The sequence below is a fragment of the uncultured Barnesiella sp. genome (assembly GCF_946496565.1).
Taxonomy (GTDB): Bacteria; Bacteroidota; Bacteroidia; order Bacteroidales; family Barnesiellaceae; genus Barnesiella; species Barnesiella merdigallinarum.
In genome coordinates this window covers 1-91838 of record NZ_CAMMHD010000017.1, presented here as the reverse complement: position 1 = coordinate 91838, position 91838 = coordinate 1, and the positions used below count along the sequence as shown (strand labels likewise).

Annotated in this window: 65 protein-coding genes; 22 read left to right on the top strand and 43 right to left on the bottom strand. The window is 55.0% G+C overall.

Annotation, left to right across the window (positions count from 1 at the left end):
• Nucleotides 1-52 precede the first annotated feature (52 nt).
• The 3 genes from Q1K76_RS09835 to Q1K76_RS09825 all read right to left on the bottom strand — a co-directional run bounded on the left by Q1K76_RS09835 (nucleotide 53) and on the right by Q1K76_RS09825 (nucleotide 4848).
• Nucleotides 53-1465 carry an amidohydrolase family protein gene (locus Q1K76_RS09835; RefSeq protein ID WP_300132945.1) on the bottom strand — a complete coding sequence of 471 codons (1413 nt, stop codon included), beginning with the start codon at nucleotides 1463-1465 and terminating at the stop codon, nucleotides 53-55.
• Nucleotides 1466-1469: 4 nt separating this feature from the next.
• Nucleotides 1470-2033, bottom strand: coding sequence for a flavin reductase family protein (locus tag Q1K76_RS09830; protein ID WP_087407603.1), 564 nt, complete (start codon nucleotides 2031-2033; stop codon nucleotides 1470-1472).
• Nucleotides 2034-2316: 283 nt separating this feature from the next.
• Complete coding sequence (locus tag Q1K76_RS09825) at nucleotides 2317-4848, bottom strand: adenosylcobalamin-dependent ribonucleoside-diphosphate reductase (RefSeq protein ID WP_087407604.1); 2532 nt, start codon at nucleotides 4846-4848, stop codon at nucleotides 2317-2319.
• Between the two features lie 407 nt (nucleotides 4849-5255).
• Between Q1K76_RS09825 and Q1K76_RS09820 the strand changes: the two genes are divergently transcribed.
• Complete coding sequence (locus tag Q1K76_RS09820; RefSeq protein WP_087407605.1) at nucleotides 5256-6005, top strand: nitroreductase family protein; 750 nt, start codon at nucleotides 5256-5258, stop codon at nucleotides 6003-6005.
• Between the two features lie 100 nt (nucleotides 6006-6105).
• On the opposite strand, the gene dnaA is transcribed toward Q1K76_RS09820, so the two are convergent.
• The 3 genes from dnaA to Q1K76_RS09805 form a co-directional block, all read right to left on the bottom strand.
• Nucleotides 6106-7506, bottom strand: coding sequence for a chromosomal replication initiator protein DnaA (gene dnaA, locus Q1K76_RS09815; RefSeq protein ID WP_087407606.1), 1401 nt, complete (start codon nucleotides 7504-7506; stop codon nucleotides 6106-6108).
• Nucleotides 7507-7854: 348 nt separating this feature from the next.
• The gene (locus Q1K76_RS09810; RefSeq protein WP_087407607.1) at nucleotides 7855-8739 is read right to left on the bottom strand and encodes an MlaD family protein; all 885 of its coding nucleotides are present in this window, start codon (nucleotides 8737-8739) and stop codon (nucleotides 7855-7857) included.
• 34 nt (nucleotides 8740-8773) lie between these two features.
• On the bottom strand, nucleotides 8774-9934 hold the full coding sequence (locus Q1K76_RS09805; protein WP_087407608.1) for an N-acetylmuramoyl-L-alanine amidase: 1161 nt from the start codon (nucleotides 9932-9934) through the stop codon (nucleotides 8774-8776).
• Nucleotides 9935-10182: 248 nt separating this feature from the next.
• Here Q1K76_RS09805 and Q1K76_RS09800 point away from each other — a divergent pair, with 248 nt between their 5' ends.
• The 4 genes from Q1K76_RS09800 (at nucleotide 10183) to Q1K76_RS09785 (ending at nucleotide 15037) form a co-directional block, all read left to right on the top strand.
• A complete protein-coding gene (locus tag Q1K76_RS09800) occupies nucleotides 10183-11196 on the top strand; it encodes a DUF2268 domain-containing putative Zn-dependent protease (RefSeq protein WP_300132940.1) in 1014 nt (337 codons plus the stop codon).
• A gap of 15 nt (nucleotides 11197-11211) precedes the next feature.
• Nucleotides 11212-11958 carry a shikimate dehydrogenase gene (locus tag Q1K76_RS09795; RefSeq protein ID WP_298662593.1) on the top strand — a complete coding sequence of 249 codons (747 nt, stop codon included), beginning with the start codon at nucleotides 11212-11214 and terminating at the stop codon, nucleotides 11956-11958.
• Nucleotides 11959-11977: 19 nt separating this feature from the next.
• Nucleotides 11978-12865 carry a LysR family transcriptional regulator gene (locus tag Q1K76_RS09790; RefSeq protein WP_300132937.1) on the top strand — a complete coding sequence of 296 codons (888 nt, stop codon included), beginning with the start codon at nucleotides 11978-11980 and terminating at the stop codon, nucleotides 12863-12865.
• A 63-nt stretch (nucleotides 12866-12928) separates the two neighbouring features.
• Nucleotides 12929-15037: a ComEC/Rec2 family competence protein gene (locus Q1K76_RS09785; protein WP_300132935.1), complete on the top strand. Its 2109-nt coding sequence runs from the start codon at nucleotides 12929-12931 to the stop codon at nucleotides 15035-15037.
• A gap of 185 nt (nucleotides 15038-15222) precedes the next feature.
• Here the strand turns inward: Q1K76_RS09785 and Q1K76_RS09780 are convergent, their stop codons facing one another.
• The 7 genes from Q1K76_RS09780 to bamD form a co-directional block, all read right to left on the bottom strand.
• Nucleotides 15223-15675 (bottom strand): DUF5606 domain-containing protein, encoded by a 453-nt coding sequence (locus tag Q1K76_RS09780; RefSeq protein ID WP_087407613.1) that lies wholly within the window; start codon nucleotides 15673-15675, stop codon nucleotides 15223-15225.
• A gap of 96 nt (nucleotides 15676-15771) precedes the next feature.
• Nucleotides 15772-16347, bottom strand: coding sequence for a dephospho-CoA kinase (gene coaE / locus Q1K76_RS09775; RefSeq protein ID WP_087407614.1), 576 nt, complete (start codon nucleotides 16345-16347; stop codon nucleotides 15772-15774).
• Entirely contained in the window at nucleotides 16344-17408 is a 1065-nt protein-coding gene (locus tag Q1K76_RS09770) for a hypothetical protein (protein WP_087407615.1), read from the bottom strand. Before Q1K76_RS09770 ends, coaE begins: the two co-directional genes overlap by 4 nt.
• Nucleotides 17409-17530: 122 nt before the next feature.
• Nucleotides 17531-17857 carry a preprotein translocase subunit YajC gene (gene yajC, locus Q1K76_RS09765; RefSeq protein WP_087407616.1) on the bottom strand — a complete coding sequence of 109 codons (327 nt, stop codon included), beginning with the start codon at nucleotides 17855-17857 and terminating at the stop codon, nucleotides 17531-17533.
• Nucleotides 17858-17928: 71 nt separating this feature from the next.
• The gene (gene nusB / locus Q1K76_RS09760; RefSeq protein WP_087407617.1) at nucleotides 17929-18855 is read right to left on the bottom strand and encodes a transcription antitermination factor NusB; all 927 of its coding nucleotides are present in this window, start codon (nucleotides 18853-18855) and stop codon (nucleotides 17929-17931) included.
• Nucleotides 18856-19007: 152 nt separating this feature from the next.
• Nucleotides 19008-19343, bottom strand: a complete 336-nt coding sequence (locus Q1K76_RS09755) for a DNA-directed RNA polymerase subunit omega (protein ID WP_025279566.1) — start codon at nucleotides 19341-19343, stop codon at nucleotides 19008-19010.
• Nucleotides 19344-19354: 11 nt separating this feature from the next.
• Nucleotides 19355-20158 carry an outer membrane protein assembly factor BamD gene (gene bamD / locus Q1K76_RS09750; protein WP_258327016.1) on the bottom strand — a complete coding sequence of 268 codons (804 nt, stop codon included), beginning with the start codon at nucleotides 20156-20158 and terminating at the stop codon, nucleotides 19355-19357.
• A 370-nt stretch (nucleotides 20159-20528) separates the two neighbouring features.
• On the opposite strand from bamD, the gene Q1K76_RS09745 reads away from it, so the two are divergent.
• The 6 genes from Q1K76_RS09745 to Q1K76_RS09720 are packed head-to-tail and all read left to right on the top strand — an operon-like array spanning nucleotide 20529 to nucleotide 28275.
• Complete coding sequence (locus Q1K76_RS09745) at nucleotides 20529-20714, top strand: PspC domain-containing protein (RefSeq protein ID WP_258326952.1); 186 nt, start codon at nucleotides 20529-20531, stop codon at nucleotides 20712-20714.
• A 13-nt stretch (nucleotides 20715-20727) separates the two neighbouring features.
• On the top strand, nucleotides 20728-22818 hold the full coding sequence (gene uvrB, locus Q1K76_RS09740) for an excinuclease ABC subunit UvrB (protein WP_258326953.1): 2091 nt from the start codon (nucleotides 20728-20730) through the stop codon (nucleotides 22816-22818).
• Nucleotides 22819-22842: 24 nt separating this feature from the next.
• Nucleotides 22843-24756, top strand: coding sequence for a YgiQ family radical SAM protein (locus tag Q1K76_RS09735; RefSeq protein WP_300132930.1), 1914 nt, complete (start codon nucleotides 22843-22845; stop codon nucleotides 24754-24756).
• A gap of 10 nt (nucleotides 24757-24766) precedes the next feature.
• Nucleotides 24767-26881 carry a S9 family peptidase gene (locus tag Q1K76_RS09730; RefSeq protein WP_300132928.1) on the top strand — a complete coding sequence of 705 codons (2115 nt, stop codon included), beginning with the start codon at nucleotides 24767-24769 and terminating at the stop codon, nucleotides 26879-26881.
• Nucleotides 26878-27498, top strand: a complete 621-nt coding sequence (locus tag Q1K76_RS09725) for an ATP-binding cassette domain-containing protein (RefSeq protein ID WP_258326956.1) — start codon at nucleotides 26878-26880, stop codon at nucleotides 27496-27498. The genes Q1K76_RS09730 and Q1K76_RS09725 overlap by 4 nt, the downstream gene beginning before the upstream one ends.
• 3 nt (nucleotides 27499-27501) lie before the next feature.
• Nucleotides 27502-28275 carry an ABC transporter permease gene (locus tag Q1K76_RS09720; RefSeq protein ID WP_087407624.1) on the top strand — a complete coding sequence of 258 codons (774 nt, stop codon included), beginning with the start codon at nucleotides 27502-27504 and terminating at the stop codon, nucleotides 28273-28275.
• Here Q1K76_RS09720 and Q1K76_RS09715 read toward each other — a convergent pair.
• From Q1K76_RS09715 to Q1K76_RS09630, 18 genes are all read right to left on the bottom strand, one after another.
• A complete protein-coding gene (locus tag Q1K76_RS09715; RefSeq protein WP_258326958.1) occupies nucleotides 28272-29003 on the bottom strand; it encodes a phosphatase in 732 nt (243 codons plus the stop codon). The two genes, Q1K76_RS09720 and Q1K76_RS09715, sit on opposite strands and share 4 nt — an antisense overlap.
• 158 nt (nucleotides 29004-29161) lie before the next feature.
• On the bottom strand, nucleotides 29162-30679 hold the full coding sequence (locus Q1K76_RS09710; protein WP_300132925.1) for a WG repeat-containing protein: 1518 nt from the start codon (nucleotides 30677-30679) through the stop codon (nucleotides 29162-29164).
• A 175-nt stretch (nucleotides 30680-30854) separates the two neighbouring features.
• A complete protein-coding gene (locus Q1K76_RS09705; protein ID WP_087407627.1) occupies nucleotides 30855-31148 on the bottom strand; it encodes a PG0541 family transporter-associated protein in 294 nt (97 codons plus the stop codon).
• 80 nt (nucleotides 31149-31228) lie between these two features.
• Nucleotides 31229-34357, bottom strand: a complete 3129-nt coding sequence (locus tag Q1K76_RS09700) for an efflux RND transporter permease subunit (protein WP_300132922.1) — start codon at nucleotides 34355-34357, stop codon at nucleotides 31229-31231.
• Between the two features lie 53 nt (nucleotides 34358-34410).
• Nucleotides 34411-35427 (bottom strand): efflux RND transporter periplasmic adaptor subunit, encoded by a 1017-nt coding sequence (locus Q1K76_RS09695; RefSeq protein WP_300132919.1) that lies wholly within the window; start codon nucleotides 35425-35427, stop codon nucleotides 34411-34413.
• Between the two features lie 36 nt (nucleotides 35428-35463).
• Nucleotides 35464-36942 (bottom strand): TolC family protein, encoded by a 1479-nt coding sequence (locus Q1K76_RS09690; protein WP_300132917.1) that lies wholly within the window; start codon nucleotides 36940-36942, stop codon nucleotides 35464-35466.
• A 64-nt stretch (nucleotides 36943-37006) separates the two neighbouring features.
• Nucleotides 37007-37624 carry a TetR/AcrR family transcriptional regulator gene (locus tag Q1K76_RS09685; protein ID WP_300132914.1) on the bottom strand — a complete coding sequence of 206 codons (618 nt, stop codon included), beginning with the start codon at nucleotides 37622-37624 and terminating at the stop codon, nucleotides 37007-37009.
• A gap of 277 nt (nucleotides 37625-37901) precedes the next feature.
• Nucleotides 37902-38687, bottom strand: a complete 786-nt coding sequence (gene lpxA / locus Q1K76_RS09680) for an acyl-ACP--UDP-N-acetylglucosamine O-acyltransferase (protein ID WP_087407632.1) — start codon at nucleotides 38685-38687, stop codon at nucleotides 37902-37904.
• Nucleotides 38688-38707: 20 nt separating this feature from the next.
• Nucleotides 38708-40117, bottom strand: coding sequence for an efflux transporter outer membrane subunit (locus Q1K76_RS09675; RefSeq protein ID WP_300132911.1), 1410 nt, complete (start codon nucleotides 40115-40117; stop codon nucleotides 38708-38710).
• Nucleotides 40118-40146: 29 nt separating this feature from the next.
• Entirely contained in the window at nucleotides 40147-43326 is a 3180-nt protein-coding gene (locus Q1K76_RS09670) for an efflux RND transporter permease subunit (protein ID WP_300132908.1), read from the bottom strand.
• Between the two features lie 30 nt (nucleotides 43327-43356).
• Complete coding sequence (locus tag Q1K76_RS09665) at nucleotides 43357-44418, bottom strand: efflux RND transporter periplasmic adaptor subunit (protein ID WP_241147784.1); 1062 nt, start codon at nucleotides 44416-44418, stop codon at nucleotides 43357-43359.
• Between the two features lie 772 nt (nucleotides 44419-45190).
• Nucleotides 45191-47350 carry a glycoside hydrolase family 97 protein gene (locus tag Q1K76_RS09660; protein ID WP_300132905.1) on the bottom strand — a complete coding sequence of 720 codons (2160 nt, stop codon included), beginning with the start codon at nucleotides 47348-47350 and terminating at the stop codon, nucleotides 45191-45193.
• Nucleotides 47351-47379: 29 nt separating this feature from the next.
• Nucleotides 47380-50445: a TIM-barrel domain-containing protein gene (locus Q1K76_RS09655; RefSeq protein WP_300132902.1), complete on the bottom strand. Its 3066-nt coding sequence runs from the start codon at nucleotides 50443-50445 to the stop codon at nucleotides 47380-47382.
• 117 nt (nucleotides 50446-50562) lie between these two features.
• A complete protein-coding gene (locus Q1K76_RS09650) occupies nucleotides 50563-52338 on the bottom strand; it encodes a glycoside hydrolase family 66 protein (RefSeq protein WP_300132900.1) in 1776 nt (591 codons plus the stop codon).
• Nucleotides 52339-52350: 12 nt separating this feature from the next.
• Nucleotides 52351-53787 (bottom strand): SusF/SusE family outer membrane protein, encoded by a 1437-nt coding sequence (locus Q1K76_RS09645; protein WP_300132897.1) that lies wholly within the window; start codon nucleotides 53785-53787, stop codon nucleotides 52351-52353.
• Nucleotides 53788-53806: 19 nt separating this feature from the next.
• Entirely contained in the window at nucleotides 53807-55303 is a 1497-nt protein-coding gene (locus Q1K76_RS09640) for a RagB/SusD family nutrient uptake outer membrane protein (protein ID WP_087407639.1), read from the bottom strand.
• Between the two features lie 13 nt (nucleotides 55304-55316).
• Nucleotides 55317-58310 carry a TonB-dependent receptor gene (locus Q1K76_RS09635; protein WP_300132895.1) on the bottom strand — a complete coding sequence of 998 codons (2994 nt, stop codon included), beginning with the start codon at nucleotides 58308-58310 and terminating at the stop codon, nucleotides 55317-55319.
• 75 nt (nucleotides 58311-58385) lie between these two features.
• Nucleotides 58386-59744, bottom strand: coding sequence for a SusF/SusE family outer membrane protein (locus Q1K76_RS09630; protein WP_300132893.1), 1359 nt, complete (start codon nucleotides 59742-59744; stop codon nucleotides 58386-58388).
• A gap of 318 nt (nucleotides 59745-60062) precedes the next feature.
• Here Q1K76_RS09630 and Q1K76_RS09625 point away from each other — a divergent pair, with 318 nt between their 5' ends.
• From Q1K76_RS09625 to Q1K76_RS09615, 3 genes are all read left to right on the top strand, one after another.
• Nucleotides 60063-61700 (top strand): DUF6377 domain-containing protein, encoded by a 1638-nt coding sequence (locus Q1K76_RS09625; protein ID WP_087407642.1) that lies wholly within the window; start codon nucleotides 60063-60065, stop codon nucleotides 61698-61700.
• Nucleotides 61701-61985: 285 nt separating this feature from the next.
• Entirely contained in the window at nucleotides 61986-64277 is a 2292-nt protein-coding gene (locus Q1K76_RS09620) for an NADP-dependent malic enzyme (RefSeq protein ID WP_300132890.1), read from the top strand.
• A gap of 15 nt (nucleotides 64278-64292) precedes the next feature.
• Complete coding sequence (locus Q1K76_RS09615; protein ID WP_300132888.1) at nucleotides 64293-65057, top strand: EFR1 family ferrodoxin; 765 nt, start codon at nucleotides 64293-64295, stop codon at nucleotides 65055-65057.
• Nucleotides 65058-65102: 45 nt separating this feature from the next.
• On the opposite strand, the gene Q1K76_RS09610 is transcribed toward Q1K76_RS09615, so the two are convergent.
• From Q1K76_RS09610 to Q1K76_RS09555, 12 genes are all read right to left on the bottom strand, one after another.
• Nucleotides 65103-65861 carry a YaaA family protein gene (locus tag Q1K76_RS09610; RefSeq protein ID WP_300132886.1) on the bottom strand — a complete coding sequence of 253 codons (759 nt, stop codon included), beginning with the start codon at nucleotides 65859-65861 and terminating at the stop codon, nucleotides 65103-65105.
• A gap of 16 nt (nucleotides 65862-65877) precedes the next feature.
• Nucleotides 65878-67776 (bottom strand): DNA mismatch repair endonuclease MutL, encoded by a 1899-nt coding sequence (gene mutL / locus Q1K76_RS09605; protein ID WP_258326975.1) that lies wholly within the window; start codon nucleotides 67774-67776, stop codon nucleotides 65878-65880.
• A gap of 14 nt (nucleotides 67777-67790) precedes the next feature.
• Nucleotides 67791-69395, bottom strand: a complete 1605-nt coding sequence (locus tag Q1K76_RS09600; protein ID WP_300132882.1) for an OstA-like protein — start codon at nucleotides 69393-69395, stop codon at nucleotides 67791-67793.
• A gap of 30 nt (nucleotides 69396-69425) precedes the next feature.
• Nucleotides 69426-70796 carry a peptidylprolyl isomerase gene (locus Q1K76_RS09595; protein WP_087407648.1) on the bottom strand — a complete coding sequence of 457 codons (1371 nt, stop codon included), beginning with the start codon at nucleotides 70794-70796 and terminating at the stop codon, nucleotides 69426-69428.
• 12 nt (nucleotides 70797-70808) lie between these two features.
• The gene (locus Q1K76_RS09590; RefSeq protein ID WP_087407649.1) at nucleotides 70809-71699 is read right to left on the bottom strand and encodes a peptidylprolyl isomerase; all 891 of its coding nucleotides are present in this window, start codon (nucleotides 71697-71699) and stop codon (nucleotides 70809-70811) included.
• A gap of 54 nt (nucleotides 71700-71753) precedes the next feature.
• Nucleotides 71754-73694, bottom strand: coding sequence for a peptidylprolyl isomerase (locus Q1K76_RS09585; protein ID WP_087407650.1), 1941 nt, complete (start codon nucleotides 73692-73694; stop codon nucleotides 71754-71756).
• A gap of 149 nt (nucleotides 73695-73843) precedes the next feature.
• Nucleotides 73844-75316 (bottom strand): IMP dehydrogenase, encoded by a 1473-nt coding sequence (gene guaB / locus Q1K76_RS09580; RefSeq protein WP_258326977.1) that lies wholly within the window; start codon nucleotides 75314-75316, stop codon nucleotides 73844-73846.
• Nucleotides 75317-75537: 221 nt separating this feature from the next.
• A complete protein-coding gene (gene recQ / locus Q1K76_RS09575; protein ID WP_087407651.1) occupies nucleotides 75538-77718 on the bottom strand; it encodes a DNA helicase RecQ in 2181 nt (726 codons plus the stop codon).
• 100 nt (nucleotides 77719-77818) lie between these two features.
• Nucleotides 77819-79051, bottom strand: coding sequence for an ATP-dependent Clp protease ATP-binding subunit ClpX (gene clpX / locus Q1K76_RS09570; RefSeq protein WP_087407652.1), 1233 nt, complete (start codon nucleotides 79049-79051; stop codon nucleotides 77819-77821).
• Nucleotides 79038-79733: an ATP-dependent Clp endopeptidase proteolytic subunit ClpP gene (gene clpP / locus Q1K76_RS09565; RefSeq protein ID WP_300132878.1), complete on the bottom strand. Its 696-nt coding sequence runs from the start codon at nucleotides 79731-79733 to the stop codon at nucleotides 79038-79040. The genes clpX and clpP overlap by 14 nt, the downstream gene beginning before the upstream one ends.
• 331 nt (nucleotides 79734-80064) lie before the next feature.
• Nucleotides 80065-81426 carry a trigger factor gene (tig, locus tag Q1K76_RS09560; RefSeq protein ID WP_087407654.1) on the bottom strand — a complete coding sequence of 454 codons (1362 nt, stop codon included), beginning with the start codon at nucleotides 81424-81426 and terminating at the stop codon, nucleotides 80065-80067.
• 203 nt (nucleotides 81427-81629) lie between these two features.
• On the bottom strand, nucleotides 81630-82091 hold the full coding sequence (locus Q1K76_RS09555) for a hypothetical protein (RefSeq protein ID WP_087407655.1): 462 nt from the start codon (nucleotides 82089-82091) through the stop codon (nucleotides 81630-81632).
• A gap of 472 nt (nucleotides 82092-82563) precedes the next feature.
• Here Q1K76_RS09555 and Q1K76_RS09550 point away from each other — a divergent pair, with 472 nt between their 5' ends.
• The 8 genes from Q1K76_RS09550 (at nucleotide 82564) to Q1K76_RS09515 (ending at nucleotide 91677) form a co-directional block, all read left to right on the top strand.
• Nucleotides 82564-83409, top strand: a complete 846-nt coding sequence (locus Q1K76_RS09550; RefSeq protein WP_087407769.1) for a prephenate dehydratase — start codon at nucleotides 82564-82566, stop codon at nucleotides 83407-83409.
• Nucleotides 83384-84586, top strand: a complete 1203-nt coding sequence (locus Q1K76_RS09545; protein WP_300132876.1) for an aminotransferase class I/II-fold pyridoxal phosphate-dependent enzyme — start codon at nucleotides 83384-83386, stop codon at nucleotides 84584-84586. Before Q1K76_RS09550 ends, Q1K76_RS09545 begins: the two co-directional genes overlap by 26 nt.
• Nucleotides 84583-85647 carry a bifunctional 3-deoxy-7-phosphoheptulonate synthase/chorismate mutase type II gene (locus Q1K76_RS09540; protein WP_087407657.1) on the top strand — a complete coding sequence of 355 codons (1065 nt, stop codon included), beginning with the start codon at nucleotides 84583-84585 and terminating at the stop codon, nucleotides 85645-85647. The genes Q1K76_RS09545 and Q1K76_RS09540 overlap by 4 nt, the downstream gene beginning before the upstream one ends.
• A gap of 47 nt (nucleotides 85648-85694) precedes the next feature.
• Nucleotides 85695-86468: a prephenate dehydrogenase/arogenate dehydrogenase family protein gene (locus Q1K76_RS09535; RefSeq protein WP_087407658.1), complete on the top strand. Its 774-nt coding sequence runs from the start codon at nucleotides 85695-85697 to the stop codon at nucleotides 86466-86468.
• 270 nt (nucleotides 86469-86738) lie between these two features.
• Nucleotides 86739-86918 carry a hypothetical protein gene (locus tag Q1K76_RS09530; RefSeq protein ID WP_087407659.1) on the top strand — a complete coding sequence of 60 codons (180 nt, stop codon included), beginning with the start codon at nucleotides 86739-86741 and terminating at the stop codon, nucleotides 86916-86918.
• A gap of 27 nt (nucleotides 86919-86945) precedes the next feature.
• Nucleotides 86946-88841 (top strand): 1-deoxy-D-xylulose-5-phosphate synthase, encoded by a 1896-nt coding sequence (dxs, locus tag Q1K76_RS09525; RefSeq protein ID WP_258326979.1) that lies wholly within the window; start codon nucleotides 86946-86948, stop codon nucleotides 88839-88841.
• Nucleotides 88842-88867: 26 nt separating this feature from the next.
• The gene (gene trkA / locus Q1K76_RS09520; RefSeq protein WP_087407770.1) at nucleotides 88868-90202 is read left to right on the top strand and encodes a Trk system potassium transporter TrkA; all 1335 of its coding nucleotides are present in this window, start codon (nucleotides 88868-88870) and stop codon (nucleotides 90200-90202) included.
• 11 nt (nucleotides 90203-90213) lie between these two features.
• On the top strand, nucleotides 90214-91677 hold the full coding sequence (locus tag Q1K76_RS09515; RefSeq protein ID WP_258326980.1) for a TrkH family potassium uptake protein: 1464 nt from the start codon (nucleotides 90214-90216) through the stop codon (nucleotides 91675-91677).
• Nucleotides 91678-91838: the final 161 nt, after the last annotated feature.

The following is a 91838-nucleotide window of genomic DNA, read 5'->3' as shown; positions in this document are numbered from 1 at the left end:
ATTACATTGGCAATCAATTCGTTATAAAGTTTTATTCTTTTTACGACAGTCCCTACTTTACACGCTGCATCTTGCGAAATATTTCGGGCATGGCAGCCGGGTTCATCGGTATCATGTCGACCAGGTCGAGTGTCTTGACCATGTGCAGCGTGCCCTGCTTGTAGGTCTGGAAATGGGCGGTACCGATGTGATGGCGATAGGCCTCGGGGCTGGCATATATCTCGAGGATGCGCACCTGGCAGGAGTCGCGCTGCTGAATCATGGGGAATATGGCTATCACGCCCGGCTCTTCGCGAACCGAGGTAGCCCCTACCTCCAACGCCGCCTCGAGATAGGCATCCCGGTATTGGGGATAAATCTCTATCTCGGAGATGCGCACCAGCATGGCGGTATCGACCTCGGCCTCGACAACCGACGAACGGTCGGCCAATGCAGTACCCGCCTCACCCTCCGACGGCAAATCGAAAAGCCGGGCGGCATTCTCGTGCAAGAAGAGATCGGCATAGGCCGACAACTCCCCGTCGGCCTCCAGAGCGGCCTCCAACTGCCGCAGGTTGCGAGTGAGCACCTCGGCCGGCTGGTAGGGATAGTCCGAACCGTACAGGATATGGTCGGGCGTGGTAATGGTGAGCAGAGTGCGGATAACGGCCGGAGAAGCGGCACCGGCCAAATCGTAATAGAGCCGGGAGAGGTTGGCCTCCATATCGACCTCGCCCATCGAGCCGCGAGCCTGCAAGGCCGGCATTATCGCCTTCATGCGAGGAACAGCCAACGGCAGGAACGAGCCGCAATGCGGCACAACCACCTTTACATGAGGATAACGCACCAGCAGGTTGCGTGCCAGCATGTTCATCAGAGCCCGGGTCGTTTCGGCCAAATACTCACAGGCGGCCAGGGGAACCCGCCCGGTCAACGGCTCGTTGACCGGGACCGGCTTGTGCGGATGAATGAGGATGACGGCCTGCCGGCTATCCAACACCTCCATCAGGGGGTCGAGAGCCTCGTCGCCCAGGTATTGCCCCCGGCTGTTGGTCGCCAGTTTCACCCCATCGGCCCCCAGTGTATCGAGGGCATAGATGGCCTCGGCCACGGCCGACTCCACATCGGGCAGAGGGAGGGCAGCACAAAAGCGGAAGCGATCGGGATAGGCCGCTTTCAGTCGGGCACCATATTCGTTACAGGCCCGTATCACCTGCCGGCACTCCTCGCTGTCGCCGAAACTGGGTTGCGGAGCCGGCATCGACAACACCGTGCAGGCAATGCCGGCACTGTCCATAAACGACAAGTGCGAATCGACATCCCAGGCAGGGAGCGGGAACCCCTCTTCCAGCTCGGCATGATGCCGGGCAAGCACCTGCCGATAATCGGGCAGAATGTTGTGGCTATGCACATCGACTACCTGTCGGGCATGGCCGGTGAAATTGCCAATCATAAGGAGAATCACAAGATACAACCACCGTTTCATAGGCCTATGCTTGACTCGCTTCATACTGTTTTCCGGCTTCGGTACAGAGCCCTATGACACTGCCCGTGCGCAGATACTGATAGGTAGGAAACTCGAACAGCACCGGTTTGAGCCGGTTGTAGTCGATTTTATCCCGGTCGTTGAGTATGCTCTCATCGGCATAGGTGTGGGCGATGCTGCAAATAAAGTTTTCGAAACCGTTGCACACATACACATCCTCGACCCGACACTCCATGGTCAAGGGCGATTCGTTCACCATAGGTGTCCCCTCCTCGCCTGCCGTCGACTCGAACAGGGTGCTTTTGTCCTGCTTGTGCCCCGACACGATACCGCAGTAATCGGCTTTCGGCAGCCACTCTTCGGTAACGATATTGACCGACAGCCGGCCACTCTCCTTAATGCCCCGGTTGATGTAGTGCGAGGCATGCAGACTGACAAGCAGCCTGTCGTGAGCCACAATGCCTACATGGGCTACCAGAGTCCACGTGGCTTTTCCCTCTACCTGGGCACCCACCACAACCGCAGGGGTGGGATAAAGTGCCATTGAATTTCCGATATTCTTTTTCATAACGATAAATATATGTTGGTTTTCTGTTGCAAAACTACAGCAGCGAAATTAAAAGCGCGTTAGTTTACGGCTCATTTATCGTTATCGAAAAGCTCAATACTACCGTTACCGAGCTATACGACAACCGTAACTCCCCGAACACGGTCGGTATCCTGCCCTACTCCCGACCGACATCTCCATCCCCCACACCCGGAGAAAGAGCTTCCTCGGGAAAAAACAACCGGGGCGGACCCTTTGCAGAATCCGCCCCGGAGCTTTCATTTCTTATCGTAGGTAACCCAAATTATCCGCAACGCGAAGTACCGCACGAAGTGCAGATGAGGCATCCCTCCTGATAGATGAGGGTCTCGTTACCGCAATTCGGACAGGTCTGCCCACTGGCTTTGGTACCGTTGGGCAGGTATTTCTTCAGAGCGCGCTCTACACCGTTCTTCCAGCTGTTGATCGACTGGCTGTCGAGTTCGAGGCTCGATACCAGCTTGAGCACTTGCGGGATGGGCATGCCGTAGCGAAGTACTCCCGAGATGAGTTTGGCATAGTTCCAATACTCGGGGTTGAACTTGTCGGAGAGTCCCTCGATGGTGGTCTTGTAACCGCGCTTGTTGGAGAACTGGAAGTCGTAACGCTTCGTACCGTCGGGGTTTACGGCCTTCACAATCTTACCCTTCACTACATTCTTGGGGCAGAAGATACCGTCGTCGTCGTCGGCAAGACCGGTGAAGATTTCGTAAGGCTTGCCATCTTTCAGACCCACGAAGGCAATCCACTTCTCCTTGTTGTTCTGGAAGCGAACCACATCGGCCTCGAGCTCGATGGGGCGTACCAGCGTTTCGGCTTGTGCGGGAACCACGGGTTTCTTCTCTTCCTTCTTGGCCGAGATGAGCACACCCGAGCGAGAGCCGTCGCGATAGACCGTACAGCCTTTGCAACCCGAGCGCCAAGCCTCGACATAGAGCTGACCCACCATCTCTTCGCTCACGTCGGAGGGGAGGTTGATGGTAACGCTAATCGAGTGGTCGACCCACTTCTGGATGCGGCCCTGCATGCGCACCTTCTGCAACCAGTCGATGTCGTTGGCCGTAGCCTTGTAGTAAGGCGAGCGAGCCACCAGGGCATCGACCTCCTCCTGGCTATAATTCTTTTTCACTTCGATGCCGTTTACCTGCATCCAGGTGATGAATTTATGGTGATAAACCACATACTCTTCAAAGGCATCGCCCGTCTCGTCGACATAGTCGATATGTACGGCAGGATCGTTGGGGTTCACCTTGCGGCGACGGCGATAAACCGGCATGAATACCGGCTCGATGCCCGAGGTGGTCTGGGTCATCAGACTCGTAGTGCCCGTGGGTGCAATGGTAAGGCAGGCAATGTTGCGACGCCCGTACTTGCACATGTCGGCATAGAGCTCTTCATCTTCGTGTTTCAACCGTTTGATGAAGGGGTTGTTGGTCTCACGGTCGGCATCGAAAATCGAGAAGGCGCCACGCTCCTTGGCCATCGTCACCGACGAACGGTAAGCGGCCAGTGCCAAAGCCCGATGTACCTTTTCGGAGAAGTCGGTAGCCTCTTCGGTTCCGTAGCGGAAACCCATGGCGGCAATCATATCGCCCTCGGCCGTGGTGCCCACACCGGTACGACGGCCTTGCAGGGTACGTTTCTGTATCTTGTACCACAGGTTGAGCTCGGTGCTCTTCACCTCGTCGGTCTCGGGGTCGGCCTTGATTTTCTCGATAATCTTGTCGATCTTCTCCATCTCAAGGTCGATAATATCGTCCATGATGCGCTGTGCCAGCATCACATGTTTACGGAAGAGGTCGAAGTCGAAATAGGCCTCCGGGGTAAACGGATTGACTACATAGGAGTAGAGGTTGATGGCCAACAGACGGCAGCTGTCGTAGGGACAGAGGGGAATCTCGCCGCAAGGGTTGGTCGATACGGTCTTGAAGCCCAGGTCGGCATAGCAGTCGGGTACCGACTCTCTGATGATGGTATCCCAAAAGAGTACGCCGGGTTCGGCCGATTTCCAGGCATTGTGCACAATCTTTTTCCAAAGGGCTTGCGCGTCGATCTCCTTCGTCACCTTGGGATCGGGCGAGTCGATGGGGAACTGTTGGATGTAGGGCTTGCCTTCGATAGCAGCCTCCATAAAGTCGTCGTGAATCTTCACCGACACGTTGGCACCCGTCACACGTCCCTCGACCATCTTGGCGTCGATGAACGACTCGGAGTCGGGGTGTTTGATCGATACCGAAAGCATCAGCGCACCGCGACGGCCATCCTGAGCCACCTCGCGGGTCGAGTTGGAGTAACGCTCCATAAAGGGTACCAGCCCCGTAGAGGTGAGGGCCGAGTTCTTGACGGGCGAACCTTTGGGGCGGATGTGCGACAGGTCGTGACCCACGCCACCGCGACGTTTCATCAGTTGCACCTGCTCTTCGTCGATTTTGATAATGCCGCCGTACGAGTCGGGGGCACCATCGAGCCCAATCACAAAACAGTTGGAGAGCGACCCCACCTGATAGTTGTTACCAATGCCACTCATGGGGCTTCCCTGCGGCACGATGTAGCGGAACGATCTCATCAAATCGAACAGCTCTTGCGACGAAAGCGGGTTAGGATACCGTTGCTCGATACGAGCAATCTCATTGGCGATACGCCAGTGCATATCGTCGGGAGTCTTTTCATAGATATTCCCATACGAATCTTTCAGAGCATATTTGTTTACCCACACACGGGCAGCCAGCTCATCTCCCTTGAAATACTCCAACGACGCCTGATAAGCCTCGTCATAAGTATAAATAGTTGGTTCCACGAGACAAATATTTTTTCTATTATGTTAATTAGTTAATTTTTAGACAAAGGTTTTTCAGCAGAAAGATTTACGGTGCAAGTTTATAAAAAACATTCTACATACACAAATAATATCATTTTTAAATATCAACAATTTATAAAGTTTCCCGATTTAAAACAAAACTGTATTAACAATCAGATATTTAGAATTTTGACCATAACAAAAAGTTTTCCGTTTTTGAAAATCAGACAAACACATCCAAGAAACACAAGAAAAAATCGACATTAGTAACAAAGTACAATTATTTCTATTTGCAAGTATCCATGAAGAAAATCCACAGACAATCGACACCACGGCCATACCGCCGTTGTCAAATATTTTCATTACCTTTGCTACTACGAACTTATCACTTCAAATCCCCATTACCTATGATAAAGAGTTTGAAAGAGAGAAGAACGATACGGCAATATCTCGACAAGGAGATAGATGACCGTCTGCTCAACGAACTTCTCGAAACGGCATTTCGTGCCCCCACAACGGGCAACATGCAGGTGTACAGCGTCGTCGTTACCCGTACTCGGGAGAACAAAGAGCGACTGGCTCCAGCCCACTTCAACCAACCTACCGTCACCCACGCGCCGGTGGTGCTGACCTTCTGCGCCGACTTTAACCGGTTTGTAAAATGGTGCGAGCTGAACCACGCCCAACCGGGCTACGACAACTTCCAGTCGTTCGTTACAGCAGCCATCGACGCCCTGCTCGTGGCTCAGCAGTTCTGCACCGCAGCCGAGCTTTCGGGTCTGGGCTGCTGCTATCTGGGCACTACCACCTACAACGCTCCCCAGATTGCCGAAGCCCTGCAACTGCCCCGTCTGGTGATCCCCATTACCACCCTCACCGTAGGTTATCCGGCCGACATGCCCGCCCAGGTAGACCGCCTGCCCCTCGAGGCGATTGTTCACCACGAGAGCTACCGCGACTACACGCCCGAGGATATACAGCGCCTCTATGCCGAAAAAGAGAGTCTGCCCGAGAACCGACAATTCGTAGCCGAGAACCACAAGGAGACTCTGGCTCAGGTATTCACCGACGTGCGCTACACGCGCGAGAACAACGAACTGTTCTCCAAAATCTTCCTCGACTTCATTGTGAAACAGGGCTTCAAAATGCCCGAATAAGAGACGGAGAGAGTTCAACACCCTCCCCTGCAACGATACGAAAGAGGCCCGGAACGCTGTTGTTCCGGGCCTCTTTCGTTATTCTGTATCCCTATGGAGGTTATCCTTGTATCCGTTGCTCAATCTCCTCGAGATCGCTCCGCAACTTCTTGTCTACCCCTATCTGTTCGGTGATGGTCTTGCAGGCGTGCAGCACGGTAGCGTGGTCTTTCTTGCCCAGCACGTCGCCGATACCGGCCAGCGAAAGGCTGGTGTATTTCTTGGCCAGGTACATGGACATCTGACGGGCCACAACCACCTCTCTCTTGCGCGTGCGCTCGAGCAGACGCGAGGTATCCAGGCCGTAATAGCCGCAAACCGCCTCTTTGATGGTATCGATGGTAATCTGCTTCTGCACCATCTTCACGCTGGCAGCCAGCACCTGATCGGCCATTTCGATGGAAATCTCCTTCTTCAAGACGCTCGAACGTACCATGAGCGAAACGATAACCCCCTCGAGGTCGCGCACGTTGTCGGTCACGTTGCGGGCGATGTAGTCGATTACCGACTCGTCGATGGTCAAGCCGTCGCGGTGTACCTTGCTCATGAGAATATCGTAGCGCAACTTGTAGTCGGGACGCTCCACCTCGGCCGTCAAACCCCATTTGAAGCGGGTCAACAGACGCGAAACCATGCCCACCAGCTCGACCGGCGGACGGTCGCAGGTGAGTACCAGTTGCTTGTTGCTCTGATGCAGATGGTTAAAGATGTGGAAGAAGGTATTCTGGGTCTGGGTCTTCCCGGCAAACTCCTGAATATCGTCCATCAACAGTACGTCGATGCTTTGATAGAAGCCGATAAAATCGTTCACGCGATTGTTGCGCACGGCATCGGTATACTGCACCAGAAAATCGTGAGCCGACAGGTAAAGCACCCGTTTGGCCGGCATGTTCTCTTTGATGCGCAAACCTATGGCCTGAATCAAGTGGGTCTTTCCCACCCCCGACTCACCGAAGAGAAACAAGGGGTTGAAGGTATTGCGACCGGGATTCTCGGCAATCGATTCGGCAGCCGCACGCGCCAACATGTTGCTTGCCCCCTGATAATAACTTTCAAAAGTGTAAATCGGGTTCAGACGGGGGTCGAGCTCATCGTATACGCGTTGTTTGAACGGGTCCAAAAGGTCGGGCATCGCCTGCTGCATTTTCTTGACAGCGGTCGACTTGGTCGTAGCAGAGAGGTCGACCGTAGCCTCGGGCTGACGGACAATCTGCACACGATACACCAACTTGACGTTTGCCCCATAGATGCGAGGCAAAACCTTTTTCAGCAGGTTGAGGTAGTGCTCCTCGATCTGCTCTATCACGAAATGTGAAGGGACAAGCAAAGTCAACACATTATCGCCATCAACACCCAACGAAGTAATCGGCTTGAACAGACTCTCAAACGCCTCGGGGGCTATGTTGTCTTTGATAATTGTTAGACATTGGTCCCACAACTGAACATGTTGTTCTGAACCCATTTTATGTAAATCTTCTATCAAAAAACTTTTGCGTGTACAAAATTCAAATTATTTTTCCGCAAAAACAAATCGCAAAATATTTGCTTTTTACATTTCAGTTACAAACGGTTGATTTCAAAGTTCTTATAAAATATCGTCTCTCGAGATATTTTTTCCGTTTTCACAATCTATCATCACTTTATCTTTCAAGCGATTACAAACCTTTATATGTTTTTCGGCACATTTCCAGCACCTCTCTCCCATCGGGTAAACACACCCCTATAAGGGTAGCTTTGGGAATATTACAAAAAAATTGCAGATTCTTCCTTATTTATATCGATTCTAAATAAGGAAAATCTGTTACTCTTCTCAGAACAGCGAGAAGTGTACATATCGCTTGGGATTAAGCCGCAAGTCGATCATGAGCGAATCGACACTGCCCAGCACACCATTGGCCCGATCGTAAAGCCCCCGGTCATTCAACAACAGCCCCAGACTGTTGTCGGGCGAGGTAAGCCGCGAGGTGATTTGCTGCAGATTGTAACTGGTCTTCTGCACCGATGCCATGGTCGACTGCAACGGCAGCGCATTGAGGGTATCGGAGAATTGGTTGATCTGCGCCGTAATGCCCTGCACGTTGTCGAGTATCACGGGGACATCGTTTTGCATCATGCCCGAGAGTTGTACCGACGAGCGTTCCAGATTGGCTGTAATGCGATCGAGCCGTTTTACCGACGAGACCAGAGCCGGATCGTTGACCAGGGTTTGCAACCCCGACAAGATGCTGTCGAGTTTGGGCAACAACACGACAACCTGGGGCAGCAGCTCGCTCTGGAGGCTCTGCATCAGCCCCGACTTCACTTCGCCCTGCAGCAAGGCTCCGTGCTCGTAGTATTCGCTCACGTGGGGATTCAGGTCGATTACCACCGACGAGGTTCCCAACATATCGGTCTCGAGGTAGACCCGGCTGTCGACCGGAATCTTCAGTTTCTTATCGAGATTCAACAGTACCTTGATGGTCTGATTCGTGTCGTAGTCGTACACAATCTCCTGCACGAGCCCCACCTTGTAGCCGTCGATCATCACCGGGGCCGACTGGGCCAACCCGCCCACGCTGGGGAACTGCACATAATAGTAATTAGAGGGTTTCATCACGTTGATGCCCTTCAAATAGTTGATGCCTACATACAGAATGAGGATGCTAATCAGCACCGAGAGGGCAATCTTTGCTTCTTTTCCAAACCACTTTTTCATATTATTCTTTTTAGTTGGGCTATCGTCTTGTTTCTCACTTTACACGCTTTCCGTCACGGAACTGGATGATAAAGGCATCGCGAAACAACGATTTCACCTTTTTATATTGTTGCTGTATACCATTTCGATCGGTCGATTTCCCATAGGTGTATTTATACATGCTCCCCTCTTTGTAGCATTCGACAGGCGAGAGGCCTTTGAACTCCTTGGAGTTGGCCGGCAACTTGCGGGGGAGCGCCATAAACTGCACCTTGTAATAGGTAACACCCGAGGCGTCGTCTTGTTCGGCCTTGCCGGTTTGAGTTTTGGCGGGGGCCGGTTTCTCTACTTCGGCAGGTGCAGGAGCCGGAGCAGGAGCCGGAGTCGACGAGGTGACCGCAGGGGCCGAACCCTTGCGCGAGTTTTGCTTGCGATCGTAATCCGATTTGTATTTGACAAAGGCATTGTAAATGGCCTGGGCCATCTTGGTCTGCCCGCTCTCCGAGGTGAGGAACCGCTCTTGCGTGGGGTTGCAGATGAAGTCGAGCTCGACCAGAACCGCCGGCATGCCGGTCTTGGCCAGCACCCAGAATCCGGCCTGCCGCACCCCGCGGTCCACACGGTTGGCTACCGATACAAACTCGTGCTGTATGTCCGAGGCAAAGTTGATGCTCTGCTCCATATGCTTGTACTGCATGAATTCAAAGATAATGTACGACTCGGTCGAGTTGGGGTCGAACCCTTCGTAACGGGTAGAGAAATCGTTCTCGAGATAGATAACCGAGTTCTCACGCTTGGCCACCTCGAGGTTCTCTTTGCTGCGGTGTAGACCCAGTGTCCAGGTAGAGGCACCGGCCACGGTCTTGCGGTTGGGCGATTTCTTGTCGATCGAGTTGGTGTGTATCGAGATGAAGAGGTCGCCCTCCACCCGGTTGGCCTTATCGGCCCGCTCCTGCAAGGTGAGGTAGACATCCTTGTCGCGGGTATAGACCACCTTCACCCCCGGCACATTGTTGGCCACCATGCGCCCCAGCTTCAGGGCTACCCCCAGGTTGATGTCCTTCTCCTTGGCCTTGTTGCCAAGGGCACCCGCGTCGCGCCCTCCGTGACCGGCATCGATGACCAGCACGAAGTCTTTGGCCGAAACGACCGAGAGCCCGAGCACAAATGCAAAAAGGAGGGAGAGCACCCGCGTAAAGCAATATGAATGTTTCATAAACCAGTATCTGCTATCATTAACACAAGACCCGGCCCCGCCGGAATCCTGACAAATTGCCAAACAGGCGGCGTACCATCCGGGCCTATTTCGCAGTTTCAAATGCAAAGGTATAAATAAAGCTCGAAAAAGATGTCAATTTCAAGGAGATTTATTGCCTTATACTCAAATCGTAAAACTGGATTCGCACCGATGGCTTTCTCGAAAGAAAAAAGTATTTTTGCAAAAGCGAGACAAAAAGCGTGTATATGATACGACACCTGAAACAAAACAGCTATGCCATGGCGATATGCCTGCTGACGGCGGCCTTCATCGCCTGCAACGGAAAAGCTTCGGAGGCCCGGAGCTCCGTAACCCGACACCCCGTGACCATCGAACGGTTCGACCGCGAACTCCCGGCCTACGTGCAACAGACCGACACCGCCGCGGCGGCCGGCTTCAGGGAGAAATACGCCCCCTTCTTCTCCGTCTACTGCCGGCAGATTCTGGGGCTGGGCGACGCCCCCGACTTCCGCGAGGGGCTGAACCTGTTTCTCACCCACGAAGCCATTGCCCAACTCTATGCCGATACCGAGTCGCACTTTGCCAGCGACACGGCCTGGATTGCCGCCCTGCAACAGGGCTTCGACCGCTACAGCGAGCTCTTTCCGCAGGCACCGCGTCCCCGCCTGCTCACCCATGTGTCGGGGCTGAACCAGTCGATTGTTACGGTCGACTCGCTGCTCTCTATCTCGCTCGACTGCTACCTGGGGGCCGACTACCCGCTCTACGAACAACGCTATTATATATATGAACGGGGGCTGCACGAAAGCGACCGCATAGCCTACGACGCTCTGGAGGTGTGGCTGCGCACCCGCTACCCCTACGAATCGAAACGCAATGCTCTGCTCGACCGCATGGTCTACGAGGGGAAGATTCTCTATGCCCTCGCCTCGATATTCCCCGAGGCCGACGAATACCGCCTGCTGGGCTACACCGACGAGCAGGCGCAATGGTGCCAGACCAACGAGGCCGAAATCTGGCACCAGGTGGTGAGCAAGAAGCACCTGTTCAACACCGAGTCGATGCTCATCCACAAATATGTGGAACCGGCCCCCTTTGTAGCCGTGCTGCATCAGGATTCGCCGGGCCGTCTGGGCCGCTGGATCGGCTACCAGATAGTCAAGCGATATGCCCAGGAGAAGAAGAAAAGTGCGGCCGAACTGCTGGCCTCGCCCGACGATGCCGGCGAGATATTGGCCGAATCGAAATACAACGGATAAACTGAAACGATAGCTATGAACCACGTATACGGACTGGTGGGGTATCCCTTGGGACACTCGTTTTCCCGCTCGTTTTTCCACGCGAAATTCGAACGTGAGGGGATAGCGGCCACCTACGAAAACTTCGAGATGCCCGACCTCTCGACTCTGCGGCAACTCATTGCCGACCGCCGGGAGCTCTGCGGGCTGAATGTAACGATACCCTATAAGACGGAGGTTATCGCGCTGCTCGACGAGCTGGACCCGCAGGCCCGCGCGATTGGGGCCGTCAACGTCATACAGATAACCCGGCAACCCGACGGCCGCGTATGGCTCAAAGGCTACAACAGCGACATCATCGGGTTCACCCAATCGATTGCCCCGCTCATCGACGAGGGCATGCAACGGGCACTCATCCTGGGAACGGGCGGCGCCTCGAAAGCGGTCTATGCCGGACTGAAGTCGCTGCACATCGAGCCTGCCTTCGTCTCGCGGCAACGGCGCGGCGACATCATCGCCTACGACGACCTCACCCCCGAGCGGATGGCCTCCCACCGCATCATCGTCAACACCACGCCGGTGGGCATGTATCCCCACACCGACGAGGCTCCCCGCATCCCCTACGAATGCCTTACCCCCGAGCACCTCTGCTACGACCTCATCTACAACCCCGAGGTGACCCGCTTTCTCGAGTTGGCGGCCCGCCAGGGGTGCAAGACCAAGAACGGCACCGAGATGCTGCACCTGCAGGCCCTGGCCGCCTGGGATATTTGGAATCGATAACGCCATAAGCCCCTCCACCATGATAGACTTCAGACTAAAAGTTTTTTGCAGCGTAGCCCACAACCTCAGTTTTACCAAAGCCTCGAAAGAGCTGTATGTGAGCCAACCGGCCATCAGCAAGCACATCCAGGAGCTCGAGGCCGAGTACAGCACCCGGCTGTTCGAGCGGATGGGTACCCACATTACCCTCACCCCCGAGGGTGAACTGCTGCTCTCGCATGCCGAGAAGATACTCGCCCACTACAAGCAGCTCGACTTCGAGATGAACCTGCTCACCCAGCGCCACATGGGCGAACTGCGACTGGGTGCCAGCACCACCATCGCCCAATATATGCTGCCCTCCTATCTGGCTACGTTCAGCCAGAAGTTCAAGCAGATAAAGCTGTCGCTCGTCAACGGGAACACCCGTGCCATCGAGCGGGCCGTCGAAGAGAACCGCATAGACCTGGGGCTCATCGAAGGGGTGAGCCGCCAGCCCCACCTGCACTACACCCCGTTCATGCGCGACGAGCTGGTGTGCATAGCCAGCACCCGCAGCAAGCTGGCGCGGTACGACGAGATTTCGCTCGACCAGCTGCGGCAACTGCCGCTGGTCATTCGCGAGAGCGGCTCGGGCAGCCTCGAGGTCTTTGAAAAGGCGCTGGCGCAAAAGCAACTGAAGTTGTCGCAATTCAACATTGCCATGCAACTGGGCACAACCGAGGGCATCAAACGGTTCCTCTACAACACCGACAGTGTGGGCATGATGTCGATACAGGCGGTTTCGACCGAGATTGCCGACGGTCGGCTGAAGGTAATCGAGATTGCCGATTTCACCTGCGAGCGGGAGTTCTGCTTCGTCCAGAATGCCGGACAGAACGGCGGCCTCGCCTCGGACTTCATGCGCTACATGACCCGCCGATTCTAAGCGAACACGGGTGCTTTTACACCGCTCGCCTACCTTGTCTGAGACACCGAAAAACATACTGCCATGACCCGAAATCCCCTGTCGGCCGCCCGTACACCATTCATTCGACTGCTGCTCCCGCTGCTGGCGGGTATCGTGGGGCAGGCCCTGCTGCATCTCCCCTTGTGGGGCTGTCTGTTGCCGGGGCTGGGCGGACTCGTGCTGTGGGGCCTGCAGACCAAGCGGGGCACCATCGAGGAGCAATACCGCAAGCGCGAGTTCTTCGGGTGGGGACTCTTCCTGATTCTCCTATCGGCAGGAGCCACCCTGCACTACCTGCAACAACGCCCCTACCGGCAGCCCGAGGGCTTCTATCCCGTAGCCGTCGCCCACATCGACCACAAAGCGGTCGAGAAAGAGGGGGCCTACTACTGCCCCGCCTCGATTACCGGGCTGGTCGATACCCTGGGCCACACGGTACCCTATCGCGAAAAGGTAGCCCTCTATTTCGAAAAGAGTCTGTCGGCCGGACGGCTCGACTACGGCGACCGGGTGGTCTTTGAATTTCGGCTGCGCCCCATTGCCGGGGTTGGGAACCCGGGCGACTTCGACCGGGCCGCCTTCATGCGCAACCAGGGCATCGCCCGCAACCAATACCTTGCCGACGAGCGATGGCGGTACATCGGCCACGAACCCCGCTCGGAATTTCGGGCCTGGGCAGCCATGCAGCAAACCGCACTCGCCCACCGCATCGACACCTGCCACCTCGCGCCCCACAGCGCCCTGCTGCTGAAAACCCTTCTGCTGGGCGACCGAGCCGATTTTCCGCCCGACCTGCGACAGTCGTTCTCGGCCTCGGGACTCTCGCACATACTGGCCGTAAGCGGGCTGCACATGGGAGTCATTGCCTCGCTGGTCTACCTGCTGCTCTTCCCCCTGGCCTGGAGCGAGACGGGCCGCAAGTTGCGCCCCCTGCTCACGCTGCTCGTGTTGTGGATTTATGCCTGCATCACGGGGTTGTCCCCCTCGGCCGTGCGGGCCAGCATCATGGCGTCGTTCCTGTTGACAGCCGAGTTTCTGGAACGACGTAACAGTTCGCTCAATGCCCTGTTTGCCGCCGCCTTCTTCATGCTGCTCTACGACACCCGCCTCGTGTTCGATGCCGGATTCCAGATGAGTTTCGCCGCCGTCGCCGCCATCCTGCTCTTCTACCGCCGACTGAACGTCGGGGGAAAGTCGCCCTACCGTCTCGTGCGCTGGGCGAGCTCGTGCACGGCCGTGTCGATAGCCGCACAAGCGGGCGCCCTGCCCATCGCCATCTACTACTTCCACACCCTGCCCCTGCTCTTTCTGGTTGGCAATCTGGTGGTACTGCCGCTCCTGCCCGTCATCTTCGGGCTGGCCCTGCTCATGCTGCTGCTCACCGCCCTGCATCTGCCCTACCTCTGGCTGGCAACCGCCACCGACCTGCTGCTGCGATTTATCGAAGGGCTGAGTCTCGCCATCGACCACCTGCCGGGCAGCCACCTCGAGGGGGTGTGGCTGGAACCCCGCTACCTGTGGGGCTACTTTATCGGGGGAATCCTCATCTACCTGACGGTGAAGCGGCGTTCGAAGCGACTGCTCGGGCTTACGCTGGGGGCTGCCATTCTCTTTCTGGCTGCCGACCTGGCTACCCATCGGGCTCCATGCCCTGAAATAGTAGTCTATGAAGACCCCCAATCGACCGTGGTGCAACTGAGCGACCGGGGACACTGCTACCTGTTACTACCCGATACCTTGCCGGTCGAGGGGCCACTGCCCGGCGAGCCCTATCGCCAACAAAACGGCTACGCAAGCTACACCCTGATACAACCGGGGACCACTCCGGTCGAAGGGCCGCAGCTCCTTGTCGACTACCCCTTTGCCCTCTTTCACGGCAAACGGCTGCTCCTGCTCGACACCCCCGGCCGGAAGGGCTCCGACACCCAACTACCAGGCGAACGGCTGTCAATCGACTATGCCGTGGTCGACCGGCAATTCGACGGACGACTGGCCGACGTGGTCCGGCTCTTCGACATCGGACAGGTTATCATCGGGGCCAACGTGCATCCGTCGCGGGCCCGCCTGTGGCTGAACGACTGCTACAAGCAGGGCATCGCCTGCCACGACGTGCGCACGGAGGGAGCCTGGACATACAGACCCGCACGCTGACCGAAGTCCCCGGGTAGCACCTCTCTCAAAGAGAGATAAACGACCAGCCATCCAACCGCCCCCAACCCTATTCAGCCTGGCCTCCCGACCCGGCAAAAAGAGAGGGGCCGCGACTCGAACGAGTCACAGCCCCTTGGTTTATCTGTTCGCCGTGCGATGGAATCGCACCTGATCGATACCTTGGTTTATTTGCTTTCGGCCTTGTCGGCAGCAGCCTCCTTTTCAGGTTCGGCATCGGCCTTCTTCTCCTCTACGAAATCGGTGTTGCCCGTCTCGACCAGCAGGTTGTACCAGCTGATGAGTTTCTTGATGTCGGTTACATACACTCTCTCGCGATCGAAGTTGGGGAGCACGTCGGCCAGATAGGCACGCAGCGCCTCGGCATCGGCTTTCTTCGTATCGAGCGACACTTTGCCACCGTTTTCTTTCTTCTTGATCGATTCCAATACTTCGCCCAGAGGCACATCGTCTTCGTCGGTAAAGATGGCGATGTCGCCCAGCGAGATGATTTTTTCATGGGCATAGGCAGGCAGACGTTTACCGGTTTGCAAAGATTCGACAATCAGCATATTCTTGGCTTGAGATACCAACTTATACAAACCCGGTTTCCCAGAGATAGATAAAATCGTTTTCAACATAAAAATTGGTGTTTTATATTTAATGACTTAATCAATTTGTCGTGCAAAAATAATATACTTGTCGGGTTTAACCGATTTATCGGGCGAAATTTTTTCTCACCGCGGCTCTTCCAAGAGCGAGAGCACGGCGGCAATGAGCGACTGCCGCCCATCGTTATAGAGAATGTGGGTGGCCCGACGGCGGCGCTCCTCCTCGTCCATCTGCGAGGCCATGCGGCGGCGCACCTCGTCGGCCGTGAGTCCGCTACGCTGCTGCACTCGCTCGATGCGCAACGCTTCGGGAGCGGTTACCAACCACACCTCGTCGACCAGACGGTCGAGCTGCGACTCGTAGAGGATGGCCGACTCGACGAAACAGAGCTCGTCGGGACGACTGTGGCTCCAGCGGTCGAAATCGGCCCGCACGGCAGGGTGCACGATGGCGTTGAGCCGGGCTACCCGGTCGGGGTGACCGAAGGCCCGCGAGGCGAGCAACGGACGGTTCAGGGAACCGTCGGTGTAGACATCGTCGCCAAAAGCTTCGGCTATCTGCCGTTTCAATTCGGGCGAGGTGTTCATCAGGCGCCGGGCCTCCGAATCGGTATCGTACACTCGGTAACCCATCACCCGCAGCAAGTTCGAGACAACCGACTTGCCGCTGCCTATGCCACCTGTAATTCCTATTCGTTTCATATCGTATCGGGGATGGAGACGATAACCGTATCGGACGATACGGTAAAGACCGGTCTCTTCTGTTCCAGAATATAGTCAACACTGTCTTGCGACAGCACGATATTGCGCACAAAATCGGGAGCCTTCAGCACCTTGATGCCCAACTTGCCGGGAGCGGAACGACCAGACAGGTCGGCGTAATCGACCCCCAGCAGGAAGCTCTCTTCGCTGACCGAGGCAAACCGGCTAAAGGGCATCATGCACGAGAGCTGTACCGACGAGGGGAAGGTGATGAGTGACCATCCGGCGGGTACACTCTGGGTCACGACAGGTATATCGAGCAGTTTCGAGGTCATCTCTTCGACGGGAATCGTCACCTCGACCTGCTCGGGGACAATACGCAGGTTGGGTATGCGGGCCATGCGCACGGTCGTGCGCAAAGTATCGCTCAGCCGCTTGGCCTCGAACTCGGTGGTGTAGACCTCTTTGAGGTGCTTCAACAACGAGTTCTCGCCATAGACCATGACCGAGTCGATATTGGCAGTCATGGGCCCGCTCAACACACATTGCGGGGTAGTCGAGGCGTGCCCTTTCACCACCAGCTTCACCCGTTTGCCGGCACTGTGGGTATACTGCACCTTCAGCGTGTCGGGGATAAGCGACAGAATCGTAGTGGTGGGACGCAGCGATTTGCGCATGACGGTCTCGAGTTGCGAGGGCGACAACAGGAACGAGCTGCCCCCCTTGTCGTACTCCTGGAAATTGATGCGTAACGGACTCAATCCTTCGATGGCATAGCCCAGCATCACGGGGCCCTTGTCGCGTATGCGCACCTCGATATGCGAGGGCAAGTCGTTGATAAGGGTGGTCTTCTCGGGCAAGTTTTGCAACTCGACCGGAATCTGGAACGAGTTCTCGACCTCCTCATTCAACCCCTGCATGAACCAGAATACCAGCGACAGCAACACGAAACCCAGAAAAGTGAACAACTCGCGCGTGCGCTCCTGACGAAAGGTTGCGCCTATCTTACGGGCAATCGCTCTGAATCGTGTGGCTATGCGGGCCGAAATCTTCTTTTTCATACTATCACGCAATGGCTATATACAACAAAGATAAAGTTTTTTATCGGGACCGTAGGTCTCTGCCGATAAAAAACTTTATCTTTTTATTTCTCCGTTAGAGGAGCCTATTGCACGAGGCTCTATTATTTGGCCTGTTGAGCACCGCTGTCTTTGGCATCGGCTACCGACGGATATACCGAATCCTTGGCAATGCGCACACGGGTATTCTCGGCAATCTCGATGATGAAGGAGTCGGATTTAACCTCTTTTATTTTTCCGAACAAGCCCCCGGCCGTTACGATTTTATCGCCGGCAGAGAGACCCTCGCGGAATTTGCGAATCTCTTTCTGACGTTTCGTCTGCGGACGAATCATGAAGAAATAGAAGATGGCAATCAAGGCGACCATCATCAGGATGCTCGACATTCCGCTGCTGGCTGCACTTTGTAAAAGAATGGATAGTGTTGTCATAATTTAGCTTTTAATAGTTTTTACATATGGTCCCCTCGAAAATGAGAGTCCACAAATATATAACAATTTTTTTACTCTTTTGTCAGAACGCCCTCTTTTTTGAGATTATCGGCGATAGCATTGAGCACCCCGTTGACAAACTGGCCGCTCTTGGCCGTGCTGTACGACTTGGCCAGTTCGATATACTCGTTGAGGGTAACCCGCGTAGGTATCGAGGGGAATTTGTAGAACTCGCTCATGGCCACCATCATGATGACTATATCCATGAAGGCAACCCGCTCGATCTCCCAATTGCGGATGAAGTTCTCGATGTAGTTGCGATACTCGTCGCCATGCAGCAGGGTGTTGCGGAAGAGCTCCTTGGCAAACTCGGCATCGTCGTCGTCCTTGAACATGGGCAGCAGGGCCTGCGACTCGCCGTTTGCCTCGCTGAACTGCTTGATGGTCTTCAGCACGAAGGTGGTGATGATTTCCAGGTCGTCGTTCCAGTAGAGCGATTTCTGTTCGAGCAGCTCGAGCAGCTCCTCGTCGGTGCAGAACATGGTCTTGACCACCTTTTTCCAGAACTCGCAATCGTTCTCATACGAATCCTCGGGAGCCTCCATATACTCTTTGTAGAGGTCGCTCTTGACAATCCGCTCCGAGAAGTCTCTCAAAAATTCGGGGTCGTTGGTCCAGGTGATGGGTTTCTTCTCGTGATAATCCTTGTAATCGTTGCAATTCCGCAACTGCTCGATAAAGCGGTTGTGGACAAAGCGCATGTTGGGATTCTTCTCCTCGGGAGTTGCCAGGAACTTCATGCGGGCGGCTTCGACCCGGGCAGCCTGCGTATCGGTCAACTCAACCATCAAGGTCAGCAACAGATGATACAGCTCGTAGGATTTTTCGAAACTGAAGAAGAGTTCCTTTTCGGCATCCATCACCGTCTTGTCTTTCGTCAAGAAATAGGAGTAGGCAATCTGTATGACTTTGGAACGGATTAGTATTCTATTGATCATATTTTAATGAACTAATTGTGCGGTTATTTTTTTCGGTCACTCTCTACCTGTCGCCCACCCCACGCCTGCGACAAGGGGAGTGTGCGAGAAAAATCTGCAAGCCGCACTATTCCATTTCGATAGTGCGGCTTGCAAGTATGCCTGGCAGGCTATTATTCGATAGCCGATTTTTCCTTTTCGGGGTTTTTGTAATAGATTTTACCTTCTATATATTCTTGCGTAGCAATAAGAACGGGCTTGGGCAGCTTCTCGTAGTAACGCGAGATCTCAATCTGCTCACGGTTCTCGAATACCTCCTCGAGATTATCGTTGCACGAAGCGAACTCCTGGAGTTTCTTTTCCAGGTCGGCCTTCATTTCAACGGCAATCTGATTGGCTCTTTTGGCAATAATACATACAGTCTCGTAAATGTTTCCCGTGTCGGAAGACAAAGCCACCATATCGCGTGTTACGGTGTTTGTCGGTGCATTTGTTTTCTTGTAATCCATTATTTTAAAGATTAATCTTTTACGTATTTGTTAGCCACCTTAAAAATATTCTCGGCCTCTTTGGTATATTCACCCGAAGGAAAGTCGTTGATAAACGAGTAATACTCGTCGATGACATCGCGGAAACGCTCGGGTTTCTTCTCTTCGATACTCTGCACGGCCTCCTGATATTTCGACTTCAGGATAAGCATCGAGAGGGTCTCCTTATAGCGGGTATAGGGATACTCTTTCAGGGCATTCTGTGCCGTGATGATGGCCGACTGGTAGTTGTTGCCCATGTAGTTGCCCAAGTTGTAATAGAGCTGAGCATTAAGCAACTCTTTGTAAACCAGCTTATCTTGCAGTTCAAAGATAATATCCTGTGCCTGCTTGGCCCGCTCGCTGTTGGGGAAATAGTCGAGGAAGCGCTGCATCTCGTCAATAGCCTTGTAGGTACCGGTCTGGTCGAGTTTGGCCTCGGGAGAGTCGAGGTAGTAGCCATAGCCGCAGTAAAAGCGGGCCAACTCGGTATACTCGCCCTTGGGATAATTTTTGTAATAGGCCTGGAAATACTCGCCCGAGGTGACATAGTCCTTATTCAGATAATAACTGCGGGCCAGCAGATAGAGCGACTCTTCTGCCCTGTCGGTGCCCTTGAAGATAGCCACCAGTTCCTCGAGCAAGGTAGCGGCCTGCATGTACTTCTTGCGCTCGAATGCCTTCTTGGCATAGTCATATTTCAGCTCATAATCAGTACTTTTCAGTATCTTGTTATACTCACCGCACGAGACAAGGAGCAAGGCACAAACGATAGAACAGATCAGTTTTCGCATTATTCGTTTCTTTATCAGGTTGCAAAGTTAGAGATTTCGGCCGAATATGGAAAAGAAATAATAGAAATTTAACGGTGACGGCGACAATTAGGGGCTATTTATCGGCTACCTCCCGGTTTGTATCGACCAGCATATTCCCGACCGCACCCGACGCGGACCCTTCTCCTGCCGAAACAGGCAACACCTCTCGATTCGCCGGCAACAAAAGAGAGCCCCTCTTCTTATAAAACGAAGGGGGTGCAATTTTGTTTTTACCCTTGCTTTGTTCTATCTTTGCAATAAATTGCGGAGGTAGGCGAAGTTTCGGCACAGCCGATGCGGAATCGGGCCTGCATGCCCGGGAGAGCCTGTCCCCGACTAAATTGCGACGAATATGATCAAACGACTTACCCGGCCTCGCGAGGGGCGCATGATTGGCGGCGTGTGTGCTGGCTTGGGCGAATACCTGGGGCTGGACCCTACGGTGGTTCGCATCATCTATGTGCTGCTGTCGCTGGGAGCCATAGGCACCCCGGTGGTGATATACATCATCCTCTGTTTGATTATACCCGAATCTTAAAGAAACGAATGTCATGGATTTCAAACTTATTTCTCCCTATCGTCCCACCGGCGACCAGCCGGAAGCCATCGACGAACTGAGCCGGGGCGTGCTCGACGGCACTCCCTACCAGACGTTGCTGGGCGTGACGGGCTCGGGAAAGACATTCACCATGGCCAACGTAATCGAGCGGGTGCAAAAACCTACCCTTATCCTGAGCCACAACAAAACGCTGGCGGCCCAGCTCTACAACGAGTTCAAGGGGTTCTTCCCCGAGAATGCCGTCGAGTATTTTGTCTCCTACTACGACTACTACCAGCCCGAGGCCTATATCCCCTCGACCGACACCTATATCGAGAAAGACCTTGCCATCAACGAAGAGATAGACCGCCTGCGGCTCTCCACCACCTCGGCCCTGCTGTCGGGGCGCAAGGATGTGATTGTGGTCTCGTCGGTGTCGTGCCTCTACGGCATCGGCAACCCCGAGGACTTCCACAGCAACGTGGTCGAGGTGAAGGTGGGCGACAACATCGGGCGCAACCGGCTGTTGCGGCATCTGGTCGACTCGCTCTACTCGCGCAACGAGGTGGAGCTCAACCGGGGCAACTTCAGGGTGAAGGGCGACACGGTCGACATCTACCTGGCCTACGACGATACCATCGTGCGCATCGAGTTCTGGGGCGAGGAGATTGAGTCGATACGCACCGTCGACCCCGCTACGGGCAGCAGCACAGGCACCTTCGATGCCTACAAGATATTCCCGGCCAACCTGTTCGTGACGACCAAAGAGCGCATCGACAAGGCCATCGGCGAGATAGAGATTGACCTGGGCAAACAGGTGGAGTTTTTCAAATCGATCGGGAAGGAGCTCGAGGCCAAGCGGCTCTATGAGCGGGTGACCTACGACGTGGAGATGATTCGCGAGATAGGCCACTGCTCGGGCATCGAGAACTACTCGCGCTACTTCGACGGCCGCGAAGCGGGTACCCGCCCCTTCTGCCTGCTCGACTATTTCCCCAACGATTTCCTTACCATCATCGACGAGAGCCACGTGACCGTACCGCAGATCAGGGCCATGTACGGGGGCGACCGTTCGCGCAAGATGAACCTGGTGGAGTACGGGTTCCGCCTGCCGGCTGCCGTGGATAACCGGCCGCTGAAGTTCGACGAGTTCGAGAGTCTGGCCCGGCAGATTATCTACGTAAGCGCCACCCCGGCCGACTACGAGCTCGAGAAGAGCGAGGGCGTGGTGGTAGAGCAGGTCATCCGGCCCACCGGTCTGCTCGACCCGGTCATCGAGGTGCGGCCCAGCCTCAACCAGATAGACGACCTGCTCGAGGAGATACAGCAGCGCATCGAGCGCGACGAGCGGGTGCTGGTCACCACCCTGACCAAACGCATGGCCGAGGAGCTGAACAGCTACCTGACCAAACTCGACATCAACTGCAACTACATACACTCCGACGTCGACACCCTCGACCGTATCCGCATTCTCGACGACCTGCGGGCCGGCGTCTACGATGTGCTCATCGGCGTGAACCTGCTGCGCGAGGGGCTCGACCTGCCCGAGGTATCGCTCGTGGCCATACTCGATGCCGACAAGGAGGGATTCCTGCGCTCGCACCGGTCGCTCACCCAGACGGTGGGCCGGGCCGCGCGAAACCTTAACGGACGGGTCATCATGTATGCCGACCGCATTACCGAGAGCATGCAGAAGACCATCGACGAGACCAACCGCCGCCGCGAGAAGCAGTTGGCCTACAACGAGGCTCACCACATCACCCCCAAAGCTATCCAGAAGGCCAAGAACTCTTCGCTGCTGGGGGCCAACACCGAGGCCAAACCGCAACAGCCGCAACCGGCCAAGCCGGCAAAAGCTGCCAAGCCGAGCCAACCGGCCCGGGCTTACAGCGACGAGTATCTGGAGCATGTGGATGTGGCGGCCGACCCGATTGTGAAATACATGAATCGCGACCAACTGCAAAAGGCCATCGAGCGCACTCGCCGACAGATGGTCGAGGCGGCCAAGAAGATGGAGTTCATCGAGGCGGCTCAGTATCGCGACGAACTGATAAAACTGGAAGATTTGTTACAACAGGCAGCGGCCGACAAGCCTACTGCCTGACCAACCTATACCGCTACGAAAGTGATGAAAGAATACCGATTGCAAGACTGGTTGCCCACGACCCGCAAAGAGCTGGAGATGCGAGGCTGGGATTATGTCGACGTGATTCTCTTCTCGGGCGATGCCTATGTCGACCACCCCTCGTTCGGGGCTGCCGTCATCGGGCGCATACTCGAGGCCGAGGGGCTGCGGGTGGCCATCGTGCCCCAGCCCAACTGGCAGGACGACCTGCGCGATTTCAAGAAGCTGGGCACGCCCCGGCTCTTCTTCGGCATCTCGGCCGGAGCCATGGACTCGATGGTGAACCACTACACGGCCAACAAGCGTCTGCGCAGCGACGATGCCTACACCCCCAACGGGCGGCACGGCATGCGCCCCGACTACCCCACCGTGGTCTACAGCCGCATACTCAAGGAGCTATTCCCCGACACGCCGGTCATCATCGGCGGCATCGAAGCTTCGATGCGACGCCTCACCCACTACGACTACTGGCAAGACAAACTGCTGCCGGGTATTCTGGCCGAGTGTCCCGCCGACCTGCTCATCTACGGCATGGGCGAGCGGCCCATCGTCGAGATTGCCCGCCGGCTGCAACAGGGCGAGACCATCGACCGCCTCACCGACATACCGCAGACGGCCACCATACAGCCGGGCGCCAATACCCCCTCGACAGTCGAGGACGAGCACAACATCGTGCTGGCTTCGCACGAGGAGTGCCTGCAACACAAGCGCAAGCAGGCCGAGAACTTCCGCCACATCGAGGAGGAGTCGAACAAATACCACGCCAAGCGGCTGTGGCAGCGCGTGGGCGAGCGGGTAATCGTGGTCAATCCGCCCTACCCGCCCATGACCGAGGCCGAAATCGACGCCTCGTTCGACCTGCCCTACACCCGCATGCCTCACCCCCGCTACAAGGGGAAGACGATACCGGCCTACGAGATGATCAAGTTTTCGGTCAATCTGCACCGGGGCTGTTTCGGCGGGTGCGCCTTCTGCACCATCTCGGCCCATCAGGGCAAATTCATCGCCTCGCGTTCCAAGGAGTCGATTCTCAAGGAGGTGAAGCAGATTATCGCGATGCCCGACTTCAAGGGCTACCTGAGCGACCTGGGCGGCCCCTCGGCCAACATGTACCGCATGCACGGCCAGAACCTGGAGCTGTGCCACAAGTGCAAACGCCCCTCGTGCCTGGCCCCCCAGATATGCCCCAACCTCAACGCCGACCACAGCGACCTGCTCGACATCTACCACGCCGTCGATGCCCTGCCGGGTATCAAGAAGTCGTTCATCGGCAGCGGCGTGCGCTACGACCTGCTGTTGCACCGCCACAAAGACGACGCGCTGAACCGAAACACCCGCCGCTACACCGAGGAGCTGATTGCCCGCCACGTCTCGGGACGGCTGAAGGTGGCCCCCGAGCACACCTCGGACCGCGTGCTGGCCATCATGCGCAAGCCCTCGTTCTCGCTCTTCGAGCAGTTCAAGCGCACCTTCGACCGCATAGACCGCGAGCAGGGGCTCAACCAGCAGATTATCCCCTACTTCATCTCGAGCCACCCCGGATGCACCGAGGAGGAGATGGCCGAACTGGCCGCCCTGACCAAGCACATGAATTTCAAGCTGGAGCAGGTGCAGGACTTCACCCCTACCCCCATGACCCTCTCGACCGAAATCTACTACACCGGCATACACCCCTACACGGGCGAGAAGGTCTACACCGCCCGCAAGCCCGAGGAGAAACTGAACCAGCGGAAATACTTCTTCTGGTATCTGCCCGAGAAGCGCAACGACATACAGAACTCGCTCAGGCGCATGCACCGCAACGACCTGCTCGAGAAACTCTACGGCAACACGCCGTGGCGCAAACCGGCCCACCTCGTGGGCGAGAACAAGCCGCCCCGGCGACAGAAAGGGAAACCGAACAAAAACAATCTATAAACCTTTATTTATGAACAAACTAAATTGTATGATGATGGCAGGAGCATTATTAGTAACAGCCTGTCAGCCAGCTGGAAAGACCGGCGACATTATCGGCAAGCAGCCCGTGAAAGTCGAAAACGGCATCCTGACTACCGAGGTGCTCATGGCCTTTGGCCGGGTGAGCGACCCTGTGGTTTCGCCCGACAAGAGCAAAATCCTCTTCGGGGTTACCTACGAAGATGTGAAGCAGAACAAGAGCAACCGCGAGCTCTTCGTGATGGACATCGACGGACAGAACAAGAAACAGATTACCTGTACCCCCGAGTCGGAGGGCAACGCCGTGTGGATTAACGGCGGCAAACAGATTGCCTACCTCTCGGGCAAAAGCGGCGACTCGCAACTGTGGATCATGGAGGCCGACGGCAGCAACGCCCGGCAGATAAGCCACCACGAGAAGGGCATCAACGGCTTCCTCTTCTCGCCCGACGAGAAACAGATCCTCTTCATCGGCAACGTGAAGTACAGCCAGAAGGCCTCGGACATCTACCCCGACCTCGACAAGGCTACCGGCCGCGTGATCGACGACCTCATGTACAAACACTGGGACGAGTGGGTCGAGGAGATTCCGCACCCCTACATCGCCTCGTTCGACGGTAAGGAGCTTTCGGGCATCGTCGACATCATGGAGGGCGAGCCCTACGAGTCGCCCATGAAACCCTTCGGCGGCATCGAGTCGTTTGCCTGGACTCCCGACAGCAAGGCAGTGGCCTACACCAGCCGCAAGAAGACCGGTCTGGAATACTCCATCTCGACCAACTCCGACATCTACCTCTACGACCTGGCTACCAAGCAGACCCGCAACCTCACCGAGGGCATGATGGGCTACGACACCACGCCGACCTTCTCGCCCGACGGCAAATACCTGGCTTGGGGCAGCATGGAGCGTGACGGGTATGAGTCGGACAAGAACCGCCTCTTCATCATGAACATGGCTACCGGCGAGAAACAAGACCTCACAGCCGACTTCGACTACAGCACCGACGAACTGGCCTGGGCTCCCGACGGACAGTCGCTCTTTATCCGCTCGGCCTACCAGGGCGAGATTCACATCTTCCGCGTGGGCCTCGACAAGAAAATCGAGCAGATTACGACCGGCTACTACGACTACGCCTCGCTGGCTCCCGTGAGCGAGAGCTGCCTCATCGCCATGCGTCACTCGCTGTCGCAACCCGACGAGATTTACAGCGTCAACCCCCAGAGCAAAGAGGTGAAAGAGCTCTCGTTCGAAAACAAGGAGATACTCGACCAGCTCACCATGGGCAAGGTCGAGGAGCGTTGGATCACGACCACCGACAACAAGAAGATGCTCACCTGGATTGTCTATCCGCCCCACTTCGACCCCTCGAAGAAATACCCCGCCATTCTCTACTGCCAGGGTGGTCCGCAGCAACCCGTCAGCCAGTTCTGGTCGTATCGCTGGAACCTGCAACTGATGGCGGCCAACGGCTACATCATCATCGCCCCCAACCGCCGCGGTCTCTACGGCTTCGGACAGGAGTGGCTCGAACAGATCAGCGGCGACTACGGCGGTCAGAACATGAAGGACTACTTCAGCGCTACCGACGAGATGAAGAAAGAGCCCTATGTCGACGGCGACCACATGGGTGCCGTGGGTGCCAGCTACGGCGGCTTCTCGGTATACTGGCTGGCCGGCCATCACCAGAAACGGTTCAAGGCCTTCATCGCCCACGCCGGTATCTACAACCTCGAGCAACAGTATGTCGAGACCGAAGAGATGTGGTTTGCCAACTGGGATATGGGCGGCGCACCCTGGGACAAGAAGAACGCTACGGCTCAACGCACGTTTGCCACTTCGCCCCACAAATTCGTAGACCAATGGGATACGCCTATCCTCATCACTCACGGCGAATATGACTTCCGCATCCTCGCCTCGCAAGGCATGTCGGCCTTCAATGCCGCCAAACTGCGCGGCGTACCGGCCGAGATGCTCATCTTCCCCGACGAGAACCACTGGATTCTGAAACCGCAGAACGGCGTGCTGTGGCAACGGATCTTCTTCCGCTGGCTCGACCGCTGGCTGAAACCTCAAGCACAAACCGAGAATCCGGAACCGGCAAAATGATCGAGTTTGACAATCTCACCTTTATTTATGACAACAAGCCCTTGATGCAACACTTCACGTGTTGCATCGCCCGGGGCGAGAAAGCGGTGCTTTACGGCCCTTCGGGGCACGGTAAAAGCACCCTTCTTGCTTCGGTACCCGGCTTTGTCTTGCCCGACGAGGGGAGCATCCGCATCGACGGCCGCACACTCGACGCCACCACCGTGCAACAGGTACGGCGGCGCACCGCCTGGCTGCCTCAGGAGTTTACCCTCCCCTACGACACGATACAAGAACTGATCGAGGCCCCCTTCAGGCTGCGGATAAACCAGGCTCTGAAGCCTTCGCGCGAAACGGTTCTGGAACACTTCGACCGGCTGGGGCTGGAACACGAACTGTACGACAAACGGTCGATCGAGATTTCGGGCGGCCAGCGGCAACGCATCATGCTCATGATTGCCGCCCTGCTGCAAAAGGATATTGTGCTGCTCGACGAGCCTACCTCGGCCCTCGACCCCGACTCCATCGCCCGGGTTATCGACTACATCCACTCGCTGCACGAGGCCACCGTACTGATGGTTTCGCACGACGCCCGATTCATCGACTCGTTCGACCGTAAAATCTATATCGGAGATTGATTCATGGAAACGATAAACATTGGCTACGGCCACATGGTGCTGGGATTTCTGCTGCTGATTATCCCCACCTACTTTCTCTACCGCTACCGCACCGGCCTGGTGAAAGATACCCTTTGGGCCGCCCTGCGCATGACGGTGCAACTCTTCTTCATCGGGTTTTACCTCGAGTACCTGTTCCTGTGGGACAACCTGTGGATAAACCTGCTGTGGGTGGTATTGATGATTGTCATCGCCTCGTCGACGGTGCTGAAGCGCACCAAGCTGCCGCAAAAGATGCTCTTCATGGCCGTGGCGGTGGCCTTCCTCGTGTCGCTGCTCATCATCGACCTCTACTTTCTGGGGCTGGTGGTTCGACCCGAAAAGATTTTCACGGCCCGCTACTTCATCCCCATCAGCGGCATGATACTGGGCAACATGCTATCGGCCAACGTCATAGCTCTCAACTCGTTCTACGGCTCGCTCAACCGCGAGCGGCAACTCTACCTCTACCTGCTGGGCAACGGTGCCACGCCCGGCGAGGCACTCGCCCCCTTCATGCGCGAGGCCCTCATCAAGTCGTTCAACCCCACCATCGCCTCGATGGCGGTCATGGGACTCATCGCCCTGCCCGGCACCATGACGGGTCAGATACTGGGCGGCAGCAGCCCCAGCGTGGCCATCAAATATCAGATTATGCTGATGATTACCATCTTCGCCTCGTCGCTCATATCGGTACTGCTCACGCTGTGGATTTCGCGGCGCAAGACCTTCGACCGTTACGGCATGAAGCGATTCTAAAGCGCCGTATCCTCGCGGTTCCGTTTCAGCCGGGCCTTGAAGGCGTCGGGCTTGTCGTTGAGGATGAGCTCCTCGGGGAACTCGGTGGCGGCCAGAAGCGGATAGAGCCAGTGATAATCGGCTATCGAGAAGGAGATGTGGGCGTCGCTCCCCAGAATGACCGGCTGCCCGTAGCGCTTGCACAGGCGCAGAATCTCGAGGTTGTTGGCCATCGCCTTCTCTTTGTGGCGGTAGGGATTGAGCGAACTGTTGTTGATCTCGAGCAACACGCCGTTCTCCTTGGCAGCCAGCACCAGCGGCTCGAAATACAACTCGGCCGTGCCGTCGCCCGGATGGCTGATGATGTCGATATGCGGGTTACAGATAGCCCCCAGCACGGCGGCCGTATTCTGGTCGATGTCGCCCGGCCGGTAACAGAGCGAATGCAATCCGGCTATGCGCAGGTCGAGAAACCGGAAATACTTCTCTTCCAAATCGAGCCGCCCTGCATAATCGACAATATTGATTTCGGCACCCAACAGCAACTCCACGCCATACATCCGGCGAGGCACTACCGGCAGGTTGCGGAAATAGATGTCGGAGCAGGTGCCGGGGATTCCCCCCGTATGTTCGGTAATACCCAATATCTGCAAACCCTTGTCGGCCGCGGCCTGTACCATCTCCTGCAAGGTGCTGAAGGCATGCCCGCTGGCTATCGTGTGCGTATGTACATCGAGAAGAATATTCATAACAAATCCTCTTTAATCGTTCTGCAAAGATACGAGAAAGCCATCAACCCTCAGCCCCACTTGCCCGAAAATTTGTGACTCAGCCTCTCTTGCCGGTCAAAGGCAAGGAGGCCGCCGAAATCCTTTCATCCCGACACAGAATAGAAAAGCCCTGGCCGTTACTGGTAGATGGCAATCATCTCGTTGCAGGTGTTGATGATGTTTTGCTGTGTCTGTATGTTGTGTTTGATATATGCCGAATTGGGGTCTTCGATAAGTTTCACCTGCAGGCGGGCCAGCTCCTCGATAGCCCGGTTGCGGCGAATCTCCCACTCGACCCGGCGGACAGGGTCGCTCTGGCTGCTGCCGGTCGAGGCCGGTGCCGAGACAGAGGGCACCACCACTACACCCGAACCGCCCGCGACACTGCTGCCGGCCGAGGCGTCGCTTCCGGCCGAAGCCGAAGCCGCATCCGGAGTCTCGAGTCCGTTGCTGTCGAGCCGGTTGCCCTCTTCGTCGAAGATGAAGAGTTCGCCGCCGCTCTCGAAACAGAATACCCCGAAGCCCGAGCGAGAGGCACTCGAGAAGCGGTTCGAGGGGAGCAGGAAGATTTCGCGCCCCGTCTTGTCGATATACCCTACCCGACCGTTGCGGGCTACCCGGGCAAAGCCCTGGTCGAACCAGTTCACCCGGCTGTATATGCAGGGGATTACCTCCTCGCCCTTCTCGTTTACGAAACCATATTTACCCTGCTGGGCCACAGCTACCATCCCCTCCCGACAAATATCTATTTTGTTGTATCGGGCCGGGGTCAGCACGTTCTGCCGGGCATCGACAAAACCATAAAGGCCGTCTTCGCCATAATAGAACAGATTGGAGGTACAAACGCCCATCGACTTGTATCGCGTGGCCGAGACAAACCTGCCCGTCTTGTCGATGAGTCCATAGCTCCCATCGAGACATACGGGAGCCACATCGCCGTAAAAGAAGTCGGCCGATTCGAACTGGCAGGGTATCACCTCGCGCCCCGTCGCATCGACATAGCCATAGAGACCCTCTTCGTTCTGCACACAGCCCAGGCCGTTGTAGAACTCCATCGCATTACAGTAAATCAGAGGGGTCACCTCGTTGCCGTCGACATCGATATAGCCTTTTCTCCAGTTCTGCTCGACCACGGCCAATCCTTCGCTGAAATCATCGGCAGAATTGTAGCGGCAGGGCACCACCAGATTCCCCCCGGTATCGATATAGCCATAGTTGAAATCCTCGTCATGCACTCTCGCCCGGCCATCGTAGAAGCCTCCCTGCGGCTCGAGACCGTCGGGCACCGGGAACTCCTGCAGCGTACCGTCGCGATAGACAAAGAGCTTGTTGTCTCCCTCTTTCGGGGAAACCAACACACCACCGGGCTCCATATATACCGACTCGTAGATGCAGGGTATCACCTCGTGCCCCTTCTCGTCGATACAGCCGAAGACTCCCGTCTCGCGCCCCGACTCGGTCTTGGTCTTCATCATCACCCGGGCCAGACCATCCTCAAAATTGTCGATGAACGAATACTTCAAATGCAGGTTGAGAATATAGGGGGTAATCTCTATCTTTTCCTGTTTCTTTTCACCTCCGCCACAGGCCGGCAGAAGCAGCAGACAGGCCACCGAACCAAGCAGAAGTCGGGTCCAAACAGTCGCATGTTTCATAGTCCTCAATTTTTTATGTTCTACAAAAATAGACAAATTGCCCGAATGAGAGAAGGGTATCGCCCGACAAATTAACGGCCGGCCCGTTTTTCTGTGCGGCTCGATACCATCAGGGGCTGCATCGAACGAATCGACACAGCCCCTGATGTTTATAACGGGACAAGGCAGAGAGCCGTCAGACAGACTGCTCGATGGTCCAGACGAAGGCCCGCAAACCCAACTGGGGGGCCGCCTCGTCCATCTGCCGCAGCCGCTTCAGCAGCGGCTCTACCTTGGCATCGTCGACCATGGTGATGATGGCCGAACACATCGAGGGCCACGCGTGGCTGCCATAGTGAGGCTCGCCGGTCTTGGAGCCGCGGCCCCGCATCTGCTCGAAGTAGGAATATCCCCGGCACGACAGCTTGTCGAGGGTCTCGAGAATCTGGGCATAGTGTGCCTGGTCGAAAGTGATAAATACCGATTTCATATCCGATGGTGTTGGTTTTAGAGTCCGGTCCCTATTTCCCCTTTTTTAATCGTTGAGAGATAGGGAACCGAACGTAATATTTATGAATTGGAGTTACTGGCCGACAGGCGCTCGTGGTGTTTCCGACGACGGCGTTTCACACCCACCGAAGCGAATACACAGTAGAGCACGGGAATGAGGATAAGGGTGAGGATGGTCGAGACCGTGAGGCCGCCGATTACCGCCGTACCCATGGGTCGCCACATCTCGGAACCCTGACCGGTACCGATGGCCATGGGCACCATACCCAAGATGGTGGTAAGGGTCGTCATGATTACCGGGCGCAGACGGGAGTGACCGCCCTTGACCACGGCCTCGCGGATGCCCATGCCCCGCTCGCGGTTCAGCGAGATGTAGTCGATGAGCACGATACCGTTCTTCACCACGATACCGATAAGCATGATGGCACCGATGAGCGACATCACATTGAGGGTATTGCCCGAGAGCCACAGCGCCAGGAATACACCCGAGAAGGCGAAGGGCAACGAGAACATGATGATGAACGGGTAGGTCAACGACTCGAACTGGGCCGCCATCACGATGAACACGAGTATGACGATGAGGTACATGAGCGTGAACAGGTCGCCGAACGAATCCTGCTGGTCTTCATACGAACCCGAGAGCTGAATCGAGATGCCCGAGGGTATCGACATCTGGTCGATCTTCTTCTGTGCCTCGGCCACCACGTCGCTCATGGCTGCCCCCGAGAGGATAGCCGATACGGTGTTGATACGCTCGCGGTCCTTACGCTCGATGGTAGGCGGCGAGAACCGCTCGACCACGGTGCCCAGCTCCTTGATGCGCACCCCTTTGCCCTGGGCGTTGTAGACCATGATGTTTTCAATATCCTCGATCGAGGTGCGGTATTCGGGAGCATACATCACCTTGATGTCGTACTCCTCGCCCTCCTCGCGGAACTGCGAGGCGGTGGCACCGTTGATGCGGTTGCGCAGGTAGGTAGCCGCCGTGGTGAGGTTGAGGCCGTTGAGGGCCAGCTTCTCGCGGTCGAAGTCGACCTGATATTCGGGCTGGTAGTCGCCACGACTGATACGCACCTCGCTCACGCCCTTGATTTCGCGCAGCAGGGCCGAGAGTTGGGCCGCTACGCTGTCGGTCTCGGCAAAGGAGTAGCCATAGATTTCGTAGTCGATGGTCGTTTCACCACCCATCACCGACATACCGCCACCCAGGTTCACCTGCGACTTCTTGATTTCGGGGTATCCGGCCAGGTCCTTACGCATGAGGTCGCAAATCTCCGACAGGGTGCGTTTGCGCTTGTCGGGGTCGGTGAGACTGATGTTATAGGTAATGATGTGCGAGCCGTTGTCGGACATCGAGGCGTAGACGTTGTCGGTGCTGGCCTGCCCTACCGTAAAGTTGCACATCACGATTTCGGGGTATTGCTCCATCCACTGTTTGTAGAGGCGCATGGCCACATCTTTCGAGATTTCGGTGCGGGTACCGATGGGCATCTCGACGGTGACCCCGATACGGGCATTGTCCTGGGTGGGCATGAACTCGTTACCTACGAAGCGTACCAGCACGAGGCTGAGCACAAAGAACGACATACAGCCCACGATGACAATGGTGCGGTGGCCTACGGCCCAGTGCAACAGACGGGCGTAACCGTTGTCGAAGGCATCGAGCCCCTTCTCGATAGGTCCGTAGAGCAGCTTGAATACGCGCGATTGCTTGGGTTGCAGCTTCAGCAGGCGCGAGCAAAGCATGGGGGTAAGCGAGAGGGCACACACGATAGAGATGACCATGATGATGGTAACCATCCAACCCAACTGCTTGAAGAGTACGCCCGACATGCCCGAAACCAGCGTGAGGGGGAAGAACACGGCGATAAGGGTGAGCGTAGAGGCTACCACCGAAAGGCCCACCTCGTTGGTACCGTGCACGGCCGCCTGCCGGGGGTAGCTGCCCCGCTCGATGTGGTTGGTCACGTTCTCGAGCACCACGATGGCATCGTCGACCACCATACCGATGGCGATGGAGAGCGACGAGAGCGAGATGATGTTGAGCGAGTTGCCCGTGGCCGCCAGGTAGATGAACGAGGCAACCAGCGAGATAGGTATCGTAATCACGATGATGATGGTGGCCCGCCAGCGTCCCAGGAAGAAGAAGACGACTATCGAGACGAAAAGCAGAGCCAGCAACACGGTCTCGAACAGGGTATCGATGGTGTTGCGTATGTTGTCGGAGGTATCGATGATTACCCCCAGTTTCACGTCGCTGGGCAGATTCTTCTGCAAGCGGGGCAAGGCCTTCATCACCTCGTTGGAGATTTCGACCGAGTTGGCACCCGACTGTTTCTGAATCACAATCATGGCCCCTTGCACACCGTTGTTATAGGTCTCCTGGGCACGCTCCTCGACCGAGTCGTGCACCACGGCTACATCGCGCAGATAGATGGACTTGCCGCCGTAGTTGCCCACGACAATGTCGTTCATCTGCGAGGCGTCGTTGAACTCGCCCTGTACCCGCAGCGAATAGGTGTCGGAACCCACGTCAAACGTACCGCCGGGCACGTTGCGGTTCTCGGCCCCGATGACCGAGGCGATGGTCTCGATGCTGAGGTTGTAGGCCTCGAGCTTCACGGGGTCGACATAAATCTGTATCTCGCGCTCGGGCGCACCGCTGATCGACACCGAACCTACCCCGCTGATACGGGCCAGCGGGCTGGCCACGTTGTCGTCGAGTATCTTGTAGAGGGCCGGCATGCTCTCGTTGGCCTGCACCGAGAGGATAACGATAGGAATCATGTCGGAGCTGAACTTGAAGATGATGGGGTTCTCCGAATCATCCGGGAGCTCCGACTTGACCATATCGAGCTTGTCGCGCACATCGTTGGTGAGCACGTCGATGTCTTCGCCATACTCAAACTCGAGGGAGATGAGCGACATGTTCTCTTTCGACTCCGAGGTGATGTGCTTCAGGTCGCTCACGGCGTTGAGGGCATTCTCGAGGGGTCGGGTCACGTTGTTCTCGACATCGGCGGCACTGGCACCGGGATAGGCCGTCATCACCATAATCATGTTGGTCTCGATGTCGGGATAGAGGTCGATAGGCAGTTTGGTGTAGGAAAAGATACCCAGGATAACCACCGCTACGAAACAGAGCGAGGTCATGATGGGTTTCTTTACCGAACCTTCGTATAGACTCATAGAAATTTTTCTTTAAGGGTGAATGTTTTGGAATTGGACAAAAGGCTGCACGGTTATTCGACCACTTTCACGGGGGCGTCGTCCTTCAGGCGCGACTGGCCGGCAATCACCACCTCGGAACCGTTCTCGACGCCCGAGATGAGCTCGTAGCTCGTATCCATGTGGCGGCCCAACTGCACCTGGTTGAAGGAAACCTTGCCGTCTTTATAGACATAGACAAAGCGGTCGCCCGAACCCGAACGCTTCACGACTGCCTGGTCGGGCACCACCACGCGGTTTACGTTGCCAAAGTCGATATTGACGCGGGCAAACATGCCCGGACGGATGCGGTTGTCGCCATTGGGGATATTGATTTCGGTCACAAAGGTGCGGGTGGCCGGGTCGATGGTGGGGTGAATGAGCGATACCTTGCCCTTGAACACCTCGTTGCCATAGACCTCGACGTTGACATCGACCGGCATACCCAGCTTCACCTTGGTGAAGTCGCTCTCCGAGATGTTCACCTCGACCTTCACCGGCTGTATCTGCATGACGGTGAGGATGGCACCGGTGGCCAGGTCGCCGTTGTCGTAGTTACGGGCCGTCACTACGCCGTTGGTGGGACTCACCAGCACGGTGTTCTCGTCGAGGTTCTCATACGAGGTCTTGGCCGTTTCGTACTGGGTGCGCATCTGGTCGACCTGTTGTTGCGAGGCACCACCCACGGCAAAGAGCTCTTTCACCCGGTTGTACTCGAGCTCGAGGTTGTCGAGCTGCAGCTTCTGCTGGGCCAGGTTGGCACGGTCGAGGTCGACCAGCTTCTGCCCGGCCTTGACGTGGTCGCCCACCTCGACATAGATTTTCTTGATGCGGTTGGGCAGAGACGAACTGATGAGGTTGCGCTTATAGGGTTCGATTGTGGCCGTGTAGGAGACGACCTGAGGAACGGCCTGCTCGGTGACCCGGGCCACCTTGACGAGTTGAACCGTTTCCTCTTCGGCTTGTTCGGTATTCTCCTTCTCTCCCGAACAGGCCACAAACAGCAGGGCCGAACAAGCGGCCAACATGCCAATCAAATGCTCTTTTTTCATATCGTGTCGTTTCTTATATTATTCGATGTCGTGTATTTACTTGGTGCTCTTCTGGTCGGGTTGCCGGTATTGCTCCAGGTCGGCATTGCCCAGGAGCAGCTGCAGGTCGGACTTGGCAGCCAGAAAATCGTAGATGGCCTGATTGTACGAGAGGCGTGAATTGGTGAGGGCCAGGTCGGCGTCGTTAAGTTCGATGAAGGTAGCCGACCCGATTTCGAAACTCTTCTGCATGATGGCGTATGCCTTCTCGGCCTGACGGACCCCCTCCTTGTTCGAGGCTATCTGCTTGACCGACTTCTGGATATTATCCATCGACATCTGCACCTGCATCGAGAGGGTGTTCAACAGGTTGTCGCGCTGCAAGCCCAGTTGCAGGACGTTCGACTTGGCCTGCTTGATGCGGAAGTGGCGTGCCCCACCCTGGAAGATGGGCAGCGAAAGCGAAAGCCCTATCGACGAATAGGGGCTCCAGCGGAAGTCGCTGAACATGCCGCCGTCGCTCATCGAAATCCAGTTGTAGTTGGCCGTGGCCGAGAGCGTGGGGAACCACGCCATGCGCTGCACGTCGACCGCTTTCTTGAGGTAGGCGGTCTGGAGGTCCAACTGGCGCAGGTCGGTATTCTGCTCAAGCGAGGTGTCGATGTTCATCGTCTCCTCATACATCGAGGCTTCATAATCTTCGAGCCGGTCGGTGGGGGTAATCTCCAGAGCCATGTCGACACCCATCAGCACCTTCAGCTGCAGCTTGCTCAGCTTCACGCTGTTCTCGGTTTGCAGCAGGGTGGGCTCGAGGTTGCGCACCTGCACATCGGCCCGCAACACGTCGTACTCCGACGCCGTTCCCTGCTCGAACTTGTGCTTGTAGTCCTGGGCATTGAGCACGGCATTGTCGTAGCTCATCTTGATAACCTCGTAGGAGTTCTGGGCCAACAGCAGATTGTAATAGGCCTTCTCGACCTGATTGACCATGCTGAGCCGCGACGAACGGGCCGACTCGACAGCCTGCTCGATGTCGGCACTCGACAGCTGCACGCTCTTCCACAACTGCGGGGCAATGATGGGCAGCGAAGCACTGAGGCCCACCGAGTAGGTGTTGTCGGTACCCACCTTCATGCCGGTCTCGCCCGACGAAGAGGAACCGCCACCCAACTGGGGCACCTGAAACTCGGGGTGCAACTGCCCGATGGTGTTGTAGATGGGAGCGAACATGGCACTCATGTCGAAGGCCTCGGCATCCATATACATGGTCTGCTTCTCGATGGTGCGGCTATACGAGGCCGAACCGTCTATGCGGGGGAAGAGGCCGGCGATGGTCTCTTTCTTGGAGTAGTCTTTCTTCTCGATTTCCATATCGGCGACCTTGATGGTAGGGTTTTCGCTAAGGGCGATGCCGATGGCGGTCTTCAAATCGAGGGCCAGCGACCGGGCAGGCTGGGTTTGAGCCGGCAGCAGGGCCGGCCAAAGCGACAGGGCCAACAGGGCGGCAACTCGGGAGACGAGCTTGTTTCTGTCCATAGTTCTTTCGGTTATTAAAGGTTTCTTTTTTTTATGCTATTTATATCTATACTGCTCTACAAGATTATTTGTTTTCGCGACCGGCAAAAAATTCGTCGGTATAGCGCACCCCTTCGGGCGTGGCGATACCCCGGATAAAACTCTTGAATATGGTCTCGAAAATTTCGGTAAAGGTGTATTTCGACTTGAATACCTGATCGGCATTTTTCAGTAACTCGAATTGCAGAGAGAGCAACGTAGCCACAATCTCGAGGTTGCAGTCGCTGCGTATCATCCCCTCGCCTATCCCCTCGCGCAACAGGTCGACGATGGCCCGTTTGTGAATCTCCTTCTCCCGCTCGTAACGGTCGTAGACCTTGGGATAATAGCGCTCCATGTCGATGAAGTAGGCCGGGCTGGCATTGCGCATGAAACAGAGTATATCTTCGTGCACCTTCAGCAACAGTTCGATGACATTCTGCCGTTGGGCATAGTAGGTTTTCAGCCGCACGTTGCGGTCGTCCTCGGCCTTCTCGAGACAGGCCAGCAACAGCTCGTTCTTCTCCTTGAAATTCTCGTACAGCGTGCGCTTCGACATGCCCAGCCTTGCGGCAATCATATCCATCGTGACGGCTTTGATTCCATAGTGCAAAAACATGGGAGTGGCTTGCTCGATTATGCGCAGTTGCAGCTCGTTCATCATAAGTTCTCTACTGAAAATCGGAGCAAATGTATAGAAAACTTTGAAAACTCCGAAAGTTTTCTGCGGCATATTATCCCCGTTCTCTGTTAATAATCATAAACAGCATGCGACATTCCCCCGCCCTCGCTCAAACCCAACCTTGCCCCAGGGCACGCCTCGATTCGGGCGACGAGGAAGCTGCGACCGGTCACGAAATCGGGAAGAGCGGCCGGCTTTAAAACAAGCACGGCCCGATTCTTACGAACCGGACCGACACTTGTTCATTACGGCTATTCCCTTACTTGCCCTCGCCGATGGTGGCAATGATGCCCATCTTGGACTCGGCAAAGAATTTGAGGATATAATCGATTTCGGGACTGGGAGCCACAACCTCCTTGATACGCAGAATCGCATTCTCGAGGCTGGTGCCCGACGAGTATACCTGACGGTAGGCCAGCGCGATATTCTCGATGGTCTCTTCGCTGAAGCCTTGACGCCGCAGGATAAAGGCATTGATACCCTTGTACATGATGGGGTTGTGTGCCGCCAGGATATAGGGAGGTATATCCTTGCTCGTGCGGCAACCGCTCTTGACGAGGGTCCAGCTACCCACACGACACTTCTCCTTTACAATCACACGGCCGGCCAGAATGGCTTTGCTGTGGATGTGGCATTCGCCCGAGAGGTCGCAATCGATGCCCAGGATACAGTCGTCGTCGACCCGGCAATCGTGACCGATGCGGGTACCCTTCATCATACAGATGTGGTTGCCGATGACGGTCTCGCCCGCGGGATGAGTAGCGCGGTTGATGATGACATACTCGCGAATGGTATTGTCGTTGCCGACAGTCAGTCGAGTGGGTTCACCCTTGTAGTGGAAGTCTTGCGGCTCGGCACCGAGGATAGCCCCTTGAAAGACCCGGTTGTTTTTTCCCATGACCGTTCCCGCCAATATACTGGCGTATGGATATATCACACAGTTGTCACCGATGACAACATCTTTGTCGATATAGGCAAAGGGATGTATGGTTACGTTGTTTCCAATCACCGCTTTGGGATCGACGTATGCTAACGGACTAATCATAGTATCTAAGTTTTACGTTTTTACTTTGTATTTTCCTCGATCTCACGGCCACCGCCCAGAGCATGATAGAGATTGATGACGGCTACCATGCACTGATACGAATCGGATACTTGCGACAACTGGGCGTTGAGCAACGACTGTTGGGCCGTCAATACCTCGAGGTAGGTCGAGGTGCCCAAGGTCATCAACGACATGGTAGACTCGACTGCCTTCTCGAGCGAGGCTACCTGCAAGTCGCGGTTGACCAGCGTCTCTTTGGTCGTCTGTATCTGATAGAGGGCGTTGCTCACCTCTTCGCCGGCATTGAGGATGGCCTGCTGGAAGTTGATGGCGGCAATCTGCTGTTGAGCCTTGGCGGCTTTGAGGTTGGCTATGTTGCTGCCCCGGTTGAAAATGGGCTGAACCAGCGAAGCGGCAGCCGAGAGCAACAGTTTGCCCGGATTGACAATGGCGCTACCGGCCGAGTTGGTCCAACCGGCCGAACCCGAAATCACGATGTTGGGATAGAAGGCCGAGCGGGCAATGTTGGTCGAATAGTAGGCTGCAGCCAGCGAAAGTTCGGCCGAACGCACGTCGGGACGGTTGGCGAGCAACTGTACGGGTACGCCCACCTGATACATCTCGGGGAGCTTCTGGTCCTGGAATTTGCCGCGCTTAATCGATTGCGGAGCCTGATACAACAGGGTCGAAAGGCTGTTTTCGGTCTCGCGGATTTGCTGGCGCAACGTAGGGATGGAGGCAGCAATCATGTAGTTGTTGGCCTCGCTCTGGGCTACGGCAGCCTCGTTGGTCATACCGCCTACCTTCATGGCCCGGATGGTCTCGACGCTCTTCTGCCAGGTCTTGGCGGTCTCTTCGGTAATAGCGAGTTGCTCGTCGAGCATCAACAACGTATAGTATCCGTTGGCAATGGTGGCGATGATTTGCGTGCGCACGGCCTGTTTGTAAGCCTCGGTCTGCATCAGCATGGCCTTGGCATTGCGCTTGGAGTTGAGCAGGCGGCCGAAGATGTCAATCTCCCAACTGGCCGAGACGGGGGCATTGTAGGTCCAGGTACCCTTGCTGCTGTCGAAGCTGCTCACGCCGCCTTGCGGAGTGAGGCTAAGCGACGGCAGGAATGCCAGTTGAGCGGCGGTGAAGCTGGCCTGAGCAGCCTCGACCTGAAGCATGGCCGACTGCAAGTCGCTGTTCTTCTCCAACCCCGTGCGAATGAGGTCTTGCAGGATGGGGTCGGTGAAGACCTCTTCCCACGGCAGGTCGCCGAAGCTGGCCGTATCGGCTGCAAGGGTGTCGGTATCGGAGACCGTATCCCGGAACAAACCCTCGACCATTACATCGTCGGGCCGATGGTATTTATTGTATATGTGGCAACTGTTGAAGGTGGTCGCCATAGTCAAACCACATACCGTATATAAAAGGATTCGTTTCATATATTCTCTGTTTTATATCGCGTTCTATTTTATTTGGAATACTGCTCAATCTCCGAGCGTACCTCCGAGTTGTCCAAATCATCCCATTTGAGCGGTTTGATCTTCTCTTGAATAATCTCGAATACCACAAACAAAGCGGGCACGATGAATATCTGGCAAATCATACCGATGAGCATACCGCCCACAGCACCGGCACCCAGGGTACCGTTACCGTTGGCACCTACACCCGTGGCAAACATCATAGGCAACAGACCGATGACCATGGCCAACGACGTCATCAGGATAGGCCGCAAACGGGCGGCGGCTCCGTCGATGGCGGCATTGATGATAGGCATACCGGTACGACGGCGGTCGAGGGCGAACTCGACGATAAGAATCGCATTCTTGGCCAACAGACCGATAAGCATGATCAAGGCAATCTGCAGGTAGATGTTGTTCTCGACTCCCATGATGAGGGCGAAGATGAAGCTACCGGCCAGACCGAACGGTATCGAAAGGATTACCGACAGAGGCAGCACGTAGCTCTCGTACTGGGCACTCAACAACAGGTAAACGAATACCAGACAGAGCACGAAGATGATGGCCGTGGTACCGCTGCTCGAGCTTTGTTCCTCACGGGTCATACCCGAGAACTCGTAGCCGTAACCTACGGGCAGGGTCTCGGCGGCTACCTCCTCGAGGGCCTTGATGGCCTCACCCGAGCTGTAACCGTCGGCGGGGTTACCGTTGATCTTGATCGAGGTAAACATGTTGAAACGGTTGATGTTATCGGGACCATAGACCTTGCGCAGGGTAATGAAGTTGGTAATGGGCGCCATCTCGGAACCGTTGCGAATCTTGATGTTGTTGAGGCTCTCGGGGCTTACACGGGCACTGGGCTCGGCTTGAATCATCACCCGGTAGAGTTTACCGAACCGGTTGAAGTTCGACGAATACATACCTCCGATGTAACCCTGCATGGCCGTGAGCACATCGCTCGGGCTGATGCCGGCCTGTTTACACTTGGCCACGTCGACATCGACCATGTATTGCGGGAACGAGGGGTTGAACGTAGTCGAGGCCATGGCAATCTCGGGTCGTTTCATCAACTCGGCCAGGAAGTCCTGGGTCACCTCGTAGAAGCGGTCGAGCGAACCACCGGTCTTATCCTGCAAGTTCAACTCGAAACCGTTACTGATACTATAACCCGGAATCATAGGCGGTGCGAAGCAGAGCACACGGGCATCTTTTATCTCGGTAGCGAACTTCGAGTAGAGGGCACCGATTACCGAGTTGGCATCCATACCCTTGTCGGTACGCTCGCTCCAGTCTTTCAGTTTGACGATGAACGATCCGTAAGTATTACCCTGACCGCCGATGAAGCTGAAGCCCACAATCTGCGTACGGCCCTTCACGGCGGGGTGCAACCCGATGATACTGTCGACCTGCATGAGCACTTGCTCGGTACGCTCTTGCGAGGTACCCGGCTGCAAGTCGGCCGTAATCATGATGGTACCCGTATCTTCGTTGGGCACCAGACCCGTAGGTGTCACGTTCATCAGCACTACCAGAATAATGATAGCCACGATAACACCGGCAAAGGAGAATTTCTTATGATGTACAAAATGTTTTACACCGTTTTTATATTTACCCAGCAAGGTATCGTAAGCGGCATTGAAGGCCGTGTGGAAACGGTCGATAAAGGTCGACTTCTTATGACCCTCACCGCTCTTGTCGTGCGGTTTCAGCAAGATGGCACACAGGGCCGGGCTCAACGTCAAGGCGTTGATAGCCGAGAAACCGATGGCGAAGGCCATGGTAAGACCGAACTGACGGTAGAAGGTACCCGATGTACCGGTCATGAAACTAACGGGGATAAACACCGACATCATCACCAGCGTAATCGAGACGATGGCTCCCGAGAGCTCGCGCATGGCATCGATCGAAGCCTTACGCGGCGACTTGTATCCCTGGTCCAACTTGGCATGGACACCCTCGACGACCACGATCGCATCGTCGACCACAATCGCAATGGCCAATACCAAGGCGCAAAGGGTAAGCAGGTTGAGGCTGAAGCCCATCAGATACAGGGCGAAGAAGGTACCGATAAGCGATACCGGGATGGCGATGGCGGGAATCAACGTCGAACGGAAGTCTTGCAGGAAGATGTATACCACGAAGAACACCAGAATGAAGGCCTCGATAAGGGTCTTGATTACCTCGTGAATCGAAGCGAACAGGAAGTCGTTGGCATTCAGCGTAGTCTCTATTTCCATACCGGCCGGGAGGTCTTTGCGAATATCGTCGAGCAGGTCGGTAATATCGCCGATAATCTCGGTAGCATTCGAACCTGCCGTCTGGTAAATCATGGAGCTCACGGCGTTGTGGCCGTTCTGGAAGTTCTTAAACCCGTAGGTCAAACGGCCCAGCTCGATGTCGGCTACATCTTTCAGATAGAGAATCTGACCGTCGGCATCGGCCCGAATGACCATGTCGCCAAACTCCTCGGGGGTTTGCAGACGGCCCTTGTAGGTGAGCACATACTGGAACGACTGGTTACCCTGGTCACCGAACTGACCGGGGGCGGCCTCGATGTTCTGCTCGGCCAGCACGGCGGCTATATCGGTAGGCATCAATCCGTATTGTGCCATCACGTCGGGTTTGAGCCAGATACGCATCGAGTAGTCGGTAGCCATTACGTTGGCATCGCCCACACCCGGGATACGTTGTACCAGAGGGATTACGTTGATTTTGGCGTAGTTCTCGAGGAACTCGAGGCTATACCGGTCGTCGGGGCTGTAAAGCGAGAATACCATCAGCATACTGGTCTGTCGCTTCTGGGTAATCACACCCACCTGCGTTACCTCGGCCGGCAGCAGGTTCAAGGCTTTCGACACCCGGTTCTGCACATTCACGGCAGCCATATCGGGGTCGGTACCCTGTTTGAAATATACGGTGATGGAGGCCGAACCTGTGTTGGTGGCGGTCGACGTCATGTACATCATGTCTTCCACACCGTTGATCGACTCCTCCAAGGGAGCGATTACACTATTCAAGATAGTCTGGGCATTGGCACCCGTATAGGTTGTAGAGACCTGTATCGTAGGCGGTGCAATATCGGGGTATTGCGTGATGGGCAAAAATACAAGTCCGATAAGGCCCAGTATAACCATGAAGATGGATATCACGGTCGACAATACCGGGCGATTGATAAATCTGTCTAACTTCATAATTTCTTCCTATTTTGAAGTTGAGGGTTATTATTTGTTTTGTGCTTGAGCCTGAGCCTGACCTTGAGCCTGAGCTCCGGCTACCTGAATGGTCATACCGTCCTTGAGGGTATTGACACCTTCTACCACGATGCGGTCGCCAGCCTTGAGGCCCGAGAGCACCATGTAGTCTTTACCGTTGTCAATCGACGAGATGGTGATTTCGGTCGATTTTACCGTAGAGTCGTCGTTGACTACGTAAACAAACTTCTTGTCCTGAATCTCATAGGTAGCTTTCTGGGGCACCAGCAGGGCGCTGTCGCTCTTCATCGGAATCATAATCACACCCGCGCCGCCGCTACGCAGCAACTTGTGCGGGTTGGCAAAGGTGGCACGCATGTTCGACGAACCGGTCTGCGTGTCGATGATACCGCTGATGGTCTCGATTTCGCCCTTCAGGGGATAGATGCTGCCGTCGGAGAGCTTGAGCGATACGGCCGGAAGTTTCGACAAGAAATTGTCGGCACCGTATTGGGCGGCCAGTTCCAGAATCTGACGCTCGGTCATCGAGAAGTAGACATACATCTCGGCGTTATCCGACACGGTGGTGAGCGGCGTAGCCGACGAAGGCGATACCAGGCTACCTACCCGGAAGGGAATCTCGCCTACCACACCGTCGAGCGGGCTGGTCACGCGGGTATACGAGTCGTTGTTGCGGGCATTCACCAACTGAGCCTCGGCCTGAGCCAGTTGAGCCTTGGCCGACGCGTAGGAGTTCTCGGCCATCTGCAAATCGTACTCGCTGATGATGTCGCGGCGTTGCAACTCGCGCTTGTTTTCGGCCGTCAGTCGGGCAGTCTCGGCGTTGGCGCGAGCCACCTCGACATTGGTCTCGGCTACCTTCAAGGCAGCCTTGTAAGGCACCGTATCGATTACGAAGAGCACCTGGCCTTTACGCACGACCGAACCCTCGTCTACCCGCAGTTCGGTAATAAAGCCGCTTACATTCGGCCGTATCTCAATATCCCGTTTACCTTTGATTGCGGCAGGATAGTTACTATACCACTCCATTGAGTCGGGCTCCAATGTCATCACGGCATACTCACGAGCCATTCCACCTGTCTGAGCATTTTTCCCTCCACAGGAAAACAAAAAAATACAAAGCATCGCACCTGCGATGGGTTGAATAAAATTTTTGGTCAGTTTCATATTCATAAGTAACAAAATATTATTGTCGACGTTGGTACTCTGTTTAAACTTTATATTAACAAATGTTAATAAATATCCTATTCATAGACTCTCTCTGCTCCTATAAAATGACTTACTACCCCAATAAACAGGGACTTTTGCCAGCTTTTTCAAATGCCACAAATTTAGGAATAAAGTCTGTATAATAGCTGGAAATAATGAAAAAATAAAATAAAATAAAATTTATATATTTCGCCATACAATCTTTCTTATACCTATTTGACTGCAAAGATAAATTCTTCCTACTGTACGAACTGGTTCTTTATCACCGATATTTAGTTCTATTTTTCCGATTCGAATACTTTCCGGCCAAAAATCTGTCCATATCAACACGCTTTGTCAACCGGTCGAGGAATTTTCGACGAATATATCGGATTTTTGTACCATACTTTACTGGATACCAACCGATATGCAACGGCACAAAGGGAAATGAATCGGGCGACAACGGCTCATGCACCAATACAAAATCGGAAGAGAGCCTATTGCCTGCCAGCCTCCAAAAACAGAGGCGACCGCTCTACTCGCCCCGGTCCTGTCCCCCTGACCGGTCGTGCACACTTTCGCACACAACCCGTTCGCAAGAAGAGAGAACTTGGAAGAAGAGAACGGCCGCCCGCCAAAAGAGCGAGGTATCGCCTTAAATCTCCTTTATCGAAATGGCATATCCTCCACCGGGAGCGACATACTGTTTCAATTTCGATTTCGAAGTAACCTTGATTTTTCTGATTTCATACTTCTGAGGATTCGTCAGGTAGTGAGTCTCTTTCGTATCGCTGTAAACCGTTGCCTCGTATTTCTTTCCCTTATCCAGGAAATCGAAACTGATTTCGGAGACACGGGCGTTGTAACCGCCTACACTACCGACAAACCACTCGCCCGTCTTTTTAGCCTTGCGGGCTATGGTTATATATTCGGCCGGCTCGGCTTCGAGATAGACGCTCTTCTCCCACTCCATGGCTACATCCTTGATGAACTGAAAGGCATCGGCAAACCGCTCGTAGGTCTCGGGCAGATCGGCCGCCATCTGCAAGGGGCTGTACATGGTCACATACAGAGCCAGCTGATTGGCGATAGTCGTGTTGGCATGCGAGTGGTTGTTGGGGTTGTACTTGCTGATGTCCATTTCGAAGATACCGGGCGTGTAGTCCATGGGGCCACCAATGAGCCGGGTAAAGGGCAAAATGGCCACGTGGTAGGGCTTGCTGCCGCCGAAGGCCTGATACTCGGTACCCCGGGCCGACTCGTTGCCGATAAGGTTGGGATAGGTACGGCATATACCCGTGGGACGCACGGCCTCGTGAGCATTGACCATGATTTTGTACTGGGCCGCTTTTTCGACGGCATACTGGTAGTGGTTGACAATCCACTGGCTGTAGTGATTTTCACCGCGCGGAATGATATTGCCCACATAGCCGCTCTTCACGGCCGGATAACCGTTGTCGACCATAAACTGGTAAGCCTGGTCGAGATGGCGCTCGTAGTTGCGAATCGAGGCCGAGGTCTCGTGGTGCATGATCATCTTCACCCCTTTGCTCTTGGCATAGTCGCGTATCTCCTCGAGGTTAAAGTCGGGATAGGGTGTTACGAAATCGAACACATAATCTTTGGAGTTTCCGAACCAGTCTTCCCAGCCGATGTTCCACCCCTCGACCAGCACGGCGTCGAAGCCGTTTTCAGCCGCAAAGTCGATGTATCGCTTCACATTTTGGGTGTTGGCCGAGTGACGACCGTGGGGTTTGGCCTTGGCATAGTCGGTCACCCCCAGTTGTACCGAGGGGAAATCCCACGTATAGGACCAGTCGCCCATGCCGGTAATCATCTCCCACCACACGCCTACATACTTGCAGGGTTTAATCCACGAGGTATCCTCGATTTTGCAGGGGTCGTTCAGGTTGAGCGTGATGCGCGAGGCGAGGATGTCGCGGGCATCGTCGCTGACGATAACCGTGCGCCAGGGCGAGTGACAGGGTGTCTGCATGTAGCCCTTGTCGCCTTGCGAATCGGGGGTAAGCCACGAGGTGAAAATCATGTGCTCGTCGTCGAGATTGAGGTGCATGCAGGCATAATTGATAAGCGCAGCTTCGTGCAGGTTGATGTAGAGGCCATCGTCGGTCTTGAGCATGAGGGCCGTCTGCACGCCTGTGGGCGAGAAGCTGGTTTGCGAGAGGTTCTCGGTGATGGCACCGGCCTGCAGGCCGCGGATCTCGGAGAGGCGCGATACGGTGTAGTCATACTCCTGCGTATCGTAGTCGCCCGGAATCCAGTAGGCCGTGTGGTCGCCGGTCATGGCAAACTGGGTGCACTCTTCCTTGATGACAAAATAGTTCAGGTTCTTCTGTTGCGGAAATTCATAACGGAAGCCCAACCCGTCGTCGAACAGACGGAAACGCAGCACCATTTCGCGGTCGGTATTTTTCTGACGCAGAGTCACCGCCAACTCGTTGTAGTGGTTGCGTATCGAAGCCTCTTCACCCCATACGGGAGTCCAAGTTTCGTCGAATGTGGAACAGGCCGTATCGGCTATGCAAAACCCGGTCATCAGCGAATAGGGTGTACCCTCGTTCTTCTCGTCCAGGTCGTTGAAGTCGCGCCGCTGCGACTCGCCCTTGAGTTCGATACCCAGATGGCTGGGTGCAATTACCGTTTTTCCCTTATATTGCAATGTATACGTAGGACGACCTTTCTCTATCGAGAAATCCATCTGCAACAGTTTGTTGGGCGACAGCAAGGTCTGTGCCGAAACAGCCATGCTGCAAAGTACAGCCGCCACCCCTATTTTCAAAGCTTTTCGATTCATGATTTATATTTATCTGTATATTTTATTCATTAGTCTTTCAACAGTTTGCACACTGTCATTTGCCCTTCTTCCGAGATTCTCACCAGATAAGTACCCTTGTTCAGTTGGGCAATATCCAGAGTCGATACACTACCGTTCAATCTTTGTTGCATCACGCACTGACCGTTTATCGAAAAAATCTCTATTTCCCCTTCGTTTGAGGCCAGATGCACATTGATCAAATCTTTGGTCGGATTGGGATAGACATAACTCTGATCTGCAACCGGAGTCTGCACACCCGTGCTCTCCTTGCTTATGCTGTAAACCAGAGTCTGGTCGTTGAACCGTATCGTATAATCGCCGGTAGTCTCAATGGTAAATTTGAGGTTGGGCTTGCCGCCTGTGGTCTCGACGGCCGTTCCGGCCAAGCCTTCTACACCACCCCAGTCCTTGTCGCTCCAGTTGTTAGTGTTGGCAAATTTCAACTCCCACTCTCCGGCCGGGATATTCACGTCGGTTACCTCCCATTGGTTGTCGGCCACCAGTTCCATGTAACCGGCACCCAGAGTCCAGTTGTTGTAGGTACCGCCTACATAAATCTCCTTTTGTACCGAGTCGTATGTGCGAACGACAGCATACTGCAGGGTGTGAGGATTAAAGGTAATGTAATAGTTTCCGCTCGTCTCGATGGTAAACTTGATGTTCTTGCAACTCTCGTCGGGGCCCTTCACGGCAGTACCCGTCAGGCCGTTGTTCCCGTCGGGAGCACCCCAATCGGTATCGCTCCAGTTGTCGGTATTGGCAAACTTCATTTCATAGGTACCGGCCTCGAAATAGAGGCGGTCGCTCGTGAGTGTCCCGTCGTCTGAGGGGTCTTTGAGCATGAGGCGTTTGTCTTCGTCGCCATTGAACCAGTTGGTAAAGGAACCGGCAATAAAGTAGGTGCCGATCTTGCTCAAATCGAGCGACTCGGAAACATCGGCTACTTTCGGTACCCGAATCGTATTGCTGCTCGTCCAGTCGGAGTATTGAGTTTGCTCGCCACCGACAACAGCTACCCTGAAATAGCGGGCCGGACGTTCAAAACTGCCTTCGGTTTGGGTGATGCTTACCAACAGCGAATCGGCATTATACTCCGTACAGGAGAATTGCAACAGGGCATAGTCGCCGTTCCGGTATTCAAAGCCTTCGCCCTCGTCGTCGTACAAGGCACCTTCGGCCTGACCGTTGTCAAGCGGATTTACATACAGCGTAATGGAGTCGCACGTGTACTCGGCCGTGCTCTGAATGTCGTGACCCAGATAAGGCAGAATGGCACCCGAGCGAAGTGCTACGATGGCTTGATAACCGTCGTCCTCGGCTTCCAGTGTCAGCTCGTCCCAGTCGCCACCGGGCAAGGTGGGGTTGACAGCCCAGCGCGGAATCACGAGCAGGTCACCGCCCAACAGGAAGGCTTGTTGCTCTTCGCGCAAACTTTCGTCGGTCAAATCGGCAAAGAATACCGGGCGCATGACGGGCATGCCCGTTTGAGACGATTCGCGGAACAGCGTATAGAAATAGGGCAACAGATGGTAACGGCGGTTCACGGCGTTGCGGGCCACCTTCTCTATCTTGCTGCCAAAAGCCCAGGGCTCTTGAGCGTGTTCCGACGTGTGATTACGCGAGAAGGGGTAATAGGGAGCAAGCGCAAACCAGTGGCCCATCAGGTCGGCATTGCCGATGCGGCCGTATCCGCCAACGTCGGGGCCGCCGAAAGGTTGTCCCGAGAGGCCGAGGTTGAGCAGTACGGGAATCGTCAGCTTCAAGTGTTTCCACGTGTCGAGATTGTCGCCGGTCCACGTAGCGCAATAGCGTTGTGCACCCAGATGATTGGCACGGGAGAGGAGGAAGGGACGCTTGTCGGGGCGGCTCTGCATGAGGCCTTCGAAAGAGGCTTTCGTCATCAACGACCCGTACAGATTGTGATAGCGCATGTGAGGCCCGGCAGCCAAATCGCCGCCACCGCGATGCCAGTTGGTCGTGAGCATGGTCCACTCGGGGGTATTGAACACGCCCGGTTCGTTCATGTCGTTCCAGGCACCGTCCATATTGTTTTCCTTGTAGAACTCGCCATAGAGGCCGGCCCACCATTCGCGAGTCTCGGGCCGCGTGAAGTCGGGGAACTTGCACATGCCCGGCCACACTTCGCCCTCGTAGTCGGTCACCTTGTCTTCGGTTTTCACCCAGTGATCGCCCTCTTGTCCTTGCTGATAGACAATGTAGCTATCATCGATTTTCACACCCGGGTCGGTAATGTAACCGGCCTTGAAGTTACGACTGTGAAGCGAGTCGTTCATGGCCAGCGGATTGGGAACTCCGGCTGCCGAGAAGTAGTCGGAATCGTCGTAGGTGAAAAGACGTTTCCCATCCATATAGTCGATGTCGAACCAGATGACGTCGCACGGGTGATGGCGACGACGCATCTCGCTGGTAATCCACAGGACATCGGCCGGTTTGTACGAAGGGTTATAGCGCGACTGGTGGTACCCGATAGCCCACAGCGGCGGCAGGTTGATGGTACCCGTCAGTTCACCCAAGGCCTGCATCATCTCGGCCGGAGAGTTACGCTCGATAACGACCACCCGGAAAGAGGGACCTTCGCTGGTGATTTTCATCGGGTTCGTCAGGTTAATCTCCGAGCGCCAACTGTTATCGGCAATGATACCGAAGGTTTTGCCATCGGGACGTACCCCCATAATCCAGGGGTGCGACTGATAGAGCCCCTCTTTGTAATAGCCATAGTTGTCGTTGTTCCACAGAGGAATATCATAACCGTTACGGCGCAAATTGCCGTTTACAAGCCCCGTTCCGTACAGGTCGACATTGTCGCTGTAAGCAATCTCTACCAGGGTTTTCCCGTTATCGTCGGTTTTGAAAACCGGACGTATCTCCCAGTCGGACGGCACATCGCCCTGCCGGGTCAACTCTTTCTGTATGGCAAACGAGGCCAAAGTTTGTGTCGAATCGAAATCGGCCGGATAGAATACCGCCATTCGATTGCCACACAAAAATTCTTCTTGAGCATGCACGCCGATAGAGGCACACAGCATCAAAACAGACAGCAATTTGTACTTCATAAAAAACTATATTTCAAAATAAGCAATCTTGTAACTTCTTTTCTATTCGTCGCGGCAGAGCCGGCCGGGCCGAGGCAATCCCCTGCAGGACTCCTCCCCCAGCCCGCTTCCGAGATCTCAATATTCCACGACAATCATGTCCCAGTATTTCAGGGCCGGGAGGGTCGTGGTTATCTTGCCGCCGGCATATTCATACTCGAGCGGTATGGCCACACCGTCTTTCACATCGGGCGAAGCCACCCATACGGCTTTGGGATTCTGTTTGACGGCAAAGCTCACATTCACGGCTTCCAGCAAATCGGGCTCACCCTGGTTGGCATTGGTATCGCACCAATCGAGGTGTGTGGCATTGCGATAGCTCAACAGGTGTATCACATCGCGGTCGTCGAAGCGTTTGCCCACGGTGGCAATCTGGCCTCTCACGGGTCCCCACTGGTTGAATACAATATCGCCGGTCGTCGAGGTGACATCGATACCGTACCATTCGCCACCGTCGCGCAACAGGTTCTGGTAGGCGGTGAGGAAATCGTAGTAGTGGATAAGCGCAATCTTCAGCTCGCCCCGCATCGAGAGATTGTTGTTGGGGAAATACTCGTTGCAGAGCAGATGCTCGCCCAGTTGCAGAATAGAACCGCCCCAGGCAAAAGCGGCCGCACTACCCATGAGGATACCGGGCGTATTGAAATAGCTGCGTCCCTTGCGTCCGTGCTCGTAATTCATATAAGCGGCCAGAACCGTCTTCTTGCCATTGGACCACTTGTCGTTGTTGGTAATGATGTCGGAGAAGATGGTATATCCGCGGTCGTCGCTGTGGTCCCACACCTCGGTGTAGAGGAAGTCGACAGGAGCTTTCGAAATCTGGTTCTCCTGGCCATACTGGCCCACGGCATTCATCACGAGCGACTTGTCGGGATTGGCCTCTTTCATGCTCTCGATAAAGTGCTTGAAAGTCTGGTCGAGATAGACCCGGTTGCCATAATAGTCATAGGTTTCGCCCCGGTCGCCCAACTGGTCTATCTGGTAGCCGTCGAAATCGAACACGGCATATACGTCGCTGTTCTGCTTGGTGATGTAGTCGATCCAGGCTTCATTGCCCGAATTGACAATATAGATGCTGCTCTTGAAAGGCGATCCCAGCTCGTGGCAATCCTTACGCACATGGCTGGCATCCTTGAAGAGATACCACTCCTCCTGCACGCCATCTTCGACGGCATCGGCAAGGGCACCGTAAGCCAGGTTGTAGAACAACGACTTCATGCCATACTGATGCGATTTTTCGATATATCCCTCTACCGTCTTCTTGTAGCAGTCGCGGTTGATGATGTCGGTCCACACCTCCATCGGTGCCGACGGCGTACCGGCCAGGGGTTTGTGGTGCTTGTAGTGCCAGTCCTGGAATTGCACGTAGTTGATGTGATGGCGATTGAGGTCGGACATGACGTCGGATATATCCTGGTCGGTCATGTTGCCATAGGCCGAGAGGAAACCGTTGCGCGGGAACCGGTCGGGGGTCGACGATACATCGACGGCAATGCTGCCATAGACGGTCTCTACCCCGTCGGCATCCTTGCTGTACAGGTCGACCATATAGCCTTGATAGTCGGTGGCAGGCGGCTGCCAGGTCCAGTTGCAGCTACTCAGCGGAGCCTCCTCGAGGGTGGTACCCAAATGACGGTAACGGACCATCACGTTGGAAGCCCCTTGAATGAGCTTGTTGAGCGTGAAATTCACAGCCTCGCCCGGAGCATAGCAGGCTTTATCGGTATTGAGTTGTACCTCCATGTAACCATCGCCATAGGTGATGGGATCGTTCTCTATGTCAAAGCGGTTGCAGGCCGAAATCGACAGGAGAGCCGAAACGGAAAGGTAGGCTAAAAACAGCTTCTTAATCATATCTTTTGAACTTTATAATTTTACGAATGAGATGGTTTCATTTTCCACGTCGATAGTGATGCGGTAATTCCCGGCTTCGCTTATAATCCATTTGTTGTCGGGCTGGTTGCCGATGACGTAGGATCCGTTTTCCGAGATGGGACAGTTGGCCTGCGGAGCCAGTATGAAATCGCCGCCAAAGCTGTGGTCGATTTCGAGCGGGAACTTCAGTTCGCCCTCCGACAGATAGCCTTCATAGGTGAACACGTTGGGATTGGACGAGCTGTGCTGCATCTCGGTGATGTTGTCCCACGACCAACCGCCGGGGGCAGCCGAGCCCATGATCCATACATGCTCGTATCCTACGTAGTTGCCAATCTCCAGAGTATTGCCCCGCAAGTCGAGTGTCACGCTGTACTTGTTGGCAGCCGGTATGTTCCACTGCTTGCTGGCCGTGCCTATATCGTCGACGAGTTGGACAGTCGTCGTGCCCAGCCCGTTGTTGTCGAGAGGCTGATAACCGGCACAACCCGAGGTCGCGGTCGTGCTCGAGATGAGCATATTGCCGGCCGACAAGGCTCCGTTGTAGATAAAGATAAAGGAGTCGTCGCTCGACTGCTCGAGTTTGATGGCCGAGGGTGCAGCCTCGCCTACCAGATAAAGGGTCGAGAAGGGTACCTCGCCGTCGAGGTTGGTGAAGCTGACGGTAAGCAGGTCGAGATTCACATCGATCAAGTAATTGCCAGCCTGTTCGATTACCCACTTGTTGTCGGGATAGTCTTCCTCTTTCTCCCGGTAGTGCATCCTGGTGGGGTCGTCGTTGTCGCGCACGTAGCACGGATACCAGTCGCCCAGCTGGGCATTGAACTTGATTTCGCCCTTCTTGAGCATACCCTGCCAGGTGAAGTGTGCAATGTTGTCGTAGTCGCTCGACATGATGGTGGCCAACTGATTGTCCCAACCGTTGGGGGTAGCATCGCCGATGATATAGAGGTTGAGCACCCGCCATTTATAGGGAGCGATTCTTACCTCCTTCACAGGCGATACCTGCATGGGGACGGTGGGGTCTGCGACGGTAGCCGTTACCCGCATTTCAAAATCGGTGTATTGCTCGAGGGGAATGGTGGGGAAATAGTGGAGCAAGGTATCGGTAAGCTCCTTGTTGGTAAAGGAGATTACCCGCGAATCGGTCTTGCCGATGTTGTATTTGATACCATTTTCGAAATTATCGCCCTTCACATCCATCTCGAAAAAATACGAGATAGCTGCACCCGTACCTTGGTTGGTCCCGCTGGTCCAGGTAATTTGCAGAGCCTCCTGGGCATCGCTGCGCTGGTCGCAACGTACCGAATCGGCCGAGAGATTTATCATCAGGGGCGACTCGCCCTTGTCGAGCACAATCTCCTCCTCACACCCGACCAGACCGACCGAGGCGAGTAATGTCATACCTATTATAGTCTTTGCTTTCATTGTTTTTCAGTCTCTTTGATTAGTAACCCGGATTTTGCGTTAACATCGGATTGGCCTCGATCTCCTGCTGGGGAATCGGGAGCAACAGATGCTTGGAGCTGGCCGATGTCTTCCCTATCGAGTGGAGGAAGTTGAGGGCATAGTTGTCTTTGTAGCGAATCATGTCGAACCAACGGTGACCTTCGAAGGCGAGTTCGATGCGACGCTCGTGGATAATCTTCTCACGCATCTGGGCTTGAGTAAGCCCCTCGATGGTGCTTCGGTCGGTGAGGCCGGCACGTTTGCGTACCTCGTAGAGCGGATCTTCGGCCTGTACGGTGCGACCCAGTTCGTTCAGCGCCTCGGCCTTGAGCAGCAAGATGTCGGCATAACGGGTAACGACCCAGTCGGCATTGCTCGTGTTGTAGTCGGGCGATTGAGCTTTGGTAAGCAGGAATTTGCGCACGTTGTACCCCGTAGTCGAATAGGACGAGCTGTATTGTTTGCCGTCGAATGTGGGGCACCCCATGTAGAAGATGGTCTTGTCCTTACGCAAGTCGCCCTCTTCGTATTGGCTTACAAACTCGGCCGTAGGCTGGTTCCAGCCGTAGCAGCCGGCAGCCATGTCGGAGTTGCGGGGCCCCATGAAGGTGCTGGTCCACGAACATTGGTTCTCGTTGCTCCAGAAATCGTAGTTGGTCTTGCCATAATACTGCACCTCGAAGATAGACTCCACGCCGTTCTTTTTAGCGGGGTCAAAAATGTCGGAGTAGTCGCTGGCCAGCTCGTAACCCATCGAGCCTATCTCGTCGCACATGCGCACTACCTCTTCGTACTTGTCGTTACTGGGCTCGTAGGTCATGTATACCCGGATGAGTTCGGCCATGGCGGCTTCGCGGGTAGCACGGCCCAGATCGGTAGTGGAGTACTCCGATTTCTTGGGAAGCAGTGAGATGGCATTCTTGAGGTCCGATGTGATGAGTTCATAAATCTTGCTTACCGGGGCACGCTCTACCAACAGATTGGTCTCGGAGGTTTGAGGCGTGATTATGTAAGGTACACCGCCGAAAAGCCGTACCAGAATAAAGTAGTAGTGAGCTCTCAGGAAATAGGCTTCGCCCAGGCAACGGTTCTTGAGCGTCTGGTCCATATCCATACCGGGTACATTCTGCAACACGAAGTTGCACCGCAAGATACCGGGCGAAGGACCGCGCCACAAGTCGAGGGCGGCAAAGTTGTCGGCCGTAGCGATAAAGTTGGCCAGGTCGACCGTCTCGATACCGTCGGTACCTCCACCGGCACCCACGACACTGTTGCCGGCCATGATGTCGAGCGTCCAGATGCGCATGTTGTAGAGTTTGGCCCATTGCAGAGGCTGGTAGGCCGCATTGACAGCCGCCACGGCATCCTCGGCGGTTTGGAAACCCTCCGACGTATCGACCGAGTCCCAGGGCTCACGATCCAAGAAATCACTGCAAGCGCTCAACAGCATGGCGAGAGCGCCGAAAATCGATATGATATAAGTTGTTCGTTTCATCGGTGGTTATGGATTAAAAGGTTATGTTCAATCCGAACGTAAAATTACGGGTCACGGGATACACATTATTGTCGTTGCCCGAACCGCTCACCTCGGGATCGAGACCCGTATAGCGGGTAAGGGTAAAGAGGTTCTGTGCCGATACCGACAGGCGTACCTGCTGCATGGCGGCCTTCTTGGTCAGGCGACTGGGCAGGGTGTACCCCAGCGAAATGTTCTTCAAGCGCAGGTAGCTGCCATCCTCGAGGAATCGGTCGGATACCCGGTTGTTCTTATTGGGGTCGCCAAAGACGGCACGGGGCATGGTGTTGCTCGTGCCGGGTCCACGCCAGCGGTCGAGCACGGTCGTCATCTGGTTCTGAGCTACGCTCATGGCCTCGAGCGACGCGCGGTTGCCATTGTAAATCTTGTTGCCGGCTACGCCCTGGAAGAAGATTTCCAGGTCGAATCCCTTGTAGGAAAACTGGTTGTTCATGGCAAAAGTCCACGAAGGCGTAGGGCTGCCCAATACGGTACGGTCGTCGTCGTTGATGACACCGTCGTTGTTCAAGTCCTTGAAACGAATATCGCCCGGCTGTGTGCTCGACGTAGGATCGCTGCCCACCGTCTGTATGGCATGGTTGTCGACCTCTTCCTGCGTCTGGAAGATACCGTCGGTCACATAACCATAGAAGGCGCTGATGGGATAGCCCACCATGTGCACGTTGTTGTCGAAATACATGGGCACGTCGCTGTTCAGGCTGATCAGTTCGTTGTGGTTGTACGACACGTTGGCCGTAGTCGACCAGGTGAAGTCGCCTCCACGGAAGTTGAACGAAGTCAGGGCCAACTCGACACCGACGTTACGCATCAGGCCGGCATTGATTTGCGACACGTTCTCGTCGGAGTAACCCGAAGAGATGGGTACCGACATGGGCACCAGCATATCGTTGGTATTCTTGATATATCCGTCGAGGGTTACCAGCAACCGGCTGTCGAGCATCGAAGCATCGATACCTACGTTGTATTGCTCGACCTCTTCCCAGCGCACATTGGGATTGGGCATCACCCACGGGGCCAGACCCGACACCTGGTTGCCGTTGAAATTGTATTGCACGGTTTGCAGTACCGAGGCATAGGCGTAGTTGCCCACGCTGGCCTGGTTACCGGTAACACCGTATCCGGCACGTATCTTCAGGTCGCTCAACGCAAAACTCTTCTGGAACCACTCCTCTTCGCTCATTCGCCAGGCAAGCGACACCGAGGGGAATACACCCCAGCGGTTGGCCCGGCTGAAACGCGAGCTACCGTCGGCACGCATGGTGGCGGTAAACAGATAGCGATTGTCATAGGTGTAGTTGATACGGCCCATGAACGACAGGAGCGCCCAGTCGCTGCCGTTACCGGTGAGGGTGGGCTCCAGAATACCGTTGGCCAACTCTTGGGCCGAATCGCTGATGAAGCCTTGTATGCTACCGCTCATAAACTCGTAGGTGTTGGTCTGGGCCGACGAACCTATCATGGCGGTTACGGCATGCTTGTCGTTGAAGGTCTTGTTGAAGGTGAGCAGGTTGTCCCACAACCAGGTAAAGCTCTTGTTGTACTGGCGCGAAGCCTGCGACTCGGGTTGCTCGATAGGCTCCCAGTCGTACTTGGGAGTCCAGCTCTTGCTGTCCCAGAAGAGGGCCTGGATACCAAAGGTGCTCTTAAACGTGAGCCACTCCCACGGTTTTATCTCGGCATAGATATTACCCAGCAGGTTGTAGCCTTTGGTGGTCGAGGTATTCTCCATCATCTTACCGATGGGGTTGGCAATATCGCCCACATACATGGCCAGGCCCACGGGACCGGCCCAGGAGCCGTCTTCGTTTTTGATGGCCTGGGTAGGCAACGCCTTCATGGTGTTCTGGATGTTGTACTCGCCCTGCGACTTGATGTCGTGGTTGAGCGAAAGGTTGTGCCCCAACTTCAACCACTTGTAGAGTTCGACATCGGAGTTGAACTGAAGTGTAAACCGCTTGTAGTCGGTTGTCTTGATGATACCCTGCTGATCGTAGTAGGTACCCGATACGTAATAACGGCTCTTTTGCGTACCCCCCGAATAGTTGGCCGAATAGGTCTGCGTAGGAGCATACTGGAAAAGCTCGCCCATCCAGTCGGTACCCTTGCCCAGTTTGGTGGGGTCGTTGAAGAGAGCATACTGGGGTTGTCCGCCGGCACTCATCATCTCGTTGTGTAACGAGGCAAACTGCGTGGCGTTGAGCAACGGCAGGGTGCGTTGCAACTGATCGAACCCGTAGGTCACTTTCAAATTCAGGTTGTTGCGCTCCTGCGAGCCTCGCTTGGTGGTGATGATAATCACGCCATAGGCACCGCGCGAACCGTAGATGGCCGTAGCCGAGGCATCCTTAAGGATGTCGACGCTCTCCACGTCGTCCATGTTGATCATATTCAAAGGTACATCGGTAGGTACACCGTCGATAACCAAGAGGGGGTCGCTGTTGTTAATGGAACCGATGCCTCTGATTTTCATACTCACGTTGCTGCCCGGGGCCCCGCTCGAAACTACCTGCAAACCGGGGGCCCTACCCTGCAAGGCGGCTCCGAGGCTCGGCGACGGCTGACGGGCCAAATCTTTGGAGGAGACCTGCGAGATAGCTCCCGTCAAGTCGCTTTTCTTCTGGATACCATATCCAATGACTACAATCTCGTCGAGCATCTCGTTGTTCTCGTGCATGACAATCTGCATCGTGCTCTGTCCGTTCACATCGGCGTCTTGAGCCACATAGCCTACATAACTGAGATGCAATACGGGATTGGCCGAACTGAGATTGAGACTGAAATGTCCATCTATATCGGTCACGGTTCGGTTCGAAGTCCCTTTCTCCGATACATTGACACCGATAAGCGGCTCCTGGTTGACGTCGAGAACAGTGCCCTCGACCTTGCTCTGAGCCCATACGGCGAATGGTAACAGGCATAAGAGGATTACACAGCATGTGATCCTGCCCAAATGGTTGTTTTTCATCTATAATTTATCTTTAGGGGGAAAGTAAAAAAGAGAGGCTGCCACACTTGCAGAGCAGCCCCTCCATGAAATAATTTATCGAACTGCTATCTTATGAGTCATACGGCCTTTGGAGGTCTCGATAACCAGCACGTAAATACCTGAATTGAGGCCATCGAAGGGCAACAGCGAGGCGTCGACCGAAACGACTTCCCGGCCGCTGATGTCATACAGTGCCATGGATTGAGCCCGGTCGCAAACGATTCCATAAGACTCTTGTACCCAATCGATCGATTCAATCTCTTCGATTGCCGTCGAGGGACCTTCGTTTTTCTCGACATTGAGTTTCATCGATTTCAGATCGACAGTCAACGTATAGTTGCCGGCTTGAGCAGCCTCGACGTAGAACTTGAAGTCGTTGCCATCGCTCAACTTGGTGATTGTCGACTCACCCTCTTGGAACGGAGTGTTAGCAGCCTCGGCGCCATAGGCCGTATAGTCAAAGCTGTTGCCGTCGTAGAATTTCAATTCGCCCTCGGTCAAATCGCCCGTCCAGGAGTATACCCCTTCCTGGTCCTTGACTTCCAGAATGTGGTTGTCTTCGAATGTCCAGCCACCAACGGCATCACCGATGACCCACAACTTTTCGGGATAGGTTTCGGCGATAGTCAGTTTCATGGTATTTACATCGACCGTTACCTCGTACAAACCCTCGACCAGAACACCGAATTTCCAGTCCTCACTGCTGCTGGTGGTATATTTCAAGTCATATTCACCGGGAGCGGCAATCGTCTGCTCAGGCTGAGCCGACACGTACATGCGGTCGTTCCACTTCCGGGTCATCATAAACTTCAAGCCTTCGAAAGCCTCGCACTTGCTCAGTTGCAACGTGCCTTTATAGATGCCCGAATCGAAAGAGGTCTCGGGCAGCTCGATGGCACTCTCGATAGCCCAGTGCACATCCGTAGCATCGCCTATCGCATACACGGCCTCAAAGTGTGCGGCAGCCTGGTCGGGCAACTCGGTACCGTCGATTACCTCGACCAGCGGTTTTTCGCCGGTAAGGTCGACTCTGAATTTATAGCGCCCGGCAGCTGATACCTTGAACGACTTGTCGGGAGCCGTGTAGTCGCTACGATATTCCAACTCGTGAGAACCGGTTGTCAAATCCAGATAGGTTTCATTGGGATTATCGCCCACAACCGTAGAGGCCATGGCCGGGCCATAGCCGGGAGCAAAATCATACGTCGTTACAAAACGCATGCGGCCTTCGGTCAAATCGCCGGTGTATTCATACACACCATCTTCGACCGTTACCATACGAATCACATTATTACTATCCCATTGTGCCGGGGTGGCATCACCTATTACATATAACGAGGCGGGATAATTGCCGGCTGCTACCGTAGCCGAACATAAGGCTAAAGCCGAGAAAAGTAAGAATCTGCTTTTCATGCTATTTAATATTGGGTTAATAAATTTGTTTACACAGAGTACACGCCCTGTTTTCAATTTTCCACACAAAAATAGAAGGGTTATTTGGCCTTGTCAATTCGGTGTAGTAAAAAAGTAGATATTTAATGAAAATAAATATTTTATTATCAATATTTTATACAAAAATACAACATTCATAAAAGTAGCCATTATGATAGCATTTTTCACCCCTAAACAGCTCTGTTTACAATATTCTTTTTATCTTTGTTTCGTCGATTCCCATATCTGCCCATATCGAAGACAAGACAAGAAAAAACGATAAACTTTATTTTCTCATCCATGAACATATCACATCGACCTGCCCTCCTGTCGATAGGCATCCTGCTCACCCTGCTCCCTGCCTGTTTTCATACGCAAGCTGCAACCCCAAGCTGCGAACCGCCCCAACTCACCGTCGAAGCAACACTCGACTCGCTCGACCGACTCATCGGCTACCGCTACCGCTTCAGTCAAAAAAAAGAGCGAGAGATACAGACTCTCAAACAAAACCTGAGGAAACAACTCTCACCGGCCGAACGATTCCGGGCTCTCGGCTACCTGGTCGACGCCTATCGGGCATTCAGCATCGACTCTCAAACGGTATATGTAAAACGTCAGATTCATCTGGCCGACCAGGTGAAAAATCGAGACATGCAGGTACAAGCCCGACTCAATATGGTCGAGTGCCTCTACAACGCAGGCATGTACAAAGAAGCCGACGAACTGCTGAACCAGATAAAACGCAGCTCCCTGCCCCATTACATCATTCCCTATTACTACCATTTGAAACGGACTCTCTACGGACTACTGGCCGACTATGCACTGGAGCCGGAGATTCGCAACGACTACAACAAGCACCTGAACCTCTATCGCGACTCTATCTTGCAGTCCAACCCCTCCAACTCGTTTACCTACTATGTGGTCAAGGCCGACGAACTCACCGCACAACACAACTACGCCAGTGCATTGCAAATATTGCGCGAAGCTCTCTATCGAGGCCAACTCAACTCGCACGACCGGGGCATCATCTATTACGGCATGGCCGAAGTCTTTGCCCAGACCCAACAGAACGACAGCACAAAAATCTACTACGCCCTCTCGGCTCAATGCGACCTGAAAGCAGCCGTGCGGGAATATGTTTCGCTGCACCGGCTGGCCGAACTCCTGTTCAACGAGGGCGACATCGAGCGCGCCTACAACTACATCAAATGCTCGGTCGAGGATGCCCGGGCCTGCAACGCTCGGGTGCGCAGCCTCGAATTCATGCCCGTATTCACCATTATCGAAGAGGTATATCAGGCTCAGATACAGAAACAACGCGAACTCTCGATTACGTTTACCTACATCACCTGCGCCTTCTGCGTGATTCTGCTAATCACCTTCGTGATTCTGTTTTTCCAAAACCACAAGCTCAACAGTGTCAAGGAGAAACTCAACCAGACCAACAAACACTTGCAGACCGTGAACAACTCGCTCACCGAGAGCAATCACGTCAAGGAGGAGTACCTGAGCCGATACATGGACCAGTGTGCCGTATATATCGACAAGATGGACGAGTATCGACGTTCGCTCAACAAACTGGCCTCGATGGGTAAGATGGAAGAACTCTCTAAAAATTTGAAATCACAGAACAGTATCAACAACGAACGCAAAATGTTCTATGCCGAGTTTGACCAGTCGTTTCTGAAACTATACCCCGACTTTGTCGAGAAATTCAACGAGTTGCTGGTGCCCGAGGCTCGCATCACCCCCAAGCCCAATTCGCTCACCCCCGAGCTACGCATTTATGCGCTGGTTCGCCTGGGCACGACCGACAGCAACCAAATAGCCCGCTTCCTGTGCTACTCGGTTTCGACCATATACAACTATCGGGTAAAGATTCGCAACTCGGCCATCGGCTCTCGCGACGACTTCGAAGAGCGAGTCATGCACCTGTAACATCCACCACACCGAAGCGATAGCCGACCCGGGGGAGGGGTATCTGCCACCGCCTCAGGGGCGGCACTTCATACCCTCGACAACTGCCCCCCAATCGGCTCTGTTGCCGAATCGAGAGGAAAAGAAAGCGACTATTTATGTAATCTTTATTGTTAAAGAAACATTTTTCTTAACACATGAGATGAGATATATTTGCTACATTTGCATACGGCTTGCTTACAGTCTAAAAGCTATTTAACTTTTAAGCATACAAATTAAACGAAGAAACTACTTAATACTATATTTATGTCAAACGAATTAAAAGAAGATGCCTTAAAATATCACAGCGAAGGCAAAGCCGGGAAAATCGAAGTCGTTCCCACCAAGCCATACAGTACACAGCGCGACCTCTCCCTGGCCTATACGCCGGGCGTAGCCGAACCCTGTCTCGAGATAGAGAAGAACCCCGATACGGCGTATGAATATACGGCCAAGGGAAATCTGGTAGCCGTCATCTCCAACGGTACGGCCGTGCTGGGTCTGGGCGACATCGGTGCCCTGGCCGGCAAGCCGGTGATGGAGGGCAAGGGACTGCTGTTCAAGATATTTGCCGGCATCGACGTGTTCGATATTGAAGTCAACGAAAAAGACCCCGACAAATTTATCGAGGCCGTCAAGGCCATATCGCCTACCTTCGGCGGTATCAACCTCGAGGATATAAAGGCGCCCGAGTGTTTCGAAATCGAAACCCGCCTGAAAGAGGAGTTGAATATCCCCGTCATGCACGACGACCAGCACGGCACGGCCATCATCTCGGGTGCCGGTCTGCTGAACGCCCTCGAGATACAGGGCAAGAAAATCGAAGAGGCCAAGCTCGTGGTCAACGGTGCCGGTGCCGCCGCCATCTCGTGTACCAAGCTCTACATGGGTCTGGGCATCAGACGCGAAAACATTGTCATGGTCGACAGCAAAGGTGTTATCCGCTCCGACCGTCCCAACCTGCCCCCCTCGAAACAACAGTTCGCTACCGACCGCACCGACATCCACACGCTGGAAGAGGCCATGCGGGGTGCCGATATTTTCCTGGGCCTCTCGGTGGCCGACGTACTTACCCCCGAGATGGTACAGTCGATGAACGAGCGTCCTATCGTCTTTGCCCTGGCCAATCCCAATCCCGAGATTGCCTACGACAAGGCCATGGCTTCGCGCGACGACCTGATTTTCGCCACCGGCCGGTCGGACTATCCCAACCAAATCAACAACGTGCTGGGATTCCCCTATATCTTCCGCGGGGCGCTCGACGTACGCGCCACGACCATCAACGAAGAGATGAAACGGGCCGCCACCTACGCCATTGCCCAGCTCACCAAAGAGCCGGTGCCCGACGTGGTCAACTCGGCCTACGGCATCAAGCGCCTCACCTTCGGTCCGCAATACATCATTCCCAAAGCTCTCGACCCGCGGTTGCTCACCGCCGTAGCTCCGGCCGTGGCCCGGGCTGCCATGGAGTCGGGCGTGGCCCAGCACCCCATTACCGACTGGGATGCCTACAACGACCGGCTGAAGAAGCTCATGGGCTATGACAACAAGATGTTGCGCGAGTTTACCGAGATGGCCCGCAAGGAGCCCAAACGGGTGGTATTCGCCGAGGCCAACCACGCCAACATGCTGAAGGCTGCCGAGACGGCCATGCGCGACGGCATCTGCCACCCCATCCTGCTGGGCAACGACGAGCTCATCGGCAAACTGGCCGCCTCGATAGGCGTTGACCTCACGGGCATGCAGATTATCAACCTGCGCCACCCCGACGAGGAGGATCGCCGCTGCCGCTATGCCCACATGCTCACCGAGAAGCGTCAACGCGAGGGCATGACCTACCCCGAGGCTCACGAAAAGATGTTCGACCGCAACTACTTCGGTATGATGATGGTCGAAGCCGGCGAGGCCGATGCCTTCATCACCGGTACCTACTCGAAGTATGCCGAGACCATACAGATAGCCAAGGATGTGATAGGCATCCGCCCGGGCTACAAACACTTCGGCGCCATGCACATCCTGAACACCAAGCGGGGCACCTACTTCATTGCCGATACCCTCATCAACCGCAAGCCCACCACCGATACGCTGGTCGACATTGCCCGACTCGCCTACGACTCGGTGCGCTTCTTTGCGCAAGACCCCGTCATTGCCATGGTCTCCTACTCCAACTTCGGGTCGGACAACCTGGGCAGCCCGCAACGGATACACGAGGCTATCGAGATTCTGCACGAGCAGTACCCCGAGATGCTTATCGACGGCGAAATGCAGATGAACTTCGCCCTCAACAATGCATTGCGCGACAAGACCTACCCCTTCAACAAACTCAAGGGGCGCGAGGTAAACACCATCGTATTCCCCAACCTGAGCTCGGCCAACTCGGCCTACAAACTGATGCTCGAGATGGGGGTAGCCGAGTCGATTGGCCCGATTCAGATGGGATTGAACAAGCCTATCCACTTTACCGACATCGCCAGCTCTACGCGCGACATCGTCAACCTCACCACGGTAGCGGTACTCGATGCCATTGTACAGGAGCGTCAGAACAAAAACAAACAGTAAGCGAGAAGACAGATTATGTATATCGCACTATTCAGCCCTACGGGCGGTACCCGCAAGGCTGCCGAAATCATAGGGAGGGCCATAGACCCGCAGGCCGTCGAGATAGACCTCTCGAAAACCCAAGCCGAAGGGCTGCCCCTCGAGTTGGGACGTGACGAAGTGCTGCTGGCAGCAGTGCCCGTATTCGGCGGACGGGTTCCCGCCATTGCCATCGAACGACTGAAAGGAATCACGGGGCACGACACCCCGGCGATTCCCGTGGTCGTGTATGGCAACCGCGACTACGACGATGCCCTGCTCGAACTGAAGTCGGCGCTGGAGTCGAACGGCTTCCGCCCGGTTGCCGGTATCGCCTGCATTGCCGAGCACTCCATCATGCACGTCTACGCCACCGGCCGCCCCGATGCCTCCGACGAAGAGGTGCTGAAACGGTTTGCCTCACAGATAGTCGACAAGCTCAAGCGGGTGAAGGGCGGTATCCCCGCCCCCATCGAGGTAAAGGGCAACCCCGACTACAAGCCCTACAACGGCGTGCCCCTCAAGCCGCACGCCACCCGCGACTGCAATCGGTGCGGCACCTGTGCTGCCTTGTGCCCGGTGGGTGCCATTCCTCTCGACAATCCGCAGAAGACCGACACCAAGAAGTGCATCTCGTGCATGAGGTGCATCGCGGTGTGTCCGCACCAGGCCCGCAAAGTGAGCAAACTGAAAGTGGCCCTCTCGACCCGAATGCTGAAAAAGGCATGCGAGGTGCGCAAAGAGCCCGAGCTGTTTATCTAAAAAGAATATAGCCTCGCCTCCGGGAAGCGACGCGCAAGGGCCCCCTCACACGATAAATAGGGGATTGTCGGGCGTCGAATGACGGGGCGAAAAATGAAAACCTTCGGCCGAAAAGGCCTCCAACTCCTGGGGAGTCGTGAGTCTGTTTTTCAAGATAAAACGGGTCATGGCTCCCCTCATCATTTTGGCATAGACCACAATGGTCTTGAGGGTGTCGCCTTTGCTCACCTTGAACTCGGGAGTAACCACCCGCACCTCGCGGTTGAGGCGCGGCCAGTCGAGCGACTGTTGTATTTCGCGGCTGGCCAGATTGACCAGAATGCCGCCGGCAGCCTGCACGTCGGCAATGAGCCGGTCGGTTATGCGGGGGCGCCAGTAGGCATCCAGCGGGCAACCCGTCGAGGGGAGCTCCACGGTATACTCCATGCGGTAGGGCTTGATGCCGTCGAGAGCACGGGTGAGCCCATAGCAGGCCGAGGCGATGCGCAAGTGGTCCTGGGCATAGGTGAAGTCGGCCGCCGTGAAATCGGCCGGCGAGAGGTAACGGAAGACAATGCCCGTATAGGCCAGCAGCGAAGGCACCGCAGACGTCTCGGGCGAGAGGAAGGCGTTGTACCGTTCCCAGGTCTGCAGGGCCAGCGAGCGGCTCACACCCAGCATCGCAGTCAGTTCGTCGACCGAGTAACCCACCATCTCCCGGGCTATCCGGGTAGCTTCGTCCACAAAGAGGGGCTCCGTCACGGCGGGCACCTCGATCTTACACTTTCCGGTCATGGTCTTGGCCGGTGACAACAATACCAGCATAGGTTCGGCTATTTAGTCAGTTGAATCGTTTTTGCAACTCGTCATGCGAAATGACGACAAAGACCGTCTTCCCCGCAGGGGTATAGGCCGGCGTCTTGAGCGAAAGCAGGTCGTCGACCATCGTCGACATCTCCTCTTTCGAGAGCGTCTGCCCCACCGGCACGGCGGCAGCCTCGGCCAGCGTCCAGGCGATGCGCTGCTGCAGGGAGGTTTTGGCGTCGTGCTCCTTCTCCGAGGCGGTCGCAATCATCTGCCCTATCAGGTCGCAGGCATCGACCCCCTCTATCCCGGCGGGTACGGCATTGACCGAATAGCTGTTCTGCCCCATATCGGCCAGGTCGAATCCCAAGGCCGTCAAGTCGTCCCAAATCTCCCGCAGGACGGCGGCCTGCGAAACGGTGAGCTGCATCATCTCGGGGAAGAGGATACGTTGCGAGGCCATCTCGCGCGACGAGAAGCCCGCCATGAAACGCTCGAAGAGAATCACGCCGTGAGCCCGATGCTGGTCCACAATCATCAGACCGTCGGCCGTAGGCACGGCAATGTAGCGACCCTTCAACTGCAACACGGGCCGCCCGCTTTGGTTCAGTTTCGACTCAAATTCGGGGAAGATACCGCTCTCCTGAGGGGCTTTAGGCTCTTCGTCGGAGAGACGCGACACGTAACCGCCCGAGAAATCGACCTTCGAAGGCACCACCTCGTCGGTATCGGGAGTCAGACTCTCCCCTCCGCCGGCGCTGTTGAAACTGCTGTACAGCTGCTGCCAGTCGTATTGGGGCCGCTTGGCCGACGTGCCTCCCCCACCCGATCGGAAGGGGTTGTACGACTTGTCGACCTGCACCGTGGGAGGTACCACATGGGCTCCCGGTTTCGAGGTGGGAATCTCGGGGGCATCCTCCATGTCGAAGTCGATGGTGGGTGTCGCACTGTATTTGCCCAACGCCTCCTTGACCGAAGCCGAAAGAATCTGCCAGATAGGCTGCTCGTTCTCGAACTTGATTTCCGACTTCGTGGGATGAATGTTCACGTCGATGGTTTCGGGCTCGACCGTGAGGTTGATGAAGTAGTTGGGCATCTCGCCTACCGGTACCAGATTTTCGTAGCAGATGGTCACCGCCTTATGGAAATAGGGGTGACGCATGTAACGCCCGTTGACGAAAAAGTATTGCAGGGCTCCCCGCTTGCGGGCCGACTCGGGCCGGCCTACATAGCCCGAGATCTTGACCAGCGAAGTCGAGGTATCGAGCGAGAGCAACTGTTGGTTGAGGCTCTTCCCGAAGAGGGCCACGATGCGCTGGCGCAGGTTGGAGGCCGGCAGGTCGAAGAGTTCGGTATCGTTGTGCGTGAGGGTAAAGGCCACCTGGGTATTGATGAGGGCCATACGCTCAAACTCGCTCAGGATGTTGCTCAGCTCCACCTGATTCGACTTGAGGAACTTGCGACGGGCCGGCACGTTGAAAAAGATATTCTTCACGGAAAAGTTGCTGCCTACGGGCGTGGAGACGGACTCCTGCCCCTCGCATTGCGAGGCAGCCATGCGGACGCAGGTGCCCACCTCGTCCTCGCTGCGGCGGGTACGCAACTCAACCTGAGCAATGGCGGCAATCGAGGCCAACGCCTCGCCGCGGAAACCCATGGTGTGCAAGGTGAAAAGGTCTTCGGCCTTGCGTATCTTGGAGGTCGAGTGGCGCTCGAAAGCGAGCCGGGCGTCGGTGGGCGACATGCCCTTGCCGTTGTCGATTACCTGAATAAGGGTGCGGCCGGCATCCTTCAGTACGATCTGAATCGCAGTGGCACCGGCATCGACCGCATTCTCGACCAGCTCCTTGATGACCGAGGCCGGCCGTTGTATCACCTCGCCCGCGGCTATCTGATTGGCCACGGAATCGGGCAACAAATGTATAATATCACTCATAAAACCTCCTCTCGCTAATGACTGAACCGATGCTTCTTCTCCTCCTCGACCACCTCGGTCTTCACCTCGGGCTTGCGGAAGATGTCGTCGGGGCTCGTCGGCCTCAGCTCGTCGTACCACTTGTAGGCGGGCAGATAGAGCTGGTCGGGCTTCACCTGTTCCATGGGCGTCATGCTGCCCTGCGGCTGTGGCCAGATGATAATCTTCTCCATCTGCTGATTCTTCAGATACATGGTGAGGAATCCGCTCTCGGCCTTGTTGAGCCCCGTGAGGGTAGAGTCGCGCTCCTGCGGGTAGAAAATGGTCTGGGCGTTACCGCTCACATCGACCTGACGCAACTGCCCCTGGTCGAACCAGGCCTTCAGCGTCTTACCCGACACCTGGTCGAAGAAGACCGAATCCTTGTGCTGAGTAGCAAAGGCGGCGGCCGGGATATAGGCCCAGTCGACCGAACTGTCGTTCATGTGTATGCGTATGGTGTCGCCCGTTATCTGGTAGTTCTCGTTCCAGATGATGGGCAGTTTGTACATGTGCAGCAACGAGTCGGCCGAGGTGAACTCCATCGAGTCGCACACCCCCTGGGCATCGACCCGGAAGAACCGCACGCCGTGATAGGCCTGCAGCAGACGGGTGGAGTCGGGCAAAATGAGGTGCGACTTGAGGGTATCGGCGTGCAGGTAGAGGGTGTCGCCTCGCGAAAACTCGAGCACCCGGGCCGAGTCGGTGGCAAACGAATATTCGGTGCGCTCGTTGTAGAAGCCATACTGCCCCTCCATGATGATGGAGCGTACCGAGTCGTTGAGCACCATATTGCCGAAGACCTCGCCGAAGCCCGACCGGCGGTCGTAGTAGATGGTATCGCCCGTGAGGCTCTGCCCCTTCGAGGTGACCAGCGAGCGCTTCAGCAACATGGACTTGTCGGTCTCGGTGTTGTACCAGCCGGCGGTCGAATAGATGATGTTGCTGTCCGAGACGATGGTCGAAGGGCCCACGATGTCGGCTATCTTGGTTTGGGTATTGTACTCGAGGGTATCGGAGTAGAGAGTGTACTTCTCGTTAATCAGCTGCACGTCGAAGTTGAAGACCGACTGCTTCGTGTCGGGCGAGTATTGGCCGTAGACCGACGAGAGTTCGTTTTGCGAGTCGACCAGCTTGCCCCCGTCGAAATAGTAGCCGATGTTGGGTATCATCTCGTAGTTGAGACTATCGGTAAAGAGGGTCACGTCGCGGTTCTCCATGCGCACATTCTCGCGCAGGCGGGCTATCTGCTCGTTGCCGTTGTAGTAGAGCACATCGCCGTAGATAAAGAGGGTGTCGCCCTGCTCCATGTGCACGTTGCCGAAGGCATCGAGCGAGTTGTCCTTTTCATAAAAATAGGCACTGTCGCAATACATGTACATGCTGTCCTTGCGGAATACCACATTGCCCCGCAACACCCGGTAGTCGGCACTCTGCTCCTTGTCGAAGGTGAGTTCGTCGCTGTTGAGCAGATAGACCTTGTTAGGGTCGTCGCGCGGCGGCAAAGGCCGTTGCGGCGTAGTCGTAGCAGCCCACATACCAACAGCAAGCAGGCATAAAACACCTGCCAGCGTTTTATGCCTCTTACCTTGGTTATCCATATTTCTGTTCTTATCGTGCCCCATAGGCGCTTAATTCTTAATCCAACCGTCGTATTTAAATTCGCAGTTTCGCCACCCGTCCTTGATGCGGATGTAGGTTTCGTTCTGCTTCTTGGCCAGCCACTCGTTCAGGATTTCGGTTTTCTTCTTCTCCTCCACGATGGCCTTGAGGGTCTGATAGTCGTCCGACATGTTGGCCTTGTGTCCCTCGATGCGGCTCTTCAGTTTCACGATAGCCACCACCTCTTTGTTCTTACGCTCGTCGGTCATCACAAAGGGCTTCGAGATGTCGCCCACCTGCATGTCGGCCACCACCTTGGCGACATCCTGCGGGAGCTGCCCCATCTCGAACTTGGGGTTACCGGTCTGGGGATTCACCATCAACCCCTTGTTGTTGCGGGTATCCTTGTCTTGTGAAACAAATTGGGTAATCTCGTCGAACGAAAACTTCTTGTTGTCGACCAAGTCGGTACGGAGGGAGTCGAGACGTTCCAACGCATCGGTTATATCCTTTTCGGATACATGCGGACGCAGCAGAATGTGACGCACATTGATGCGGTCGCCCCGCTTCTCGATGAGCTGGATGATGTGGTAGCCGTACTCGGTCTCGACAATCTTCGACACCTTTTTCGGGTCGTTCAGGTTGAAGGCCACATCGGCAAACTCGGGCACCAGGTTACTCTTGCTCACAAAGCCCATCTCGCCGCCCATCATGGCTGTACCCCGGTCTTCGGAGTAGAGCACGGCCAGGGTCGAGAAGTCGCGTTCGCCGCGGTTCACCTGGTCGCTGAAGTCGCGCAACCGGGCCTTCACGTTGTCAATCTCCTGCTGGGGAACCTTGGGGTTGAGGGTAATAATCTGCACCTCGACCTGCAAGGGGATATAGGGGATACTGTCGGAGGGCAACTGGTTGTAGAAGCGACGCACCTCGGCGGGGGTAATCTTCACATCCTTGACCAGCGTGCGCTGTACCTCCTGCACCGTGCCCTGGTCGCGAATGATATTGGCCAGCTCTTCGCGAATCTCGGTAACGGGTTTCTTGAAATACTCCTCCATCTTCTCCTTGGAACCGATGTTGGCAATGAGGTAGTTGATACGGGCCTCGACCTGCTGGAAAACAGTGGCGTCGGGCACCGTAATGGTGTCGAGCTTGGCCTGGTGCAGGAAGAGTTTCTGCACGGCGAGCTGCTCGGGTATCACACAATAGGGATCGCCGTCGATACGCTGCCCGTCATATTGCATCTGGCGGTACTGCTCCTCGACCTCCGACTTGTAGATGGCCTCGTCGCCTACGACCCATACGACCTCGTCGATGACGTTGTCGTCGTCATCGGCAAAAACCGGCAGAGACACCGCTACTGCCAATACGAAAAACAAAAGCCAATCAGTAAGTTTACGCATAATTCAAAAATCTTATTTTATACTATCGTCTCGCAGAGATTGCTCTCGCGGATATAACCATTTTATTTCGCCCGATTTCTCGGCGTCGTTGTAGAGATTCTCCTCCAGTTCCCGGTTGAAGTCGAGCCGGTTGCTGTTGGCCAGAATCTCCTGTATCTGAGTCTTGGCAAAATCGTAGGGCATCACCTCGCCCGGAGCCTTGTACTCGGTAATGTTGAGCAGATACCAGTAGCCGTTCTTGTTGAACTCGAGCTTGCGGTGACTCTTCAAGAAGGTTTCGGGGTCGCCGAACTCGTAGGGGATATTGCTCACAATCTCTTCAAAGGGTACCCAACGATCGTAGAAGTAGTCGTAGATAACGACATTTTTCAAGGCATACTTCTCAATCTTCTCCACCCCGTCGGACTTGGGCGAACAATACCACTTTTTCAACTGCCCGATGTTGGGAGCATTCTCGGGGACCTTCAGAAAGAGACCTTTGAGAATAGCCTCGCGCAAGCGGAACATATCGGAGTTTTTCTCGTAATAGTCGAGCATCTCCTGCTCGTCGATCTCCTTGTCGGCCCGCTCGCTCAACAACCGCTTGCGGTACTCGAAGATGACCAGATCGCGACGGTATCGCTCGACCAGTGCGTCGATGCGCTCCAGGTCGGGCACATTCTTGCGAGCTACCTCGTAGAGCAGCTCGTCGTCGATCCAGCGGTGTATGTAACGCTCGGCAAACTCGGCACTATCGGCAGGCGAAAGTCCCTCGGGCATGGCCTCGACAACCTCGTGGCGCGACAGGATGGCATCGCCCACCTGCACCAGCGAATCTTCATCGGTCCGTAACCCACTTCGGCACGCCGTGAAAAGGCATGCCGAAAGGATTGCAGCGAATAGTGTTGTCGATACTTTATACATGTTGCCGAGCGCCGTGGTTAATCGTCTGCTAAAATACGACTAAATAACCACTTGCTATTGCTTGTTAACGGTTTTTAGAACATCTTCATTTATTTCTACCGGGTACTTCTTGTTGAGGTTTTCGACCCATACCTTCTCGAGATAGTTCTGATAATCGGCCGTCACCTGACCGCGTACGTCGGTATAAGCCTCGGGATATTTCTTCAACAGCTTGCCCGACACGAAGGCTACCGGCAGTTTCTCGTCGGCCTTGGCCGGAGCGCCCTTGAATACCAGTTGGTCTACCCAACCATTCTCGCCCTCGACAAAGAGGCCGCGCTCTACCTTCACCCGGGTGAGCGAGTCGGTGTTGAACTCGCGGGTGAGTACCACGATTACCGAGTCGGCATCGAGTTTCTTCAACTGTTTCTTGATGGCCGTGGCGGTGGTATCGTCGCTACATTGGATAAGGAACCCTTTGTAGTGCGGTTTGTCCCATTTGTATTTTTTCTTGTTTTTCTTGAAGAACTTCTGCAGGCCTTCGGTATCTTGCGAAGCCTTCTCCCATACCTCACGGTTGCTCACTTCGAAGAGCAGCATGCCGTCGCGGTATTCGTTCATCAGGTTGCGGAAGTCGGGATATTTCTCCTCGAGACGGCTCTTCTCGTAATCGAGAATCTCGCGGTCGACCATGAAACCGACCATGGCCGAGATGTAGTCCGACACGTTGCGAGTCACGTCGCGACCCTTGGGCAAGAACTTGGCAAAGTCGGCTACGGTATAGGTGTGACCCTGGAACGAGAAGAGTTGGCTCTGGTCGTTGTGAATGGCTGCGATGTAAGACGAATCGACCTTACCCATCTCCTGGGCCAGCTTCATCAGTTTCTCCTGCTGAGCCTCGACCAGTGCGAAATTGTATTCGGTCTTCAACTTGGCCACCATGGCATTGCGAGCCATGCCGCCCCGCTCGTCGCGAGTCATCATGCGGGCAATCTCCGAACGCATCTGCTCAAAGGGCTTGATACCCCGCTTGTCGAGCAACTTGATGATGTGCCAGCCATAGGGCGAGAGCACGGGCTCGGAGATGTCGCCTTTGTTCTTGAGGGCAAAACCGGCATCTTCAAACTCTTTGACAAACTGACCGCTGCTTACCCAGGGCAACTCACCGCCGCGTACGGCCGTGCCTTTGTCCTCCGAGCGCTCCTTGGCCAGCGTGGCAAAGTCGGCCCCGGCCTTCAACTCGGCATAGATGGCACGAATCTCGGCCTCTTTCTGTTTCTTCACCTCGTCGGAAGCGTTGCGGGGAACCAGCACCATGATGTGTGCAAAGAGAAACTCACCGGGGTTGGGCCGACGGCTGTGTACCTTGATGATGTGGTAGCCAAACTGGGTCTCCACCACGTCCGACACCTCGCCCGGCTGCAGGGCAAATGCGGCTTTCTCGAACGGATAGACGGTGCGGCCGCCACTGATGAATCCCAAATAGCCTTTGTTCTGGCGCGAACCGTCTTCGCTGTATTTCTCGGCCAGAGCACCGAAGTCCTGACCGTCTCTGATGCAGTTCAATATCGAGTCGGCTTTCTGCCGTGCGGCTGCACGCTCCTCGGGAGTGCGGGCATTGAGGCCGATAAGGATGTGGCTAACCTCTACATCCTCTTTCATGCGGTCGTAAGCCTCGCGGGCCAACTTCTCGTCGACCGACGAATCGATGAGATAGGGCTTGGCCAACTCGTCGCGATACCCGGCCAACTCTTTTTTGAAAGCGGCGGTCGTGTCGATGCCCAGAGCCTCGGCCTCGGCCACCTTGAGTTTATAGTTCTTAAATAGCGTAACGTATTCGTCGAGCGACTTCTGGTCGATTTGCTGCTGGCTGTTCTTGTTGTAGATATACTCGAACTCCGATTTGTGAATATCCTTGTTGTTTACTCTCATAATGACCGGGTCTACATCGGCAGCCAAGACCCAGGCCCAGGAATTACCGGCAAGCAAAGCCGCTACAAGCCATTTGTTTTTCATTGTGTTATGCGTTATGTTTTTATCGAGACCCTTGCGGGCTCAAGTTATCAAAAAAATAATACACTATTTTAACGCTGCAACGATAGAAAAATTATATGGCAACCGCTAAAATAGTGTATCATTTTTTCGCAAAAATCTATTTCACTCCGTTATCCCCGGCTGTAATTGGGAGCCTCGCTGGTGATGGTCACGTCGTGGGGGTGACTCTCGGCTACACCGGCGTTGGTGATACGGGTAAATTTAGCGTTGTGCAGGGCTTCGATGTCCTTGGCACCGCAATAGCCCATACCGGCACGCAGACCGCCTACCATCTGGTAAACCACTTCGTAGAGCGAGCCTTTGAAGGGGACACGGGCGGCGATACCCTCGGGTACCAGCTTCTTGGTATCGGTTTCGTTGGCCTGGAAATAACGGTCTTTCGAACCCTTCTCCATGGCTTCGAGCGAACCCATGCCGCGGTACGACTTGTACTTACGGCCGTTGAAGATGATGGTCTCGCCCGGCGACTCTTCCACACCGGCCAGCATGCCACCCAGCATCACCGAGTAGGCTCCGGCGGCCAGCGCCTTGACAATATCACCCGAGTAACGGATACCACCGTCGGCAATCAAGGGTACACCCGTACCTTTCAGAGCCTTGGCCACATCATATACGGCCGACAGCTGAGGCACACCCACACCGGCAATAACGCGGGTCGTACAGATGGAACCCGGACCGATACCGACTTTCACACCGTCGGCTCCGGCATCGACCAGGTAACGGGCAGCCTCGCCAGTGGCAATATTGCCCACAACGACATCGATGTCGGGATATTTGGCCTTAATATCTTTCAATACGCCAATCACACCTTTGGAGTGACCGTGTGCCGTATCGATGACGATAGCATCGGCACCTGCCTCGACCAGGGCGTCGACACGGGTCATCGAGTCGACGGTAACGCCCACTCCGGCAGCTACGCGCAGACGGCCCAGCTTGTCTTTGCAGGCAAACGGTTTGTCCTTGGCTTTGGTAATATCCTTGTAGGTTACCAGTCCTACGAGATGCCCTTCCTTGTCGACTACGGGCAGCTTCTCGATCTTGTATTTCTGGAGGATGTCGGCAGCCTGCTGCAGGTCGGTCGACTGCGAGGTTGTAACCAGGTTCTCCTTGGTCATCACCTCGTCGACCAAACGGTCGAGATCGCGCTCAAACCGCAAGTCGCGGTTGGTAACGATACCCACCAGTATCTTGTTTTCGTTGACTACGGGGATACCACCGATGTGGTATTCGCTCATCATCGCCAATGCTTCGCGCACCGTAGAGCCGCAACGTATGGTCACGGGGTCGTAAATCATACCGTTCTCGGCACGTTTCACGGCGTGTACCTGCCGGGCCTGGGCCTCGATGCTCATGTTTTTATGAATCACGCCAATGCCGCCTTCGCGAGCGATAGCGATTGCCAACTGTGCTTCGGTAACGGTATCCATGGCCGCCGAAACTAAAGGAATATTTAATCGGATATTTCGTGAAAACTGTGTCGAGAGCTCGACTTCACGAGGGAGGACTTCGGAGTAAGCGGGGATTAACAATACATCGTCAAAGGTTAATCCGTCCATCACCACTTTTTCTGCAACAAATGACATAATGAAGTTCATTAGAATTTTATTGCATGCAAAGATAAAAATTTTTTGCAAGCTATTATAGAGCTTCGACAGATTTTTTTATTATTTATTGTTCGCTCCAAAGAGAGTCGAACAGGGTGCCCCGACCGCTCCCACCGACCGGCGCGAGCAGAGCCGGTACCGATACAGAAAGGGGCGGCCCGTGTATCGAGTCGCCCCTTTGTATCGTAACGCTGGTTATATCAATTTCCCATCTCGGAGAGGAACTTGATACGAATCAACCGTATCTCCTCCTCGCTGTATTCCATGCCAAACTCTTCGATGGCATCCTCGAGGCTGTCGCTCTCGCTCTCCTTGAAGTAGTTGAAAATGTCGTCGATGTGCTCGTCGTCCATAATCTCGCGCAGGAAGTAATCGATGTTAATCTTCGTGCCCGAGTAGACGATGGCCTCGATTTCGTCGAGCAGCTCGCTGAAGTCGAGCCCCTTCGACTCGGCCAGTTCGTCGAGGGCAATCTTGCGGTCGATGGCTTGGATAATCGAGACCTTCAGCTTCGACTTGTTGGCTACGGTGCGCACGCGCAGGTCTTCGGGACGCTCGATTTCGTTCTCCTCGACGTGAGCCTTGATGACCTTGATGAACTCCTCGCCGTATCGTTTGGCTTTGCCGGCACCCACACCCGGAATGTTCTGCAACTCCTCGAGGGTGATGGGATAGGTCGTGGCCATGGCTTCGAGCGACGGGTCCTGGAAGATGACGTAGGGCGGCAACTCGAGCCGCTTGGCAATCTTCTTGCGCAGGTCTTTGAGGATGGCGTACAGCTCGGGGTCTACCGCACAGGCAGCTCCGCCCTTCATGGGTACCTCTTCCTCCATCTCTTCGAAATCGACATCCTTCACAATCTTGAACGATACCGGATTCTTCAGGAATGCGTGTCCGGCTTTGGTCACCTTCAACAATCCATAGTTTTCAATATCCTTACTGATATAACCGGCTATCAATGCCTGACGGATTACGGCATTCCACGTACGCTCGTCTTCGCCCTGTCCGCTACCGAAGACCTCCAGATCTTCGTGCTGATACGAGAGCACCTGGCTGGTCTCTTTGCCCAGCAGGACATCGATAACATATTCGGTTTTAAATTTCTCTTTCAGTGCAATGATAGTTTCAAGAACCGCACAAAGTTGATCTTTTGCTTCCACTTGTTTTTTAGGATTTAGGCAATTATCACAATTTCCGCAATTGTCTTCTTCATACTCCTCACCGAAGTAGTGCAGCAGAATCTTGCGGCGGCAGAGCGACGACTCGGCATAGGCTGCGGTTTCCAGCAGCAACTGTTTGCCTATCTCTTGCTCGGCCAGGGGTTTACCCTGCATGAACTTCTCGAGTTTCTGCAAGTCTTTGTTGATATAAAATGTTATACATTGGCCTTCACCTCCGTCACGACCGGCACGTCCCGTCTCCTGATAGTAGCCCTCGAGGCTCTTGGGTATATCGTAGTGTATGACATAGCGCACATCGGGTTTGTCGATGCCCATGCCAAAGGCTATCGTGGCGACGATAACGTCGATCTTTTCCAACAGGAATGCGTCCTGGTTTTGCGTACGGGTAGCCGAGTCCATACCGGCGTGGTAGGGCAACGCCCGTATCCCGTTCACCTGCAGTAGTTCGGCCAGCTCTTCCACCTTCTTGCGGCTCAGGCAATAGATGATGCCCGACTTCCCCTCCTGCGACTTGATATATTTGATTATATCCTTGTCGATATTCGCCGTCTTGGGACGTACCTCGTAGTAGAGGTTGGGCCGGTTGAACGACGACTTGAAGACCGTGGCATCGAGCATGCCCAGGTTCTTCTGGATATCGTGCTGCACCTTGGGGGTGGCAGTGGCCGTGAGGGCGATAACGGGTTTCACACCGATCTCGTTGATGATGGGTCGTATGCGGCGATACTCGGGACGGAAGTCGTGCCCCCACTCCGAGATACAGTGCGCCTCGTCGACAGCATAGAACGAGATGTTTACCTGACGCAAAAAGTCGATATTCTCTTCCTTGGTAAGCGACTCGGGTGCGACATACAGCAATTTGGTTTTTCCCGACAATATATCACTCTTGACCTGATCGATTGCCGCTTTGTTGAGCGAGGAGTTTATAAAGTGAGCCACACCGTCTTCGGCGCTGAAGTTGCGCATGGCATCGACCTGGTTTTTCATCAATGCAATCAAAGGCGAAATGACGACGGCCGTCCCGTCGAGAATCAGGGACGGTAGTTGATAACAAAGCGACTTACCTCCTCCGGTAGGCATCAATACAAAGGTGTCTTTCCCGGCGAGTAAATTTTTGATGATCGCTTCCTGATTTCCTTTGAAGGTATCGAATCCGAAATGCTTTTTCAGTTCCTCGGTCAAATTTACTTCTTTTGCCATACGGTTATTCTCTTTCTCGTTATTGGTTAGCCGATCTCTTATCGGTCTAACAAATTTATAAACAACTCTGCGTAATTACCAAATTTTAATGCTGCTTTTTTTATACGGCCAATAGTTTTGCTTTCTCTAATTTTTTCTCGGCATAGCTGCGGGTGATGTTCAGCTTCTTCTTCGCCGACGAGGGGGTCTCGTACATGGCATCCATCATCACCGTCTCGACAATCGAGCGCAGTCCGCGGGCTCCCAGTTTGAACTCGATGGCCTTGTCGACCACATAGTCGAGCATGTCGTCGTCGAAGGTGAGCTTCACGCCATCCATCTCGAACAGTTTGACATACTGCTTGATAATCGAGTTTTTGGGCTCGACCAGAATACGGCGCAGAGCGTCGCGATCGAGGGGATTCAGGTAGATGAGGATGGGCAGACGCCCGATAATCTCGGGGATGAGACCATACGACTTGAGGTCTTGCGGGGCAATGTACTGCAACAGGTTGTCGCGGTTGATGCGGTTGTTGCTGCCACCGCCGTTGAACCCTACCACGTGGGCATTGAGCCGCATGGCTATCTTGCGCTCGATACCGTCGAAGGCCCCGCCGCAGATGTAGAGGATGTTCTTGGTGTTGACCGGAATCATCTTCTGCTCGGGGTGCTTGCGCCCGCCTTGGGGCGGCACGTTCACGATAGAGCCTTCGAGCAGCTTGAGCAACCCTTGCTGCACGCCCTCGCCGCTCACGTCGCGGGTAATCGAGGGGTTGTCGCTCTTGCGGGCTATCTTGTCGATCTCGTCGATAAAGACGATACCCCGCTCGGCGGCCTCCACATCATAGTCGGCCACTTGAAGCAGGCGGGTGAGAATGCTCTCTATATCTTCGCCCACGTAACCGGCCTCGGTGAGCACCGTGGCATCGACAATGGTAAAGGGCACCTTGAGCAGCCGGGCAATGGTCTTGGCCAGTAAGGTCTTGCCGGTACCCGTGGGGCCTACCATGATGATGTTCGACTTCTCTATCTCCACATCGTCGGCATCGTCGGTCGCATTCTGCATGATGCGCTTGTAGTGGTTGTAGACCGACACGGCCAGGTAGCGCTTGGCATCGTCCTGCCCGATGACGTACTGGTCGAGAAAGCTCTTTATCTCTTCGGGCTTGGGCAACTCCTCGCGCGAAATCGACCATTTCGAATTTTTCTTCCGCTTCTTGTGCAGATACTCTTCGGAAAGGAGGTAGGCCTGTTCGGCACACTCGTCACAGATGCAGCCGTCACGGCCGGGCATCAGCAACCGCACCTCGTTTTCACCTCGTCCGCAAAAACTACACTTCTCACCTTTCGCCATTGTTCAAATCGTTTTTCTTGGATTTAACCAATACCTCATCGATCATGCCATACTCTTTGGCTTCGGCGGCAGTCATCCAGTAGTCACGGTCCGAATCTTTCTCTACCCGCTCGTAGGTGTTGCCCGAGTGGTCGGCGATAATGGTATAAAGTTCTTTCTTGAGTTTCTGTATTTCGCGAGCGGTAATCTCAATATCCGAGGCCTGACCCTGGGCGCCACCCATCGGCTGGTGAATCATCACCCGCGAGTGTTTCAGGGCAAAGCGTTTCCCCTTGGTACCGGCTACCAGCAGCACGGCTCCCATCGAGGCGGCCATACCGGTGCAGATGGTCGACACGTCGCAGCTGATGAACTGCATGGTGTCGTAGATGCCCAACCCGGCATAAACCGACCCGCCCGGCGTATTGAAATAAATCGAGATGTCTTTACCGGGGTCGGCGGCATCGAGGTAGAGCAACTGCGCCTCTATGACATTCGAGGTATAATCGTCGATAGGTGTTCCCAGAAAGATCACACGATCCATCATCAAACGCGAGAACACGTCCATCTGAGTGACATTCAACTGACGCTCCTCCATAATGGTCGGAGAGAGGTAACTGCTGGTAAACTGTGCATACTGGTCCAAAGCCAGACCGTTCATGCCTAAATGCTTCACCGCATAATTTCTAAAATCGTTGGTCATGTTATACGTATTTAATTGTTTCTATCCCTATTTTCAATCCATGGTTGCGAAAGCCATAGCCAAAGTCAAACCGGGAAACAAAGATACTGTTTGACTTTGTCAAAACACATTCTATCTCATACAAAGATATAAACAAAAACAGTTATGCCCCAAATAAATTTGGGCGAGCCACCTGTTTTTTAGGACCTGCTTTCACAAAAAATAATATATACATCACAACCCGCCTGCCCCTCGAACCGGCAAAACTACCGGGCCGAGGTGACAAAAAGCCCCGAAAACAGAGGGTTCCGGGGCTTCGTGTGAATTTATATCGAATTACTATCGACTGGTCTTATTCTGCAGTTTCGAACAGCTTCTGGAAATTCTCCATCGATACCTCTTTGTGGTTGAGGGTTACCGATTCCTTGATAGCCGTTTGAATCTTCATCTCGGTAGCCTGGTTGATGAGACGCGAACGGGTATCCTTGTTCGAGAGCATCTCGTTGCCGTAGCGCTCGAGTACATCGTCGGGCACACCGGTCATGCCGTATTGGGCAAACTGGCTGGCGGCTACACGTTTGGCCATAGCCTTCAGGTCGTTGTCGTCGACATGAATATCGAATTGTTTTACGATTTGCTCCTTGATCAGTTGCCACTTCAAGTCGGGTACCATGCGCGAGTAGTCGTCGTCGATGGTCTCGGCCTTGCGCTCCTTGTCGGTAGCGAGCAACCAGCGTTTGAGGAATGCGTCGGGCAATTCGAAGTCGCCTACGGCTTTTTCGATGGCAGCACGCGAATCGAGCGAGAAGCGGTAGTCGCTCTCGGGAACCAGCTGGTGGGCAATCATCTCGCGGATTTTGGCCAGGTACTCTTCCTCGGTCTTCACGGTATCCTTACCGAAGATGCTGTCGAAGAACTCCTGATTCAACTCGGCGGGTTGCAGGTGGGTAATATCTGTCACTGTCATTTCGAAGTCGGATGTCACATTGGCAGCCTTCTCCTTGTCGGTATTGAGCATCGAAGCCAGTTCGGCTACCGAAGCGTTGCAGCTCTTCGAGGGGTTGAATACCACTTTGTCGCCCTTCTTCACGCCGGCAAACTTGGCCTTCTCGTCGTCGCTCTTGAAGTAGTTGGGCGAAACGATTGTGCTCTCTACCGTGATGCCGCCTTCGAGGGGAGTGCCGTCGCTCGAGAGCTCGACCATCGAACCCTTGATGAGGTCTTTCTCGTCGGTCGACTCGTCTACCGAAACCTGTTTGCCGAAGCGGGCACGGAACGATTCGTCCTGACGTTTTACCATATCGTCGTCGACCGTAATCGTGTAGTAGGGAACCGAAATCGACTTGTCTACCTTCACATTCAGTTCGGGGGCCAGAGCCACATCAAAACGGAAGGTGAAATCGTCCTGAGCATCCAGGTCAACCGTCATGTCTTCGGCCGTCATGGGCTCGCCCAGAATGTTGAGTTTGTTATCGCGGATATAATTGTACAAAGCCTCTGAAACCAAACGGTTGATCTCCTCTACCCGTACCGATTTGCCAAACATCTTCGTGAGGATGCTGAAGGGTACTTTCCCCTTTCTGAAACCGGGGATATTGGCTTTCTGCCCGTAGGCGCGAAGAGATTTATCAACTTTGTCCTGATAATCGGCTTTCGATATTTCAATTGAAATCACAGCGTTCAGGTTGTCGGTGTTTTGATGTGAAACGTTCATTCTTATGAATTTTATTAAATTAGACTCTTTACTGTTTTTACTCTCTATTGCCTACAAAAAGCGTGCAAATTTTGAGAGCGCAAAATTAGTGCTTATCTTTCGATAATCAAATTATTATTAAATTTTTTCTTTTTTCGGAACCGACAAACGAGGGGCTCCGAGGGTGCCCCTTCCCCCCTTCCGGTCGGTCGGGGACAGAGGTTCTACTTGGTATCGGCCATCAGCTGGTCGAAGAAATCGTCGAGTTCCTTGTCCATCTTTTCCCAGAAATCGTCGTGCAGATAGATATTCTCGTCGTCGATGGTAATGAGGTCGGCCACCGGCTCCATGTCGGCATTGACCAGCACCACCGAGAAGGGCGAAATAACATCCAGCGAGTGAATAGCCTGGCTCACCCGCTCATCGGCCAGTACCTTTCTCAAAAAGGCTATCAAGGCTGCATCCAGCTGGTCGCCATCGTGAGCCGTGCGCCACTCGTCGAGCTCATCGATGGTCGACTGGGCCAGCACGCCGTCACCGTCGTCGAAGACGGTAAAGAGTTGTTCGTCATACTTCACCTGCACATACATGTCGGTGAGCGACAGGGCCTCTGCACGGGCCTTCTCTACCGCTGCACAAAGGGTATCGCACAGGGTCGAGAAAAGTTTTTCTTCCGAAGCGTCCATAATCATTCTATTCGTTAAGTTGCGACAGTCGGCAACAGCCCTCCGAATCGAAGAGAAAGAGAGACTCTCCCCCACCCGACTTGGCCCTAATGCCTTCTATCTTTCACACAAAGGTAGTGAAAAAAGCAAGTATCGGCATCGACTCCATATCAAATTTTTCTTATTTCTTATATATGCCCGCACAATCATCGTGACGGCTACGATTCGAAAAGAATAAAAAAAATATCGTTTTATTCAAAAATTTATAGCGATTTGTTTGGAATCAAAAATGATTTCATTACATTTGCAACATCAAACTCGCAACAGAGAAACGATGAAGAACTTTGATTTTGCATATTACTTTTACTTTTATTTTTATTTTCGCCAAAATAAAAACGGGGTTTTATGCAATTAAGAGAATGTAAAACAGAACAACGACACGTATAGTAAAATCCCGTTCAACCACCGAACGGGATTTTTTTATTTTCGACCTATGAAGAAGAGAGTCACCATACAAGGCATAGCCGGCTGTTACCACGAAGCCGCCGCCCGCGCCTACTTCGGCGAGGAGGAAATCGAGACCGTCGCTTGTGCCACCTTTGCCGAGATGTTCGACCGCATGGCACTCGACCACTCCCTGCTGGGCATCATCGCCATCGAGAATACCATCGCCGGCAGCCTGCTGCAAAACCACGAGTTGCTGCGCAAGAGCAATCTGAACATCGTGGGGGAATACAAGTTGCGCATCTCGCACGTACTGGCCGCTCTGCCGGGCGAGACCCTCGACGACATACGCGAGGTAAACTCGCACCCCATGGCCCTGATGCAGTGCGGCGAGTTTCTCAAGACCCACCCGCGCATGAAACTCGTCGAAAAGGACGACACGGCGGGCAGCGCCCAGGAGATAGCCCAGCACCACCTCACGGGGCATGCCGCCATCTGCGGCCGGCTGGCGGCCCAAATCTACGGTCTGAACATCCTGGCCGAGGGCATCGAGACCAACAAGCGCAACTTCACCCGGTTCCTGGTCGTGGCCGACCCGCTTTACAGCGACTGGCTCACCGCCGGCAAGCGCATCAACAAGGCGTCGCTCGTCTTCAGCCTGCCCCACACGCAAGGCAGCCTGTCGAAGGTGCTCACCATCCTCTCCTTCTACGACATCAACCTGTCGAAAATACAATCCATGCCCATCATCGGGCGAGAGTGGGAATACCGGTTTTACATCGACCTCACGTTCGACAACTTCACCCGCTACAAACAATCGCTCGACGCCATACGGCCGTTGACCAAGAACTTCAAAATACTCGGAGAATATGCAGAATTTGACAAACCCCTTTGACATACGGCCCGCCCACCGGGTAAACCAGGTGAGCGAATACTACTTCTCGCGCAAGCTCAAAGAGATTGCCGGGCTCAATGCCCAAGGACTCGACATCATCAGCCTGGGCATCGGGGGTCCCGACCGGCCTCCCCACGCCGATACCATCGAGGCGCTCTGCTCCGAGAGCCGGCGCCCCGACACCCACAGCTACCAGCCCTACGTGGGCATTCCCGCACTGCGGCAGGCCTTTGCCGACTGGTATGCCCGCTGGTATGGCGTAGAGCTCGACCCCCAGCGCGAAATACAGCCGCTCATCGGTTCGAAAGAGGGCATCCTGCACATCAGCCTTGCCTTCCTCAACCCCGGCGACGGGGTGTTGGTACCCAATCCCGGCTACCCCACCTACAGCTCGGTGAGCCGGCTGGCCGAGGCCGAAATCTTCACCTACGACCTCGACGCGCAGAACGGGTGGCAACCCGACTTCAATCAGCTCGAGTCGCTGCCGCTCGACCGCATCAAACTCATGTGGGTCAACTACCCCAACATGCCTACCGGCGCCAACGCCTCGGTCGAGCTGTTTACCCGTCTGGTCGAGTTCGGCCGGCGTCACGGCATCGTCATCGTCAACGACAACCCCTACAGCTTCATCCTCAACGACCGGCCCCTCAGCCTGCTGTCGATACCCGGCGCCCGCGAGTGCTGCATCGAGATGAACTCGCTGAGCAAGTCGCACAACATGGCCGGCTGGCGCATCGGCATGCTGGCCTCGAACCCGCAGTTTGTCGAGTGGATATTGCGGGTGAAGAGCAACATCGACTCGGGCATGTTCCGCCCCTTGCAGAGCGCGGCCATCAAGGCACTCTCGTGCGGTCCCGAATGGTATGCCGAGGTAAACCGGGTCTACCGCTCGCGACGGACCGTTGCCGAGCAAATCATGCAGGCGCTCGGCTGCAGCTACGACCCCTCGCAAGTGGGGCTGTTCCTGTGGGGGCGCATCCCCGACGAGGCCCGCGACGCCGAATCGCTGGCCGACCGCGTGCTCTACGACGCCCGCGTATTCATCACCCCGGGGTTCATCTTCGGCAGCGGGGGCAACCGCTACCTGCGCATTTCGCTCTGCGCCCCCGAAGAGCGAATGAAAGAAGCTTTACAACGTATCGAAAAAAATGAAATCCTAAAATACTATTTGTTATGAACGACTTACAACCGATTACACTTCCCGGGGTCGACCTCAAGCGCCCCGTCATCATAGCCGGTCCCTGCAGTGCCGAGACCGAAGAACAGGTAATGAACACCGCCCGCCAACTGGCCGGGCAAGGCATCAAGATATTCCGCGCCGGGATATGGAAACCCCGCACCAAACCGGGAGGTTTCGAAGGCGTGGGCGTAGAGGGGCTGAACTGGCTCAAACGGGTGAAAGAGGAGACCGGCATGTACACCGCCACCGAGGTGGCCACCGAGCGACACGTGTTCGAAGCCCTCAAGCACGGCATAGACATCCTGTGGATCGGAGCCCGCACCACGGCCAACCCCTTTGCCGTACAGGAGATTGCCGACGCCCTGAAGGGGGTCGATATTCCCGTACTCATCAAGAACCCCGTGAACCCCGACCTCGAGCTGTGGATTGGCGCCGTCGAGCGCATCTACAACGCCGGCCTGCATCGGCTGGCTGTTATACACCGCGGCTTCAGCAGCTACGACAAGCACCTCTACCGCAATCTGCCCCAGTGGCACATTCCCATCGAGTTGCGCCGCCGCCTGCCCAACCTGCCCATCTTCTGCGACCCCAGCCACATCGGGGGCAAGCGCGAACTGGTGGCCCCGTTGTGCCAGCAGGCCATGGACCTGGGTTTCGACGGACTCATCGTCGAGTCGCACTGCGACCCCGACTGCGCCTGGAGCGACAAGAACCAGCAGGTGACCCCCGACGCCCTCCACTACATCCTGAACATGCTGGTGATTCGCGAGACCACCCAGACCACAGAGAACCTCTCGGAGCTGCGCAGCCAGATAGACCAGCTCGACAACCAACTGCTCGAACTGCTGGCCAAGCGCATGCGGGTTTCGCGCGAAATCGGCCAATACAAAAAGGAGCACAGCATGCCCGTTTTGCAGACCAGCCGCTACGACGAGATTCTGCAGAAACGCATGGCCGAGGCCGTGGAGCTGGGCATGGGAGCCGACTTCATGAAAGAGATCATGCAGGCCATTCATGAGGAGTCGGTACACCAGCAAATGGAGATTATCAATAAATAAAAGGAGATTACCACTTAGCAATAAGATTACAAGTTGTCGCATTGTCTATGAAAATCGTTATTCTCGGAGCCGGCAAAATGGGGTCGTTCTTTGCCGACGTACTCAGCTTCGACCACGAAGTCGCCCTCTACGACGTCGACCCGCAACGGCTTCGATTCGCCTTCAACACCCTGCGCATGACCCGCCCCGAAGAGATAGGCGAGTTTGCCCCCGACCTGGTCATCAACGCCGCCACGGTCAAGTACACCATCGAGGCGTTCGAGTCGGTGCTCCCCTACCTGCCGGCCCGCACCATCCTGTCCGACATTGCCTCGGTCAAGACCGGTCTGCCCGAGTTCTACGCCCGGGCGGGACACCCGTTCGTATCGACCCACCCCATGTTCGGCCCCACCTTTGCCAACCTGAGCGACCTGAGCACGCAGCACGTCATCATCATCACCGAGGGCGACCACCTGGGCAAAGTCTTTTTCAAGGACATCTACCAGCGGTTGCGGCTCAACATCTTCGAATATTCGTTCCGCGAGCACGACGAGACCATCGCCTACTCCCTGTCGATACCCTTCACCTCGACCCTGGTATTCGCCTCGATCATGAAGCACCAGGATGCCCCGGGTACCACCTTCAAGAAGCACATGGACATTGCCCGCGGCCTGCTCTCGGAAGACGACTACCTGCTCACCGAGATACTCTTCAACCCCAACACCCCGCAGCAGGTGCGGCAGATACAGGAGCAACTCTCGGTCCTGCTCGACATCGTCGAACAGAAAGATACCGACCGCATGAAAGAGTACCTCACCCGGGTACGGAAAAACATCGAGTGAAGACTCCCGTCGCCGCCACACCCGGCAACACCCCCATCGAGATAGCGTGCCACCCTCCCCGACGGTACGCTATCTTTTGTTTTTCACCCTTTCGACGCCCGCTTGAGAAAAGTCATCAATCGATTGATTATCTTATATTTATAAAATATCATCTTTTATTTACTCCGCGATTTTGGTATAATATTTTCTTTTCTTGCAAAAGAATATCTATATTTGTAGGTTGACTCAGGAGGTCGATACCCATACACTGAAAAAACAGGATTTTTTGATATGAGAAAATATAATGTGTTCCGCATTTCGTGTATCGCACTGCTATGGCTTTTTTGTGCCGTGACATTGATTTGGGCGAAAGGTATTGATGGGCAAGTGCTGTTTGCCATCATAGCCTCGGGAATCATCGTATTCGTGCCTCTCTACAAACAATGGAAACGAGAGAGCAACAACCAATGAGCCGCCAAGTCGATAAAATAGTTGAAAATGGAACCCGATAACATAGAACTACTCAAACAGATAAACTTCCCTGCCGACCTGCGCAAACTGCCGGTCGAGAAACTGCCCGAGGTGTGTGCCGAGATACGCCGTTTCCTCATCGGCTCGCTGGCCCACAACCCGGGACACTTCGGGTCGAGCATGGGGGCCGTCGAGCTGACCGTAGCCCTGCACTACGTATTCGACACCCCTTACGACCGCATCGTATGGGACGTGGGGCATCAGGCCTACGGGCACAAGATACTGACCGGCCGCCGCGAGCGGTTCGACACCTGCCGCAAACTGAACGGGCTGAGCGGTTTCCCCAATCCGGCCGAGAGCGAATACGACGCCTTCATCGCCGGCCATGCCTCCAACTCCATATCGGCCGCGCTGGGTATGGCCATCGCCACCCGGCTGAAACACGAGGAGAAGGAGCGCAAGGTGATTGCCGTCATCGGCGATGCCTCCATTGCCGGCGGGCTGGCCTTCGAGGGACTGAACAACGCCTCGATTAACCCCAACAACCTGCTCATCATCCTCAACGACAACGATATGGCCATCGACCATAACGTGGGCGGATTGAACGAATATCTGGTAAACATCACCACCTCGCGGGGGTACAACCGGCTGCGTTACGACGCCTACCGCACCCTGCGGCGGTTCAACCTCATCGACGAGGAGCACCGCGGCGCGATACTGCGCTTCAACAACAGTCTGAAGGCGCTCATCACCAAACAGCAAAACATATTCGAGGGGCTCGACATACGCTATTTCGGACCCATCGACGGCCACAACGTCATCAATATCGTCAACAAACTGAACGACATCAAGGATATGACGGGGCCTAAGATACTACACCTGCGCACCATCAAGGGCAAGGGATATGCTCCGGCCGAAAAAGAGCCTACCATCTGGCACGCTCCCGGCTGTTTCGACCCCGCTACGGGCCAACGCAAAAGCGAGCCCGAGGGCAACAAGCCCCCCAAGTTTCAGGACGTATTCGGCCACACGCTGGTCGAGCTGGCCGAGCAGAACGACAAGATTACCGTCATCACACCGGCCATGCCCACAGGCAGCTCGTCGTGTTTCATGATGGAGCGCTTTCCCCAGCGGTCGTTCGATGTGGGCATCTCCGAAGAGCATGCCGCCACCTTCGCCGCCGGACTGGCCAAAGAGGGGCTGCAACCCTTCTGCAGCATCTACTCCACCTTCCTGCAACGCGCTTTCGACGAGGTGATACACGACGTGGCTATACAGAAACTGCCCGTCACCTTCTGCATCGACCGGGCCGGACTGGTGGGTGAAGACGGGGTGACGCACCACGGGGTATTCGACCTGTGCTACCTGCGCTGCATTCCCAACATGACCATCGCCGCCCCCATGGACGAGCACTACCTGCGCCACCTCATGTACACGGCGCAACTGCGCAACAACGGGCCCTTTGCCATACGCTATCCGCGCGGCAGCGGCAGCCAGGTCGACTGGCGCTGCCCCATGCACGAGCTGCCCATCGGCAAAGGTCGCCAGCTATGCGAAGGCGACGACATAGCCGTGCTCTGCGTGGGCCCCATCGGGGTCGATGCCCTGCACGCCGTGCAACGGGCACGCGAAGCGGGCGTGAAGGCAGCCCTCTACGACATGATTTTTGTCAAGCCCCTCGACGAGGAGATACTCCACGAGGTAGGCCAGAAATACAAGAGAGTCATCACCCTGGAAGACGGGAGCATCACCGGCGGATTCGGGAGTGCCGTGCTGGAATTCATGGCCGACCACGGTTACACGCCCCGCATCAAACGGATGGGCATTCCCGACCGGTTTATCGCTCAGGGCTCCGTCAAAGAGTTGCACCAGCTGTGCGGCATCGACGAAGAGAGTATTTACGCGACCCTCATGGGTAATTGAATATAAAGATACAAAGGGTATACATTATGAAAATCATCATCGCCGGAGCCGGAGAGGTGGGAACCCACCTGGCCAAACTGCTCTCCCGGGAAGAACAGGACATTATCCTGATCGACAACGACGAAGAAAAGCTAAGAGAACTCGACGCCAACTACAACCTGATGACGATTGTGGGAAACCCCACCGCCTTTATGACCCTGAAACAGGCCAAGGTGCACCAGGCCGACCTGTTTATCGCCGTCATGCCGTTCGAGACCCGCAACATCATGGCTTGCACCATGGCCTCGAAACTGGGAGCCAAGAAGACGCTGGCCCGGGTCGACAACTACGAATATCTGCTGCCCGAGAACAAAGCCTTCTTCGACAGCCTGGGGGTAAACGAACTCATCTATCCCGAAAAGCTGGCGGCCGAGGAGGTAATCACCGCCCTGCGACACACCTGGACCCGCAACTGGTTCGAGCTGTGCAACGGCGAGCTCATCGTCTTGAGCGTGAAGCTGCACGACAACGCCAAGATTCTGAACAAGAAACTCTACGAAGTCACCACAGCCGACAGCCAGTTTCACATTGCGGCCATCAAGCGCATACACGAAACCATTATCCCACGTGGTAACGACGAGATAAAGGTGGGCGACATCGCCTACTTCACCACCACGCCCAACCACATCGGGGAGATACGACAGCTCGCAGGCGAAAGCGAAGCCGAAATCCACAAAATCATGATTATGGGCGGCAGTCGCATTGCCATACGCATCTCGAGCTATGCCCCCGACGACATGGACATCAAGCTCATCGAATGCGACCGCCAGAAGAGCTACAAACTGGCCGAGCGCATGCACGATGTCATCATCATCCAGGGCGACGGCCGCAACGTGGACCTGCTCAAAGAGGAGGGCATACGCGACATGGATGCCTTCATTGCCCTCACCGACAGCTCCGAGACCAACATTCTGGCCTGCCTCACCGCCAAAGAGCTGGGAGTGCAGAAGACCATCGCCGAGGTCGAGAACCTGCAATTCATCTCGACGGCTGAGCGGCTGAACATCGGCAACATCATCAACAAGAAGCTGCTGGCGGCCAGCCGCATCTTCCAGTTGCTGCTCGACGAAGACTCGTCGAACGCCAAATGTCTGGCCCTGTCGGATGCCGAAGTGATGGAGCTCGTCGCCAAAGAGAACTCCAAGATTACCAAAGCGCCGGTCAAAGACCTGAAACTGCCGTCGGACCTGACCATCGGTGGTCTGGTGCGCAACGGTCACGGTATGGTGGTGACCGGTAACACCTGGATACAGCCCAACGACCACGTCGTCATCTTCTGTCTCGACACGGCCCTGCACAAAATAGACAAGCTGTTTAATTAACGAGAGAGACTATGGCCAAAATCAATGTTCGTGTCATACTGAAATTTATCGGGATGCTGCTCTGTCTGGAGGCCATCCTCATGCTCGCGCCCTATATCGTTGCCCTCATCTATGGCGAAGGCGACGCCATGGCCTTCCTGTTGTCGATAGGGATAACGGCCATCACGGGAGGTGCGCTGTTCTACTTCTTCCGGAATGCCCGCAACGAAGTGGGCAAACGCGAAAGTTACCTGATTGTCACCTCCATCTGGCTCTTCTTCACCCTCTTCGGCATGTTGCCCTTCTGCTTTATGCCCAACTCTCTGAGTGTAGCCGATGCCTTTTTCGAAACCGTTTCGGGGCTGACGACAACCGGAGCCTCGATCATTCCCAACGTCGAAGCCCTGCCCCACGGCATTCTGTTCTGGCGCAGCTTCACCCATCTTATCGGCGGTATGGGTATCATCCTCTTGACCGTCGCCATACTGCCCATGCTCAACCACCAGGGCGGCCTGATTCTGTTCAACTCGGAGGTGACCGGCATTTCACACGAGAAACTGAAACCGAAGATTGGCGAGACCTCCAAAAAGCTGTGGTACGTATACATATCGCTCACCGCCATTCTGTGCCTGTTGCTGTGCGTAGGTCCCATGAAGCCGTTCGACGCCATCTGCCACGCCTTCAGCACCATGGCCACGGGTGGATTCTCGACCAAGCAGGCCAGCCTCAACCACTGGCACTCGGCCTATATCGACTATGTCATCACGATATTTACCTTTGTGGCCGGTATCAACTTCGCCCTGGTATACCGGGCCGTCACCGGCGACGTGAAGCGACTCTTCTCCAACGAAGAGACCAAATGGTATACCGTTATCGTCGTGGGAGCTACGGTCGTAGTGGTAGCCGGACTCTATGTGACGGGACAAAACAGTTCGTTCGAAGAGACCGTGCGGGTATCGCTGGCCCAGGTAGTCACCGTCATCACCAGCACGGGATACACCGTGGGTGATTACGTAGCCTGGGGACCCTTCTTCACTACCGTATTCCTGCTGCTCATGTTCTTCGGTGCTTGTGCAGGCTCGACCTGCGGCGGTGCCAAGATAGACCGTCTGGTAGTGCTGGCCAAGAATACCCGCAACGAGTTCTACCGGGTTATCCACCCCAACGCCATTCTGCCCGTGCGGGTCAACGGCAAAGCCATTTCGCACGAGGTGGTCTCCAAGATTCTGGCCTTCATCCTGGTCTATGTGATGGTACTCATTGCCGGCTCTATCGTGCTGACGGCACTGGGGCTCTCGATCGAAGAGGCCTTCGGGTCTACCCTCTCGTGTCTGAGCAACATCGGGCCGGGAGCCGGAGCCACGGGACCGGTCGGGAACTATGCCTTTATCCCCGACATAGGCAAATGGACCCTCTCTTTCATCATGCTCATCGGGCGTCTCGAGCTGTTCACCGTGCTCATCCTCTTTACCTCCTATTTCTGGAAAAACTCGTAGGACCGGCACACTCTCGTCAGTTCCACCAAGAGGGGATTTCGTGTAAAAATATCGGCTCATGCTCTGTTTTTACATACGACTTTGCCTATCTTTGCTACACGAATACAGGAGGCGGTTCAGCACAGCCAAACTTGAAAACTTCATTTTCGTTTGTCTCTGCC

Coding starts and splice junctions, on each gene's coding strand:
- Q1K76_RS09655 (WP_300132902.1), bottom strand. CDS start 50,445: ATGAAGTACAAATTGCTGTCTGTTTTGATGCTGTGTGCCTCTATCGGC.
- Q1K76_RS09800 (WP_300132940.1), top strand. CDS start 10,183: ATGATACGACACCTGAAACAAAACAGCTATGCCATGGCGATATGCCTG.
- Q1K76_RS09730 (WP_300132928.1), top strand. CDS start 24,767: ATGAACAAACTAAATTGTATGATGATGGCAGGAGCATTATTAGTAACA.
- dnaA (WP_087407606.1), bottom strand. CDS start 7,506: ATGGGTTCAGAACAACATGTTCAGTTGTGGGACCAATGTCTAACAATT.
- Q1K76_RS09745 (WP_258326952.1), top strand. CDS start 20,529: ATGATCAAACGACTTACCCGGCCTCGCGAGGGGCGCATGATTGGCGGC.
- Q1K76_RS09640 (WP_087407639.1), bottom strand. CDS start 55,303: ATGAAACGAACAACTTATATCATATCGATTTTCGGCGCTCTCGCCATG.
- Q1K76_RS09780 (WP_087407613.1), bottom strand. CDS start 15,675: ATGTTGAAAACGATTTTATCTATCTCTGGGAAACCGGGTTTGTATAAG.
- Q1K76_RS09710 (WP_300132925.1), bottom strand. CDS start 30,679: ATGAAACATGCGACTGTTTGGACCCGACTTCTGCTTGGTTCGGTGGCC.
- lpxA (WP_087407632.1), bottom strand. CDS start 38,687: ATGATTAGTCCGTTAGCATACGTCGATCCCAAAGCGGTGATTGGAAAC.
- Q1K76_RS09670 (WP_300132908.1), bottom strand. CDS start 43,326: ATGAAGTTAGACAGATTTATCAATCGCCCGGTATTGTCGACCGTGATA.
- Q1K76_RS09715 (WP_258326958.1), bottom strand. CDS start 29,003: ATGAATATTCTTCTCGATGTACATACGCACACGATAGCCAGCGGGCAT.
- clpP (WP_300132878.1), bottom strand. CDS start 79,733: ATGACCAACGATTTTAGAAATTATGCGGTGAAGCATTTAGGCATGAAC.
- Q1K76_RS09725 (WP_258326956.1), top strand. CDS start 26,878: ATGATCGAGTTTGACAATCTCACCTTTATTTATGACAACAAGCCCTTG.
- Q1K76_RS09735 (WP_300132930.1), top strand. CDS start 22,843: ATGAAAGAATACCGATTGCAAGACTGGTTGCCCACGACCCGCAAAGAG.
- Q1K76_RS09550 (WP_087407769.1), top strand. CDS start 82,564: ATGAAGAAGAGAGTCACCATACAAGGCATAGCCGGCTGTTACCACGAA.
- Q1K76_RS09705 (WP_087407627.1), bottom strand. CDS start 31,148: ATGAAATCGGTATTTATCACTTTCGACCAGGCACACTATGCCCAGATT.
- uvrB (WP_258326953.1), top strand. CDS start 20,728: ATGGATTTCAAACTTATTTCTCCCTATCGTCCCACCGGCGACCAGCCG.
- coaE (WP_087407614.1), bottom strand. CDS start 16,347: ATGAAACGAATAGGAATTACAGGTGGCATAGGCAGCGGCAAGTCGGTT.
- Q1K76_RS09590 (WP_087407649.1), bottom strand. CDS start 71,699: ATGTATAAAGTATCGACAACACTATTCGCTGCAATCCTTTCGGCATGC.
- Q1K76_RS09645 (WP_300132897.1), bottom strand. CDS start 53,787: ATGAAAGCAAAGACTATAATAGGTATGACATTACTCGCCTCGGTCGGT.
- Q1K76_RS09685 (WP_300132914.1), bottom strand. CDS start 37,624: ATGATGAACGAGCTGCAACTGCGCATAATCGAGCAAGCCACTCCCATG.
- Q1K76_RS09610 (WP_300132886.1), bottom strand. CDS start 65,861: ATGCTGGTATTGTTGTCACCGGCCAAGACCATGACCGGAAAGTGTAAG.
- Q1K76_RS09595 (WP_087407648.1), bottom strand. CDS start 70,796: ATGCGTAAACTTACTGATTGGCTTTTGTTTTTCGTATTGGCAGTAGCG.
- Q1K76_RS09720 (WP_087407624.1), top strand. CDS start 27,502: ATGGAAACGATAAACATTGGCTACGGCCACATGGTGCTGGGATTTCTG.
- Q1K76_RS09830 (WP_087407603.1), bottom strand. CDS start 2,033: ATGAAAAAGAATATCGGAAATTCAATGGCACTTTATCCCACCCCTGCG.
- Q1K76_RS09530 (WP_087407659.1), top strand. CDS start 86,739: ATGAGAAAATATAATGTGTTCCGCATTTCGTGTATCGCACTGCTATGG.
- Q1K76_RS09820 (WP_087407605.1), top strand. CDS start 5,256: ATGATAAAGAGTTTGAAAGAGAGAAGAACGATACGGCAATATCTCGAC.
- tig (WP_087407654.1), bottom strand. CDS start 81,426: ATGAACGTTTCACATCAAAACACCGACAACCTGAACGCTGTGATTTCA.
- Q1K76_RS09770 (WP_087407615.1), bottom strand. CDS start 17,408: ATGAAAAAGAAGATTTCGGCCCGCATAGCCACACGATTCAGAGCGATT.
- guaB (WP_258326977.1), bottom strand. CDS start 75,316: ATGTCATTTGTTGCAGAAAAAGTGGTGATGGACGGATTAACCTTTGAC.
- recQ (WP_087407651.1), bottom strand. CDS start 77,718: ATGGCAAAAGAAGTAAATTTGACCGAGGAACTGAAAAAGCATTTCGGA.
- Q1K76_RS09540 (WP_087407657.1), top strand. CDS start 84,583: ATGAACGACTTACAACCGATTACACTTCCCGGGGTCGACCTCAAGCGC.
- Q1K76_RS09535 (WP_087407658.1), top strand. CDS start 85,695: ATGAAAATCGTTATTCTCGGAGCCGGCAAAATGGGGTCGTTCTTTGCC.
- Q1K76_RS09755 (WP_025279566.1), bottom strand. CDS start 19,343: ATGGATTACAAGAAAACAAATGCACCGACAAACACCGTAACACGCGAT.
- Q1K76_RS09555 (WP_087407655.1), bottom strand. CDS start 82,091: ATGGACGCTTCGGAAGAAAAACTTTTCTCGACCCTGTGCGATACCCTT.
- Q1K76_RS09545 (WP_300132876.1), top strand. CDS start 83,384: ATGCAGAATTTGACAAACCCCTTTGACATACGGCCCGCCCACCGGGTA.
- Q1K76_RS09630 (WP_300132893.1), bottom strand. CDS start 59,744: ATGAAAAGCAGATTCTTACTTTTCTCGGCTTTAGCCTTATGTTCGGCT.
- Q1K76_RS09615 (WP_300132888.1), top strand. CDS start 64,293: ATGTATATCGCACTATTCAGCCCTACGGGCGGTACCCGCAAGGCTGCC.
- Q1K76_RS09635 (WP_300132895.1), bottom strand. CDS start 58,310: ATGAAAAACAACCATTTGGGCAGGATCACATGCTGTGTAATCCTCTTA.
- Q1K76_RS09795 (WP_298662593.1), top strand. CDS start 11,212: ATGAACCACGTATACGGACTGGTGGGGTATCCCTTGGGACACTCGTTT.
- nusB (WP_087407617.1), bottom strand. CDS start 18,855: ATGATCAATAGAATACTAATCCGTTCCAAAGTCATACAGATTGCCTAC.
- Q1K76_RS09695 (WP_300132919.1), bottom strand. CDS start 35,427: ATGAAAAAAGAGCATTTGATTGGCATGTTGGCCGCTTGTTCGGCCCTG.
- mutL (WP_258326975.1), bottom strand. CDS start 67,776: ATGAGTGATATTATACATTTGTTGCCCGATTCCGTGGCCAATCAGATA.
- Q1K76_RS09700 (WP_300132922.1), bottom strand. CDS start 34,357: ATGAGTCTATACGAAGGTTCGGTAAAGAAACCCATCATGACCTCGCTC.
- Q1K76_RS09690 (WP_300132917.1), bottom strand. CDS start 36,942: ATGGACAGAAACAAGCTCGTCTCCCGAGTTGCCGCCCTGTTGGCCCTG.
- Q1K76_RS09675 (WP_300132911.1), bottom strand. CDS start 40,117: ATGAAACGAATCCTTTTATATACGGTATGTGGTTTGACTATGGCGACC.
- Q1K76_RS09785 (WP_300132935.1), top strand. CDS start 12,929: ATGACCCGAAATCCCCTGTCGGCCGCCCGTACACCATTCATTCGACTG.
- Q1K76_RS09835 (WP_300132945.1), bottom strand. CDS start 1,465: ATGAAACGGTGGTTGTATCTTGTGATTCTCCTTATGATTGGCAATTTC.
- Q1K76_RS09650 (WP_300132900.1), bottom strand. CDS start 52,338: ATGATTAAGAAGCTGTTTTTAGCCTACCTTTCCGTTTCGGCTCTCCTG.
- trkA (WP_087407770.1), top strand. CDS start 88,868: ATGAAAATCATCATCGCCGGAGCCGGAGAGGTGGGAACCCACCTGGCC.
- dxs (WP_258326979.1), top strand. CDS start 86,946: ATGGAACCCGATAACATAGAACTACTCAAACAGATAAACTTCCCTGCC.
- Q1K76_RS09620 (WP_300132890.1), top strand. CDS start 61,986: ATGTCAAACGAATTAAAAGAAGATGCCTTAAAATATCACAGCGAAGGC.
- Q1K76_RS09810 (WP_087407607.1), bottom strand. CDS start 8,739: ATGAAAAAGTGGTTTGGAAAAGAAGCAAAGATTGCCCTCTCGGTGCTG.
- Q1K76_RS09660 (WP_300132905.1), bottom strand. CDS start 47,350: ATGAATCGAAAAGCTTTGAAAATAGGGGTGGCGGCTGTACTTTGCAGC.
- clpX (WP_087407652.1), bottom strand. CDS start 79,051: ATGGCGAAAGGTGAGAAGTGTAGTTTTTGCGGACGAGGTGAAAACGAG.
- Q1K76_RS09585 (WP_087407650.1), bottom strand. CDS start 73,694: ATGAAAAACAAATGGCTTGTAGCGGCTTTGCTTGCCGGTAATTCCTGG.
- Q1K76_RS09790 (WP_300132937.1), top strand. CDS start 11,978: ATGATAGACTTCAGACTAAAAGTTTTTTGCAGCGTAGCCCACAACCTC.
- Q1K76_RS09515 (WP_258326980.1), top strand. CDS start 90,214: ATGGCCAAAATCAATGTTCGTGTCATACTGAAATTTATCGGGATGCTG.
- Q1K76_RS09665 (WP_241147784.1), bottom strand. CDS start 44,418: ATGGCTCGTGAGTATGCCGTGATGACATTGGAGCCCGACTCAATGGAG.
- yajC (WP_087407616.1), bottom strand. CDS start 17,857: ATGACAACACTATCCATTCTTTTACAAAGTGCAGCCAGCAGCGGAATG.
- Q1K76_RS09625 (WP_087407642.1), top strand. CDS start 60,063: ATGAACATATCACATCGACCTGCCCTCCTGTCGATAGGCATCCTGCTC.
- Q1K76_RS09600 (WP_300132882.1), bottom strand. CDS start 69,395: ATGGATAACCAAGGTAAGAGGCATAAAACGCTGGCAGGTGTTTTATGC.
- Q1K76_RS09805 (WP_087407608.1), bottom strand. CDS start 9,934: ATGAAACATTCATATTGCTTTACGCGGGTGCTCTCCCTCCTTTTTGCA.